We start from the raw sequence: 115,343 nt of genomic DNA on the forward strand, positions 1-115,343 counted from the left end.
GTACAATCTGACGTCAGAGGCTATGTCTCAGAGCTATTATCAAAAGCGGTTAACGTCGGTAGCCTTGATCGGTCAGTGAATACTGAAGATAAAGAGAAACTGCTTGAGGGCCTAAAAGGCTGGGGCGTGCTCGATAAAGATTATCGCTATCTTCGCAGCCATGATACTGGTACTTACCGTGGGTTTAGCGTCTATCCGGGTGGGGGCTTGATGCCTGATGCTAAGCCTTCGAAGCCTATTCCGCTCAATAGCTTATTAAACTCAGGAATGTGGGCTGACTTATCTAACTTCACTATTGAGAACCATCAGCCAACGATGTTTCAGCCTGTAGGCGGCATGGGTAAAATTGGCGATGCATTCACTCGTGAGTGCCGTGACATGATCACTCTGAATGCCAAAGTGACCAAAATCGAGCAGGATGATACTGGGGTTACTGTACAGTATGTCGACAGCAATGGTGGCGGCAATGAGGCCAAAACAGTGCGCGCGGATTGGTGTATTTGTACTATTCCGTTAACGATATTGACCCAGATGGATATCAATGTTTCAGCGCCTATGAAGCAAGCTATGGCCGCTGTGCCTTATGACACATCATTCAAAGTAGGACTTGAGTTTAAACGTCGCTTTTGGGAAGAGGATGAGTGGATTTATGGTGGGGTGACTTATACCGATATGCCTATCACCCAAATATCTTATCCTTCGCAGAATATGTTCAAAGATGGCACAGGGGTATTACTTGGCGGCTATGGCTTTGGTGAGACCTCTTATAAATTTAATGCGCTAACGCCGCAACAGCGTATTGATGCCGCTTTAGCCTATGGTAAGCATATTCATCCCCAGTATCCTAAAGAGTTTAAGGCGGGTACTTCGGTAGTCTGGCATCGTATTCCATGGACGCTCGGCTGTTATGGTATATGGAGTGCATCTAGTCGCGAGCAGTACTACGATACGCTATGTAGCATTGATAATCGTATTGTATTGGCGGGGGAGCATTGCTCCCATATCCCTGCATGGCAAGAAGGGGCAATTTTGTCCGGACTCGACACTGCTAATCGACTACACAAAAGAGCGAAGGCCGTATAGCCATCCGTCATAGATAAAGAAATAAAGAGGTGACTATGAATTATTTTAAATATCCACTTGTGACGGTTATTGCTAGTGTTAGTTTGGCCATGTCAGCATTGACTGGCTGCTCGTCTACAGATGCAGATGCGCCAACGATAGCAGAACCTGCAGTACAAGCTAATGGCAAGGATTCTGCCAACAGTAATGATGACCCTAAAGCCTATGATATTCAATCTAGCCGTAATGATGGCGCTTGGGGCGGGGTATATATGACTCGTGAAGAACTTACTGAGAAGCCGGTCAATATTGTGGATACTAGCTCATTACCAACGATAGCAGATGATCCTGAACTGAAGCAGTGGCAAGCGATATTTGGTACAGACAATTCCTATAGTACTAATGATGGTGAAAAACTATATCATGAGTCTTGTGCGGCCTGTCATATGCATAAAGGCGAAGGGGCTATAGGTGCTGGTTATTATCCTCCGCTAGCTAACAATAGTAAGATGGAGTCTAAATACTACGTGATTGATATTTTGATCAATGGTTTTCGTGGTATGCCCTCATTCCATACTATGATGGATGATGAGCAAATGGCAGCAGTGACTCAATATATTCGTACTGATTTGAATGGTTATAAAGATCCAGTGACTGCCGCTGACGTGGCAAAACTTCGTCAAGATAATCCACCAGGTCATGACCCTTCCGATGATTAACGGCTATAGCTGGTTTTTTAGAGTAAGCCACTAGAATATAATAAGCCACTATAATTAGTACTCATAAAAAAAGCGTCCGATACTAGTATCGGACGCTTTTTTGTTCATAAAACTAACTATAATAAGGGCGTTAGAATTTAACAGTTGTTAGTTGTTAGTTGTTAGTTGTTAGGATTGGCTGACCAGACAGGTGAGCGGATAGTTCCTTGACCAGATTTACCAAAAGATGCCCCGCCATTAAGCGACTTAATAGTGATCACTCCTTTGCCCCCTTGTGACGATGCGTAGACCACACGCTTACCATTAGGTGAGAAACTGACCCCTTCATCGAGACCTGTGTTACCAATGTTAGTGATTATCGCACCATTATTATCCATAATAGCCGCTGAGCGACCACTCAAGAAACCAATTTGTTTACCATCACTGCTGTATTTGGGCGTAGAGGCATAGCCACCTCTAGAGACTTTACTGATACGTCCTGAGTCAAACTCATAACGATAGATCTCAGGTCTGCTAAATGCCGCTTTGTTAGAGGCAAATACAAAAGATTTGCCATCAGGAGCATAGCTTGGTTGCGATTCACTCGACGACCAGTTAGTCAGTTTTCTTAAGTTGCCTCCACCAGCATTGATCTCATAAATATTTTCGCTGCCTTCAAAGCTTCCCGAAAATATAATTTTGCTACCATCAGGAGAGAAGGACGGGCTAATACTAGTACCATTGTAAGGGGTGATATGGGTGGCACCGCCGCCGTTAACATTCTGTACATAGATCGTCTGATAAGATTTATCACGCAGGACGGAATAAGCTATTTTTGAACCATCAGGTGACCAAGCGGGAGCAAAGATAGAACCTTTTACTTCAGTAATAGTCTTAGCATTCTCACCGTCAGCATCCATCACTTTTAGGCGTGAGACTTTATTTTTACCTACGCCAGTCTCTTCAATATAGGCAATACGGCCTGAGAAGTCACCGGGTATACCAGTGATTAGCTGATATATTTTGTTAGCGATAACGTGGCCTGCATAGCGCATGCTCTCTTTATTGTTATCAGCGCTTAAGGTCTGTTTGCCCTCAAGCAAGCGCCCAGCTTTGACATCTATTACTTCATAATCAGTGACGATCTTACCGCGATCAGTGCGGGTGCTACCTACTACTAAATAGGGAATACCAGTATTTTGCCAAACGGGCAAGGTTCCTGCCAACTCACTGATACTACGAGGCTGTTGTGGCAATCCGGTACTAGTGGCTTTTAATTCGGTACGGTTCAAATCGTTTAGCACCACTGCAGACATAACCGAATCCCCAGCAAAAGGCACAAAAGCCACTTGGTTTTGTTCGACAGGAATTTCATAGTCTAACTGTAATACTACAGGAGCGGCAAAGGCAGTAGGGGCAACAAGTAAACTTGTGACGCTAGCCAGTAGCACTGTTAATAACTTTTTGTGAGTATGTAAGGCCAAATCAAGCTCCTATTAGCATTAAGATAAGTGTGTCATAAACGGATAATTTCATTAAAGATAAGTTTAATATGAAAGTAATAGGGTAAATGTAACAAATTACTAAAATAAGAATCACAAAGGCTCAGCTAAAGTTGAGTTAACAGTAAGTAGGGGCGCTGATATTCGCTCTTAGGTAATCGACTATTGTTGTAAACAAACTTTGTTATAAGGAGCACTATCGTTATTACTTCTGACTATTGTCGATTATCTCATAAAGGCTGTCAGCAATGCGGTGAGCACCATAACGTAAACTATAGTCATCATTATCTAAAATCAAATGTTGTTCGTTGGCAACGATTTGCCCTGAATGTATATCGACAACTTTATAATTGATGATTATTTTAGCATTATTAACAGTGGTAGCGCCTGTAATAAGATAGTCAGCAATATCTGGCGCCTGTGATCGATAACTGCTATCGACAACATCATTAGGGGAGCGTAAGGGCGAATTTTCGCTAATGATAGTCAGCTCAGTGCGCTGCAGATCCTTTATTATAATCGGCGATAAGATACTATCATTAGTAAAAGGTATAAAAATAGCGGTAGCGGGTGGCAGGCTTGTATCAAGATTTAGGGATGCAGGGATGTTCTTGGCCGTTAATAGGGGCGATGCAAATAGGCTTAAAACCGCTATTGAGATGACAAGCAATATTGTTATAGGGTGAAGTCTCATCCGACGAATCTCCTAGACTAAGCTCCTACATTAGGCTCCTAAAGTAAGCTCAGTTATTGGCTCAGTGAGCTTTTATCCATGCTAGTTACTGCCATTAAACTGAATAGTAAAGGTAGGGTATTTAGGGTCATCAGTATCAATAGGTAGGTTGCGAGCCCCTCTTACCGCTTGCTTAGCGGCTTCGTTGACCGCCTCATTGGCACCAGAAGCAGAAACGCTGACTACATCACCATTAGCATTAACAGTGATAGATAAGGTAGTGCGCTGAGTTGAGCCTTTAGCACCAGTAGGAGGGCTATAGTTGCGTTTGATTAAATTGACGATCTCACCATTACTGGCACCACGACTGCCCCCTGAGGACTTGTTACTCGTTCCAGATGAGCTGCCAGCACTGGCTGTCGACTGACCGTCTGATAGATCAAAGCTCTTGCCTGAACCGCCCAATTCGATATTTATGTTGCGATCATCTCTACTAGGCTTGTTAATTTTAACTTGATCAGTACTTTTGGCTCGGGAGTCTGCAGGCTTTTTTTGCTCGTCAATTTGCTGTTGATCGGCTTGAGTTAGATTTTCCAGACTACTGTCATCTAAGTCTGTAGTCCACTCAGCTATGCTGCGATCATAATCTCTCGATTGCTCAAGTAAGCGCTGTTGCTGCTCTTCACTCATTAGCAGCGGTCGAGTCGCTGGGTCATTAGATTGGGTGAACACCGAGGATTGTTGTGAGTTTGACTGCGAGCTACTTGGATTGGCAAAGCTATTATTAGACTCGTTCATTGGCATAGTCGCTGAGTTGCTACTGGCACTGGAGGCTTGCGCTTGGGCAGCAGCACGGTTGGCCAGTATCTGCCCTTGCATCTGTGCCAACTCTCCTGGAGATACCATAGTAGTCTCAATACTGCCAGCCGGTTCTATTTCAGGCTGCTGGTAAGTATATATTAGTACGCCAAGCACTATACCATGCGCCAGCAAACTGAGTAGCATAGGCAAGGTGAGCCCATTGCCTTCAGGTTCGGTTGGCACGTAGACGGCAGGGGCATTGTTCATGGTATAAACACTCGTGGAGATGCAGTAGTAAAAAATCGATAATAGCTATATTAACCAGCTGTTTTCAAGCCCTAAAGCTTACTGTTAGTAAATCCGCCAATCAATAGTTAGTGATGGTTTTAGGATCTAGGATGATGCTTTTAGGGCTGTTGTTTAACGGTGGTGATTACAGTGTAGGGGTAGCCAAAGGTGCACCAGTCAATAGTCCTACCTTTTGGATACCTGCTCGCTGCAGCGTCGCCATTAAAGTCACGATATCACCATATTGATTGCTTTGGTCAGCGTTAATCATAATCTGTACAGGTTGGCCGCCCTCAGCATTACTCTGAGCCTGCAGATTAGATAAAGTATCGATCAGCTCAGGCTCACTAACGGGTACATCCATATTGTCTTCATAACTGATAAAAGTTTCACCACTGCTAGTCAAAGAGATGATAACCGGTAGCTGATTTTGACTCAAGCTAGTGGTCTGCTCTTTGGGTAAGTCAACATCTACACCAGTAGTGAGCATAGGGGCAGTTACCATGAAGATTACTAATAGTACTAACATCACATCGATGTAAGGTACGACGTTCATCTCAGCATTGAGGGGGCTTTTCTTCCGGCTATAAGGACTTGGTTTCATAGACCAGTACCTTGACTGATCGCCGTAGTAGGCATAGCGGCGGCTAGGTTTTCTGTACTAGTTTCACGTTGTAGCATACCCGTCATCTCATCACAGAATAGTGCACGTGACTCATAGAGTCGGACTGACTTTGCGGTAAAATGATTATAAGCAAGTACCGCTGGAATAGCCGCAAATAGGCCCATCGCCGTAGCAATTAGCGCCTCAGCAATACCAGGAGCGACAGAGGCTAGAGTAGCTTGCTCAGTTTGTGACAAGCCTAAAAAGGCATTCATAATACCCCATACCGTACCGAATAAGCCCACATAAGGTGCTACCGAACCTATACTAGCAAGCGTGGCGATACCAGATTCTAATTGCTGCTGCTGACGACCGAGTCCAACCCGTAGTTTACGCTCGACGCCATCGATGATATCGTCTTTGGGTTGGCGTTTTTTATGCATTCTTAAATATTCAGAAAATCCTACATAAAAAATCTGTTCAAGGCCTTGGCGATCAGGCGATCCTTGAATACCTTGATAGAGTTTAGCTAAGTCTTCTCCTGACCAAAACCAAGTCTCAAACTGCTGATCAAAGTTTTTAGCAGTACCTAAACGGGAACTCAGACGAAAGATAATCACCCAACTTAGCAAAGACGCTAATAATAGTAGTCCCATGACAATCTGCACCAAGAGACTGGCTTGGGTAATAAGGTCAATAATATTTAAAGATTCAGGCATACGAAGAACTCATGGGTAATGAACAATAAGCCAGTATCAGTGGCACTTTTGCGTTAGGCCACTAGTGTACTGCTAAAAATGCATACTGGACAGTCGTTTTATGAAATTTGTAATGACAAGTTAATAAAAATGTAATATTGTTTCTAGCAATAATCTAATTGTATCTATAAACTTACAAAGTAACTGTAGGAATTTCAATTGTAAATTAATTCCTAATTAAGGTTATACTTTGTTACTGAGGTTTTTATGAGTTCTATTCTATGTTGTCAGTATTGTCCTAGTTAAAGCTAGGGTCACTGAATGATTAGCATCATAATTCAACTTAGTATAAAACGCCATCTACAGTCGCAATTTGGAAGCGTCATCTACAGCCGCAATTTGGAAGCGTCATTTTATCCTTAGTTTATAAGCGACATCTATAGTTGCAATTTGGAAGCAGCGTTTACATTCGCAATTTGGAAGCGAAAGACACTTATCAACGCAATTTGGAAGCGATACTTATGAATGCTATTGAACGCTATTTTGGAATTAATGGCGAAAATACCACCATCAAAACAGAGATTCTTGCTGGTATAACCACGTTTTTGACGATGGCTTATATCATTTTTGTCAACCCTAACGTGTTAGCAGATGCTGGCATGGATAAAGGTGCGGTCTTCGTTGCTACTTGTCTAGCAGCAGCGATAGGTTGTTTTATAATGGGTATTTATGCCCGCTTGCCAGTGGCTTTAGCCCCCGGCATGGGTCTTAATGCTTTTTTTACTTATGGCGTAGTTTTAGGTATGGGTTACACTTGGCAAACCGCGCTTGGTGCGGTATTCCTGTCCGGTTGTATCTTCATACTTTTAAGCCTGTTTAAGATCCGTGAAATAATTATTAATGCCATCCCAACTTGCCTTAAGCAGGGCGTAGTCGCTGGTATTGGTGCGTTTTTAGCCTTTATTGCGATGCAAACTTCAGGCGTAATCGTCAATAACGATGCGACTTTGGTTAGCTTAGGTGATATGACTACCTTTTCACCAGCAATGGCAGCTTTAGGTTTTATTGTCATTATTGGCCTGTCTTATAAAAAGGTGCCAGGGGCAGTAACTATTGGTATCTTGCTAGTGGCTTTAATCAGCTTACTAACGGGCCATACTGAGTTTACCGGTATCATATCGGCACCCCCAGCCATTGCACCGACCCTCATGCAACTGGATATCGCTGGTGCCTTTGATGTAGGTATGATCAGTGTTATTTTTGCTTTCTTATTCGTGGATTTGTTTGATACGGCAGGGACTTTGATCGCGACTACTACTCAAGCAGGCTTAGTGGGCAAAGACGGCAAAATTCCTAACATGGGCAAAGCCTTACTTGCAGATTCAACAGCGACAGTAGCAGGTACGTTACTAGGTACTTCATCGACTACTAGTTATATTGAAAGTGGTTCTGGTATTGCTGCAGGTGGCCGTACTGGTCTAGTTGCTGTAGTAGTGGGTACTTTATTTCTACTAAGTATTTTCTTTGCCCCTCTAGCTAGTATGATTCCAGGCTATGCTACCGCTGGCGCTATCTTTTATGTGGCTGTATTAATGATGGCTACTCTAAAAGATATCGATTGGCATGATTTAACAGAGTCAGCTCCAGTAGTCGTCGTGCTGTTATTCACGCCTCTCACGTATTCTATAGCCGATGGTATTGCGCTAGGGTTTATTACTTACACTGCGGTTAAAGTATTAGGTGGTAGGTTTGCTGAAGTCAGCGTTCCCGTCTGGTTGTTGACAGCAGTATTACTGGCTAAAATTGTATTTATATAAGTCTTTAAGATTTATGTTTTTAGGATACGGTCGTACTGAACCCTTCTAATCAAAGACTGTCTTTATTAGCTACTATTATCCTCTTTGCCTATTATGGGTTGAGAGGATTTTTTTGTTTAAATAGGGGGTATTTTTGAGTAATTAATAGGCAATTGTCAGGACATTAATAATAAAAATTAGCAGCGCTAGGGCCACTGAGTACCTTTGTTCACTGAATATTATACTTATACTGACAACTATAGTTAGGTGGTTGTTTTTAAGATAGAAATTTGCATAAAATCGTTAGTTCGAAAAAAACTTTCATGCTAACATAGCAACGTTAAGCGCATCACCTCAATCAACGCCGTAGAGGTTTTTCTTACCAGTGAATTAGTTCTAAACAAGATGACGGATTTGGGTTCATTAAAGTAGCGCTATATTGGACATTACTTAGATAAAAACCAGTGCTATCACTATTTTTAGCGTTAGTATCAGTTTTTATTAGTATTGCCCTTTAAGGGTTACCCTTTATTGATAGTGCTCCCATCACCTGTCTATCATGCTCCTTTCACTACTAACAAGAAGAAGGCATTAATGCTGCTTAACTGTTTGTTGTTGCCTTTGAATTGTTAACGTAGCCCGTTTAACATCAAACGACCTACTTGACCTTATCTAGCTGATGCTGGATTTGCTGGTATTGTGATGAGACTTCTATTTTGGACGTCGCATTTATTATGGTTTTTTAAACGCTAGTTATGGAGTTGGTATGAATCCTGTAGAACAGTTTACCCCGCAAGAACCTATTTTATTTAGCCCAACAGCTATGTTGGCTCCTGAGTATATTAGTGTGTCGACAGCAGAGCTTTACGCCCGTATATCGCCTTTATATAGTGTCGATGAGCAGCGTTGGTTGTCAGAGTTATTGCCTTTAGCTAAACCTAGTGATGAGGAGCGACAAGCTTCTGCTGACCAAACGCGCAAACTGGTTGAGTATGTGCGTAACGATGGTAAAGCTATCAAAATGGTTGATTCACTGTTGCTAGAGTACAGCTTAGATACCCAAGAAGGTATCTTGTTGATGAGTCTAGCTGAAGCTTTGATTCGGGTGCCTGATAATTATACTGCCGATGCGCTTATTCGCGATAAAATGAGTGTAGCGGATTGGAAAAAACATCTTAAAAATGATAACGGTATGATGGTCAATGCTTCGACTTGGGGTCTGATGATGACCGGACGGGTAGTAAGCATAGATAATGGCACTACGGCTGCTGGATTTTTGGATAGAATGACCAAAAAGATGGGCGAGCCGATGATTCGTGCTGCTATGCAAAAAGCTATGCGTATTATGGGTCATCAGTTTGTATTGGGCGAGACTATTGAAGACGCTAATAAGAACAGCAAAGTCTACCGTGATAAAGGCTATACCTATTCGTTCGATATGCTTGGCGAAGCGGCTATCACCCATCATGATGCCGAAAAATATTTTAATGATTATTTGCATGCTATCAAAGCCACTGCCAATGTAAAAGTTAAAGAAGGTATGCCTAAACCTTCAGTTTCTATCAAGCTGTCGGCCTTGCATCCACGCTACGAAGCTACCCAAGAATCACAAGTTATGGGCTTGTTACGCCAGCGTTGTATGCTGCTTATTGAGGCGGCGCGCGAGGTCAATGTCGATCTTAGTGTCGATGCTGAAGAAGCCGATCGTCTAGAGATCTCTCTAAAATTATTTGAATCACTATATCGCGATCCGTTAACCGCTGGTTGGGATGGTTTGGGTATCGTAGTACAAGGCTATTCAAAACGTGCTATTGCTATTTTTGCTTGGCTAGCGAGCTTATCTACTGAAGTCGGTGACCGTATTCCTATCCGTTTAGTTAAAGGCGCTTATTGGGATACTGAGATTAAACTGGCTCAGCAAAAAGGCTTGTCAGGCTATCCAGTATGGACTCGTAAAGAAGGTACTGACACCGCCTATCTTGCTTGTGCTCGCTTCTTATTATCAGATCATCTGCGTGGACTCATTTGGCCACAGTTTGCCACTCACAATGCGCATACTTTAGCGACTGTGATGACTATGAGCGCGCACAGAGATTTTGAGTTCCAGCGCCTGCATGGTATGGGTGATGCATTGTATGATCATATTTTGCAAACCTATCAGATACCTGTGCGTATCTATGCTCCTGTTGGTGCGCATAAAGACTTGCTACCTTACTTAGTGCGCCGCTTGCTGGAGAACGGAGCTAATAGCTCATTCGTCCATCAGCTGCTAGACAAGTCTTATCCTATTGATAAGCTAGTAGTGCATCCGTATGACAAGCTACTGAGCAATGCCACTTTGCATAATCCAGATATTCCATTACCACTCGATGTTTATGGTGAGCGTAGAGCCAGTTTTGGTCCTAATATCTTTATTGAATCGCAGTGGACGCTGTTTAAAGCAGCTATCGATAAACAGCTAGAAAAAACTTGGTCAGCAACGCCTATTATTGACGGTCAAGCTATTAGTACTTACTCAAATAATGGCACGTCTGAAAATCTCGATAAGCACAGCATACGTGCGCCTTGGAATCATGAAGTGGTGGCCGGTGAAGTGTACTATGCCAATGCCGCTATCGCTCGTCAGGCTATCGATGCTGCAGTTGCCGGTCAACAAGCATGGCAAGCGGTATCTGCTAGCAAGCGCGCTGATATACTGCGCAAAACTGCTGATTTATTTGAAGAGAATTATGCTGAGCTGATGGCTTTATGCCAAGTTGAAGCTGGCAAGACTATTCAAGATAGTATTGATGAAATCAAAGAAGCCGTTGATTTCTGTCGCTTCTATGCCGATGAGGCAGAGCGCCTAGACGCTCATGCTTATGAATTCACTGACTTGTCTGGCAAGCTGACGCGTCAAGTCTATAAAGCGCGCGGTACTTTTGTCTGTATTAGTCCTTGGAACTTTCCATTAGCGATTTATACCGGTCAGATAGTAGCAGCATTAGCAGCAGGTAATACTGTTGTTGCTAAGCCTGCAGAACAAACCAGTCTGATTGCTCACTTCGGTGCACAATTGATGTATCAAGCTGGTGTTCCTGCTACTGCGCTACAACTGGTTACGGGAGCGGGAGAAGTTGGAGCTGCCTTGACTATGGCGGATAATCTTTCAGGGGTCATCTTTACTGGCTCAACCCAAACCGCTCAACGTATCAATCAAAGCCTGAATAGTCATCCGCAAGCTAATGGTGAATTGCCAATCTTAATCGCTGAGACTGGCGGTCAAAACGCTATGATTGCTGATTCAACAGCATTGCCGGAACAAGTGGTTGGGGATGCAGTATTGTCAGCCTTTGGTTCAGCAGGTCAGCGTTGTTCTGCTTGTCGTATTCTATGCGTACAAGAGGAAGTCGCTGATGGCATAATCGAGCTATTGCAAGGTCATATGGCAGAGCTAATAGTAGGCAACCCAACGCAAGTTTCTACTGATGTAGGCCCCGTAATTGATGCTGATGCCAAGCAGAGTCTTGAGCGTCATATCGAACGGATGACAAACGAGCCGACAGCCAGTATCTTGGCCCAGACGCCGATGAGTGTTAGCTCGATGGTTAGCGAAGATCAGGCTACTTTTGTACTGCCAACAGCCATTGAAGTTAACAGTATTGATGTGATTGGTGGTGAGCATTTTGGGCCAATATTACATGTATTGCGCTATAAAGCTCATGATTTAGATAAGTTGATTGATGCGATCAATGCTACGGGCTTCGGTCTGACCTTAGGTATCCATAGCCGCATCGAAAATATCACTGAACACATAGAGCGCCGTGCTTATGTGGGTAATACTTATATTAACCGTAATCAGATCGGTGCAGTAGTGAATGTCCAGCCGTTCGGCGGTTGCGGCTTATCAGGTACTGGCCCTAAAGCTGGCGGTCCTCATTATGTACCTCGCTTGATGCGTCTCAGCACTGAAGTCATCACTGACTCTAATACTGATACCAATACGCAAGCAGCTATTGAGACTGCAAACCATACTTCATCTAGCACTCAAACAGAACTCGCATAGGGACTAGCAACATGGCAACTGAATTCAAAAAAGATCATGGCCAAGTTTGTGAAGCTTGGCGTTTATTAACGGCAACCGATCGTGCTACTCATCTTCAAGCCGCTATTGCTAAGCTGGCTCTGCTCACGGGTGATAGCAAAAAAGCTCGTAAACTATTCAATCATTTATTAAGCTTTGCACCTATGCTTGATGAAGTACAACAGATGAATGGGGCTACTGGTGAGTCTAATGAGTTGTATGTGACTGCCCGTGGCAAGACTATGGTCATCGGCGGTGAGTCAGCAAAAGCTTTGGTGATACTAGGCCAGCTTGTTGCCGCATTATTGACTGGTAATGAAGTCATTCTACATTGCCCAAGTCAAGAAGAGATGTGCCTTGAGGCAGTAAAAGCGCTCTATGAGGCAGGCATTAGCGAAGATGTTATTAGTATCGCTAACGACTCACAGCTAGTGACTTTATTGCATATGGATCGTCTGTCACAAGTAGCAGTGGCTGGCATTACTAGCGAAGTACAAAGCATTAGTCAAGAATTAGCCAATACTGATGGTATTTTGACTCAAGTTATTGCCGTTACGGATATGGACGGTTTAGCAGAGATGCTAACCCCAGATTATCTGTACCGATTTGTCACTGAGCGGGTAAGAACTATTAACACTACCGCTATTGGTGGTAATGCTACTTTGCTTGAGCTGGGTACTTAATAGCTTAGCGTTAGTTAGATAATTTTTAACTTTGCAAGCATTTTAGGGCTAGCAGTTTACAGTCTTATAAGCATTGGAAAACTAAGGTCAGCAGTTATTTATCAGGATTGAGAAAATCTATGATAAATAACTACTGGCCTTTTTTGTGCACTACAGTATTCCTGATTTGTAGTGTCAAATGATAGTCAATTAATTTAATATAAGTTTTTGTTTTTATTGAATATTTATATTATATGCTAGGAAGGATTTTTTGTGGCTTGCAAAGGAAATGATAACGATGATAGGATATGAAAAACTGACTAAATAGTCAGCTGTTGTTTAATGTTAATACCTTGAATCAGGATGATATAAAGGCTTTTTTAAATCAAAATACAGTAAGTAGTACCCACAATGGATAAAAAATAAACCCAAGCTACTAATTAGCTTTCGGTTATATTAATCAAGGATGATTACTCATGTCTGAATATTCAGAGTCAGAACATAATAGCGAGTTGATGTATCAACTTGACGATAAGCCTAGCTTTTGGCCTGCCAGCTTTGCCGCTCTACAACATTTGCTAGCCAGCATTGTTGCCATTGTCACACCCACCTTAATCGTTGCTGGAACTCTAGATCTAGGGGAGTATGTACCTTATCTCATCAGCTGTGCTTTAATATCCTCTGGTATTGGTACTTATATTCAATGTAAAAAAATAGGACCGATAGGCGCTGGGATGTTGTCTTTACAAGGTACCAGTTTTGCTTTTCTAACCGCTATTATTGCAGCAGGTCTGATTGTTAAAGGTAGGGGCGGTTCGTCAGAAGATATTTTGGCAACCATTTTTGGCGTTAGTTTTTGCGCCGCTTTTATCGAAGTTATTCTGAGCCGTTTCATTCATAAATTAAAAAGAATATTCACTCCGGTCGTCACTGGTACTATTATTATTTTAATTGGTATTCCTCTGATTGAGGTTGCAATGACCGATATTGCTGGCGGTTATGGTGCATCGGACTTCGGCAGTCTGCAAAACCTACTTTTGGGTATGATAGTACTAGTCTCAGTGATTGTATTCAACCGCTCAAAAAATCCTCTACTCAGGCTATCTTCAATTGTCATCGCATTAATTTTTGGCATGATTGCAGCTTTCTTTATGGGTCGACTAGATTTTTCTGCATTAAATAATGTTGGATTTATTACTATCCCAATTCCATTTAAATTTGGTTTTCAATTCGATTTTGCAGCATTTATTCCCCTAGTGATTCTTTATTGTGTTAGTGCCCTAGAAACCACAGGGGATCTAACGGCTAACTCTGTTATTTCTAAACAGCCAGTCAATGGTCCTATTTATCTTAATCGTATTCAAGGAGGCGTATTAGCAGATGGGGTCAACTCTATGATTGCTGCAGCTCTAAATAGTATGCCATCCACTACTTTTAGTCAAAATAATGGAGTTATTGCCTTAACTGGGGTAGCTAGTCGTCATGTTGGTATCTACATTGCAACTTTTATGATTGTCATTGGACTGTTCCCAATCTTTGGCGCTATATTACAGACTATGCCTCAACCTGTGCTTGGTGGGGCAACTTTAGTTATGTTTGGTACTGTGGCAGTTGCAGGCATTAAAGTGTTGGCAAGCGCTAAGCTTGACCGTCGCGATATGTTGATTATCGCCACTTCTGTAGGTATAGGGATTGGGGTATCTATGGTGCCTGAAGTATTGTCTCAGTTGCCTGAAGCTGTGCGTAATGTACTTATATCACCTGTGGCAATAGGGGCTATAACAGCAATTATCTTAAGTTTATTCTTACCCGAAGAAGGGCAAAATGCTCAGGATTTATGAGTAAATAGTCGTCGTCCTAAGGCGTGTCAGCAGATGCGCCCAACGACTAAAGTTAGCCGAATGACAGCAGCTATAAAGCAGGTCCATAGACTAGCATACGGTGTTGTCAAACTTGTGCATGCTAGCCTTAACAATTATCAGAATATTTTTAGCCACCTTGATAACTTTATAGTTAAAAATGCTATTGCTATTCATTAGTCAGCATGACAGTATTAAAAACATTATCACAGGATAATCAGACAATAAGGTGATATATGGGTGCTTGTAGAAAAAGTAGCCGTTACTTAAACAATATAAGCCTAAAGAGTTAAGGTATAACAATTGCCTTAATTTATAACAATTGGGTAGTCAGTTATGCAAAAATAATTGACTAGCTGAAAATGAAGTGCTATAAATATTAGCTATCGCTACTGATATAGATATCTTTAAGGTATCTACTATCTTATCTAAAATCTCATGCATACTATATAGTGGATGACCTCCGCCTTTAGCTATCAAAGTTCTACTGCCATCAAATTGAAGGCTTTAAAACAGTAAAGTAACCCAATTACACATCATTATACTTATCTACCTATTTAGATATTATTAGTAATGTATGGGATTTATTGAACGGATAGCTACAGGCCATATCAAGGCGCACTATATACAGTCAAGCTACCCTGCAAGTTAGTTACTAGTATTTTTTAGTACTAAGCCGTCAATAAGTACCCGCATTTGCTGAATTTAATGATACCTCATTAATCCAGACAGCCGAGTATTGCCATGATTAGTTTTTATTTGAACGGAAAACAGCAGCAGATAACTGAGCTCAACCCTAATACCACAGTACTTGAGTACTTACGTTTAAACGCCCGTCAGATGGATACCAAAGAGGGCTGTGGCAGTGGTGACTGCGGGGCTTGTACGGTTATGGCTCAGCGTTTACCTATGAACAATAGTACTGATGCTAGCAGTAGCCAGCCTTTTTATACCCTCAATGCTTGTATAACGCTATTATCGCTGATGGACAATCATCATCTGATGACGGCAGCTTATTTGGCAAATAACCCCGAACACCATCCTGAGCGTGCACAGCTGCATCCTGCTCAGCAAGCAATGGTGGACTGTCATGGCTCTCAGTGCGGCTTTTGTACCCCCGGGTTTGTGATGTCGCTGGCAAGTACTTATGAGAACCATCGTCTGCAAAAACATCAACACAATAATGGCCTTAGCGATAAAGACTTAAGCTATGCAGACATTGTCGCCTCGATATCAGGTAATTTATGTCGTTGTACTGGCTATCGTCCTATCATTGAAGCCGGTCTTAGTATGCAAAAGATTGGTCAGCAGCGAGAGGCTGAGCAGCTAGCGGCAAAAGACTTGACCTTGACTCTAGCTACCGATGCAATGGCCAACACGCAATCTAAGACAACTGCTAGCGAATCAGCTACCAGCATGGATAATACTAATAGTGCTAGTAGCACTATAGCGCCAGCCCTTATCGAAGGCTCACGTCAGCTATTCATTCCACAATCTACCGCTGAGCTTGATCAGCTATTGGCAGTCCATCCAAAAGCAACTATTTGGGCCGGAGGCACTGACTTAGGTTTAACGGTCACTCAGCAATTGATTGATCATGAAGTCATTATTCAATTGTCTGCTATCGAGTCACTAAAATCCTGGTCAGTCGCTGATGCTGATGCAGCAGGTGATAACTATTCAGCGACTGCAGCAGTACCAGAGCTGATATTTGGCGCTGGCATGAGCTATAAGAAGATGCTGCCAGCACTTGAACAGTTCTTCCCTGAATTCGCTCAATTATTTGAGCGTATTGCTTCACCGCAAATCCGCAACATGGGTACTATCGGTGGGAATGTAGCTAATGCATCGCCTATTGGCGATTTGCCACCGATTCTATTAGCTTTAGAATCACGTATTCATTTACGTCATTGTGCTCCTGCTGATGATAGTCAAAACAGTCAAGCTGCTGAAAAAACTTATAGTGATGAGTGGATGCCATTGTCAGCGTTCTTTTTAGATTATAAGAAGACTAAGCTGCGCGCTGGAAGTTATGTGGTCGCTATTCATATTCCACTAATGCAAGATTATGAGCATTTATTTATTCATAAAATCAGCAAGCGTTATGAAGATGATATCTCAGCCTGTTTAGTCGCTGTCAAAATAGCTTTATCTAGCGATGGCATGACTATTGATGAGGCAAAAATTGGTTTAGGCGGCATGGCAGCTATACCTTTGCTAGTTAAAAACTCTCAGCAAGCCCTCATGGGCCAGCCTTTTACAGTCGCAAGCTTTGAGCGTGCGGCAAAGGCTCTACCTATGGATGTATCACCGTTGACTGATGTTCGAGCCAGCCGCGAATATCGCTTACATGTGGTACAGCGTTTATTAATCAAATGTGGTAAGCAACTGCTAAATAGTAGTCAAGCGCAAAGTGTTTAATAGCGCTATTTCAACTAGAGTTTTAAGCTAACACAGCTTAGCGGTTACCACATTTTGTCTAACCCATTAGAGTCCTAAGAATAAGAGAACTATTATGAGCCATCATTCTTCATTATTTGACAGCTACAACATTCGCCGTGTGCGTCCACCCAAAAATAAAATCGGCACTAGCGCTAAACATGATAGCGCCATAAGCCATGTTATGGGGAGCGCCACTTATGTGGATGATATCCTAAAGCCGCAAGATACTTTGCATGTAGCGATCGGCAAAAGTACTCAGGCTCATGCCCGCATATTAAGCATGGATTTGAGTGAGGTAAAAGCCGCCGCTGGGGTAGTGGATGTTATTACCTTTGCTGATTTACCAGCTAAAACGGATATTGGTCCCGTATTTGACGGCGATCCCTTAATGGTCGATCAGATCACTGAGTATGTGGGGCAGACCCTCTTTGCAGTAGTCGCTGTCAGCCACCGCGCTGCAAAAAAGGCCAGTCTAAAAGCGCTAGTAAATTATGAGCCTCTACCAGCGATACTGACTATTGAACAAGCGCTTGAGCAAGAGCAATTTGTCCGTCCTAGCCATTTTATGCAGCGCGGTGATACTGAGGCTGAGCTTGATAAGGCAACCACGCGCATTGCAGGCCATATTCATATGCTGGGCCAAGAGCACTTTTACCTTGAAGGTCAAGTGTCTTATGTAGTGCCTTGTGATGATGGTGGACTAGAAGTCTATACCTCGTCGCAGCATCCGAGCGAAGTGCAGCAATTGGTTGCTGAAGTAGTGGATCTGCCTTTTCATGCGGTTACTACTATAGTACGTAGAATGGGTGGCGGCTTCGGTGGTAAGGAGACGCAAGCGGCAGCTTGGGCTTGTCTATGCGGTGTGGTTGCTAAACGTCACAACGTGCCAGTTAGCATGCGCTTAGATCGTCAAGATGACATGGTAGCGACGGGCAAGCGTCACGAGTTTGCTAACCGCTATGATGTTGGTATCAATGACGCTGGTCAAATATTGGCTGTCGATATGCAGCTGTCGGCCCTATGTGGTTATTCACCAGATCTGTCGGATGCTATTGTCGATCGTGCTATGTTCCACTGTGACAATGCCTATTACTATCCAGCGGCACAAATAGCGGGGCATCGCTGTAAGACTCATACGGTATCTAACACTGCCTATCGAGGCTTTGGTGGGCCACAAGGGCTATTAACGGCTGAGTATATGATGGATCATATTGCTTATACTTTAGGCAAAGATCCGTTACAAGTGCGCTTAGCTAACTTATATCAAAACGGTCAAAGTACTCATTATGGGCAGCCGATTGAGCATTTTGATTTAGCCACTATCATGAATACTTTAGCCACAGACTGCGATTATGAACAGCGTCGTCAACAGATCATGGCAGCTAACAAAAAAGCTGAAGCTGAGGGCAGTGATAAGCGCTTAGGTCTAGCATTAACCCCAGTGAAGTTCGGCATCTCATTCACCGTGCAGCATTTGAATCAAGCCGGCGCCTTAGTGCACATCTATACTGACGGTACTATTCAAATTAATCATGGTGGTACTGAGATGGGACAAGGGCTATATATCAAAATTGCCCAAATTGTCGCTAATGAATTTGATGTCGATTTAGATACCGTCAAAGCCACGGCCACTCGTACTGACAAAGTACCTAATACTTCACCCACAGCAGCTTCATCAGGTACCGATATCAACGGCAAAGCGGCACAAAACGCTTGTATTACTATTCGACAACGCATTGTCGAGTTTGCAGCTGAGCATTTCGCAGTGGCCCCAGAAGCGATTCGTTTTGAAAACAATCATGTCTACATTGACGATAAGGAAGAATTAACTTTTGCTGAAATGGTGCTATTGGCCTATCAGCACCGCATTAGCTTGTCTGCTACTGGCTACTATAAAACCCCAAAGATATTTTATGATCGCTCGAAAGCTTGGGGTCGACCCTTCTTTTATTTTGCTTTAGGAGCCTCGTGTTCTGAAGTGGAAATCGATACTTTAACGGGGGAATATACCGTACTACGCTGCGATATCTTGCATGACGTCGGGCAGTCTATTAATCCAGCTATCGATATCGGTCAGATCGAAGGCGCTTTTGTCCAAGGTATGGGTTGGCTCACCGCAGAAGAGCTGGTGTGGGACAACAAAGGTAATCTGGCTTCTAACAGTGCCGCCAATTACAAGATCCCAACTGCCCACGACTTGCCGAAGCAGTGGACTGTCAATCTATTCGATCGCAAAAATGAAGAACAGACTATTTATAATTCTAAAGCCGTCGGTGAGCCACCGTTTATGCTAGCGGCTAGCGTTTGGTGTGCTATCAATAATGCGGTAGCCAGCTTAGCGGATTACCATAAAAACCCAGAGCTGACTATGCCGGCAACGCCAGAAGCAGTGTTAAAAGCAGTGATGCGCATGCAAGGCGAGCCTTGGGAAATCGATACTGATGTTAATGCTGCTGCCATTGATAGCTTGACTAATAATGTTGACTATAACCATGTTAATCAAGACGGTGATGACGGTATCAACGACGATAAAGTCAAGCCGCAGCAAGTGTCGCACGGTAAAGACGTCAATCCGCCAGAGGTTGCCGGTCAGCTAGTAGATGATCAGCCTGAGGCTATAAAAAATCCTAATGTTTCAGTAAGTAGAGGACCGGCGCACAGTGAATGATCTGTCTACTGCATCGATAGCGCCGACACGCTGGTACGACGGATTGGCTCAGTACCAGCAGCAAGGAATCGCTCACGTCTTGGCTACTGTTGTTGCCGTCAATGGCTCAGCACCACGTGCGCTGCAAGCCAAGATGATTGTGACTCTTGAAGGTATCTGTGACACGTTGGGCGGCGGCGGTCTTGAGCATGACGTTATTACAACTGCAAGAGTGCTACTCAATACTGAACTAGATACGCCAATAGCAGCAAACTCTAAGCAAGCAAAACAAGGCAAGTCTGAGAAGGCTGAAGCTGTACGCCGAGAGTCCGTTTATACTAAGCATTATCCACTAGGAGCAAAGCTAGCACAGTGCTGCGGTGGTAGCGTCACGGTCATGTTTGAGTGCTTCAATGTCACGCCACCTTTATCGATATTGGTGTTCGGTGCGGGGCATGTGGCAGCTGCATTGATGACTATTTTGGCGGAGCTACCTTGTCAAGTGGATTGGGTGGACAGTCGTGCTGAGAGGTTTGAGCGTTATCTGATCGATGAGTCTACAACTGAAAATCAGCCACTGTCTTATCATTTGCCTGCGCATATTCGACCACATATTGATGACGATCCTACTGACTTTGTTAAACCGTTTGTCAAAAAGCAAGGCAAGCGCTTTATTTTAGTAATGACTCATGATCATAGTCTTGATTTTGATTTGGTACGAGCAGTGCTAGATAGTTATATAGCGCTTAATGCTGATAATACCAAGCAACAGCATATTGCAATGCCGTATATCGGTTGTATTAGCTCAGCGACTAAAGCTAAGCGTTTTCAAGATCGCCTATTACAGCGCGGTTATGATGAGCAGCTGGTTGATCAGATTACTATGCCTATCGGTTTGCCGCTTGGGGGTAAAGAGCCAATGGCAGTCGCTGTGTCTATCACCGCGCAGATTTTGCAACAGTATCATCAGCCTTAGCTTTTTTAGTGATAATGATATTGATCTCAGTTGTTAGCTTTAATGACTATTAGTTAGTAGCTATCAATGACTATCAATTGCTATCAGTGACTATCAAAGCGATTAGCCATAATAAGTTATAGGTGGTTTTTTAACTTTTTAACTTTTTAACTTTTTAACTTTGTGCTGAGGTTATGGTGATTGAATACTTGGCAGTCTTATCAAGGCTCTATTATTTAGCCTATTAGTTACTCTATTTATTGTTTTATTTGAGGTATATTTATGACCCTACACATTTATCAAGCGCAACTGCTCCATTACCTGACCGAGAGTGATAGTAATGAGCGCACAGAGTCTGCGCCTATGCAAACCTCAGGCATTGATAAACACACTATCCTTAACCCCGTTATAAAAGGCATTACTGTCTTTGCAGAGTATATCGCTGATGGCGCATTAGTCATTGATGATCAGACTGGCCTAGTGGTAGATTACGGTAGTAGCGCTAGCATAATGGCAGAGTATGGCCGTACTCAACAGGGACAACAGCCAGTACAAATCCATCACCACAAGCACAAGCTTATCCTGCCAGGCTTTATTGACACTCATGTGCACTATCCACAAATAGATATGATTGCCGCTTTTGGTGAGCAGCTACTAGATTGGCTTAATAACTATACCTTTGTGACGGAAGCGAACTTTGGCGATCGCAAAGTTGCCGACGATACCGCGAAGTTTTTTTTACAGCAACTGTTAGCTAATGGTACGACCAGCGCTATGGTATTTGCTACTAGCCACCCTGAATCGGTTGAGGCTTTTTTTACTCAGAGTACTCAGCTGAATATGCGCATGATTACTGGTAATGTGCTGATGGATCAAAACGCTCCTGAGCATCTGTGTGTACCTACTGAACAAGGTATACGCGACAGCCAAAACATTATTGATAAGTGGCATGGACGGGGTCGCCAGCATGTGGCTATTACGCCAAGGTTTGCCATTACCTCAAGCCCCAAACAGCTAAAGATGACGGGCGAGCTCTATGCTAGCTATAATGATGTCTATCTACAGACTCATCTGGCAGAAAACCTTGCTGAGGTAGCTTTTGTACGTGAGCTTTATCCCAATCATAAAGGCTATCTCGATGTTTATGCCGATATGGGTCTATTGGGTCGTTATACGACGTTGGCACATGGCATTTATCTTGACACCTCAGAGTATGAAGTGCTGCGTGATACTGGTACCCAAATAGCTCATTGCCCAACCTCTAATCTGTTCTTGGGCAGTGGTCTATTTGACCTGTCGAAGACTTTGAGCTATACCGGAGTGAGCATTGCTACTGATGTGGGAGCGGGGACTAGCTTGTCGATGCTCACTACGTTGTCAGAAGCCTACAAAGTTCAGCAATTACAAAGCAACCCTTTATCTGCTCATCAAGGGTTATATCAGATCACTTTAGGCAATGCTCAATCGCTGTTATTGGAGCAAAAAATAGGCAACTTTATGCCTAATAAAGAAGCGGATTTTGTGGTTATTGATTTAGGGGCAACAGCGTTACTTGAGCGTCGTATGACGCAGACCAGCTCACTAGAAGAAAAGCTATTTGTCCTGATGATGCTTGGCGATGATCGAGTGATTGAACAAACCGTCATTGCTGGGGTCAGTCGTTATAAAAACAGGACTCGCGTATAACTTCATTAGGGCTATATGCCGATCAGAGTTTACTTTAGCAGCCTTGCATTTATAAACAAAATGGCCAGTAATTATTTGCTAAGGTTCTTAAGATAACGTTTCTGAGAGCCATGCAAGTAAATGCTGGTATTTTTTTATATTTTAAGATTGCACAATTTTCTATTTTTAGCTACTGTAATCACTTAACATAAGTTTAAAATTACTATTAACGCTACGACTAGGGAGCCGATTATGAAGCCTGCTGTTACTACCACTGATACTATTGATGTTAATAAAACCTTGTACCTCAAAAAGTCTCTAAAAGGTTTCTTAATAAAACCTCTAGTAGCGGCTATATTTATGATATCGGCGTTAACTACCTCAACAGCAGCGCTTGCTAGTGACTGCTCTTGTAGCAGCAATAGTCTACCTACTATGACTATTGAAGACAGTAATGACACTCATCCCAATCAGCTAGCTTTAAAGGCTAACAAAGCCTATTACCAACTGACTAATCAGAACGGACAAGTGTTGCAAGATCGCTTGTACGATGTAACGCCTTACGAAGATGGACGGATTATTGCCAAGCGTGATGGCCGCTTTGGGCTTATTGGTGCCGATGGGCAACTGATATTCGACTTTGCCTATGATGCTATAGAGATTCTGCCTGCTGACTTATATCGTTTATCAAAGTATCAAGGCGCTATCAGCATGGACGCATTGGTAAAAGGCGGCAAAGACTGGTTGTATCCTGCTAGTGGCAAATTTGAAAACAAGGTAGCTATCGAGCAACTGTATCATGATGAAACCAATGATATTAGCTATTTTAAAGTAACTGAAAAGGGCAAAGTAGGTCTCATAAATGATAAAAAACAAACTTTAGTCCCTAGTATTTATGATGAGTTAAACTTACTAGATACTTGTCCTAATGAGCGTCTATTTATGATGGTCAAATCAGGCGATAAAACAGGACTAATGGATCAGTATCAGAAGTTTGTGGTACCACTGGCAACCAACCAGAGCATCGATAATTTTAACCGCGATGAGCAAGTATTCAAAGTCAGTAAGAATCATTACAGTAGTTATAATAGCGATGACAGGGATGAGGGTTTTATCAGCGACACGCTTATTAAGGGCAATGGCAAAACATTAGTTGAATCAGATTCGCCTATAACAAATGCCTCTAATAATCTGTATCAATTTTCACAGGCGGGTAAGTACGGTATCATAAATAGTGACGGCAAAATCATATTGCCGGCCAGTTTTGAGTATATCTCTTCCGGCTCAGATGCGCCTATAATAGTGACTCAAAAGGGCAAGCAAGGCATTTTAAGACAAGATCAAACCACTAAGCAGTTTATAGTAGCTAACTACTATGATCAGTTACAAAGTATCGATATTGCTGATCGATCTTTAGCAGAGCTACAGACACCGCCGGAAGAAGAACAGAGCGAATATGCGGTGAGCGATGATGCAGCAGAAGCAGTAGAGGTAGTAGAAGCAGCAGAAGCAGTAGAAGAGACAACAGCAGACTATGATCAAACAGAAGTAGATAGCGCAGAAGAGGCAGAAGTAGACTATACAGACAATGATTATGGTTTCGATAACACCCTATATGTAGCCAAACTCAATAATAAGTTTGGACTTATCGATGCAGAGGATAACGTTAGAATCCCCTTCTTTTACGATGAGATATCGCAGTCGATGAATGCTTTGCTAGTCAAGAAAAATCAAGAGTATGGTTTGCTGACTACGCAAAATGAAACTGTTGCTGGTATTGTTTTTGATAGTATCGCTGTAATTGAGAATGCAGAGTCAGAGCCTTTATATATCCTCACCCAAGGTGATAAGCAAAGTATTATTGACAGTGTAGGCCGACCGATTTTACCTCTATCCCCTTATCGTCTTGCGGCTGGAGAGGAAGAGTCTCAGTTCGAGAGTCGCATTATAGTGGATAAAAATGGCAAATATGGGCTACTAAACGACCGTTATGATGCAGTATTAGTGCCTACTAGCTATGAAAAATTTGATTATGAGCTATCAAATAAAAGTATCCTTGCACAAAAAGACGGTAGAAAGGTTTTACTTGATTCATCAGGTCAAATCATGCCCATCGACTTGAGTGCCTATACTGAAGTTACTGAGATGTATGCCAGCGAAAACTTAAAAGTCGTTGCTCAAAATGGCAAGCAAGGTGTATTAACTCCTAACGGTAAAGTGCTTATCGCCCCCTTATATGATTCTGTAGATAACATTATGCTTGCATACTACTCTGATAATAGAACAGATTACTATATGGTTGAGCTTGATGAGCGTTATGGCTTATTAGATGATAAAGGTAAAACCATTATAAAACCTAAGTATACCGGTTTAAACCCTTTACAATATTTACCTTTTTTAGTGGTAAGTGACTACGATAGTGGTGCTGACTACTCTAAGGTAGGACTGATAAATGCTCAAGGTAAAGTAGTCAAAGCCTTCAATTATGATGCTATCTATGAGAGTTATTACGATGACGATCAGCAAATCGTTCTAATCATGCTTACTAATAACAAAGTTCAAATTTACAATCAAGACTTAAAGCTTATAGAGACCATGAGTGCTGAGGAGTATGAGCAAAGCCACTGATGAAATGGCTAGATTGCAAAATTGACTAGCATTAAATCAAGCACTAGCTCGTTCAACCTTGACCACCGAGAAGCTCGCGAATGATAAAGCGTTTGGCTAAAATACTATTACTGGCTATAGTTGGCACTGGTATATCGCTTATCATTTTGCTAACGGTGTTTTGGGCTCCTGACCGTAGTGTCGCTCAATTGAAGCAATGGCAATTACCTGACAGTGAATTTATTAATATTAAAGGTATGCAAGTGCATATCCGGCGCTCGCAAAAATGCGCTGTCGATGTCAACGATCAGTCACTAAGCTCTGCGTCTGTAGCTAGTATAGAAGAAGTCGATACTATCGTCTTGCTACATGGCACCTCAGCTAGTCTACATACGTGGGAGGGCTGGACAAAAGAGCTTAGCGATGACTATTGCGTGGTAAGTATGGACTTGCCAGGCTTTGGGTTGACTGGTCCTTTTGTTGATAAGCGTAGCGCCTATAATAGTACAGACTATGCCGCATTCGTCACCCAAGTATTGGACAGTTTGCAGCTACAACAAGTGACGCTAGTAGGCAATTCATTAGGCGGCAAAATTGCTTGGCGTACTGCTGCTTTATATCCCCATTATGTCAAAAACCTTATAGTAATCGATGCTGTTGGCTATCCAGTTATGCCAAAGAGTATCCCTATAGGTTTTAGACTAGCCAAGTACCCCATATTAAGCCCTATTTTAAATCATGTATTGCCACGGGCAGTGGTGAGAAAAAGCCTTATTAGTGTCTATGCTGATAAGACTAAAGTTACTGATGCCTTAGTCGAGCGCTATTATGATATGGCATTACGGCAAGGTAACCGTCAGGCACTCATAGAGCGGTTGCGTGACTTTGATAACTTTGAGAATCAGGAGGAAATCAAGGCCTTAACGATACCGACGTTGATTTTATGGGGCGCAAAAGACGAGTTAATCCCTGTTGAGAATGCTGAGCTTTTTCAGCGAGATATAACTAACAGCCAGCTAAAGATATTTGCTAATTTGGGCCATGTGCCACATGAAGAGGATTCTATTACTACTGTGGCTGTTGCCAAAAAGTTTTTAGTGAATCAGTCCCCTGTTAGGTAAATAATGGCGGTTAACTTTAATCGCTGATATATCTTAGATAATATGAGATTGTAATGACCATCAACCCTAAGCTCAAAACTATAAATTGCAAACCATCCATTAAGATTGCGGCTATTTCTGATATCCATAGCAATGTCTTTGCCTTAGAGGCAGTATTAGCTGATATTGACGATCGTGATGTACAGCAAGTGGTCAATTTAGGCGATATCCTATATGGGCCTATCGCGCCTAAGCAAACCTATGAGCTGCTGATGAATTATCAAGCTTGCCAATCTAAACCTATTATTACTATCCGTGGCAATCAAGATCGGCAGATTTATGAGGCAACAAAGGATGAGATCGCCTCTAATCAGACTATGTCGTTTATCTATGATAGTTTGCCACTTACTGCCATAGATTGGTTGCGCTCACTACCTTTTGACTATCGTTTAAATCAACAAATTTATCTATGTCATGGCTCTCCAATCGATGACATGATGTACTTATTAGAAGAGGTCAGTAGCGGTACCCCAAGTGTCCGAGAAGATAGTGACATTATCGAGCGCTTAGCGGGACAACGTGCTGAGGTTATCGTCTGTGGTCATACCCATATTTCCCGCACTGTCACTTTGTCTACCGGACAGATCATCGTCAATACCGGTAGTGTTGGTTATCCTGCCTATGAGGATAAGCTACCCATCAGCCATAAGATGCAGACATATTCTACTCATGCCAGCTACGCTATTATCGAGGGTATCGAAACGTCAGCAGGTCTTTGCTGGCAAGTTGAGCAGCTAAAAGTGCCCTACGATTACCAAGCAGCTGCATGCTTAGCCTCAAACAATGGCCGAGAGGACTGGGCCTTTGCTTTACGTACAGGTAGAGTAATGCCAACGTCCTAGTCTGATGATGTGTTTATTACCTTGAGTCTATAATAAGTAACGTTTGTTGACGCTGTTAAGTCTATGTACAAGCTAGAATAAGGTAACTAAAAACAGTTAGATAAACCTCGCACAGCATTTACGGAGATAGTATGCCTACAGTTTTTATGGTTCAACTTGGCGGTCGTCCTAAAGGGCGCTTGATTGAGCAGCATGATATGTTCTTTGGCGTGGCAGATACGCTTATCAAGCTGATACCAGCGATCAATGAGCATTGGCCTGAGGTAAAAAATAAATGGCATATCGACTCTTATCGTAAAGTCACTAGTGTGGGCGGTTATCATATTGATTGGGTTGCTAAAACCGATTCAGATGCTGCTCCTATAAGTACTGCAAGTGCCGCCGCGGATTTAAAACTGTACTTCATTAACCTAGGAGGTTATCTGCCTGATGACTTTGAAGAGTATCATCATAAGCTGCTAATTGTAGCGCCGACCCAAGCTGAGGCGGTTAAGCAAGCTAAGCAAAGTGATTTCTATAAGCAGTTTACTTTTAAAGACAAAGACACGCCCTTTAATGCCGCCTCGCATATTGACGATAAGCTGCTGGTAGATGTCGATGAGATTTATAACGTCAATGAGTTGCTAGGCGCAGGAAGATTACAGATTAGCATTGATAAGACAGCTGTAGAACGAATAGAAGATAAGTCCTATATCGGTTATTTAAGTATTAAAAATTTAAAGAAGTTACCCTAATATGGCTATTAATATGTACTACAAGAATGGTATGTTTCGTAAAGCACGCGGTCAAATCGCTGATGATTTAGTGCCGACTCTTTATCAAGTTCGCAATAACCCTAAGTTTCCACAATTGACTTGGCTGATTGATAATCTTTATGAACACCCGCAGATTCCAGCTAAAGTTGCCAAGGCTTTAGCTGATGAAATACTAGCGCTTGAAAGACTAATACTATCGTTGCATTTGCCTTTCCCTAGGCTGCCTTTACAGCAGCTGCAAACGTTTTTTGATGCCGCTGCTCAGAAACAACAGGTTATTTATACTAGTAGCGAGTGATAGTGTTATTGAAATCAAAGCGATGGCATATCTACAGCACTACTAATAAACTTGAAGTGTAATAAAGAATCTCTGTCCGTACTAGGATTGAAAACTTATCCTGCTCTAATTAACAGTGGCACAAAGTATTAGAATCGATTGTAGAATGGAATCATTTTTTCAAATACTTGTGTAGTATTCTCTGCTATAACCTTACTGGACTGAGTATCAATGATTTGAATCTGACAACTAGTGTCTTCAGCTTCTATTTTTTCATTGATAAAGTTAGTTTTATTCCTAAAGTTTTTAGCGGTTGAATGAGCTTTTAAAAGGTAGTTGTCGTTTGCAACTAAAGTAGCTTCTACAGTAACTACACATAACACTGGCCAGTCACCTAAGCCTTTAACCATCTTATGCTGGTAAGAAAACCTTAGTTTCTTATTGGCTTCAAAGGTATTTATTTCACTGAAAGCTCCTCGCTTAGCCAAATTCATATAAACAGTCTCAGGCTTATTATTAACCGCCAATGCAATAGATAAAGGGCTGGGCACTAACTCTATATCAACTCTTTCTGCATATCCCTTATCGATGTATCTAGCAGGAGCATAGAAAGTTGCTGGGTCAATGTCATAAGCTAAGGTTGCTATAGCAGCGTTTGTTGGCGGCTCGTATGGTTTGGTGCTTAGACAACCTGTAAGCGTAACCGCTAAGATAGGTAAAATAGCTATCGTTTTATAGAATGGAATAGACATCAGTCTGCCTTATTTGCAGTTTTCTTATGAGCTTGAGGGTGCCATATATTAAGTCATTTTAACTAAATTACTAGAATTAAATTGATAATATTATCAAGCAAAACTAGCAGATGACGGTAACATAGTATTTTCTTATCAACATAATCGTAACTTGAATCACAGCCAAATTAACCCCATAATCTAACCACTTATAAATAATAAATAGCCTAAGCAAATATGTCTGATACTTTAAATAATACAAAAAATATAGCAGAAGCCGATAACGCTAACCTAACAGAAAAGCTAACTAATAGTTTTGAGGCTAATGCTGACGCTGTTGTGAATAATCTAGTGGAGATTCCGGTACTCGCCAAAGACAGCTATCAGCTAAGCCGCCTTGAGCGTGAGCTGACTCGTGCAGCCGTCTCTAGTAAAAAACAGTCTAGTAAAGAGCCAGCTAACAAAAACTCAACCAACGAAAAAGCCGACGCAATATTAGCGAAAAAGCGGGCGCAATACGATAAGCTCAAGAGTCGCTCGCAGCAAGCAGTACAAGCACGCATAGACAGCATTCCGCAAGATTTACCTGCTAAATTAAACCTTGATTTGCCCGTGAGTCAACGTGCTGAGGATTTGATACAAGCCATTATCGATAATCAAGTGATTATTGTTGCCGGTGAGACCGGGTCGGGTAAGACCACCCAGTTGCCTAAGCTTGCGATGCTAGCAGGACGGGGTATCACTGGGCAGATAGGGCATACTCAGCCACGCCGGTTAGCGGCGCGTAGCGTATCGAATCGGATCGCAGAAGAGCTTGGTGAGAAACTAGGTCAAACCGTCAGCTTTAAGATTCGCTTTAATGAGCAAGGCACTGCTCAGTCGGTGATTAAGCTGATGACCGATGGTATCTTACTGGCTGAATTAGGCCATGATAGGTTTTTAAGTAAGTACGATACTATTATTATCGATGAGGCGCATGAGCGTAGCTTAAATATTGACTTTATTATGGGCTATCTAAAAAAACTGCTGCCCAAGCGTCCAGATCTAAAAGTAATTATCACCTCGGCAACTTTAGATACTAAGCGTTTTAGCGAATATTTTAGCCATTACGATGCTAAGCAAAGACGCCAAGTACCAGCGCCTATCTTCAATGTAGAAGGCCGTAGCTTTCCCGCTGAAGTGCGCTATCGTCCGCTCACTGAGGAGCCAGTAACTAGCTCGGATGATGATAGTTATGACGAGTTTGAAGAGAACCTACCACGTGCTATCGTGGCGGCGGTCGAAGAATGTTTTAGCGACGCGCAAAACAAAGGCCATGCTGATCAAGCGGATATCTTGATATTCGCTGCCACCGAAGCCGAAATCCGCGAGACCCAAGAAGTTCTTGAGCGTCATGGACCTAAGCATACTGAAATACTGCCGTTGTTTGCCCGCCAAACTTATGAGGAGCAGCAACGTATCTTTCAGCCATCAGGTCGTGGTCGGCGTATCGTTATCGCTACCAACGTCGCTGAAACGGCGTTAACTGTACCTGGTATTCGTTACGTGATTGACTTAGGCTTTGCGCGGATTTCTCGTTATTCTTATCGCTCAAGAGTGCAGCGTTTACCGATTGAAGCGATCTCACAAGCCGCTGCTAATCAGCGTAAAGGGCGTTGTGGTCGTGTGGCCCCAGGCGTCTGTATTCGTCTATATAGCGAGGAGGACTTTACGGGTCGTCCTGAATTTACTGAGCCTGAAATACTACGTACTAACTTAGCCTCTGTTATCTTGCAGATGGCGAATCTGCGTCTAGGTAGCGTTGATGACTTTGAGTTTATCGAGCCGCCTGATAGTCGTTTAGTAGCTGATGGACACAAACTACTTAATGAGCTAGGGGCCATCAGTGAAAAAGACGATAAAGGCTCTGAGCAATCAGGCAAGCAGTCTAACGGCAAACCCAATAGCAGATCAGCACGCAAGCCAGGTTTAGATCATTTACGTCTGACGGCTACTGGTCAAAAGATGGCGCGGATGCCAATCGATCCTAGGCTGGCACGTATGTTGGTTGCTGGTAGCGATTTTGATTGTATCCGTGAGATGCTCATTGTAGTGGCTGCGCTGGCAGTGCAAGATCCGCGTGAGCGTCCGGCTAATAAGCGTCAGCAGGCCGATCAAAAGCACGCAGAATTCCGTCAAGATGACTCAGACTTTTTATTCTATCTAAGTCTGTGGAAGGCTTTGTTCGAGAACGATGAGGACGGTAATAAGCTCTCCGGTAATCAGCGTAAGCAATTTACCAAGACCAACTATCTTAGTTTTCCACGGGTGCGCGAATGGCATCAGACTCATCGTCAGCTAGTACAGATGGTGACTGAGCTAAATCTTACCGACAATAATGATGACTCTAATAAGTCTAATAACAACGATCCGACTAGTATTGTTGATGAACAAGTTAAAGCGGTTAAGTATGCCAATTTGCATCGGGCTCTATTAACGGGTCTGTTATCGATTATCGCTCACAAGACCGAAAATCGCGGTGAGTATTTAGCAGCACGTCAACAAAAAGCCAAAATCTTCCCAGCCAGTACCGTATTTAAGCAGATACCCCCTTGGGTTATGGCCTTTGAGATGGTAGAGACTTCACAAGTCTTTATGCGTACTGTGGCTAAGATTGAACCCGAATGGATCATCTCAGCGGCAGGTAATTTACTGAAATACCATTATTTTGAGCCGCATTGGTCAAAGAAGACTGGTCGTGTTAAAGCTTACGCGCAGATCAGTCTATTTGGGCTGATTATCATTCCTAAGCAGCTGACTAACTATGAGCAAGTGAATCTAGTTGAGTCGCGTGAGATCTTTATTCGTGATGGTCTAGTGACCGGTAATTTTGGTCGACAAGCGCCGTTCTTACAGCATAATATGGATAAGGTTGCTGATGTCGAGCGTATCGAAGATAAGCTACGTCGCCGTGATCTATTAGTCGATGAAGAAACGCTGTATCAGTTCTATGATAAAAAAATCCCTGAGCACGTCGCTAGCCGTAAAGCTTTTGAAGACTGGCGAGCGGAGATGGAAAAGAGCGATAGCAAGTATCTGTTTTTCACTGATGATGACGTATTAAATAGCCAAGCTCCGACTACTGGCGACTTCCCAGAAGTATGGCAATTGGGCGATCTGAAACTGCCATTACGCTATGTCTTTGATCCTTCTAGTGATGACGATGGGGTAACCATTCGTGTGCCATTAGTAGCGCTACCGCAACTGGATGCTATCGAGCTATTATGGGGCGTACCCGGTTGGCGCTTTGAGCTGGTACTACAGTTGCTAAAATCTCTGCCTAAAGAGATCCGCCGTCAAATTGTTCCTATTCCTGATACCGCAGATAGTTTATTCGATGAGTTACAGCCTGCACAATCTCAGGGTTTGCTCAAACAATTATGCCAAGCGTTAAATCGTCGTGGTGTTATGTCGGTGACGCCAGATAGTTTCAATCCGTCTACTATTGATCGTTATTTACAGCCACAAATCTGCGTGGTCGACGACAAGAACCGCATTATTGAAAAAGGTCGTGACCTAGAAACCTTGCAAATTCGTCATGCTAGCGAAACTAGGCAAGCGGTGAATGAGCAGCAAGGGGTGCATACTAGCTTCCCTGAACATTTTAACTTTAGCAAAAACCATCACAGTGCTGGGGTGGTGATGAAGCAGTTCGCCGCTTTAGTGGCTGATGAGGCAGGGGAAGCGGTATCGATTCATCAGTATACGGATGTCACAGCTGCTCTACAGGCGCATCGTATCGGGGTATTAACCTTGATGAAAGCCAAATTGGGCGCGAAGAAAAAGCAGCTTACCAGTCAAATAGATAAAATATTTAAGCTGTCTTTTGCGCCACTTGGCGATATGGAAAAGCTAAAAACTATCGTCATTGATGCGGCACTGGATGCGACTCTTGAGGAGCATTATGTATTATTTGATCACAGTGATGACTTACCGTTAAGTATCGATGATACCGTTGCAGGTTTGGCTGAGGAGTTGCCATTCACCCCTGAGGAGTATGAGCAAACCTTGCAGGTAGTAGTCAGTAACTTTTTATTGACGGGTCAGAATGTGATTAAGGTACTTAAAAATGTCTACACTCGTTGGCAACGCATTCGTCAAAGCTTACTGATGCTCGATCGTGAGATATTTGGCGAGTCTATCGATGATATCGAAGATCAACTAGAAGACTTACATTTGGCTGATTTTGTCTATCGGATGGATTATAGTCAGTGGCAGCAGTATCCCCGCTATTTAGAAGCGCTGGAAGTTCGCATTGAGCGCCTTGAGCACAATATCGAAGCTGATCTAGAAGGGGTCTATGCGTTAGACTTACATATGGAGCGCTTGTCAGGTCGTGCTGACAAGGAGTCGATCAGTGCTTACCGCTGGATGGTTGAGGAGTATCGTATCCAGCTATTCGCCCAACCGATGAAGACTCGTATGGCGGTATCCCCTAAACGGCTTAGCAAGATATGGGATGAGATACGTTAAAAAATTGCACTGCCAGAAAATTATAAATTTTCTCTTGCACTAGGATAAAGATTTCCCAAATCTTTATCTATTCCTAGCTCATAGTAGCGCAAGGAAGCTTTATTTAAAGTCAGCCTTAAAGGGGGTTTTTTGGGATACGTTAAAAAATTGCTTGCCAGAAAATTATAAATTTTCTCTTGTGCTAGGATAAAGGTTCGCATATAAGCCATAAATAGGTTAACTGACTATGACTGTAGCATCTAAAGTAAATTTTTTAATCAATAATCTTACTATAAGAGTGTGGGTAGGGCTACTCATTAGCAGTGCTAGCTTATACGCCTCCAGCGTAAATGCAGCAGCTATTTATAAAGTAGTTGACCACAAGACAGGACAAGTGACTTTTACTGATAATTTGCGCAGTTACCAGCAGCAAGCAAACCAGCAGATCAGCCAGACCAATATCACAACTGGCCCTGCTAGTGCGGCGGCTACTGACACTAGCCGTAGCGGCAAAGCTAGAATCAGGGCTCAGTCAGCTCCTAAGCTACAGGACTTACCAGTAGGAGCAGTACGAACTAACTATCAACTGACCATGATAGAACCCAGCGAAGAGCGTGCCTATCGGCGTCCTGCGCAGAGTATCTTGCTCAATTTACAGTTGCAACCTGCGTTACAAATAGGCGATAGCGTCAATATTTATTTAGACAACGATTTAGTTGCTCAGGGGTTAAAAGCGGCTATCGCTACAGTAGATATATTGCCTGGAGAGCATAAACTAAAAGCGGTGGTTAATAACAAACAAGGGCAAATCTTGCAGCAAGTTTCGCGCACGGTCTATGTGATTCAAAACAACGTAGCAATACCAGATAATAAAAAGGTAAATCTGATAGCTATTAACTAATAACAAACTAACTAATAACAAACTAACTAACTAATAACAAACTAACTAATAACTAACTAACTAACTAACTAATAAGGGCAGTCACTGAACTCAGCGACTGCCCTTATTTATAAAGTTGACAAAGAACACCTACTGCTAGTCTGCCATAGCTATTCATTGGCAAAATGAGCACTTGATAGTAACGGTCTACTTAGTTAACTCGATAGTACCGTTAGCCGTGACCGAAATCGTACTATTACCTGATTCAAAGTTTTGGCTTGGCACCGAGGCATCAGCAGACTCACTTCTCATATTCATACTTGCATACATAGGGCGTGGATAGTTATTACCACTGCTAAGATTTACAGTGACCACACGATAGCCCCGCGCATCCCAAGCTCGAGTTAGATTCTTAGCTTGTTGTTGAAAGGCGCGTGACGCTTCTGCCATCAGCTTTTGGTCGAGGGCATCTTTTTTGACATCTGAAACCCCAAAGTTCAAGTTATTCATCACTAAGGTTTGTTGCAGATCAGCAATCAGCTGGCTAGTAGCAGCAAAATCGGTACTCTTGATGTCTATATTAGCTTGTCCAGTCCAACCAATGATCTTGTCGTTCTTATCATAACGTGGGTAAGTGCTCTGCTGTCCAGTGCTCACTGTAACCGTAGGATAGCGTTTAGCAATAGCTAAAGCTTTATTGATCGACGTGTTAAGAGTAGTGGCTAAAGATTTGGCATCAGCAGCTTGTGCTTTTTTATATAAGCTGGCCCGTACTTCATCGTTAGCAATCTCCTCTTTGACTTCTGCCTGAAAGGTCAGCTGATCGTAACCCGTAGGCTCAGCGTGAGCAGTGCCCATCATAGCGGCAAATAGGCAAACGCTACTAGTAGCAATAGCCGCTTTATTAAATAGAGTAGATTTCATAATAGCTCCTCAAATATGGTTTATGAATAGTGTTTATAGCAAATTTTTATAATTTATAATCTTCTAAACTACTAATACATATAGCTTGATAATGCGTTATTAATATAACAAATATCTATCGCAAAAAAAGAAAAATTTATAGAGTGTGCTGTGAGGAAATTGTCAGTAAGTTACTGCTTTCTACGCTAAATTTTGATTTTTATAGCGATTATGCTGCTACTTTAAGTGCTGAGTTTTTACGCAGGGCTTGTAATATGCTAAAAACCTTGTATAATCTGCAGCTGGTGGCTCCATTGGTAGCCTCGCAACATTGTTCTATGAATCCCGCCAGGACCGGAAGGTAGCAACGGTAATAGATACTATGTGTGCCGAGGATGTGCTGATGGAGTCGCTTTTTTTGTCTGTAAGTTACTGATTTATATAAGGTTACGGCTAATATATTGTATTTTGACAGCCTACTTGATAGCCATCTAATTAATAAGACAACTATTAAGCCATCTCATTTTCTGAAAATCTCTCGTTATATTCTAGCAAGTCACTATTCTTAAAATAATTGTTATATCCATTCGGTTTATAGGGCTGTGGAAACTTTCCAGCGTCCGCCCATCTAATTAACGTTTTGACACTAACGTCATACAATTTAGCAACTTTTGACGCTTTGGTATTGCCGTCAGGGTGTAATGCTTCGATACTTTCGTTTTGCTCAATCATCTTTTGCCTCGCTTATCGGATAAGCCTTATTTAAGTAATCACGTAAGCGGATAGCGTCATCATGTGGCAACTCGATAGACGTATGGTTGCATTCGGATAAATCGCCATTAGCCAATGTTATTTTTGATGATGTTATATTTAGCTCGTCACCAATCTTAAAAGCTGCTACGTCAACCTTACGCTCTACAGTACTCAGTACCTTTCTGTACTGATAAATAAATGATCTGTCACTCACATCACTCTCCTTTACTTAATCAAAATTAGTTTCTATGCACTCAACTGCTGCACCATTACCATGGTAAATACTGTGATTGGTTAGCACGTCTATTAATGCTCCTCGTAGAACGTTTGAAGCGCTACTTTTTAGCTCAATAACACCATCCTCGGTGCCACCTTCCGCATTGCCGTTAATCCATTCGTCTATCCACTCTTGGATTTTTTCTGGCAAATCTTCTGTTTGCTGGATAGCGTTTTCAAGGCTGGGAATAATTTTGCAAACGGTAAAGAACCCTGGCATGTGATCGTGGCTCTCAAAATACTGTTGACGTATTTCAGGCGCTTCGGATTCTGCATCTTCACGGCTTTTATAAGTCCCTTCGTTTAGAACCTCGCCGTCAGCCATGCTCATGTAATAAACCTGTTCTTCTTTATTTAAGTAACTCACAACCATTCTCCTTATGCAAAAATTCTAATATATGAATTGTCGTAATCGATACCTTCAGGATCATGGCCTTCGGTCATTTCCTCAGACATCTGTCTTGCGACCTCGACAATATCACTACGATGTAACTTGTCTTTAGTGACCCATGCCAGTTCAGCAGGCTTAAAACTTGGGTCGAACTTTTTCATCAGTACTTCGACTAAGTAGTAGCGAGGATGCTTAAATATCTGATAAGCACTCTTTAGCCAATCGTCGCAGCGAACAACTCCGGCCTTAATTGCAGTGTCATCCGTTTCTTCTTTGAATGATATCTGCATATAGCCATCAAACTCTTTGATGAAGTCACCATCATCACGTCTTTGCTGCCTAGCTTGATTGATCTGCTTAGTCTTGACAGCTTTGCGCTTAGTACGATTTTTTTATCTTAGCCATTGCTAGTCCTCTAAAATGTCACGGCCCACTGTGATCTTAATATCGATACCGTCATCAAAACTAAAACCCGCGCTACACTCGCAACCCACGAACTCAGACGGTAAACCTTGTTCCAATCGATTAAGGTCAGCACGATAATGCTCAATGACCTCACCAAAGGTCTTATCTTTTACTGCATCAAATCTGGTCATGGTTAGTCCTTAAAATTAGGTGTCTAGGCTGGTAACAGCAATCTACTGTTACCCCAGCATCGTCGCCTTGGAGCGCTCGATCTCGAACACGCTTGTTATGAGCCGTCACCTCACCAACTAGCTAATACTGGTTGCCTAAACGATTGACGGTTGATTGACTTATATGACTTCTTCAGCGACGTACTCAATAAGACCTACGACCTCAGCCTCAATGTCACCAGCTTCTAGTTTTTTATACCACTCTTGCAGCTGTTCCCAGTGCCCTTGCTTGAGCATACGAGCATGTCCTGCTTTGTTCTGCTGATAAGGCATAGCGTAGACACAAGCAGCTAAGTCACTATCATGATTGATTAGCACGTCACGGCAACGGCGGGCAAAAGCTTCAGCTAACTGATGACTTGGTGCTGGTACCACGCTTTTACCTTGACGAATGGGGACTACGACACACCACAGTAGGTTATCTTCGTTGTCAACTAGCTCACCTTGGTCAGACTCGCTTAAATCGATTAAGTCCATACCGCCTACATATTGATCACTATCAACCAATACAATCTGACAATCGCACTCATTGCCGGATTCGTAAAGCTCTGCAAGCGCTTCACTGTTATTGCTTTTATTAACAATAACCGTCAGCTTAATTTTATCTTTGATATTGATTTGCTCAACATAGCCGCTTACACGGGTCATAGAACCACTGGCCATAGTGTTAATTGCAGCGGTCACTGTTTGACGAATCCCACGATCGACACGGCCAATACTTTCTAGCTGCTGAACCTCAGTCATCTTCTGCCAAACATTCGGCTGTGCTTTGAGCTCTTGCAATACCAATTGTTTGATGCTGGCGCCAACGTTCTGAGCTGCAACAGTAGGGATGTTTACTTGCTCAACGTCTTTATTTTCAGTATTCATAATCTTGTCCTTATCTTTTAATCGGTTTTCAAATAGGGGCGACTTACGGCCGCTAGTCGTCATGCAGTTTTCTTAACCTTGTGCGCCGATTTCTTCACTAACGATTTCCAGCTTGTCGTATAGCGCTTGGGCTTGGTCACCAAAGTCAGCGGCCTTATCATCAATCACATTTTTTAGTTTTTCAGCAACATCGAGATCGGTGCAATCATTAATCTGTTTCATGATGTTGCTGTACTCGTTGCCAGTGATTATCGATTTTTTCTTGGCAGTCCAAGCAATTTGCATGGTTTTCAAGTCAGCATCCGCTAAGACAGGCGATTGGCTATCTTTCGCCTTTTGAATATCAGCAACAACACTTTGTGTATCTTCGAGCGTTTGCATATTGCTAATAGCGGTCATCAAGTCGCTAGTATCGTAATACTTAATTACTGGTGCTGAAGCAGTCGCTTGCTTTGCGCTAGACACTCGTTGCATTAGTGATTCAGCACCAGCGTTTGCAGTCTTTGGCGTGACATTACGAGGCTCACTATTGCCACGGTCTGCAAGTTCGTCAGGTGTATAGACGCCTAAGATAACGTCAGGGCAATGTAGTCTCGCCCATCTTTTAATGGCTAGGTATGCAATCTGTTGCTTAGGGTCTTCAGTCCACAGCGTTGAGTTGCGAGTTAGAGCTTGAGACATCAAGAGTGTTAACTCACGGGGATTATCTTCGCCCCGCAAGGTTGCCCATACCTTCACGCCTAAACCTTCCTCGTCTTTAGTATTCCAGTTAGGCGCTTTGTAAGTCGTTTTGTTGCCATTTTTATCATCAAACTTACTAGGCTTATCAACAAACTTACCTAGTATCTTTTCCCAATCACCGAACCATTCAAACTGTAGGCGACCAGTAGTAGGGGCGCGACTCGTAATAACTGCATTAACAAGCTGCGCTTCATATCCGATTACACCTTTAATGTTAAAGGTCTTTTGAGCAACGGCAAATGGGTTCATGCCCCACTGTAATGCTTGCATACATACAGCTAGACAGTCGCCTATGTTGCCTCGCATGTGTTCTGGCACCATGCTCTTGCTTTTCGCCATCATTTCCGCAAACTGTGACATTTGATAAAACGCTTGCGGATTAATAATTAAATTTGTGGTTTCTGTTGATACGTCTTCGTAACTGTCAATAATGAGGCTTGGTGCTTGGTTGTCGTACTGTTCGTTTGAATGACTCATGGTGTTATTCCTTTATTAAATAATTAAACGGGTTTATTTGACTCGCATTACACGGCTTTCGCTTTGCTTGTTATACTTTTCAGCAAGCTCTGGCATGTCCTTTTTAAACTGACTACTATTAAAGCGGTTGCTGGTTTGCATCTTGTAAGTAGCGACCACTTCGCCATCGATTGCCAATGCTTCATTGTCTTGTATCTGACAAATCAAGTCGGTCTGGGCGATCTCAAGCGCGGCTTTAACTTCTTTTTCTTGTATCTTCAGCAACTCGTAATGTTCAAACGCTTTAGCTGCTTCGCTATCGAGTGCGACATCAAGCGTCGTATCAGGATTATGTCGTGGGTACTTATCCTTAGCGTTCCGCAAGGTAGTAGCGTCAGGCTCAACACCAGCTAATACGTTATTGACCCAAAAGCTTTCAGCAGCTTCAAATAAGTAATCAATGAAGTCTTGATGACGATCAATCTTGTACTGGCGATACTTGTTACCGCCAATGAGTACCGCCATGTGGCAAGTATCAACACCAGTTACACCCATATACCACTGAGCTTGACATTGATACTGATCAGGCACCTCATCTGACTCCTCATTACCCCAATTTTTACCAACGTATTCACCTGCAGTTTTGATCTCAACAATCTGATCAGTAGTCAGCTTGCCGTCTTTAAAGCGAACATTCCCTGATACGTCACGATTGACAATGGCACGGTCAATGTTAGCGATAGCCCATGGTTTATCTGGATGACGCATAAGGAAGTTAACATTTTGAATTTTAAGACCAGTTCGCTTGGAGAACTCTTTAGCGACAACATCCTCAAGTACCGTGCCCCAGTAAGCAAACTCGTTCATATCCCCTGGTGATAGCGGTTGCACTTTGGACTGATAAATATCATAAGACGTAGCGTAAGGTGATACACCAATGATTGCTGCTATGTCACTACCACCGATGCCGGACTGACGTAACTTGAGCCACTCTTCGCGGCTTAGATTGGTAGTCTTTATCGCATTGGCGTCCTGCATTTGCTCGAACTTAATTACTGCTGACATGGTTATTCTCTCCCGTATGCTTTGGCTAAAAATTGGTTGGCATATTTTGCCGTCTTGTATTCTTCAGATGCGAAGTAAATAACATCGTCATCAATATCAGCCTGATTGTCTGCCAAGTATTCTTTATGCAGCTCGATAGCCGTTCGATCATTATCATCGTCAGTAGCAAGGGCAGGGATTGCCATTGCTACATTAGCTATTAGCACAACACTTGCTACTGCCAATAAGATCTTATCCATGAGCAACCTCCATCACTGACTTAAAATCTATCTGACGCTTATAGCGCTGAACAATCACGCTACGAGCTTGCATTTTAGTAACGCCTTGCTGACGTTCGACATAGTGAACGCCATCTAAGACGTAAGTTAATTCCCAAAATTTCATAAAAACCCCTTAGCAATAACTGCAAGATAGGCAAAGACTCATTCTGTCGTACGCCTCGCTGCGTTGGCATCGTTCACAAATTCTTACTGGCTTGACTGGTACTGCTTTAGCTTCGTGCTTTTGAAAGTCGAAACCTTTAATTGCTGCAGTTATGTTTTGCAGCACATTGCTATTTCGTCCGGTATCGTTCATAATCTTCTTACTCCTTAGTGAGTAAAGCCGCTGCTCAGTCGAATGTTAAGCGGCTTTTTATTGTCTATTTTTTAGCATCTATAACTTGAGCTGCGATACTCATTGCAGCGTTATAACCTCGCTGCCAATCACTTGGTATTGTTCGCTTGCCGTCATGCAGTGCTTCCATAATCAGCTTGCCCTGCGCCTTTTCTGCTTGCTCAATACGCTCTTTGGTTGAGATCCGCATTTTAGGTACTGGCTTAACCTTAAAGACGTTATTCATGTCTTTCTTGCGCTGCTCTTGACGCGCAATATCTTCTTTTAGATTCATTTTTATTCCTTAGGTTCAAATTCATGCGTTAAATAGTTTTAGTGATTGCTCACAAGGCGGTTGCTACTTACTAATGCCGTTTCGATGTAGTGATATTAAACAAAACGTTTAATAGTGTCAACTATTTTTTAAACAAAACGTTAAAATTTTAAACAAAATGATTTTACAGACACAAAAAAACCGCCAACGAGGGCGATCTGGGTAATAGGGTAGGCAATAAAAAACCCACTGGAGAGTGGGTTTTTTTAATTATTTACAATTCATTCACTAGTTTCAATTCTCTTTTCTTCGTGTTTTCTTTGTAGAAACATGACAGTTATTACACCTATTATAATACCTATAGGTAAGCTAGCTAACCATGGCTCTTTTATATAAGCAAAGAAAGCAGATAAAGCCATCAAACAGCAAGTTAGAATAAAAGCAAAAATTTGGCCACGGGATTTAATGGTGACTTCTTTGCCACGTATGATGGATGCTTCTTTTTGCTCGTCGATATTTGCAGCATCTACAGTTATTACACGTTCTAAGCTTTTTTCATTAAGCTGCATTTCATGTCGCTTAATTTCCATATTAAACTCTTGCTGCTTGACGACCATATCAAACATTTGCTGCCCTGCACCTGGTACAATTCTTTCGTATTCTTCAACAAACTTGGGTGGTAAGAATGGCGTTTCTATACTTGCGGTGATGGTTCTCTCAATGATCCTGCCTGACTCGTTGTTTTGATTAGGGATGTAGTCAGGATCATAAGATGGATCATGTGAGTTAAAAATATTATCATCATTCATCTTAAAAGAGGCTCAAGTTTGTACTTTTCATTTTCACTTAAGCCTTCGATATTTGAATTCGCCACGCCACGCATATTTAGACCCACTTCAATCCAAGGCTCGTGAGTAGACAGAGCGGTAATTTTCTTTATCTCTAGTTTTTCTTCTTCAATATACTTTGGTGATGCATGGGTCAAGGATGGCATCATCACTAAAACAGACATTACGCCTTCTAAAAATGGTGATAGCTTACTCATAGTATTATCCTCTTTTCTGTTTTTCATCTAGCTGCTATAACAGCAGTTATTTTTAGCCATGGTAGTATAACTTAATGTAACTTTCAATTGACAAATTATTTCCAACATTAAAAACCGCCAATAAGACGGTTTTTAATGTTACTATATAACATAACATAATTTTAGGAATACCAATCTTATGCCAATCGATATCGAAGTAAAGCGCGAAGTAATTCGGCTTTTAATATCTAGTTCACAATTCGACTTTTAGCAGATTAGCGAAATTACAGATTGTGCTGAAAAACTAACCGATTTTATACTAGGGAAGAGTCGGACTCAGGAACAGTGCGATGCTTAACTGCTGTCAAGCACTCTGCATATAGAGTTAGATAATAAAGTCTATTACTAGCCTCTTTAGCGACACATGCAGTTCCTGAACGTCCATTTTCATTATGAGCTATAACTAACATTAGATCATAGGCAACACGCTCAGCGCTGTTGTCTTTTATTTCGATAGGGCCTTGTATATTCATACTATCTGCCATTTTTTAATCTCCTTGTCAGCCAATCTCAAGCGTGCTGGCTTTACGCATAAAACCAATGAGGTACATTCATGAAAATCGAAACCTTACTTCTCATAGAAAACAGATTGAGCGAATGTTCAACTCAGATTTATATTGAAAATCTGGACTGCGACTATAACGAGCTCTATGTGCCAGTTGGTGACTACACGAAGCCAATCGGTTACTTAAAATTCAAACAGATAGCTAAAAAAGGCTGTTTTGAATTATCGTCATTAGAGAATCTAGATTATCCCAACCCACATCCACAATTCTCGTTGTCAGGTGTTTTATACTCTCGGCAGGCAGCTCTCGAAGCACATCAATCATTGTCTGCTTACGTTCAGCTGGCAGATTAGACGACAGAATCATCGACTCTAAGATAATTCTAAATTGCTCCGTTTCAAACTTTATAGTTACTACTCCAAGTATGGCGGATAAGCCGCCATCATCTGCAAGGAAGTCCATGCCAAGGTGGGTGATTGAGGATATATTAGGCATGGCATTGTAATCTCCAACCGTATTAGGCATTAATATGCTTTTCTCGGAAATTAACTTATGTGCCTGAAGGTAAGCTAGGTTAGCAACAAACTTTCGATAAACATCAGTTCCAAATTCATATCTTTCATCTAGTTCTATGGACGCAGGATAGACCTCACTCAGCTCGGTTAAAATAGCCAACTGCATTTCTCTATCTAAAAGCATATTCATATCCTTGTGTTAATATCAATCCAACGCCTCACGATAGACTCACCAGTCTAGTGGCAGCGTGTCTAATGGCTTAGCGTCCTAGCATTTACGCATCTAATCCCAATCGTTAGTATTCCACATACTTACCAATAACTTTGCCTACCAAGTTGCAATCACCCATTGGCAGCATTTTTTGTTCATGCCAATCAGGGTTAAGCGGCTTTAGGTACATATCACTAAACGTTTCACCAATAACCAACTGTTTAAACGTAGCTTCCGTATCATCGTTACATTGCACAACCACTAGATCACTATCTTTAAGTGCGAACAAACCTGTTTGAGGTTCAACGTAAATAATATCATCAGGCTTAAAGTCAGGCATCATACTCCGACCTTGCACACGTAAGGCAAAACCATGCTTTGATAGATTGGGCGGCTTTGGAGCCTCACCTATCACATCGTCCATAGTAACTGCTGTTGTGTTTGACCAGCTACCAGCTGCTACCCAGCTCAGAATTGGTACTGTGTTAGAAGTGGATGTCATTCGTACGCTCGTAGTTCCTTTTGGCGTAGGGTGGTTATTATCCTTTGTACCGCTTTCAATATCTGCAATCTGCTGCATCAACTCACTATGTGTTGGCTTCTTAGCCTCGCCCTCTCCAGTCAATATCCATCCTAAATTCAACCCAAACTCTTGCGACACATCCATTGCACCTTTCTTTGACAATCCCCGCTTAGACCAATTGGTTATGTTCTGTGGAGAGGCGTTTATTCTCAATGCAAGGGCAGATGGCTCTAGCCCTGTCTGTTCAAAAACTCTTTCCATAGTTGGGTGCGTGTTACTCATATTATAAACACCTTGTTTAAGTTTCGTTTATTAAAACAAACATCAAGCTCTTTTTGTTAAACAAATACTTGACCCAATTAAACATTTTGTTTAATATCTACTAAACAAAACGATTATAAGGAAAGTACCATGACTGACAAAGAGCTAATTATGAAGCTCGGTGGAGTTGGCGTTGTTTCGGATTATCTTGGCGTCAGCTATCAATGCGTTTTCAACTGGCTTAATCGTGGCATACCTTCAAAAGTAATGCTTGATCATCGAGATATATTCCTATCAGACGATCCCAAACCGTTATCAGTAGAAGAAGCCTAATACCTGCAATGAATATTATATAAATGCGGGTTTAAACAAAACGTTTTTAAATACAGGTGCAACACAATGAATGTAATAGACGCAGCTCACAGGACAGTACATAACCCTAAACATGGAGGGTCATCGGCTATTGCGGCACGCATGGGCATGTCTAGCAATGTATTGAACAGTAAAGTGAACCCACAAACCGACACCCATCATCTTCGCCTTGATGAAGCATTAACTATCATGGAATTTACGGGCGATCACAGCATCATTCAAGCAATGGCTCACCGTCTTGGTGGTGTGTATTGCGAAGTAAATAGCGAGCCCAGTAAAGACGATTTAATAATGACTGCCTTGTCAGCATCAGCATGTCAGGGCGATGTAATGGCTGAAATGCACAAGGCGCTAGAGGATGGTCGTATCAGTTGCAATGAGCTGAAAAATCTAGAGCAAAAGATACAAACCGCCATGTCGTCACTTCAATCCCTTAGCAGCCACGCCAAGATCAAACACGCTAAGGATAATCCACGCTTACAAGGGATGAGCTAATGAACTGCAACAACTGTCCGCACAAAACCGATGGCAAATGCTGTCACCAATCAATTATGCCTGTTATCAAACCAAGCGTAGTAGTCAACATGGTAGCTGTTACGCTTTTGGATTCTATCAAGGCTCATTATGACGAAGCCTACGAATACTACGGAGATTTCTATGAAGACTAACAGTGACGAATTGGCATGGGATCGTGAGTTTAAGCACGTAGAAGCTAAGCAAAACCAGCGCTTACAGGCGCTACTCGCAGATGATGACTTAGTTAACAGACCACTGGAGGTAAAAGCTATTGAGAGTCAGAGAATCACAATTTTTAACCGCAATTTTGCAACAACCATTCTTTATATAATCGCCGCTATGGTGGCCATTTATTTTATGTTTTGGAGCAGCCAATGATCGCTGAACGAGATTTTAAACGTGTTAATAACCGTCCGAAAAAGAATAAAACCACTGATGCGGAAATTGCGGAGTACGAAAAACGAAAAAGCATAACGCAGCTTGATCCGACTGACAACAGAGGGCTTACCAAATCGTTTGTAGGTTGGGTGCTAGAGGATGAAGTCTTATGAAAATTACAAGATTAGATAATTTTGGTGAAGGCTTTAAGAACACACCAAGGCCAGCGCACAAGGAGCCAGCTAAAAGAGTAAGCGCCAAAGATACCACAGACGTTAACTCAAAATCAGTGCTAGAGGAGGGGCTTAAAGAAAATCGCATCGTTTACTTGTCTGAATTCACAAACAAGATGGCGGTTAAGAACGCAGTAGGGAAGCTAAGGCTATATGGCTGGAGAATCAAGACTCATAAGCAAGGTCGTAAGGCAGTAGGTTATGAGCTTATCAGGGCGCAATAAAAAACCCTAACCAGATGCAACTGGAAAGGGCAATCAATACAAGACGAACATTACAAGAAAACGGAGTGTAACAGAAATGAACAACTTAATGCAAAACAATATCAAAACTATGTCTAGTCGTGAACTAGCGTCTTTGTGCAATAAAGCCCATGACAACGTGCTCAAAATAATACGTTCATTGATAGAAAGGGGTGTCGTTTTAAATACGATACCCCGAACGTACATCCATGAGCAAAACGGGCAGCGTTATACGGAATTTTTGTCTAACAAAAGAGACAGCTTTGTCATTGTTGCTCGCTTATCGCCGGAGTTTACAGCAGACGTAGTTGACCGTTGGCAAGAGCTAGAAAACCAAGTATCAGCCAGCAGTCCAGTCACGCCAGCATTGCCAAACTTCACTGATCCGTATGAATCCGCCTTAGCTTGGGCTGAACAGTATAAAGCCAAGGAAGTTGCGCAAGCTCAGATTACCGAGCTACAGCCAAAAGCAGATGCACTAGATGCGCTCAGTCATATTAAAGGCTCGCTTGGCATACGTGAGACAGCGAACGCAGTTGGCATACCAGAGCGCAAGTTTATAGCCCGTTGCACTGATGAGAGAAAGCCGGTGACATCAAGATTCATGTATCGCGATGATAAGGGTAGGTTAAGGGCTTACGCGCACCGCGTTAAACAAGGCTTTATGACTCAAAAGATCACAAGCTATGCAGGGCCAGACGAGCAAAGCATTGCAGCAGTGCAGGTTAAATTTACAGCGGCAGGTGTAGCGCATATCGCAAAGATGATGCAAAACAAGCCAGCTAAGCAGCTGAGGGTTATGTAATGAGATACCACGGTCGTATTAACTATGTTAAATGCCACGAGTGGGGTTTAAACGTCGCTCAAGGCGCTTTGTTTGACTTACTTAACGAATCTAGCTCATGGGCTAAAACGCATATCATAGGCGAAGATGTTTACTACTGGGTTTCACGTAACAAGGTGCTGGATGAACTTCCGGTAGTCTATAAAAAAGCCGACACCGTTTATCGTAATTTAAAAGTTTTAGAAGAAAAGTGCTTAATTGTGTACGTTAAAGAAGGAGTAAAAGACCTTGTTATGTTGACCGAAAAAGGTAAGGCATGGAACGCAAAAATCAACTCGGATATAAATCCGAGTAACGGTGAAACGGATAAAAACACGGAAATAAATCCGAGTAAGTTCGGAAATAAATCCGAGAATACAGGTAAAAACACGGATATAAATCCGACAGATAAGGATACCAATACTAATAAGAATACCAGTAATAAGAATACCAGTGACCGTGGTAATTCGGGTGACTGGATTGATGAAAGTTTTGAGGGGTTCTACGAGTCTTATCCGAACAAGAAAGGCAAGGGGCAGGCACAGAAAACTTGGAATAACGTCTTCTTAGGTAAAGGTGATCATAAAAAACCATCAAACCCATCTGAGCTTTTTGAAACGATTATGAATGCTGTCAAAACACAGACCTCAGAAATTCTTTTATCAGAACCACGTTTTAGAAAACACCCCAGCACTTGGCTAGATGCTAAAGCATGGCTTGATGAGGTTGCATCACAGCCAACTCAGTTACCCGTAGCAACAGAATCCTACAAGCCAGCGTTTAATGGATGGAATGATAGAAACCCCGATTACCAACCGCCGGGACAGCAGTCAAACGTTTACCATCCTAGTCAGTCTGATTTTAAAGAGCCAGCTGCTACAAGTCCGGTATCTGATCCTAATTGGCACTGGAAAGACCCGTTGCCTGGTATGAGTATTCCGCAGACCGAAAAGTATTTGCAAGATAACAAGTTGGCAGGTGAAAAACCGAACAAAACTTATCAGCGAGTGCTTATTGAATTACAGGAGACGGTATGAGCATTATTAAATTTCAGAAGAAAGAATACGTGGTCAGCACATCATGCGAGCACAACAACGTAAATATCGATAGAGCTAACAAGTCGATAACGTGTAGAGATTGTAAGGCGGTGCTTGATCCGTTTGACACAATTATGAATTACTCGGATGCACTAGACGATTGGGCTAAACGATTGGATAAGTATGCGGATGACACTAAGCTAGATTTTTCTAGGAATCAGATTGTCGCTCGCAGACTTGAGAATAAGAAGCGTACCAAGTGCCAGCATTGCGAGAAAGTTACTGAGATAAAGATCAAGGAGCCAACGCTTTGGGAATCTCATGCAGAAATGGTAAAGAGGTCAGTGTGAACAACTTAGTTACAGGCTTAATGATTGCTTACTTAGTTTGCTCATACTTCTTGGTCTACAGATATACAGATTTAGCGCATAGGGCAACAAGAGTTACGGCGGTATCAATTAAGTTTACATGGTTTGAGAGAGTAACAGGGACATACGTTTTAGCATTACCGATATTTTTACTCTTAGTTTATTTAATAGGTGAGTGGCGAGCATGAAAATCATGAATCATAAGAAATCAGCAACAACAAGAGCTGATAACTTTGAAACTAGACTCACTGTGCTACGTCACATAGCCGCCAGCCATCCAAAGTGGGTCGGACGTACAGAGTTATCAGAAATGCTAAAGGGGTCGGTTAGAACGCATCAGAGAGCGCTACAGGGATTAGTTAGTTTGGGTTACTTAGAGTGTGACCGATGCAATCCGATGGGGTATTGATTAGTTAAGGGCAAATTTGAGGAGTTCCAAGGGTTATGAGAACCACAGAGAGTCTCGAGGTCTCAGGTCTACAGAAGTCATTCGATACTAAAGCTTACGCTTATCAGGGCTACTCAGGTCGAGTAAGGGTCGTTGAAGGTAACCCTTTTCATGATGACTGGGCTAAGTGGTCTGATGATGGTAGGGCCAAAGATCATAACTATGGTGATATTAATTTGAGGGATATTAAGTAATGAAAAAGATACTTGACCTATGTTGTGGTAGTCGAATGTTTTGGTTTGACAAACAAGATGACAGGACAATTTTCACTGATAAGCGCCGAGAAAGCCACACCCTTTGCGATGGTAGGAAGCTAACAATATCGCCTGATTTTGAAATGGACTTTACTGCATTGGATTTCGATGACGAACAATTTCATATGGTCATCTTTGACCCACCTCATTTGCTTGAGGCTGGTAAGAATTCATGGCTGGCCCTTAAGTACGGCAAGTTAGATGAAACTTGGCCAAGCATGATTAGAGATGGTTTTTCAGAATGTTTTAGAGTGCTCAAACCCAACGGCACATTGATATTCAAATGGAATGAGACGCAGATTTTAGTCAAAGATATTTTAGCGCTGACAGATCAAAAACCAGTAGTCGGTCATATCAGTGGCAAACGAGCTAACACACATTGGATATGTTTTTTAAAGGACTTGAAGTAATGAGCATAGCAAAAATTGGAATCGATACTGGGACCAACACAGGCCTAGCAGTTTGGGATAAAGGACGACTTGCAGCAGTTGAGAGTATGACAATCACAAAAGCAATGGATTTTATTTTAGATCATTATCCAGTTCAAGCCGAAGTTAAGTTGTATATCGAAGATGCGCGCAAGTGGATTGGGTTCAACGGCAAGACCAAGGCCACTGATGCAAGGTTGCAAGGTGCTGGTAGTGTTAAGCGCGATGCATCGATATGGGAAGACTGGTGCAAAGAGAAGGGTTATGAAGCGGTATTTGTTAAACCAATGGGCAAGGGCATGAAGAAGTCGGCAGAAGATTTCAAGCGAATAACTGGCTGGAAAGGTAGAACGAACGAGCACAGCAGGGATGCTGGAATGATTGTTTACCAGCGTTAAAACCATTTACTAATGTTTACTTTGAATTGAGGGGAAAGAGCGCATGAGCCAAATACTAAAGCAGCGTTACGGCACAGGCGATAGAACGATTATTCATCACATAGACTGGCTAAAAACCGGTATGGGCGCTAAGACAGTTAAATTTGATATCGGTGCCGGCGGTCTTCCTCCTGATGTTAATTGGGAAGATAAGAGCGCAGCAGTGGCGCTGATCAAAGACAAAGCGGCCAAGTCACTAGCATCGTTATTGGTTTGGGGTGATAACGATAACTGGGATAAGCGACGCCCATCACTGATAGTCACAGATTATTTAGCAGCACTAATGATTGATAGGTGTGCCGATGACGAGCGAGAAATACCAAGGGGCAGTAGTTACACCATGAAGGAGTTTGCAGCACTTGTAGCACGTATGACGCTGCATTTCGAACTGTATAATTTGTGGAGTGTCTATACGGTTGAGGGAAGATTGTTATTTAGTGGTATTAAAATGAATGATCGAACATACAGCAACTTCTTTTCAACCTATCAGCGTCAAATGCTCAATGATTTAAGTGACTTAACAGACTTGGTTAACGAGGATATTGCTCGGTATAAGTTTGAGCTGGATAAAGATGACTTGACCCATGACGCACTGTAGTGCTATATTTCCTACACTGGCGTAAGTTGTAAGTAAAGCCAACCCATTCAGGCGATTAGTTAATACTAATCGCCTTTTTTTGTGTCTGAATATCTACGGTGAGCCTTAACGGGGAGCAGCCATCCAAGCATGAGCGGGTAGATGAACAATTAAGGCGCAAACCATATATTATTATTAGGAGGTCACAATGCGATAAAGTAACAGTGGCCCCGAAACTCACCTAGTCCACTTAGTCACGGTCTAGCACATGCCAACGCGATACACTTGCAGATGACGACTGCTAACTATGTTGAGCTATCAGTGACCATCTAATTTGCATGTGATGACGATGCGAGTTGATAGCTACCTTATTTTGCCCGATATGTGATTTCCCATAACGGGCTTTTTTGTGTCTGAAATTCGGTGATGACTATGCGATACGAGCATACGAGCGAGACTCTTTACAACAATTATCGCAATGGTGAGACTCTAGAGTATAGAGCGTCCAATCTAAAACTACTTACTGATAGAGCTGATCGTGGCAACAGTGAAGCTAAAAAGTATCTTGCTATGATCAATAAATAAGCGCCTATAGCTCAGTTGGATAGAGCACCCGCCTCCTAAGTGGGTTGTCACTGGTTCAATTCCAGTTAGGCGCACCATATAAATAACTCGCTACGGAGGTGAGCATGCCAACAAGACCAATGCCACCTAGCGAAGATATGCGGCCGTTAGTGGCTGCTCCTGAGATACATGAATGGCTACATGCCACCATACTTAACCCTGATCATGAGTGGTTTAACGAAGACCATCGACACCTAATGGAATACTCAGTAACTGAAATAGCGTTTATGTGGGCCCAAAGTGAATACGTGAAAGCAGGTAAGCAAATATTAGGCCAATGCGAAAAAGTCATGATGATGGCCGGAGGTTGGAAAAAGATACGTCAAGAAATGTGGTTTGAGGATACGTTGGGCGATGTGCCCGAATATCTGATTACATTGGATGCGAGTTATTGCCGTGACTGTACCAACTCTGAATTTGCTGCATTGGTTGAGCATGAGATTTATCACATTAGGCATAAACCAGATATGTTTGGTGATCCATCGTTTAAAGCGGATGGTAGGCCACAGCTTGAATTAATCGCTCATGATGTTGAGGAGTTCTTCGGAGTGGTCAGAAGATATGGTGGCGATGAGGCAGTTATTAAGATGGCTGAATTACAAGATTGTGAGCCGCAAATCAATGCTAATTAGGTTTACCTAGGGATACGAAAGGATAGATATGGCAACTCTCAACAATGGGGTTAAGGCCTTTATTGTACAAGGGCTTGCTACTTATATGACCCCCTCGGAAGTAGCGGAAGCTGTAAACAAAGAATTTGAGATTGTCGTAACGCGTCAGCAGGTGTCGAAATACAACCCGAATGCAGCAGCCGGTATTAATTTAGCGCAAAAATGGAAAGATTTATTTAATAAGTTTCGAGACGATTTTAATAATGATCTTCAGGCGATCCCTATTGCTAACAAAGCGTATCGATTGAACATGCTTAATCGTATGGCTCGTGATGCAGAGAAGTCAAAGAATAGACCATTGGCAGCAGCATTAGCGGAACAGGCAGCCAAGGAAATGGGCGATATTTATGTTAATCGCAATAGCAATGACAAAGGCATGGGTAGTGGCGACACTGTTCAGCCAGTAAGTATTAATATTGAGGTGAAAGATGGGCGTAAACCCGAGTCTGACCATACCTCAAGCTAGATTTATCAAGATGCCGCAAAAGTTTAGAGGATACGTGGGTGGGTTCGGGTGTGTGCAAGGTGACACACTGATAGCCACCGAGCACGGATTGATGAAAGCTAGAGAGATAACGCAGCCAATGCGTGTTCTATCTTGGAGTGAGAGGAATAATCGATTTGAGCTTTCTCTAAGTGGCGGTGCGTATGTGAAAGGTAAGGCGCGTCTTTACCGAGTTTCAACATCGCAAGGAGAATTTGTTGCAAGCGGACATCACCGCGTGCTTTGCGCTCAGAATAGCTATCAACGAGTGGATGCTCTTTGCGTTGGTGATAAGGTACAGTCATCTTGTCCCATCCAGCATCAGACCAGTTTGGCACTTGTCCCGTTATCGTTGCACGCAAATGATGAGAGTTTGAATCAAAGACTCGCAAGTTCGATGGGTGATTATGCAAACGCAGCCCGTCTATATGGTCAACAACCTCTTCAAGAAGTAAATGCCGACCTAGCTTGTGCTCCATTATTAGGCGGTGCTCAAGAATTGAACCGTCCTTGCGTGCGTTTGGATGGTCAAGCGGCGCACGAACAGAAACATAACCATCGTTATCAACTGAACGTCCGTCAATGTAAAAGTGGTTTAGTTCGCCAGTTTGAGCGCCACGACCTAAGCGGTCAACGTTATGTATCTTTAGGACATTTTGCACATGCTTTGCTGAACAGCTCAGTTGCTCAGCGATTTGAGCAGATGAAAAAACGCCTTGTTTTGAACACTCAAGTATTTTTGCAGTTAGCGTATTTTCAGATTTCACAGGCTTCTTACGCTGCTTTAGGACAATGCCGTAACGTTCAATACAGTCATAAACCGAAGTGCGATTACAGCCAATTTTATCAGCAAGCTGTGTTACCGTTAAATCAGGTCGAGCAAGATTGCAAATCATCTTCTCTAAGTCAGTCATTGTATAGTTCCTCTATCAAAGCCATTGATGTAATTAGTATAACACAAATGGATGAGGAAGAAGCGTTTTATGACATGCAAGTGCTTGATAACAACAACTATGTTTCAGCTGATGGTGCTATTCATCATAACAGTGGCAAGACCTGGGCGGGGTGTGGCGATACTTGCAAGCATCATTATGAAAACCCACGAATAACAACCGGTTATTTTGCACCTACTTACCCACAGATACGCGACATCTTTTACCCAACAATTGAGGAATGCGCTTTTGATTGGGGCCTACGTGTTGACATAAAAGAATCCAATAAAGAGGTTCATTTCTTCAGTGGTAATCAGTATCGAGGCACAACAATTTGCCGATCAATGGACAACCCATCGTCTATCGTCGGCTTTAAAATTGGTCACGCCTTGGTCGATGAAATTGATGTAATGCATACAGAGAAAGCAAGACAGGCATGGCGCAAGATCATTGCTCGTATGCGCTATAAGGTTGAGGGATTAAAGAATGGTATTGCAGTTACGACTACACCAGAGGGCTTTAAGTTTACTTATGAGCAGTTTGTTAAAGAAGCTAACTCAAGCCCTGCTAAAGCAAAGCTGTACGGTCTTATTCAAGCGTCAACGTATGACAACGAGCTTAACTTGCCGCATGACTATATTGAATCGCTTAGAGAGTCATATCCAAAGCAATTAATTGAGGCTTACCTAAACGGACAATTTGTAAACTTGGCAAGCGGCGCTGTTTATCCTGAGTTTGATAGACGCCTCAATCACACTGATGCGGTATTGCAAGATGGTGAGGTCCTACATGTAGGTATGGATTTTAACGTACTTAAAATGGCAGCAGCTCTGTTTGTGATACGTGATGAATTGCCAATTGCTGTCGGTGAGCACACAGAGGTTAGAGATACGCCAACCATGGCAAAGCTGCTTGTTGATACTTACGCTGACAACCACAGCATCGTTATTTATCCCGATGCTTCAGGCCACAACACGTCATCAAAAGACAGTAACGAGTCTGATCACACTATCTTGCGTCAAGCAGGTCTTACGGTTTATGTGGATAGTGTAAACCCTGCTATCAAGTCACGCCTTAACGCTGTAAACGGCATGATATTAAATAGCAATGGTGAGAGACGGTTCTTGGTTAACACGCACTTATGTCCTGATATGACAGACGGCTTAGAGCAGCAAATATATGACAAACATGGCATGCCTGATAAAAAAAGTGGCGTTGACCATCTAAATGATGCGGTAGGCTATTTCATTAATCATAAATATCCTGTCGTTAAATCGCCAACTTCTTCCAATATCATAATGAGCTTCTAACATGCCAATTAATACAACACACCCACAGTATGACGAGCTTAGCCCTAGATGGCAGCGCATGACTGACGTATGCAACGGTGAAGATGTTATCAAGAAAGGCGGTGAGAAGTATTTGCCAATGCCTAACAAGGATATTCGCACAACCGAATCGTTAGCACGTTATGAGAATTACAAAGCCCGTGCTGTATTCGTTGAAGTAACAAAAGACACGCTAGATAAATATACCGGTCAGGCTTTTAAAGATGATCCGGTGCTCAACGTTGATAAGCGTCTTGATTATATGAAACGAGATGCTAACGGCGCTGGGTTATCTATCTACCAGTTAGCACAGAAGTGTTTTGAAGCTCAGTTAGAGCGTGGTAAGTTTGGTTTGTTTGTTGATTACCCAGCAGCTGAGGGTGAGGTTAGTGTAGCTGATATTGAGTCTAAGTCACTGCGACCCACAATCAATTACTACAAACCTGAATCAATCATTAACTGGCGTACCACTACAATCGGCGGTCAAACAGTTACCACGCTCATCGTATTGCAAGAGTATGTTTACGACACTGATCCAGAAGATATATTCTCTAGCAAGAAGATTGAGCAGTGGCGCTATCTTGGTTTAGATGAAAAAGGCTATTTTGTCGAAGTGTGGCGTAAAAATGATGACACGACTATCAAAGACGTTAGTTTTGTACTGCATGCACCACGAATCTACCCTACACGTAGCAAACAAGACAAGTGGAATCGGATTCCGTTTGTTATAGGCGGCTCAGATAGCAATGATTGGTGTGAGCAGAATATTCCACTTGAGTCGCTGGCTAAAATGAACCTCGCACATTATCGCAATAGTGCAGACTATGAAGGCAGTGTGTTTACTTGCGGTCAAGTACAGGCATGGATGAGCGGTGTATCTGAGCAGCGCATGAAATCACTTGAGGCACAAGGTATTCGTATCGGTGCCGGCTCAATGATCATGCTTGAGGAAAACGGCAAGTTCGGATTCGCACAAGCAGAGCCTAACAGTCTTGCAGGTGAGGCGATGGATAAGAAGTACGCCATCATGCAAGCTCTTGGGGCGAAATTGGCTGAGGGTAAAGATACCAAGCAGAAGACAGCCACGCAATCCAATCACGAATCAGGTGTTCAAAACTCGACTGCTAGTATGTGCATAGCAAACCTTAATGAAGCCATGCAGGACGCTATCCTATTCTGCTATGAGTACCTAGGTATTGAGTACAACCCTAAAGATGGTGATTATCTGTTCAGAGCCAATCAGGACTTTACGGCGCCAGTAGCAGACAGTGGATTGATGACGGCTATTGGTGGATGGGTGCAAGGTGGTTTAGCACCTAAATCAGTCGCTTACAACTATCAGCGCAAGTACAACCTGATTGACCCTGAACTCAAAGACGAGGAGATTGACGACATGATTGATTCAGAGCCGCTAAGTATGGTTGCTAATGCTGTTGACAACGAATAATGAGGATTGAGTATGGCTAAGTATCGTAAGAAAACAATAACTCGCGCACTGGTTGAGGTTTACGCGGTTGAGTGGCTTGCAACAAAACAAAGTTGGGATGAAGTGATGGCGCTTGGCGATGTGAGGTGGTCGCCTGTTAATTCTTTTGGCGCGTCGTCTTTCTATATTGACCAAGATGATGAAAAGATAGAGGTCAATAAAGGTGATTATGTCATCAAAGATGCTAGTGGTGTTTTTTACACGTGCGAACCGGATGTTTTCGCTAAGACTCATAGTTTGATAAGCGACTAGCTGGGCGGTCAAAATGAACGAGCAATATCTCAACCAAACAATCAGACGGCTAATTTATCTTGAAAGCCTAAAGCAATCTGAGATTAACAAGCTAACGCCTCACATTAAGGCGATTGATAAGCTGATCAAAGAAAAGTTAATCGGTGACGAGCTGACAGAGCTTACTATCAAGTCGTTTAATGGTTTGGTCACTGAGATTAAGCAAGGCGTACAAGCTGAGCTTACGGCTTATGCGAATACGTCTAAGGTGACATTGGTAGAAGCTGCTACTGATAGCTATCTTTATGAAGCTAAGAGCATTGACAAGGCGTTTGAGGGCTTTAAATTAGCGAGCGGTATCAAGTTGGCTGAGAAAGCAAAGGTACTTGAAAAACTGGTCAAGAACACGCCATTAGCTGTCAAAGGTAGCGAGGGCAAAACGGTCACTGACTTATTTAATGAGCTTGCTAATAATGAATCGAATAAGTACATCAATCATATTCGTTTAGCTAGGTATGAGGGCAAAACCAATCAACAGATAGTGCAGATGATACGAGGTACGCGCAAGAACGGCTATAAAGATGGCTTGATGGAAGTCACAAGCCGTCAAGCTAAAACGATTGTACGGACGACTGTGCAACATGCAGCAATGCAGGGTAAGGCTGAGTTTGCTCGAGATAATGAGGATATTATCAAGGGTGAGCAGTGGTTATCGACGCTCGATGGACGTACCAGTAGTCAATGTCGCTCATTGGATCAGCAAATATTTGAGATAGGAAAGGGCCCAAGACCGCCACTTCATCATAATTGCCGCAGTACAGTCTTGATTGTGCTCAAAGACGAATATGCAGGTCGTGGCAACATCAATCAGCGAGCCAGTAAAGACGGCTTAGTTGAAAATCAAACGTACTATGAGTGGCTAAACAAGCAGCCGAAAGAGTTTCAAGATGATGTACTAGGTGAAACTAGGGGCAAGTTACTACGCTCAGGCGGTTTGAGTTCTGACAAGTTCGCACAGTTACAGCTAGATAAAAACTTTAAGCCGTTGACGCTTGATGAGATGAGAGAGCGTGAGCCATTGGCATTTAAAAAGGCGGGATTATGATTTATTACGCACAGTTTGAAGATACAACAACAGAGCATGAAGTGATTGATGGTGACGGTGGTTATGAACTCGTTAAGGGCAATGAGGGCTTTGTCGTAACTTTCCGTGATGTACCAGAGGCGATAACGCAAGGTAGAAACTTTGTTGAAGCTATTGATATGGCGCAAGACGCATTACGCACAGCTATGGAGTTTTACGATGAGCGAGGTGAAGATTATCCAAAACCAAGCGAGCCACAGCAAGGCGATGTAGCAATCAATCTATAGCTATTAATTTTATTCAAACAACAACCTCACTAGAAATAGTGGGGTTTTTTATTATCCGCAATCCGTGATTGCATAACTCGCTCAGTGAGCACAATTAAGAGGCAGAGCCTTATGGCATTAGCATTATCTTTAAACGCAGACGGACATGGTGAGTTAGACCCTACGCTGCAATCGCTTTACATTCAGCAAGACGATGGTAATTATCGACTAGACGCAGAGTTTCCAGACAATGAGGGCTTGAAACGCAAAGCCGAGGAACTGCTGGGCGAAACTAAAATTGAACGTGAGAAGCGCAAGGCGGCTGAGGATAGAGCTAACGCTTTAGAAGCTGCGCAGCAAAAGGCTGATGATGATGCAGCCCGGGCCAATGGCGATTTGGAAAGTCTTGAAAAGTCATACGAAGGTAAGATTAGTAAGATTAAAGACGAGTACGATAGCAAGGCCTCAACGCTAGAAAAGCAGATTTACGACTTAACGGTTGGTCAAACAGCAAACAATATAGCAAGCGAGCTATCGATCAAAGGCTCAGCTATCGCTTTACTACCTCACATCAAAAACAGATTAACGTTAGAACAAACGGATGATGGTCAACGCATACGTGTACTAGACATGCAGGGTAATAAAACTGCAATGACACTCGATGATCTCAAAGATGAATTTCGAGCCAATGATGCTTTTAAGCCGCTCATTGCTGGAAGTGGCGCGTCAGGTAGCGGAGCTAATGGCGCAAACAGCGGAGCTGGTGGTAATACAAGTGCACCAAAACGACTTGCAGATTGCAAGACACCCGAGCAAAAGAAATCTTGGCTCGCTCAAAACTCTTAAGGAACTAACATGGCTTTTGATTTAGAAATATTTAACCGACAAACACACGCTGTGATGGTTGAAACCATTGCGCAGCAAACTGATTTGTTTAATGAAAAATCGCAAGGCACTATCCAGCTGACACCAAAACCATTTGCTGGCGACTTCGATATTGAAGCATCGTTTAAACAGATTGGCGGTATGGTTCGCCGCCGTGATGTGAAAAACGGTCAAAACGCTATCGCATCTAAGCGTCTATCACAGCACACCAAAGCCGCTGTTAAAGTCGCCGCGGGTACGCCTGAATTACTATGGGAGCAAGCACAGTTCCGCTGGGTGCAACAAGATCCAGAGCAAGCAGCAATCATTATCGGTCAAGAACTGGGCGAAGCTCAAATTGCTGACATGCTGAACACTGGTATTCGTTGTGCTGTTGGTGCAATCGGTAGCAATACAGCAGCAGTGCAAGATTCTACTGCCGCTAAGATCGACTTTGTTGGTTTGACTACAGCAGCTCAAAAGTTTGGTGACCGCTCACAAGCTATTAAAGCATGGGTTATGCACTCAGGCGCACTGACTAACTTGTATCTTGATGCATTGGCTAACAATGAGCGTCTGTTTGAGTTCGATAATATTGCAGTCTATCGAGATCAGTTTGGACGCTTATTTGTAGTCACTGATGCACCAGACCTTATTTACGATGCAACAGGCGTGCGCTACAACACGTTAGGTTTGACCGAGGGCGGTATTGTTGTTAACGGTCAAGACGACTTCTACGCAACCGTCGTCGCTAAAACTGGTCAAGAAAACATTACCAATGCTTATCAAGCTGAATGGACCTATGCTGCATCGATCAAAGGCTACTCTTGGAAGACAACAGCAGGTGGTGCTAATCCAACGTCGACTGCGCTTGGCACTAGCACTAACTGGGAAATCTTTGCGGAGTCTGTTAAAAACACGGCTGGCGTATTGCTTAAAACTCAGTAGTAAAGTCTAGCTAAAGGGGCCTCTTTAAGGTGGCCCTACACTTTTGATAAAGGATAGTAATAAATGACCAGAGTATTGTATTTTACCGATGATTTTAGCCCCGAAAATATCTCCAAAGCCAAAGATGCTGGTGTGTTTATGCGTGATACTCGTGCCTATAATCCCGATGATTTTATTGAAACTTGTGATGCGGTTTGTGGTGATGTGCCAGACGGTTATAAATATCTGCCCACGCATGATATGACCGATATTGTTGGTGATGATCAGGTGCCGCCAATGCCACAACCTGCCACTTTGGCAGCGATCATGAAGGTGCTGACTAAAGCAGGTGTGCCTTATGCTGACGATGATAGCGAAGTGACTTTGCGCAAGCTATACGATGAACACAACCTCTACCCTAAAGACGTAGTGACTGGCATTGCCGGTAATGAAGTATTACCGCAAGCTGAGGCCCTTAGTATTGATGACATGAAAGCTGAAATGACCGCAGCTGGTCATGAGTACAACACTCGTTTGGGCGATGTAAAGATTACTGAAACCTATAACGAGTTCAAAGCTAAATAATAATCTAGGTATATAGTTACATGCGCTACTGTAAAGCGGCGCATGTTGCAATGTATTTAACTAATAGAGGATTAAGTGATGACAAGTAACACAGTAACCAAAGAGCACTTGGATAACTTGGTAGCTAAAAGCGATGTTGAGTATGCGGTTTTTGGCAACAAGCTAACGATTGCAGTAATCACATTGCCTAATAAATTTAAAGTTACAGGTGAGGCATCTTGTGTCGATGCTAATAACTTTGATAAAGCACTTGGCGAAAAGTACGCATTAGAAGCTGCCACTAAAAAACTATGGGAGCTTGAAGGTTATCTTTTAGCCACTGAATTACAGCGTCAAGCTGAATGGGATGCAACCCCCAGAGTGGGTAGCGGAAAGATTCCTTCTGAGAATAACTAAAAGGCGAAACCATGGACTACGTGACTACTCAAACCATAGCGACCTCGCTAGATGATGTTGATTGGGCTGCTACTGGTAATAGTAGTCAGGCGGTGCTACTCGCTAATGCTTGGCTCAATGAGAAGCGACTGATTGCTTTTGATGTTGTGCCTAACGCCGTACTTGCAGCAGGTGCTTATATCGCTCAAGAGGTGATTGCTGGGAAATTACATCAAGGTCGTAAAGACGGTATTGTTGTGTCAAAGAGTGTCAAGGCGGGACCAGTCACATCTAGCAAGACTTTTGCAGCTGGTGCAGATGGTCAAGCAATAAGTGCTGGCGAACAAATGGCACTGGCTTTGATTGCGCCTTATATCCATTCATCGCCACTGGTTGTACCACTAGGGAGGTTTTAATGAGCTTAAGAGGTGAATTACAGGCTGACCTAGCCGAGGCGTTTGACGATGACCTTGCTGACGCTATGACGGCTATTGTAGGCACAAGAACAACAGCGAGTGATACCGATAGTAGTATTGATGACTGGATGAATCCACCAAGTGAGCCAACAACTAGCACACTCACCTATACTGGCCGTGGCGTATTCGACAGCTATACGACTTATGAGCTTGATAGCGATATTATCAATGTGACAGACGTTAAGCTGATTTGCTTGCAGAATGAGATTACAGCAGAGCCGATAGCAGATGACAAGATTAACGGCTATAGCGTTGTGAGGGTTAGCAAAGACCCTGCTGATGCGACTTATGAGATTCAATTAAGGCAGGTGTGATATGGTTCAAGTAATGAAATTAAGCATCAAGAAAGTGCCGGCCGCTAATGGCGCTATTGGCATTCAGACTTTGGCAGATGGTAAGCCTTATCACGAGCAGGTTGATTCATCGCGTGATTGGGATAACAACGGCTATCATGTTATTCGACAAGACAGCGGAGAGCCAGTCGTCATCATAAACGGCGGCATTGATAAAAATGGTGTGATGCAACTACGTGAGGGATGGGATGGCTAAGTGGACACGCGCACCGTTCTTGTTTGCTGATGACATTATGCAAGACGCGCACAAGTTGCAGCGAGGCATGGCTATAACGGTGCTGAATAACTTACAGTTGATTAGTCCAGTTTTAAGCGGGCGCTATAGAGCAAACCATATAGTAAGCTTTGGCAGTCCCGATATGCGCTACACAGACAACAAAGACGGCATGAGCTTGGCGTTTAGTGCTATCAATGGCTTAACGCCTAGCGCCTTACCAGTAGTTTATATTCAGAACAATTTGCCATACGCTCAAGCGTTGGAAGATGGTCACTCAAAGCAAGCCATGAATATTTATGCGCTATCTTATGAAAGTATGGTAGCAGCCTACACATGATATAATAAACTCAAAACAAGGGGTTTGTTATGGATATTAAAGAGCTGCAAGCAAGGCGTGATAAGTTAGAGCGTGACTTATACGCAGCTAACTCAAAGCTAATCAGTAAATTTCAAGATGAAACTGGCGTTGATGTTAGTAGCGTTAATATTTGGCTGTCACGACTTGAGACTATAGGTGCGCCTGATAGACACATTATCACTAACGCTAGTGTCGATATTGAGGTGTAATAAAGGCTGAACAAACAGCCCTAATTTAAGGGCTTTTTTATTGCCTAAATAAAGGTGACTTATGAGAAAGCTCTTTTTGTTCTTTGTTTTAGATCACTACATAACGCGCATTAAAGCAAAACACAAAGCGGCTTACGATAAGCTATCACTAGACGTAAAAGTAAAAGAGGCTAACAACAATGAATAATGTGATTATGTATATTGTTACCTACATACTGATTTTATCCGCGATAGCTCTTACCATAGGGCTTGCTTTCGTGTTGATTGTAAGTCGGTCAAAAGTCGTTAGGGATAGGGTTTTCAATAAAGAGCTAAACGATATGACCAAGCGAATTGAAGAACGCTACAAACTTAACGGCAAAGCCACTAATCACAAAATAGACCTATAGGTGGCTAACGATGAATAGCGAGCTAATCGAAGGGCTAATACTTGCTCGAATGAAGCAGTGGGGCGATATTGTAGACTTGGGTGCGGTGCTGATCTACAAGCAAACGGATAGCACAAAGTTCACAGACAAAGATTACCGTGTTAGAGCTAATAAGATGTTTTATTTCGACAACAAAGTAAACGACCTCAAACGACTTGCATTGGATAATGTAAACTTTAAAACGCCCGCTGACGGCCTTTGGTATCGACTGACTATTCAGCATGGCATCAACTTAATGGTAGGCATGGCAGATAAGCCTTGCACCCGTGAGCTTGGCGCTGTGGTTGTACAGATATTCTACCCTAGTAATAAAGTCACTAGACCGGCTAAGATAATAGCTGACAGTTTAGGGTCACACTTTCAGTATTACTCGATAGACAAGCTTGAGTTTATGACTGCATCACTGATCAACGTGCCAGAGCGTGAGAACGGCTATCAGATTAATGTACGGATTCCTTACAGATACAACTAAACAAATTAAAAATATAAGCCGCCTTAATTGAGCGGTTTTTTTATACCTAAATTTTATGCTTTGGGGCTGACGATGTTCTCTACCTTCGGTTGTCGGCCCCTCCTTTTTTGAAGGTAGAAACCATGAGAATAGAGACTTATGAGTGACTTAGTGATTATTGAAAACAATCAGACATTCACAACCAGCCTTGCGATAGCAGAAGGAATGAACGTCGAGCATCGAGCAATACTGCAACTGATCAGAAAGTATCAAGATGATTTTGAAGATGAGAACTTGATAGCATTTCAAATGCGACCAAGATCGGAAGGTCAGTGGGGTGGTGGTGATATGAATGTTGCTATATTGGATGAGTATCAAGCAGCGCTACTACTCACATACATGAGAAATACAGCTAAAGTCCGCCTATTCAAGCAGGCTTTGGTTAAAGCGTTTTTCAAAGCTCGCGATCTATTAATGACTGGTCAGATGGGATTGCTGCAAAAACATGCAATTTTGACATTGGCGCTAGGCAATGAAAAACAGGTGGCAAGCGAGTGTGGCAAAGGCTTGTCGGACTGGAAGAAAAAACGAGACGGTTTACAGGCTGCCATAACCGATGTCGAACGGCAGATTCAACCCCAACTAACTAACCTTGAATAAGCCTTGCAATTAAGCAGGGCTTTTTTATTGCCAAAAAAACCAACGCCCACTCATGTAGTGGGTTTTTTAATGTTCAAAATTGGAGAATTATATGTCCTCAGGAAGTCGTGTTAAAACCGCATACGCCCCACAACCACTGTTAGCCACTACACCGGTAACCGGTTGGAAGGCGCTGCCTAACATCACTAATGGTTTGAACAACGCCACAACTTTGACTGATAGCGAGATGCTGAACGGCACTCGCATAAAATCAAGTGGAATGGTTACCAGTGGTGAGATTATGGGCGACATTGACGCTGAGTTAATGTATGGCACATATGACGACCTTATAGCCGCATCATTTTGGAATGATTGGACGGTTAAGTCTGGTGCAACGCCTAGCAAATTGGTAATTGGCGATATTCGTAAGATGTTTGCTTTTACTAAAGATTTTACAGATATTAATGCGTTCTACTTATTTAAAGGTGTTCATGTTAATAGCTTAAAGATTGACGTTGGCACGGATAGCATCGTTAAGGTCACCTTTGGCCTGATGGGTCTAGGTTACGAAGCATCTAAAACCGTATCGTTTGCAAAAACTCCGGCAGCGGCAGTTAGTACGGCCAAAGCTAGCGGCATGAGTATCGGCGATATTAAACATGATGGCACGAACATTGGTGTTTGTGTTGAAGCCTTTAGCTTTGAGATGGACAACCAGGCAGAGATCCAAAAGTGCCTAGGCAATAACCTTTATGGCGGTAACCTGTTTGCTATGATCGCTAACATCAGTGGCTCTATGACCATTGCGTTTAGTCAAAAGGCTTATGATATTTTAGAGCTACAGCGTACAGGTGGCACACTATCAATCGAGGTGCCAATCATGTTTAACGCAACTGATGGTTATACAATTACGATTCCAAAGGCACAGATCAGCGGCGATATCCCAAGTCCTTCAGGTAACGAGCTTGTAACGGCCGAAGTCAGTTACACAGTTGTTGACGAATCCCCTATTATCACTCGCTTAGCAGCGGCATAAGGAAGAATAGAAAATGGTATTTCAGATTAAAGATATTCAGACCTATAACCCTGTTGTGGTTAAGCGTAAATTTGAGAAGCTAGGCTTAGTTGCAGAGCTTGAGATTAGTGACACAGCTAGCTTCAACAGTGCACTTGAAAAGTTTCAAACTCAGTTTGTTAAGAATGCCAATCCTACAGAGGACGACTTCTTGGCTGAAAACAACCACGAAAAGTCACTGACCAATGAAAAGTTAATGATGATACTCTTAGGTGAGTACATGATTAAATCATGGAACGCTGACAAAGATGGTGTGCAGTTAGAGCCTAACTATCAAAACTTAAAATTGGTTACAGCTAACTATAAGAGCGACGAGGACTTGCTTGAGATAATGGCTGATTTGTTTGGCATAGCTCAAGAAATGCTGCAAGAGTTTAGAGAGAAATCTACAGCAAAGACGGCGGCGGCGGCAGCAACTAAAAAAAAGCCATTGAGGTCTTCGCCTGGCATCAAAAAAGCAGTGAAATAACCCCTAAGCGGTTAGAGATTTATAGGAGGCTTGGGCTTGAAGTGCCTGAGCCGCCTACATTCGATAGCGATATTCAATCAATCATAATCACATACCATTTGGTTGCTAGAGCACGTAAATACATCGAAAATAGAGCGCTACCCTTAACCGTTAGAGATATAACTGATGTGGTTGAAGCTCACCCAGTAGCACCACCTCGCAGTATGCTTGACCCAATTATCTTTGCTATTGATGATATTGTTTTAAGTGATCAGCGTAAGACTAAAGAATAATCAAATAACACATAAAGCAAAACCCCCAAGGGCAGCAACCTTTGGGGGTTTTTGTATTCACACCTAATCTCGGTAGGAGTAAATCATAAGTGAATTTTAACATAGATTTAAGCGATATTGGAGGTATTCCATTGATGAACATCGTAATTATCGGCATATTTATACTTATTGGAATATTAACGTACAGACTACCTGACATAGTTAAGATTTATCTTGAGCACAAACGAGACAGTCATTAAGTGCATTTATGATTGAGGTAAATAACGTGACACCTGAGAAGATTGTAAAAATACTATGGCAGGTCGCCATAATCTTGGGCTTATTTATATTTCTTTGGCGTCTGCCAATTCTTATTACTGCTATTAGATGGTGGTGAAGAAAGGCTAAATCAGATAGTTAAGTCGGCAACAATCGGTTATAGTTGGGTTTTTACTTGACTGGATAAAGATAATGAAAAAGATGTTTAAGTGGATTGCTATTATTCTTGTGGTGCTTTTTATCATTGGGCTTATTGCCGGTACAGACGACACAACAACTACAGGGCAGACCGCCGTGTCTAATGATGCGGCAGCTGAACCAGTAGCTTCTGAGACCGAGGTAGTCGCAGCGGTAGACAGCGGAATGACCAAGCAGCAGAAAAATGCAGTCAGGTCAGCTAAAAACTATATTAGTTTCGCAGGTTTTTCACGAGACGGTTTGATTAATCAATTATCATCTGATGCGGGCGATGGCTATAATATTGATGACGCTACTATTGCGGTTGATGGTATGGATATCGATTACAACGAGCAAGCAGGTAAGTCGGCTAGTAATTATATATCAATTCAAGGGTTTTCATGCGATGGCTTGATAACTCAGTTGTCATCGCCAGCAGGTGATAAATATACAAAAGAGCAGGCGGAATATGGTGCTAAATTAGCGGGCGCTTGCGATTAAAGGCTGCTAATATCTTATTTAATAAAAATATGAGCAAGTTGTCATGAAAAAAATCTTAAAATGGTTTCTAGTGTTTACGGCTGTGACGGTGCTTGGAGGTATAGTCGCGGCTATTTTTGAGACTGACGAGCAAGCAGCCGCTAGAGAGCTTGAGAATAAACAAGCCGAAGTGGCAGCGGCTCAAGTTAAGGCTGGAAAATTACAGGATAAAGCTGATAAGCAAGCGGCAAAAGATAAGGTTGTTTCAGATAAGAAAGAACAAGAGCGGAAGGCAGTCAAGACGCTTAGTGGTATTCCAAATCTTGGTGGCATGTCTGAGGCTGAGTTACTGACAGATTGCCAAGTCGATATACAGAATAAGCTGAACAATCCGCGCTCAATGGATATCATCCACAGCAATCTAAAGTACAAAAAAGAGCCTAATCATGAATTGTGGTTCCAATTTTATGTAAAAAATCAATTTAATGCTGAATCAAGACACACTGCAATGTGTGAGTTTGACAATGATGGCAATCTACTAAGCTCTAAGTTTGAATAATTAACACGTAATAATATAATTCTTTAAGCCTCTATTTATTTAGGGGCTTTTTTATTGCCTAAAATAAGGGGTCGCTGTCATGGCTGAAGCACAAGAAAGCCGTCTTAGTATCGTAATTGATACTAAAAATGCAGAGGAACGCATCAAGGAGCTACGCAAACAGTTGCGTGAATTAGGTGGCCAAGCTGATGATACCAGTGATGACTTAGGTGATTTAGGCGATAACGCTAATGGCGCGGGTAATGGTGCAGGTAATCTAACGAGTAATAGTGACAAAGCCAAAAAATCGCTTGATAGTCTGGGTAAGGCGGCAGCAATAGCCGGTGCAGCTTTAGTAGGCGCAATCGGCTTATCTGTCAAAAAAGCGATGGAGTTTGAGACAGCGATGGCAGAGGTCAACAAAACCGTTGACTTCTCCACTAACACAGGGCTTGCACAATTAAAAGGTGAGTTGATTGAGCTATCAAGGGTCATTCCTTTACCGTTTGAAGAGTTGGCAAGTATTGCGGCGGCAGGTGGTCAGGTCGGCGTTGCTGATACCAAGTTGCGAGGCTTCACTGAAACCATCGCTAAAATGGCAATCGCTTTCGATATTACTGCGAGCGAAACCGCGACCAGTATGGCTAAGATTGCTAGTAACTATCGAGTGCCGATTGAAGATGTTGGTAATCTTGGCGATGCAATTAACGCCTTGTCAAATAGCACAGCAGCCAATGCTGGTGAGATTATCGACTTTATGCTACGTGTCGGTGGTGCAGCCAAACAGCTAAATATCACAGGTGAGGCAGCCGCAGCAATGGGCGCTCAACTTGTGGATAGTGGTAAAACGGTAGAGGTAGCAGGTACAGCCGTATCTAAGGTATTGCAAACTATCGGCAACCAAGATGGGTGGGTTAAAGGTCAGATAGAAGCGTTTGATTCACTAGGATTGGCAACGGCTGAGTTTTCACAGCTTGCAGCTAAAGACGGTGTTGCAGCATTAGCACTAATACAAGAAAGGGTTAGTGAGCTTGCTAGTGATAAACAGATGGGTATGCTTGATGCCATGTTTGGTATCGCCGGTGTCCATGCGTCAGAGCTATTCCTAAACGCTGAAAGTTTAGCTGAAAAGCTAACGCTAGTTGGTGAGGGCGCAGAAAAAACAACAACGCATCTTGGCTCAATGGAAGAAGAATTTAGAAAAATGTCGGACACATCGGCAAACGCCATGCAGCTAACAAAGAACATGATGGATGCAGCTGTGGCTAGTATCGGTGAGGCGTTTTTACCAGTGCTGAATCAGTTGTTGCAAGACATAGCACCGGTTATCGACAAAATAACAGTATGGGCGCAGGCAAATCCTGAGCTAATTAGAACGATAGCTTTGGTATCAGGCGCACTTATCGGCTCTATCCTTAGTATAAAGTTATTTGTAGATGCTTTCTTAGGCGCTCAAGCAATGATAGGGGGTTTAAAGGCAGCATTTACTCTACTACTACCGGCAGTCAAAACAGCCTTTGCATTCCTAACGGGTAGTGTTGGTTTGCCTGTATTAGCGATTGCGGCACTAATAGCCGCCGGTGTGTTGTTATGGCAAAACTGGGATTTAGTAAAAGAAAAAGCCAGTGAGCTAAACGAATGGATAAAAAGCAAGTTTGGGTTATTACCTGAGCCTTTACAGCAAGCAGGGCGCGATATTGCTGAGATATTTAAATTCATTTGGAATACTGGTAAAGAATACTTAACCCTAATGAGTGAGCTTTACGCAGGTACATTTGAATCATTTGCAACTATAGCCACAGGCGCATTTCAAATCGTGTGGACTGTAATAAAAACAGCTTTTAGCGGTATCTTAAATACCATCAGTACTACGCTGCAAATAATCGCTGCGTTATTCAGTGGCGGCTTTGCGCTTATTAAAAATACAGTGTCAACGGTACTTGCTGTCATCAAGGCGGTTATATCAGGCGACTTTAAAGCGATACCCAGTATCATTGGTAATGGCCTAAAATCTGCTGCTGGTATTGTCGGTAACATGATGACTAACATCTTAAACATCATCAAGACAGCAGGGTCGAAGTTATTTAGTATCGGCAAGGATTTTATACAAGGCTTTACCAATGGTATTAAATCTATAGGATCAGGGGCAGCAAGTGCAGCATCAACCATAGTTGGTAACGCCATTGCAGCAGTCAGAAGACGGCAAGATAGTGCGTCACCATCTAAGGTTACAGATAAGCTAGGTAAAGACTTTGGTAAGGGTTATGAAAAAGGTATAAGAAGTAGGCGTAAAGCAGTCAAGTCAGAAGCGCAAAAACTAGCTGAGGGCGCAATTAAGGCTACTCAGGACGGCATACAAGCGCTTGAGCGTGAACTACGCTTATTCGGTAATACCAGCCCACTAGCGGCTCTTGATGATGATATAAAGCAAGGTAAGCTCTCAGGTGATACTGGGCGTTTGCGTAATCTAACTAGTGAGCTTGAGAGTAAAAAACAAGTCGCTGAGATTAATAGAGAGATCGCTGGTTACGGTAAGATTATTTATGACAACTCGATGCTTAACTCTAACGAGCTGACCAAAATATCTTACGAGCTTGATAACGCAAACGGCAAATACTTCTCAATTAATGAAGAAGCTAAAAAACTATTGCGTACTAATGCAGCAATGGCGGACGAGCAAAAGTTATTGGCATCAGCGACACAAGTACTATTGTCAGGCACACGTGAGCTTGCGTTGCTTGAAACTGATGGTAGTGCTTACTCGCAATTAGCTTACGACTTATACGATGCGTCTAACGCAATGTACGATCTAAGTGATGCTGTCAAAACTCAGATGCTAATACAGGCTGGTGCAATCGAACAAGCCAAGAAAAGCAAAGCTGCTAATGACAGCATTACAACGAGTCTTAACTCTATCCATAAAGAGCTTAGCTTGCGTGGTGATAATAGCGCTTTAGCTGAATTGATGTACGACTTAAATCAAACTGATAAATATGCTGGAGCAGCAGCCGACCAGTTCCAAAAGCTGGTCGATGCGGTTACTAAGCTTGACAACCTAAAGAGAGGTGATGCACTAACAAGCGTAATGGACGAGTTAGCACAAGAATCTCCACTAGACAAAATAGAAGCTGATTATCAAAGACGTTTAGAGGCTATCAACGACTATGAGAGCCAGTGGACTGACTTGCTTGGGGTGCATTCTGCTGAACGTACAGCTATCGAGCAATCCTACATGGACGCTAAGCAGCAGCTAATGCTAGGTCAGAGTGAGGCTATGTTTGGTGCGTTAGCGGGTATGGCAAAAGGGTTCTTAGGTGAGCAATCAGTCGTTTACCGCGGCCTTTACGCTCTTGAGAAAGCTTACACGCTATCAAGCGCTTTACTTGGCAGTAAAAAGGCAATCATGGACGCATGGGCTAATACACCAGGCGGTTTCTTTGCTAAGTCGTTCGCAGTCGGTAAAGTCGTTTTATCTACAAGCGCTATTACAAGCGCTATCGCTGGACTATCACCCAAAGGTTTTAAGCAAGGCGGTTACACTGGCAACATGGGTGTTAATCAAGTTGCAGGTCAAGTCCATGGCCAAGAGTATGTCTTTGATGCTCAGTCAACTAAGAACATCGGTGTCGATAACTTAAACGCTATGCGGAGTGGTAAGGCAGTCGGTGGCGGTGGTGATGTAAATATCAATGTTGTGGTCGATGCTAAAGGCAATGCTCAAGTATCGGGCGACAATGAAAAAATGGGGCGCGACATGGCCAACGGCATTAAAGCTGCTGTGCTTGATGTCATACGCAAAGAAAAACGTCAGGGAGGTTTGTTGTATGACTAAGTTAAATGTAAAAGTATTTGGTTTTAATGTCAGTGCTGAGATTAGCAAGGCGAAAACCAAAGATGAAATGAGCCGAGATATTGCGGAGTCAGTCAGAATGGTTGTAACTGAGCAAATGCGAAAAGAAAGCCGTCAAGGCGGCCTTCTTTATAAAGGTAGGGGTGACTTATGACACGGCAAAGTCAGCACGAAGCCAATCGATCAGATGGGAAAGCGCTTGCTCAACATGATCTTGCTCAGTGGCTTGAAGAAACACAGAATACATGTGACTTAAATTATTGCCGTAGAGTGTTACGCTCTGTCCCTCCCATGCCAAAAAAGGTTGGAGAGCTCTTGCAAAAACATCGCCTTGAGTAGATGAAACGTAGTTATAAAACAAGCTATCAATTTCGGTGAGATTAATGCTCGAGTAATCGTAACCTGGTCGAAACCCAAACTCAAAGCATGAGTACCAAGTGCTATCCCTAGTGTCTTGCTCGCATAGAATACCAAGCGTCATAACGCCGTTGTTATCGGAGTTCAGCAAGCCTATTCTCTTCCTTAGAATGGGCATGTTGTCTAACTCGTGAATTTCATTAAGACGTTCAGGGTTTTTGGTTAGATCAATGGCGCCAATGTTTGTGCGGCCATCTTCTAGGTCTATCCTATATGGCCATTGAGTGTAAGTTGGTGTCAATCTTGGGTTTACTGCCATGCTACAATCCTTCTGTTAGTTGATTTTGGCAGATTAATACTAACACCAACCACCTTAACCGGTGGTTTTTTTATGGGTGAAATATATGGCGCTTAGAACGTTTACATGGTGCGTAGATGCGGGGGCGACACGGACAACCGAGCTTAAAACTAACACTGTGAGCTTTGGTGATGGTTACGAGCAGGTGTCTAGCTTTGGCATTAACAACGCTCGTAAAAATTGGCAGGTGACAAGAACAGGTCGCTTAGCTGAGCTTGAAGTTATCTATCAATTCTTAGTTCAGCATGGTGGCGTTACACCTTTTTACCTCACTCTAAGGGGTGAAACTAAGGCATACCGAACCGATGGGTCGATTGATGAACCCCACCTCGGTGCTGATGTATGGTCAATCTCATTTAATCTCAAACAAGTATTTATACCCTAACTCAATCAAACAATACGCCCCTTAATTGGGGTTTTTTTATGGGAAAAATTTATGGCTATTCAAATTCCAAACTTAGGCTCAGGAAACGGTTTAACTGGTGATAACGAGCTGGTTATTCGTCAGAAGTATAACGCTAACTTTACCGATCAGACTAATGCTGCTAGTCGCTTAGTGGGTCAGGGATTAGACGACGTTGTCGTTGTTGCAGACATTGCAGTGGCACTATCAAAAGCTCCTGTCCCTGTAAAAGCAGAAGATACCTCTTACGATGTAGATACTATTACACCCAGAGGAGCCATGATCGGTCCAAAAAATATAAACAGAGTGCCATTTAGTAGTAGCTATGTACTTGCAAAAGCATTGGAGGGCGAACAATATACGCACGTCAACGCTTTTGATATTGTTAATGGGGAGGAGTATTGGCGACATAAAAGACTTGGCACTTGGGGGTCTTGGGTTAAATACCACACGACAGCAAACACAACTAAAGATGCGAATGGCTTTCTCAAGGGCGCAAGCCCAGTTGTCGATTTGTATGACTCAGTGATGGGACAGAATGAAGATGCTAAAAAACAAGACATTACTTTTGAGAAAGTATCAACAGGTGATTACCTGATCAAAGGTAGCCTAGGGCTAGCTCAAGAAGGTTGGTACATCGAGACCCCGAAAGATGCTAACGGTAATGTGTTGGTGGCTGTCGTGTATAAGCAGCTAGCAAACAACGATATTAGCGTAAAAACGTACGCTAAGCGCTTCGATGAAGATACAGGCGATATTGTTGCTAACTTAACTAAGCCTCGTGATATTCCAGCAGGCCGTTTTATCAGCTTGCGTTTGCATGAGATGCCAACCGAGCCAACACCTCCAATGGAGTAAATCATGTTAACAAGTGACTTGCAGAAACTAAGCGTTACAGGACTTGTGACGCTTTATGAGCTAGATGCTACGAAGCTAGGCGCAGGTGTCATGCGATGGCATGGGCATATGTCTTATGAAGACTGGCGGTATATTTACGAATATACTGACAAGGCTCAATTCACTAGTATGACTAGGCGCACAGCTCCTACTGGCAAAGAAGACCTGATTCGTCAAGATATTATTTGGCAAGGGCAGACGTATAGCCCTATACCAATTCAGTCTGACGGTTTAGAGCAACGAGGGGATGGTAAAGCATCAACACCAAGCCTCGCTATCGCTAACAATCTAAACGGCATACAGGGCGCAATCAGTGCGCTTTGTTTGCGCTACGAAGATTTTGCGGGCGCTAAGCTCACGGTTATTAATACGCTAGCGAAATACTTAGACGCTGCCAACTTTACTGATGGCAACCCACAAGCGGCTAACGAGTTTCGCAAGCAGCTTTGGTTCATTGAGCAAAAAACAAGCGAAAATGCAGGATCAGTTACTTTTGAGTTGAGCAACCCCATAGATTTCGAGGGCGCTAGAATACCTAGCCGTGAGATAACCTCTTTTTGCCACTGGGCGGTTCATGGTCGTTATCGTGGTAGTGAGTGCAAGTATATGGGCACAGCTCGCTTTACTGATGACGGCAAGCCCACAACTGATGCCGCTTTAGACCGATGCAGTGGCAGACTTTCGGATTGCCGACTGCGTAATAATGAAAAAAACTACGGAGGATTCCCTTCGTCATCTTTGCAATAAACTAGGATGAACCATGCTGACAGCTAAGATCAAAAAGGCTATCAATGCCCATGCAAATGAATGTCACCCAAGAGAAGCATGTGGGGTTATAGTCGGCAAAGAATATATACCCTGTACCAATATATCACCTGATGACGCGCAGTTTGAAATCGATCCAATCGACCTCGTAGGAGCTGATAAAGAGGGTAAGATAAAGGCTTACGTTCACTCGCACTCAGGTTTTGGCGAAGCATCAACTGAGCCTAGTATGCCTGATATGATTCAAATGGGCTTGCATGGTTTGCCTTGGGTGATTGCTAACGGTGTGGATGTAAATTTGTATAAACCGAAAGACTATAAAGCACCTTTAATCGGTAGGGCTTACTATCACGGAACGCTTGACTGCTACACTTTAGTTAAGGATTACTATCAGCGTGAGCTTGGCATTACGCTGAACGACTATGAGCGCACAGACGAATGGTGGGCAGACGCAAAAAGCAAGCCTTTATATATTGATAACTTTAAAAAAGAGGGATTTGTCGAAGTTGACAACGTGCAAAAGCATGACTTGATACTTTGCCGATTGGGGCGCACAGAACATGTGAACCACGCTTTGGTTTTTATCGGTGACGGAACGCTTGAGTCTGAGCCTACAGATGCGGTAATCAGTGATTGCTTGGTATTGCATCACCCTTACAATCAGCAGTCCTTACGTGAGATGTATAGCGATAGCTGGCAGCGCAGAGCAGCGGTTATTATCAGGCATAAGTCACTAATGAAATAACAATACTAGCCACCCTAACGGTGGCTTTTTTTATGGGCGCAACTTATGAAAACCATCATGCTTCATGGCGTTTTAGAGCAGTTCGGCAAAGAGTTCAGTCTCGATGTCTTATCGTGTGCTGAAGCAACACATGCTATTGCTTGTCAGTTGCCAGCATTTAAGTTATTCATGTTGCAAGCTGAGCAGAACGGCATGCGCTTTGCTGTCTTTATTGATGATAAGAACATCGGTGCAGACGAAATAGAAAATGCCACGGCAGCTAATACAATTCATATTGTGCCTAAAATCATGGGTGCTGGTGGTAACGCAATGGGGTGGCTGCAGGTTATTGGTGGCGCAATATTGGTTGGTGCTGGTGTTTTTCTAGGCGCTAACCCTGCATTAATCAGTGCTGGTGTCGGGCTAATGATTGGCGGTGCTGCAAGCTTACTAATGCCTAATCCCGATCTAGGCACACAAGATGCTGACGGTAACAGAGCTAACTATGGCTTTGGTGGTGCAGTTACGACTACAGCGCAGAACAATCCAGTGCCTGTTTTGATAGGTGAGCGCATGATAGGCGGCTTTATAGTTTCAGCGGGTATCTACACAGAGGACAATCAATAATGGCAGCTATCAGAACAATTAAAGGCGCTAAAAAAGGCCAAGACAAAGCACGCAAGCCCTCTATCGCTAAAGATACCGCTTCGTCTGTCAGTACCGTTAAGATACTGTACGGACTCTGGGACAGTGAGGGCTGGGGGTTGGTTAATGGAGCTAAATCTATCTACCTTGATGAAACTCCAGTAGAGGACGATGCCGGCAATAAAAACTTTGAGGGCGTTACTTGGGATTTCCGAGCAGGTACGAATGAGCAGGAATATATACAGGGCTTCCCTGATGTATCGAATGAAACACCCGTTGGCATTGAGCTAAAGAGCGCTACACCGTATATCAAGGCATTTACCGACAGCCAATTATCCGCTTTGCGTGTCCGCTTTAAATGGAATCGATTATCTAAAACCAATGCTGATAACGGTGACGTAACAGGCTATAAGATTGACTACGCTATCGATCTAAAAACAGGTAGTGGCGCTTATGTCGAAGTCTTAAAAACCAAGATTGAAGATAAGTTGTCAGCAGGTTACGAGCGTACCCATCGCATTGACTTGCCTAAATCTAGCACAGGCTGGCAGTTACGGATCAGACGCTTAACGCCTAACGATGCTAGTGAGTATATTCAAGATACGATGATGATTGAAGCGATTGCTGAGGTCATTGACGTTAAACTTGCTTATCCAAACACCGCTTTGCTTGGCATACAGTACAACGCTGAAACTTTTAGCAATATCGCTAAGATGGAAGTCCATGCCAAAGGCTCAATTATCCGTGTACCTAGCAACTATAATGCCGTTAATCGCACGTATAGCGGAATTTGGGACGGCACATTCAAAGACGCTTATAGCAATAACCCAGCATGGGCTTACTACTATCTTTGCACCCAATGGCGCTTTGGCTTAGGTGAGCGACTAGATGCTACGATGATTGATAAATGGTCGCTGTATGCGCTCGGTCAATATTGCGATCAGATGGTCAGTGACGGTCAGGGCGGTTTAGAGCCACGATTTACTTGTAACGTCTATCTGCAAAAGCAGGAAGATGCTTATAAAGTATTGCAGAACATTGGTGGCATCTTCCGTGCGATGTCTTACTGGAACGGTGAGCGCATTGTATTAGATGCTGATGTGCCACAAGACCCTGTTTACACTTTCAGCCGTGCGAACGTTGTAGATGGTAACTTTGAATATACAGGTACTCGTGCTCGTGATCGCCATACACTAGCAAAAGTTGCTTGGGATAATCCAGCAAACCGATTTGAGACAGAATACGAGTACATTCGTGACGAAAAGGCAATGGCGAAGTTTGGGGTTAAAGTCCTAGATTTATCCGCTTTTGGTTGCACTAGTCAAGCACAGGCTCAACGTGCAGGATTGTGGGCATTAAAGACTGAGCAGTTAGAGACAAGACAAGTCGGGTTTAGTGTCGGTCTTGATGGTTTTATCCCTCAAATCGGTAACGTCATCAATATCAGTGATGAGCTGTTCGCAGGTCGTGCTAATGGTGGTCGTGTATCAACAGTAAATGCTACACAGCGCATCATAGAGCTTGATCGTGAAGTCGTTGCTGCTGTTGGTGACGTATTGATAATAAACAGTGCTAACGGCAAATCACAGCGTAGAAACATTAGTAATGTAGTCGGCAATCGTGTCACTGTAACCGCTGCGTTTGATGGCGCAGAGTCGGAGCACGTTTGGGCTGTTGAGACCACTGACTTAAAACTAATGCGCTTTCGTGTTATGTCGATTCAGCAAAACGATGATGCTACGTTTAATATAACAGCTATTCAGCATGAGCCGCAAAAGTATGACGCAATTGACTTTGGTACAGATGTAAAACCAACAGATATTAGTATCGTTAACCCTGAAACGGTTGACGCTCCTGCAAGCGTAACGATCACAAGCCGTCACCGTGAAGTACAAGGCCAAACAGTCACTACTTTGGTTATCGGCTGGACGCAAGTATCAGGCGCAGTCACTTATGATGTGGAATGGCGTAAAGATGATGGTACGTGGATTCGTGTGCCTCGCACTGGCAATACATCGGCTGAGATTGAAGGTGTTTATAGCGGTCAGTATCAAGCGCAAGTACGTGCTGTATCAGCGTTTGATGTGCAGTCAAAACCAACGACATCATCGCTCACAGAAGTTAAAGGCAAAGTCGGACTACCGCCCACAATCGTTGGTCTAACTGCTATTGGCCTCCTGTTCGGCATGGATTTAAAGTGGGGTTTTGCTCAAGGTTCGGGCGATGCAGCTTACACTGAGATTCAGGTGGGTTCTGCGCCTGATGTTAACGTTGCAACACTAACGCAAGTCGCTTATCCGACAAACACGCACAACATTACAGGTATGCAAGGCGGTTTGTCGCAGTCATACCGTGGGCGTATTGTTGATAAGTTAGGTAACGTCAGCGCATGGTCAGCATGGGTTACAGCGACTACTGATAACAATGCAGAAAAAGTATTGGACTTGATACAAGGTCAGATTAACGAGAGTAGCTTAAACACAATTCTCAAGACTAAGATCGCTGATATTAAGATCACTAAGGACGCTATCGGCAACGAAACTACTGGCATAATTGCTGATATTATTAAAGCCAACAATCGTGTTACTAAAGAAGCTGACGATAGAATTGAGGCGTTACGTCTTGCATCATTGCGTACTGATGGCTTGCAAAAGTCTGCTGACAACTTAGCTAGGGATGTTAATACAGTAACTAACGCCCAGGTAGTGACAAACAATGGTCTTGCCGCTGTAAAGAATAGAGCTGATGCTTTTGAAATTGAAAATGGCGTACAAGCTCAAAAGCTGGACTACTTATCGTCTGAGCTGGACATGGGCTTTACTGACGCAACACAATACACTAACAAAGCGAGGGGCACGGTTTGGACGTTTGCTAAAACAGTAGCTCATGCTGATTACGTCAACTCGCAATTAATAACAGGTTTATCTGCTGACTATAAAAACTCGTCAGCTCGATTTACTGAAAATATTAATCTGCTAACAACTAAAAACGAGGCAGTAGCAACTAAAACAACTAACTTATCAGCTCAGATGACTGGTGGTTATAATGGCAGTGATTTAACTAAGCTGACATCAGGTCTTGTGTTTGAAGAAAGCAAAGCTAGGGCTAACGATGTTGAGGGCTTAGCAGAGCAAATATCATTACTATCAGCAGGTGTCGGTGAGCAGTTTGATAGCTTTGAGATTTGGCATTTCAATAACGATAAGGACGGATGGACAAACGGTACTTACAATAGTGGCGGCTGGCTAAATGTACGCGCCGAGACGATTACAAGTCCCGCTATTGCTGATTTAGACGGTGTGGTATATAAGCATATCAAGTTACGTATTAAAAAAGTCGGAACGCCTACGTGGCAGGGTCTACTAAGTTATACGAGCGGCAGTAAAACCATCGCTGAGCCAAGTTATGATGAGGACGGCATTGCGCTTGTAAACTGGCAGCTTGAATGGTCAGGAGATATAACATCGTTTAGCTTAAAACTTGCAAGTGCGGGTGATAATCTGAATTATTACAGTATCGACTGGATCGCAGTCGGTAGACCTTCGCCAGGCGCTAGTAACGCTTCATTGCTTCGCGAGTCTAAAGTACGATCAAGTGAAACCAGTGCTAATGCGTCAGATTTAGTGTCATTGCGAGCTAAAATTGAAGGCGGTAATGGCGTACCGATTGAGTCGTCAATCACCAAAAAGCTAAAAACTACAGCTAACCTAGCAAGCACGACAGCGGTTGACTTGAGTAAGTTAAACTCAAAATATGAAGGCGATATGTATGGCTACGAAGGTACTGTGCAAACTACCGCTAGAACACTTGCGAGTGCCACAAGAGCTGAAGCTGAACGCCTTGATGTGCTATCGGCAAACGTGCTGCCATCTTACACCGATGCAGCCAAGTACACTGATGCGACTCGATCCGTGCAATGGACGTATGCAAAAACAGTAGCAGCGGATAACTATGCTGCGAATCAGCGCATTACTAACTTGCAGTCCGACTTTGTTAATAGTAGCGCCAACGTAACCAATGAGCTGTTTACGCTCACTGAAAAAGACAAGTCTATTGCTGCAAGCGTGACTCAGCTTTACGCTAAGACCGATGAGAACTACGGTTTGATTCAAGACTTATCGTTATCAATATCAACGCCAACAACAGGTTTGGCGGCTAAAGTTACCGAATTACAGTCGTCCAGTTCAGAAAATAAAGATGCAGCAGCAGCAGCTCAAGAAGCAGCAGACAATGCAGCAACGGCAGCAGGTAATAAGGGCGAAGTCATCTATCAGTGGCAAACGCCAGCCGCAGCTAGGCAGCTATCCCAAAATCTATGGATTGATACCACAGGAGGTAAAAACACGCCTAAACGTTGGGATGGCAGCGAGTGGGTTATTGTGACAGATAAAGCCGCAACAGACGCACAAGTGGCGGCTGATGCAGCGAACGAAAAGTTACTACCCGAAAATCTAGGTTCGCTCGTCGAGCAAAGCGGTGTATTTAGCACTGATTTTGGATCAATAGCAGGTAAGTTCACAAATATACAGGGTGTTGTCGATAGCCAAAAGTCAGCGATAGAAACTATATCCGCTGTAGGCAATGCTGAGAGGCTGAAGAATGAGATTGCAAAAGCTCGACTAGATAAAAATGCTACTAATCTTAACGCTCAGTCAGTAGCTCTTACAAACTCAATCAACAGCTACACAACGAAAATTGCGGATTTAGTTGCTAAACGTGATGCTCCTAAAAAAGCAGACGTAACGCAAGATCAGTACATTGCCTTACAAGCTGAGTACAACAAGCAGATAGCCGACATAACTGCTGCTAAGGCAGATTTGACAGCGCAAAAAGATTTGATTACTCCTCAGATTGCGCAGTTAGCTGCTGAGAAGAAAGTGCTTGATGACTTTAAGGAGGTTGAGGACAACGTAAGAGCGCAGCACACTATCAAGATTGATGCTGATGATGGTACTGTAATTGGTTACGGTTTGGTTTTAGATAAAAATGGTGTTAGCGACTTCAACATCAGAGCCAATAATATCAACTTTTTACCACCAAAAAGCGGTACCGATGATGGCGTTAGTCAGTTTGTAGTTCGCAATACAACAAGCGTTATTGATGGCGTGACCGTTCCAGCAGGGGTTTATGCTCGACACTTTTACGCTCCTAGGGCGTCTATTGATACGATACAAATCAAAGATGCAGCTATTAAAACAGCTCAGATTGATGCGCTAGCAGTTAAGTCAGCTAATATTGATGATCTTGCAGTGACTAGCGGTAAGATTGCAAATCTATCCGTAGACACGCTAAAAATTGCTGATTACGCTGTCACGATACCTGCTATGCAGTTTGATGCTAGAGCATTTTCTTTTAGCGCAACAAGAGTAGAGCAGGAAATAAACACTATAACGTTAGACCCTAAAGGGGGTTCGGTTGCTATATCTTTTGGGTTTGATAAATTAGTAGCTAGTGCATTTGGATCAAGCACTGGTGCAACTGTACTGCTTAGGCTTAAAAGAGATAATACAGTACTAAGGACGCTAGAGTTTAAATCGTCAACTAGAGTTACAGGTCTCTCGTATAGCTCAAGCTCTGACAGATACGATGTCGTTCAGTCACACGAACTCTCTTACCAATATTCTGCAATAGCGCCCTACCTCGATGAAGGACTTACGGCTGGTAGTCACACATACAGCGTAACGCTTGAGGGGTTCGGAGTTAACGAAAATAGAATTGATGTCTTGATAACAGGAAGAACGCTGCAAGTGACAGGAGTTAAGAAGTAATGATAAAGGTTTACGTCTACAATAAGGAAACAGGGTTTTATATGTACTCGTTCAGTAGTATTTATGAAGTAGTCACAATAAACTTAAAGAGCGATCAAGAATTTACGCTAACTCCGCCACCAGAGGACGACAAAATGTACCGATGGGTCGGAACGGAATGGCAAGCAGAACCAAAACAAACCCCTTAATCGGGGTTTTTTATTATCTAAAATTAGGAGGCGTGATGCCGCAAAATATTGCAGCTTTTCAAACAGCGAAGTTACTAACGCTGTCAGCCGCTGGTACTGCTGCAAGCGCAGCAAGTATCAGCGCACAATTAGGCCAAACGCACAACTTTTTGTACTTGCAGCTGCCGTTATGGTTATTTTTGATTGCCATGATAATCCTAACCTTTGCAGGTGCTTTTTTATCACTCACGACTGACTATATGCGTGCTCGAGGTACATTTTTAAGTAAGTTTACTACTGCAGTGATCGTCGCTCTATTCATATCGTTCGTTGTACTACCGACAATCATTACCGAGCCAAGTGTCGGCCTGATGATGATTACAGCCTTCTTTGGTGGATTGTCCGGAACGATTTTAACTTACGTGTTTATGCGACTGCTCAACAATAAAGAGCTGCAAGATGCTGTTATTGATTTAATCGTTAATAGAGCTATTAAGTTTGCGGCTGTAGTGATCGACTTAGTAACAGACCATGCGGCTAAGCTACTTAGTGTTGTATTAGCTGGGATAGTAGCATCGTTCGTTATCTTGCCAAATCTTAACACTGACATTAGTGCCAGCGCACAGAACGCTGTGGAGGTATCAAATGATGAACTTGTCTAATTGCTTAATACCGATGCTAGGGCTATTGCTTTGTTTTTTTGTGATGGTCATGCGTGGCGTTAATACAAAAGGCGCTATCTGTATGGCTAAGCTTAACTTATATGCTGTGGGCTGGATTATATTGCTGTGGGCTGACTGGGGTACAGCACATTTACCAGTGTTTGCCACTGTGCTATTTAGACTTGTCATGCTGGTCAATAATCTACTCTACATTAAGCAGCTAACAATAAACAAGCCGATCCGATTTAAAACACTTTGGCACTACAAACATAAACACTAATCGCCCCTTAATTGGGGTTTTTTTTGGGGCTAAATTATGACGCATGATGAATTTTTTGAATGGCTAAAGTCAAAGCAAGATAACGGCAAGCTTAATCAAGTGCAGGTTGACGGCATGAATGAGCTGTTGACCGTCGTACGTGCTGACGTTCTGCAAACGGCTATTTCTGCGCTCAATGGCTGGACTCATACAGCTAGCGCTGCTACCGGTAGCTTACTGCTATCAAAGAGTGGTGCTGATATGATGAAGCGTTACGAGGGGTTTAAAAGTAAGCCTTACATTGATATGGTTGGAGTACCAACTATCGGCTATGGCAATACCTACTATCTTGATAGACGCAAGGTACGTATGACAGACGCGCCATTGACTGAGCCACAGGCTGCCAAGCTCAAACAAGATATTATTAACCTTGATTTTGCATCGGGTGTGAATAAGTTATTCGCTGACGAGATCAAAAGCGGCAAGCTTAATCAAAATATGTTCGATGCGCTTGTATCGCTAGCTTACAACATTGGTATCGGGGCGCTGTCACGATCAAATAGCGTCACAGGTAATATTCATGCTGGCAACTACAAAGCTGCTGCCGATGGGTTTTTGAAGTTTAATAATGGACGTGTAAATGGCAAACTTGAGCCTATACCTGGACTAACTCGCAGACGCACAGAAGAACGAGCGTTGTTTTTAAGTTAGCCGCATCTAGCTACGTTTAGCTGTTATAATAGTTATGCTAGCGTAGTGTATCGAACGGGCTACCCATTTGATGTGCACAGCATGAAACTAGCTGACTAACAAAGGTTCGCGTAAGGCGTAAACTAGGTTGTGTAGCTCAGTCGGTAGAGCATTCACTAACACTGATGTGTCGCTAGTTCGATTCTAGCCATAACCGCAAAAGCCCATTCGTTAATTCGAGTGGGCTTATTTTTTTTGCCAAAATTTTGAACACCCTAACATTACTTGGTAGTTGCTTTAAGAGAGTCTAAGTAGTCAGCCCATTTTTGCATCATATCTCTACGCTCTGGCATTAAAGTTACACGGTTATATGCCCTACCATTTGCATCACGCACACTATGGCCAAGCTGCAATTCTATCAAGTGTTCGGATATTCCCAACTGTTCAACCATCATAGTGCGAGCAGACGCACGAAATCCATGTGGTGTATGAACGTCTTTATAACCTAATCGCCACAAGAACTTGTTAAGTTGCTGCTGGTGCTCAAACTTATCTTTACGCCTACTGTTATAAAACACGTATGGCGTATGGCGTGTATTGGCGTGTAAAGCGTGTAAAATATCAATAGCTTGCGTTGCTAGTGGCACTACTAGACTAGCTACCATATCAGACCTATTGCCTGTTTTCTGCGGACTAAACGTCCAAGTCCTAGTATCAAAGTCGATAGCATCCCAGCGCATTGAGCACATATCGCCGCTACGCTGAAACAGCATTGATTGCAATCTTAGGATGTTTTGAGCGTGACCGTAAAAGTCAGTAACATTATCAATATCGGCTAGCAGCTTACCAAATGCTACTGGCTCAATGATAGCGTGGTGATGTTCGGTTTTTGGCTTTGGTAGCATGAGGTCAGAGACTGCAATAGCGGGGTTGTTATCAATATACCCTTGACCAATAGCCAACGCAAAAATACGCTGGCAGACACCACGGACACGCTTAGCGGTTGGTATGGTTTTCTTTTCGATGTCTTTAATCGCTCGAAGTACGTCAGGCGTTCTTATCTGATCGACTGGCATACGTCCAAAGTAAGCAGCAGCATAGTTTATATGAGTGCGCTTTTGCTCAATAGTACGATGCTCAAACTGTTTTGATGCTATCTGCGACTGGAGCCAGTCGTCAGCCAGTTCGCTAAATGTCGGCATCGACCGCTTTTTATCTTTCAATCTCTCGTCATGTAGTTTTGGGTCGATACCATTTTTCAATAGCTTGATGTTGTCACTATGTTTATCTCTTGCTTGCTCGAGAGTCATATAGGGATAAGTTCCAAGTGTATAATATGGACGCTTACCTGTAACAGGGCTAGTGTATCGGTGCCTAAATGTGGTAGTCTTGTTTTCTCGAATGTACAGGTCTAGCCCTGCGAAACCATCTATAAGATAAATTGCGTTACCATCTTGATGGGTTTTGATTATCTTTTTGATTTGAGTGTCGGTTTTGATAGCCACTTGATAGCCTTTCTGATAGCCAGTTGATTTGTCTAAAGTTGGCTAGATTATGGCTAAGTTGTCCATAGTTGTAAAGACTAAAAAGCCGTAACCCTTATAAATCAATGGTACTTACTAGGTAAAAGTCAGGACAACTCGGTACAAGTATTCGCACTGATGGAGTCGCTTTTTTTTGTCTGCGATTTCTTGTTAGTGGTATTTATAGGTCGATTTTTTTATAGTCAGTATAAATACTTAGCCTAAGTCAGTTATAACCGCAGTGCCTAGCAAACCAACTGTTGACCGTGTGATGACGCCCTTACTATGTAAAGGGTTTTTTTTGGTCAAGTTTTTATTTAATTCGCTTATGATTAGCTGAATTTATGGCTTAGTTAGCACTTAGTACCTTGCATAGCAGGCGCTTACAGGATACGATAATCAGGCAAAAATTTAGCCATCTCTTAACTCATTATAAATAGATAATTAGGATAATACAGAGCTATGAATGAGACCCAAGAGCCGCTAACATTGCAACAACGTCAAGCGCAACAGTCGATGCAACGTAGAGTACAGCAGCGGCAGATTCTGGCGATGATGGGTATTAACCAGTGGATACAACCGAGTTCAGCCACTTTGAATATAGCTGATATAGACGCGGTTGCTGATAACGAGCCGCTACAACAGGTAGAGCCACTATCGTTTACTAGTCCTGCCTTCGAATCTACTAGCGCCCAAGATGCGCTTAGTTTAGCAGCGCCAGCGCAGCCTGTGCTCACTAGCGTTGATGATGTTCAAGATATCAGTGAGCGCATCATTGAAGATAACAGTCAAAACATTGAGCCACTACCGTCCTATTATATAGATTCTTTAGACAATAGCCCTTTATCTGCGCCTGTAGACTCTAGGGCGACAGTCACAGGTTTAGTACAGCCACTGATAACTAAAGCGACTGCCGCTGTTGACCCTTCTAATAACGATTCTACTGATAACTATAAAAAAACCTTAGATAAAGTAGTGCCCTTTGATCTGCAAGGGGGACGCTATGGCAATTGGGTACTGCTGGTCGATATCCAGGCCCTTAGTAGCGATAGCCAGAAGCTATGGCAGAATGTCTGCCAAGCCCTATCGCTAGAGTGTGAGACTACCTCTTTTCCGATTTGTGCTGGTATGGATACCGCTGAGCTTGCTAATGCTAGTCTTGCTGGTTATATCTTTAAGATAGGCCGTAGTGAAGATATCCAAGTAGTCGCTCTGACTGAGCTGCCTAAACTGTTGACGCATCCTAATATGGTCAGTGCGCCAAGCTTAGAGGCGATGCTCATTGATAGTACGCTTAAACGCCAACTGTGGCAGCAGATATCCAACCAAGCTTAGTGTTAGGGGCGTTAAGAGCGTTAAGAGCGTTAAGAATGCTCAGAGCATAAATAACGGGCAGCTGTCATTGTCACGTACTAAGCTGAGATTAGTATATATTTAGATTAGATAATCGGCACTAGCACTCAAACCCTGTAACTTTAACTTTAACTTTAACTGTCACTGTTCTCACTTTACCACCTAAAATCTATTATATTAAGGACTACCTATATGACTACTGATATAACTACTGATAACAAAGCTGCTGTTCATCGAGTCCCTAACTTTAGCGCTGGTCCTGCAACTTTACCTACTGAAGTATTGCAGCGGGCCCAAGATGAGTTGTTAGATTGGCAAGGTCGCGGCGTATCAGTGATGGAGGTGAGCCATCGCAGTAAAGAGTATTTGGCAATCACCGAAAAAGCCGAAGCCAAACTGCGTTCGCTGATGCAAATACCTGATAACTACAAAGTATTATTTTTACAAGGTGGCGGTAGTTTACAGTTCTCTGCTATTCCTTTAAATTTACTGGATGGTAAACGTGCAGATTACTTAACTACCGGTACTTGGTCAGCCAAAGCGATCAAAGAAGCTCAGCGCTATGCCAAATTGGGTCTAGGTGAAGTCAACTTAGTAGCAACTGGTAAAGACCATAACTTCACTGATGTGCCTGCCCGCAGCACATGGAATACCACTAAAGACGCTGCTTATTTTCACTATTGTGCTAACGAAACTATCCATGGTTTGCAAATATTTGAGCCGCCACAAGTCGACGTACCTCTGATTGTCGATATGTCATCCTGTATCTTGTCGCAGCCGATTGACGTCTCTAAGTTTGGGATGATTTACGCTGGTGCACAAAAGAATATTGGCCCAGCAGGTCTAGTTATTATTATTATTCGTGAAGACTTATTAGGGCAAGCAAGCGAGTGGTGTCCACTACTGCTTAACTATGAGCATCAAGTAGAAAAAGAATCAATGTCCAACACGCCAGCGACTTATTCTTGGTATCTAGCGGGTCTTGTATTTGATTGGTTGGAAGAGCAAGGTGGGGTTGAAGCTATCGGCAAAATCAATCAACAAAAAGCCGCATTGCTTTATGATGCTATAGACAATAGCGAGTTCTACCATAATGCAATAGCTCCTGAGTATCGCTCTATCATGAACGTGCCTTTTACTTTAGCTGATAGCACTCTTGATAAAGTATTCCTTGAGGAGTCAGAGCAGGCGGGACTGCTAAGCCTAAAAGGCCATCGTGAAGTTGGCGGTATGCGTGCTAGTATTTATAATGCAGTACCGTTGCAATGGGTACAGCAGCTAGTAGACTTTATGAGAGCCTTTGAAAAAAAGTATGGTTAATAGCTAAGGCTATTGAGACCAATGAAAGACGTAGTTGCTAGCGACTGCGTCTTTTTTTTGCAATAGTACTTAGTATAAAAGACTTACTATAAAACAATTGCTATCAAAGCATTAACCCTAAAAATGTGACACTAAAAGCTTGGCACAGTTGTGGCAATAATATGAGCATAGTGAGGGCAATCATAAACCCTGTATTACCGAATACTGTCTGCTGAACGGATCGCTTGCTAAGCTCATCTTCGTAAAGCATTAGGTTAAAAAAGCGAAGTTTGTTATGATAAATTTTTGTAATTCAAATATTTTTAGTCAGCAGCTAAAGTAACTCGCTATATAAATTTGCTTTCATACTGCTGGTGATAATAAGTTACGACACTAACCATGATAAAAAATATTCTGCTAAAAACAGTGCTCTTAAGTGTGGCTATCGGCTGGATACCGACCAGTATAGCCAAGCCTATTACTATTACGGCGCTTGGGCATAATAGTACTGCTAAATATGTAGATGTCCCTTATATGCCCTATGCTAATCCTAAAGCGCCAACTGGTGGTACGCTATCGCTTGATGCGCGTGGCACTTTTAATGCCGCTAATAAGTGGATGACCACTGGGGTGGCGATGATAGGTACTGACTATCTTTACGATACCTTAATGACAGGCTCGTTAAACGAAGCCTTTACTATGTATCCGCAGCTAGCCAATAAAGTCACTTATGACCCTGATGATACCAGCTGGATTATTTATCATGTCGATCCAAGTGCGCGCTTTTGGGATGGCACGCCAGTGACTAGCGCTGATGTAAAGGCGACTTATGAGGCGCTACTGACCAAAGGCCCGATGTTTATTCGCAGCTATTTAGGCGATATCAAAAAGGTTGAAATTGTCGATAAGCAGCGAGTGAAGTTCACTTTTGTCTCCAGTGATAATAAGGAAATCCTGTTAACGGTTGGCCAGTTTCCAGTATTTGCTAAGTCCTCCATTGATGCTGATTTTGAAAAAATTAGTCTCACGCCTTTAATGGGTAGTGGCCCTTATAAGTTAGGTCGAGTAGAAGCAGGGCGTTCGGTTAGTTATGTGCGGGATCCTGACTATTGGGGTCGGGACTTGATGGTCAATCGTGGTCGCTATAACTTTGATAAGATTAAGTTTGTTTATTATCAAAGTGACGAGATTGCCTTTGAAGGCTTTAAATCAGGTCAATATCGTTTTCGTCCGGAGAATAAAGCCTCTAACTGGGCTACCGGTTATAATTTCCCAGCAGTAACCGCTGGCATGATCGATAAAGAAGCCATCAGCAGTCAAAATCCAGTACCGATGCAAGGTCTGATTATGAATATGCGTCGGCCCATTTTTCAAGATATCCGTGTGCGTCAGGCTTTGAGTGCTGCTTACGATTTTGAATGGATGAATAAAACTCTATTTCATGATCAATATGAGCGCTTACAAAGCTTCTTTCATGGCTCGGAGCTAGCCGCTTTAGGTACGCCATCAAAGGCGGAGATGAAAATAATCAGCCCATTGTTGCCTGAGCTTGAGCCTATACAGCGGCAGGGCGTATTGGAGGCGTGGCAACTACCTACTACTGATGGTGCTGGCTTTAATCGCCAAGGACTATTAAAGGCGCGGCAGTTATTATTGGCCGCTGGGTTCTATTATGATGATATGAAATTGTATCAACCTGATGGTAAGCCTGCACAGATTGAAATCTTAATGACTGGCGATACCTTAAGCCGAGTATTATTACCTTATATCCGTAATATTGAGCGTTTAGGGTTCGAGGCCAAGCTGCGCCAAGTGGATGGGCCACAATATTATGAGCGCATGCGTAGTTATGATTATGATATGACTGTAGATGTGTTTGCCCAAAGCTTATCGCCCGGTGCCGAGCAAGCTAGCTATTGGGGTAGCGCCGCCGCTAAGCAACTAGGGAATAACAATACTATAGGCGTCAACAATAAAGCGATAGATCAAGTGACCCAAGCGCTTGCAGATGCCAAAAGCCGTGATGAGATTATTGTATATACTCATGTGCTCGATCGTCTACTTCGTGCCGGTTATTATCTAGTGCCGTTATATGGTAAGTCAGGCACTAATGTGGCTTATTGGAACCAATACCGTCATGCCACGCTACCGACTAATGCTGTGGGCATAGATTACTGGTGGGTAGATAAAGCTGCCGAGGCAAAAGTAGACAAGTATTTAGGGCGTTAAACTAGTCTAAGATATAAAAGGTATTTAAAAACTTAAAGCTATCTATGACCTTAAAGCTATTTATGATATTTAAGTTATTAGCTAGGATAAGTCGCTAATTATAATTTTAAATGAACATTAATCAAGCTCAGTTGACCAAACCCGTTCAGCTTACAGCTATGGTTGCGGATAAAAACTAAAGACAGTTGCTAATAACAAGGATTTACTATGACTATTGAAATTCATCCCATTAAAGCTTTTAATGACAATTATATTTGGACATTAATCAATAAGAACAATAAACAAGCTATCGTGATTGATCCTGGTCAATCGGCTCCGGTAGCCGCCTATATGGAACAGCAGGGACTTGAGCTGACTTCAATTTGGACCACTCATCATCATTTTGATCATACTGGCGGCGTGATGGAGCTGCAAGAGCACTTTCCAATGACCCATATCGTGGCGCACAGTGAGCATGGGGTCGAGGAAGATCAAACTATCAAAGATGGTAGCACCGTAAGTGCTTGGGGCTGCTCAGCACAAGTTTGGGATATCTCAGGACACACTAACAGCCATATTGCTTATATCTTAGACATTGATAATCAAAAGCATTGTTTCTGTGGTGATACTCTGTTTAGTGGCGGCTGTGGTCGAGTATTCACTGGCACTATCGAGCAGCTGTACCAGAGCTTTAAGCGCATCGATGAGTTGCCGGCTGAAACCTTATTGTACCCAGCGCATGAATATACTGCCAATAACTTACGTTTTGCCTTAACTATTGAGCCGGAAAATGTAGCCATACAGCAAGCGCTAGTACAAGCTGAACAGCAAACGGCGCAAGGTGTACCGACTTTGCCCGTCACTTTGGAGCATGAGCGGGCCATCAATGTGTTCTTGCGAGTAACAGAAGCTAGCGTAATAGCAGGGGTGCAAGCGCAAATGACTATTGCTGATGAAGAGCCATTAACAGTATTCGCCGCGCTACGTGAGCTGAAAAATAATTTTTAGTTCTATGTTATGTAAGGTTATATGTAGAATTATTGAGTAGTCTGCTAGCTCTCTCCTCTATTTGCCGGTCAGGAAGTTGCCATTATGGGTCGTTATATCTTAAAGAGACTACTGCTTATATTGCCGACGCTGTTTTTGATATTATTGGCAAACTTTGTCATCGTGCAAGCCGCTCCTGGTGGCCCAGTGGAGCAGCAACTGGCTCTTATTGAGCAAGGAGCCAAAGATAATGCGCTTAATGGCAGTGTAGGTGCGGGTAGCTCTGGTGCTAATAGTAGTACTTATCAAGGAACACGTGGTCTATCAGAGGAGATGATCGCTGCTATTAATGCCCAGTATGGCTTTGATAAGTCAGCGCCAGAACGCTTTTGGTTAATGCTAAAGAATTATGCTCGCTTAGACTTTGGCGAGTCATTCTTTAAGGGTCAATCAGTGACTGAGCTGATTATAGAGAAGCTACCCGTGTCAATCTCGCTTGGGCTGTGGAGTACGCTGCTGATCTATCTGATAGCTATTCCGTTAGGGGTCTACAAGGCCATGCATCATGGCTCGTCTATTGATAAAGTGACGGCGATGCTATTGGCGATCGGTCATGCGATACCTGTGTTTGTGTTTGCGGTTATTTTACTAGTGTTTTTTGCTGGTGGTAGCTACTGGAATATCTTTCCGCTACAAGGGCTGACTTCAGAGAATTTTGATCAACTATCAGCGCTCGGCAAAATAAAAGATTATTTTTGGCATTTAGCTTTGCCGTTGCTGGCTAGTACGGTTGGCGGCTTTGCAGGCCTTACTTATTTGACAAAATTTAGCTTTTTAGAAGAGCTGGGCAAGCAGTATGTATTGACGGCTCGTGCCAAAGGTTTAGCAGAGCGCCAAGTATTATATGGCCACGTATTTCGTAATGCTATGTTGATTATCATTGCTGGTATTCCAGCGGCTATCGTCGGTATTTTCTTTGCTGGCAATTTTCTCATTGAGATTATCTTTAAGCTAGATGGGCTAGGGCTGCTAGGCTTTGAGGCTATCCAACAGCGTGATTATCCAGTGATCTTTGGTACTTTATTCATCTTTACTTTATTAGGTCTATTATTGCAGCTGATTAGTGATCTAAGTTATCACTTGATAGATCCACGTATTGATTTTGAGGGGCGCTAATGTCTACTGCGCAAATACCACCTACTAGTAGCGATACTATAGGCAAGCAAGAGCCTAAATCAAAAAAGCCACGCCTAAACCCAATCTGGCAAGCTCGTCTCAAACGCTTCGGTAATAATCGCTTAGGTGTTATATCGTTAGTGGTTTTTAGCTTAATATTTATTATTTGTATGGCTGCTAATGTGATTGCTAACGATAAGCCTTTATTAGTGCAGTATGACAATAGTTATTACTTCCCAGTAGCTAAGGCTTACCCTGAGACTACCTTTGGCGGCATTTTTGAAACTGAGACTAATTATAAAGACCCAGCGGTACAAGCGTTAATCAATGCTAAAGGCTATTATGTGATGCCGATTATCGCCTTCGCTGACCAAACGCCCAATGTCGAGCTAGCTATCCCTTATCCAGCCGCGCCCAATAGCCAGAACTGGTTAGGCACTGATGATCAAGGTCGTGATGTGCTGGCACGGATACTTTATGGTATGCGGGTGTCCTTATTATTCGGTTTAGCTCTGACTTTAGTAGGAGCACTGATTGGGATTATCGTAGGAGCTATTCAAGGCTATTATGGCGGTTGGGTGGATCTGGCAGGCCAGCGCTTTATGGAAGTGTGGGGCGGTATGCCGCAGCTATTTATGATTATTATTTTGGTCAGCTTATTTAGTCCTAGTATTAGTGTATTATTTGCGTTAATGCTGCTATTCGGTTGGATGGGACTAGTTGGCTTAGTGCGTGCTGAGTTTTTACGCGCACGTAATTTTGATTATGTGCGGGCGGCGCGTAACTTAGGAGTCGCCGATAGCCAAATCATGTGGCGACATATCTTACCTAATGCACTGGCATCGAGCTTATCGCAACTGCCCTTTATTTTAACCGCTAATATCATTGCCCTGACCGCTTTAGACTTTTTAGGATATGGTTTGCCGCCAGGTTCACCCTCGCTAGGAGAGCTGATGGTACAAGGTAAAAACAACTTAAACGCTCCTTGGCTGGCGTTATCAGGATTCTTCAGTTTGACCTTTATTTTATCGTTGCTAATCTTTATTGGCGAAGCGCTACGTGACGCGTTTGATCCGAGGCGCTCTTAATATGATGATAAATAATAAAACAGCGCCGGTGTTGACAGTGAGTGAGCTGAGTATCGTCACTAATACCGGCGCGACCTTAGTAGATAAGCTGGGTTATCAGCTGCAGCAAGGCCAAACGCTGGCTATCGTTGGGGAGTCAGGATCGGGCAAGTCTATTGCTAGCTTAGCGTTATTAGGGCTATTACCTAAGAGTCTAAACGTGACTGGTGATGTAGAGCTGGCAAGTTCAGCAGAGCAGTCGACTATGCTTGCCTTGCCGATAGCTAACCATGATTCACAAGATAAGGTATTGCGCTCAGTCCGTGGTCAGCGTATCGGCATGATATTTCAAGAGCCGATGACCGCCCTTAATCCACTGCATACGGTTGTCAAGCAAATCGCTGAGTCGCTGCGCTTGAGGGGCGTAGCCAAAAAACAATGGCGGATGCAGACTATTAAGCTGCTAAACGACGTCAATATTACTGACCCTGAAGATAAGCTAAATCGCTATCCGCATGAGCTTTCCGGCGGTCAGCGTCAGCGAGTGATGATAGCGATGGCGTTAGCGCAGCAGCCGGATATCTTGATTGCTGATGAACCAACAACTGCCCTTGATGTGACCCTGCAACATGAGATTTTATCGCTGCTCAATGACTTAAAGCGTGAGCATAATATGGCGATGATACTTATTAGCCATGATCTTAATCTGGTTAGGCGCTATAGCGATGAAGTTATCGTAATGCGTCAAGGGCAGACTATTGAGCACGGAACGACGGCAGCGGTTTTTGCCAATCCAAAAGCCGACTATACTCGTACTTTGATGCGCCAAGACTTTGGTCAAGCATTAGATATCCAGCAAAGTGGCTCAGATAAGCCGGCTATAGTGCTACAAGTTAAGCAGTTACAAGTACAATTCCCAGTGCAAAAAAACTTGTTTGGCACGACCAAGCGCTGGTTTGATGCAGTAACAGACATAGACATGAGCTTAGCGTCAGGACAAGCATTAGGCATTATTGGAGAGTCGGGTTCGGGCAAGACTACTATTGCGTTGGCTCTAAGTCAGCTGCTCAGCAATCAAGCTAAAGTCAGCGGTCAGATTATAGTCAATGGTCAAGATATGTCCTTATTGTCTAATAGCGAGCTACGCAAATTTCGCGCCCAAATTCAGATGATATTTCAAGATCCATTTGCTAGTATCAATCCTCGTATGACAGTGATGCAAATCATTGAAGAAGGGTTACTAGTGCAAGGTGTTGCAAAGGCAGCTCGAATACAAGCGGTTATAGACAGCTTAGAGACAGTGCACTTACCCAGCGAGTTTGTGTATCGTTACCCTCATGAGTTATCCGGCGGTCAACGGCAACGAGTGGCGCTAGCTCGAGCATTAGTGATGCAGCCACGGTTAATGATTCTAGATGAGCCCACTTCTGCGCTTGATAGCACTACTCAAGTAACCGTCGTTAATCTACTACGCGAAATTCAACAGCAGCGGCAAATCAGCTATGTATTTATTAGCCACGACCTAAAAGTAGTGCGAGCTTTATGTCAGCATATTATGGTGCTAAAAGACGGTATGTGCGTTGAGTCAGGAGCCACTGAAGCAGTGTTTAAGCATCCGCAGCATCCTTATGCCCAGTGCTTGTTACAAGCTGGCGTCAATAGTTAAAACAAATAACCTAATTAGAAAATTTTTGTTCCATGCGATGAGATGATTTACTCCATGAGATAAGATAACTTAATATAACTTAATATAACTTAAGATAAATAACTACTAAGGTGCATGGTTATAAAATATCTATAGTGATTATTAGTTAATTATTCTTCAAAGTTAGATAGCATTAGTAATGTATTCTAAAGGTAACTGTGAGCTTTAAAACCCCGAAATACTGTAAACATATAACATAATAGGAATATTTCAGTGATACCTAAGGGTTACAATGCAAACATAAAATCATTATTAGGATTTTCTGATGACATTCAAATCACAAGCCAAAATACTTGGCATCGCTTTAGTAGCCACTAGTGCTCTATATGCCGGTTGTACTGCAGCTGACAATAGCGCTACGGTAAAGAACCCTAGTGCGGCTAATCCTTATGCGCCTACTGATCCAAATCTGGCAGTGGCAACAGTAGCTGGCGGTTGCTTTTGGTGTGTGGAAGCCGGTTATGAAAAGATACCTGGGGTAGTAGAGGTGGTCTCAGGTTATACAGGTGGTAAGTCTGCAAATCCGACTTATACTACCGTGTCAGCCGGAGGCACTGGCCACACTGAAGCGGCGCAGATATATTATGATCCAAAGCAAATTAGCTATGATGGTTTACTACAAGCGCTTTGGCGTATTGCAGATCCTACCGATAGTGAAGGTCAGTTCGTAGATCGTGGTACTCAATATCGTCCCGCTATTTTTTATAATAATAAGCAAGAGCAGCAACAAGCAGAAGCGGCTAAGAAGGCATTAGAGGCCTCTGGAGTCTATAAAAAACCAGTAGTGATTGAAGTGGTTCCTGTCGGCGACTTTTATCCCGCTGAAGAGTATCATCAAGATTATTATAAAAAGAACCCGCTACGCTATAAGGCCTACACTTTTAACTCTGGTCGTTATCAGTTTATCGAAAGCGTATATGGCAAAGATTACGAATTAGATTTTGCCCAGTTTAAACCAGCCGCTGATAGCAGTGCGGCGCAGACAACAGCGAGCACTAAAGCTGGCGTAGGCTTTAATGCAGATGCTTTTGTAAAACCAAGCCAAGATGAGCTAAAAAAGTCACTTAGCAGTATGCAATATAAAGTCACGCAAAAGGACGGTACTGAACGTGCTTTTGATAATGAATATTGGGATAACAAACAGCCCGGTTTGTATGTCGATGTGGTATCAGGTGAGCCGTTATATTCCTCACGTGATCAATTCGACTCTGGTACTGGCTGGCCAAGCTTTATCCGACCGCTAAATGCTGAAATGGTTGTTGAAAAATCAGACTTAGGTATTTTTGGTAATCGTACTGAAATACGTAGCCGTTATGCTGATTCGCATGTGGGCCATGTATTTGATGACGGTCCAGCACCTACTGGCAAACGCTATTGCATGAACTCAGCAGCAATGCGTTTTGTGCCGTTGGCAGAAATGCAAGCAGCAGGTTATGGCAACTGGATTGACGATGTAAAAGCAGTCGGTTAAAGTTAATAGGCTAATGTCATAATTAGTCTTCTAATAACTGAACGTCCAATAAGCGATCATTGAATACATCGAATACATCGAGTAACAGTATACTAGTCAAAAATCGTTCCCCATTTTCTATTTATTGAGGTGGTGAGCGATTTTTTGCTGTTAAAAGCCGGTTGATAGCCGTATTTACTCAATCAAAACTATCTGCCCTTTAATACACTCTAAAATAACAAACTCTAACAAGCTGATTTATGTCAAAAGTATTGCTCACTGTATCACGGATCATGGTAGGCGCTATCGGCTTAGTGCTGATTGTAGATTGTGTATTATTAATCGCTGCTGGCAAGATTAATTTTGGTACCTTAGTGCCGCTAGGGTTAGGCGTTGTGTTGGTCATCCATAGCGTATACTGGCGATCCATCTACAACTATATGACAAAAACCCGTTGGCTTAAATATGGCTGGTATAGTCTATGGGTCTTATTACTGATTTGGCTAATTAGCTTTGCGCTATTCATTGAGTCCTTGCAGCAGCAAATCAAACGCAGTGCACAGCCACTACCACCAGTTGCGGCGATTATCGTATTAGGCTCAGGTACAGTAGCAGGTAAGCCTACGCCTACTTTAGCTAAACGTTTAGATACGGCAGTCACTATCATCAATGCTCAACCATCGGCCATTATAGTGACTAGTGGGGGTATTGGTTATGGGCGGCAACGTAGTGAAGCAGATATTATGGCCAGCTATTTGCATACAGAGCATAGCCTACCCTTTGAGAGAATTTTGCAAGAAGGCACTAGTACTAGCACTCAAGAGAACTTAGCGAACAGCAAGATTATTTTAGCGGCTCAAGAGGTGGATCTAGCGGAGCCTATTGCTATTGTTACTAGTGACTTTCATATTATTCGAGCAGCGGCTATAGCCCGTCATCAAGGTTATGAGCAGCCCATAACTGTAGCCAGTCCAACGCCGTTATCGATTCGCTATAACGCCTGGTTTCGAGAGTATTTTGCTTTTATCAGTGGCTGGCTTTTAGGTGAGTATTAACCCTAGTTTTATCGTGCTACATAACACTAAACAATGCTAAAACGACAATACTTTTATTGAGTGTCAAATCATATACAATGATCGCACTCATCTAAAATTCTAATGCATTAAATCGATGCATCGACAATTCAGTGCATCAATAAAAAATGATGCAGCAATTAATAAGAGAGAGGATTATGTCAGATAAATTTATTAAGTCAAAAGCGGCTATTGCTTGGGGCCCTAACCAGCCATTATCCATCGAAGAAGTGGATGTCATGTTGCCACGTAAAGGTGAAGTATTAGTAAAGATTCTTGCCAGTGGCGTTTGTCATACTGATGCTTATACGCTATCTGGTGAAGACCCAGAAGGCGTGTTCCCAGCGATCTTAGGACACGAAGGCGGTGGTATTGTTGAGCAAATCGGTGAAGGGGTGACTAGCGTACAAGTCGGCGATCATGTGATTCCTTTATATACCGCAGAGTGTGGGGTGTGCAAAATGTGTACTTCAGGCAAAACCAACCTTTGCTCAGCAGTGCGCGAAACTCAAGGCAAAGGCTTAATGCCAGATGGCACTACTAGATTCTATAAAGATGGTCAGCCTATTTATCACTATATGGGTTGCTCAACCTTTTCTGAATATACAGTATTGCCAGAGATTTCTTTAGCCAAAGTTAATAAAGAGGCTGAATTAGAAAAAGTCTGCTTGCTCGGTTGCGGGGTAACTACCGGTATGGGCGCCGTAATGAATACTGCCAAAGTTGAAGAAGGCTCTACGGTAGCTATTTTTGGTCTTGGTGGTATTGGTCTAGCGGCGGTTATCGGTGCAAAAATGGCCAAAGCCAGTCGTATTATTGGCGTTGATATTAACGCAGATAAATTTGAATTGGCCAAAAAGCTGGGCGCAACGGATTGTATCAACTCTAAAGACTACGACAAACCGATTCAAGAGGTCATCGTTGAGATGACGGATGGCGGTGTTGATTACTCGTTTGAGTGTATCGGCAATGTCGATGTTATGCGTTCAGCGCTTGAATGCTGCCATAAAGGTTGGGGCGAGTCAGTTATCATTGGGGTGGCTGGCGCTGGCAAAGAGATCTCTACTCGTCCATTCCAGCTAGTGACAGGCCGAGTCTGGCGTGGTTCAGCATTTGGCGGTGTTAAAGGCCGTTCAGAATTGCCAGGCTATGTTGAGCGTTATTTAGATGGCGAGATTCCATTGAATGACTTTATTACTCATACAATGCCACTAGAAGATATCAATAAAGCCTTTGAGCTGATGCATAATGGTGAAAGTATTCGCAGCGTTATTCACTTTGATGCCTAGTGCTCAGTGCTTAAAGATTAAAGCTCAAAAATCAGCTACTTTCGCTAGTGGTTATTGCTACGGTTTTTAGCAAAGCTTTTTAGAATCGCTCTTCATAATACTGATGCCATCTCACAATGAGGTGGTATTTTTTATGCTAAAAGGTAAGGCTCAAATGTTGAACCGTATGTTCTGACTCAAATCGGTTTTACCTAAGCTGGTTTTAGCTCAGTTAGTCTGACTCGGAATAATCGACTCAATAGCTATTAAACAAAGAAAAATTAAGCAAAAAAAGGAAGCCTAAGCTTCCTTTTTTATCGCAATACAGTCACTATGTAGGGGTCTAAAATGCAGCTTGACGCTTGGGCAATGCGCCCAAAAACTCATTGCGAGCTTGATTGTCATGAACATATTCACCTAACATGGCTGTGCTACGAGTGGTCGAATGCTGTTTGCTGACCCCACGCATCATCATACACATATGCGAGGCATCCATAACCACAGCAACGCCGCGACAACCAGTGACATCCATAATAGCTTGTGCTACTTGCTCACTTAAATTCTCTTGTACTTGCAAGCGTTGAGCAAACATATCGACAATACGGGCAAACTTAGATAACCCTAGTACTTGTCCATTAGGCAAATAACCTATATGGGCAACACCATGAAAAGGCAACATGTGATGCTCGCACAGTGAATAAAATTCAATATTCTGTACTAACACTAGCTCACGATTGGTCGACGGGAATATAGCGTCATTGACCACTTTATCTAAGTTCTGATGATAGCCTTGGGTTAAATGGGCAAAAGCTGTTGCTGCGCGTTTAGGGGTATCTTCAAGACCAGGACGCTCTAAATCTTCGCCTGTCGAAACAATAAGCTGACGATAAGATTCAATACTTTCATGGTAGTTTGAAGTTGCAATTGGGGTATTACTCATAAGGTTGTCAGCCGTCCAAAATGTGGGTATAACTTAATGCTAAATCCTATAGTGCTAACAACTGTCAGCAAGGGCTTTAAAACTGTGCAAGCTTGGAAGGATTGTGATTATACGTGAAAATAGATTAACTTCATACCGCTATAGGTAAGTCTTCCGGGTTATGGGCTGAGGATAACCAATAATGGCAATAATCACTATCAGTTTACGTCTGTTTACTTAATATGATTCGTGTATAATGAGCGAATAATCGATTGACCATTTATACTGTTGAACCACAATACTTCTAACTACTTTTATTGGTTAACAAGGACCTATTATGCTACTTCAAGGACAACGTTTTGTCGTCACTGGTATCGCCAGTAAGCTATCTATTGCTTGGGCTATCGCTGAAGCGCTGCATCGTGAGGGTGCTTCTTTAATTTTGACTTATCCAAATGATAAGATCAAAAAGCGGGTAGACATGGCAGCGGAACATTTTGAAGCGGACTTAGTGCTAGAGTGTGATGTCGCTTCGGATGAGTCTATAGCGGCTTGCTTTGAACAAGTGGCCGCTCATTGGAGCGATGGCATCGATGGGGTAGTACATGCCATTGGCTTTGCACCGATGGATCAACTCGACGGTGATTTCGTTAATGCCACCACTCGCGAAGGTAGTCATATCGCTCATGATATCTCAAGCTATAGCTTCGTAGCGCTAGCAAAAGCCGCACGTGAACTGTTAGCTATGCGTCATGGTTCTATGCTCACTCTAACTTATGAAGGTAGTATTTCGGTATTACCAAACTACAATGTTATGGGTATGGCAAAAGCCAGCTTAGAGGCTAGTGTTCGCTATCTTGCTACCTCAATGGGCGGCGAAGGTATTCGCGTTAATGCTATCTCAGCTGGTCCTATCCGTACCTTGGCGGCGAGCGGTATCAAATCCTTCCGTAAGATGCTCGATATCAGTGAAAAAATTGCCCCATTACAGCGTAATGTTAGCCAGATGGAAGTAGGTAATGCCGCCTTGTTCTTGTTATCGCCATGGGCTTCTGGTATTACTGGTGAGATTATGTTTGTTGATGCGGGCTTTAATACAGTAGCTATCAGTGAGCAGCTAATGATGTTAGGTGAAGCAGAGAAGTAATTTGACAGTTGTTTTAGCGGTTAATTTATAGCAGTTAAGATAAGTACTAGTGAGGCAGCCTTTGGGCTGTCTTTTTTGGTTATACTATGGCAATTTTGCCGTAATAAGCTAGGTAGTGGCTATGATAACCAGACTTCCAAGATGGATCCTATGGGGCGGAGCAGTATTAGCATTTAGTGCCGGCTGCCTTAATACTGCAGCACTTATGGGTTTTACTAATCTCTCAGTCTCGCATGTCACTGGTAACGTAAGCTTATTTTCAGCTGCTGTCGCTCACTTTGATTTGCGCAGTATCTTATATATTGGTGCCTCGCTATTATCGTTTTTGGCCGGTGCTGTACTGAGTGGCTTTGTCATCGGGCAAACCTCCTTAAAGCTAGGCCGACGTTACGGGACTGCGCTCTATATGGAAGCTGCGCTGTTACTAAGTAGCTGTTTTTTATATCAGCAGCATGATTATTTTGGGCAACTGGCAGCCGCTATGGCTTGCGGGTTACAAAACGCTATGGTAGCCACTTACAGCGGCGCGGTTATTCGTACTACTCATCTGACAGGTCTAACCTCAGATATGGGAGCAACTATCGGCAATTGGTTAGCTGGCCGAACTATTAGTAAGCCGACTCTGGGCTTTCAGGCTATTATCTGGTATTGCTTTTGTGGTGGCGGAGTAGTCGGTGCATTTTTGTATGCCAGAGTAGGCTATGGTGCGCTATTTGTGCCAATTACTATAGTATTAGTGGCGGCCTTTATTTATAACTACGCTTCTGAGCATTTACTAGAGAAGCGTCAACCTAGACAAAAAAAGCGCTCATCATTTTGATAAGCGCTGGTTAATTAGTGGTGAACAACATGGCTATTTATTCATAGCCTCAGTACTGTTTAGGAGTACTATTCATCCTCATCTTCTTCATGATCTTCATGCTCATGCATAGCCTTCATCATACCTAGTGCTGAGTCATCAGTACGTTGTTGATCTTCTTTGGCCAAGCCGTCCTGATTAATATCTGTTGGTGCCATTTTAGTCGTTGGATCGATCTTATCGCGTGACATAAAGTACTCCTTATAAACGGTTCTTATTGATATTTATTTTAATAAATTAACAATTCAGCTATTTAGTATGTTTCAAACCTTTATGCTTGTATAGGATGCAACTGCATTTATTTGATAATGATATGTAACGACATTATTATCGTCATCTATTATCACCCTCCACTATAGCCATCGATCATAATACTGATTTTTTACAACAGTAAGAAATCTTTGCTCAAAGCACAGTGGCGACGCAAACCTGCCAAATAGCGACAAAGAGCTCCTTAGCAAAGCTACTACATTTTTATCATTAGGCTACTATTAAAGCTAATAAAAAAATTTGCTGATCAGAAGATGGTTATTATTTTTAACAGTAGCCTAGTTATTATTGTAAATAATAGTTCAGGAAAGTCATATTATTGAGGGTGTTTTTCATAACTATTTTTTAATAAGCCTTTGGTAATGGTAAAGTGTATGACAGCACAGAGGGATAGAGTTATAGCTAAAACCAGCTAGCCTTTTTGGGTTTTTATATATTTTTCATCCCTTATTCCTAATGAAACCTCTTTGCACAATAAGGACATCTTATGTCAGAGCAAAAATTAGATAGCCATCTTCCTGATGATGGCGCTGGATATTTATTTACCGACACCTTTCCTAAAGGCACAGGTAAAGGCCTAATAGTGGTAGCGATAGCAGCGATCATTAGTATACTCATTTACAATGTATTACCTTACGATGATAGTGCCAATAAAGGGCTAGCTTTACTGTTTTTCATTGGTGTGCTGTGGCTAACTGAAGCCTTGCACGTAACTATTACCGCATTACTAGTGATAGTGATTGGCGCGCTAATCGGTATACCAGATTTCGATGCTAAAATAGGTTTGCAGAGTTTCGCTAGTCCCATTATATATCTGTTTTTTGGTGGCTTCGCCCTAGCAGCAGCTTTGCATGTCCAACAGCTGGATAAAAAGATTGCGCTAAAGATCTTGTCACTGTCAGGAGGTAAGCTGGGTACTGCAGTATTTTTGATATTTGGGGTCACTGCATTCTTGTCAATGTGGATTTCTAATACCGCTACTGCTGCTATGATGTTGCCCTTAGCCTTAGGTATTTTGACTCAAGTTGACCGCGAAGAAGACCGAGGTACTTTTGTATTTGTGCTCCTAGGTATCGCTTATTCTGCCAGCTTAGGAGGGTTAGGGACTATCGTCGGTTCCCCTCCCAATGCTATCGCTGCTAAGGCGCTGGATATCACCTTTATTGACTGGATGAAATTTGGCATTCCTATTATGTTGGTACTATTGCCAGTGGTGATAGGGTCGATGTACGTAGTACTCAAACCTAACCTTAAGCGTAAGGTCACGCTTAGTGAAGCTGAGCCTATTGCTTGGACTAAGCCGCGCGTAGTGACCATTATCGTATTTATAGTGACGGCATTGAGCTGGATATTCTCCAAGAAGATCGGCGCGGCATTGGATATTACCGATACCGATGCTCTCGTTGCCTTAACGGCAGCAGCAGCGGTTGTCAGCTTAGGGTTAGTCTCATGGAAAGAGGTGTCTGATAATACGGACTGGGGCGTGCTTATGCTGTTCGGTGGTGGTATTGCTTTATCCACAGTGCTGGAGGTTTCAGGTGCATCGCTAGTATTAGGTACTACGGTCGCTAATGCCTTAGCAGCATCGCCTATCATTGTGGTTATGATTGCCGTATCGGGATTTATTATATTCTTAACAGAGTTTGCCTCAAATACTGCATCAGCCGCTTTACTAGTCCCAGTATTTGCAGCTATTTCTCAACAAATGGGCTTACCAAAAGAGGTGTTAGTATTAATCATAGGTATCGGTGCTTCTTGTGCCTTTATGCTACCTGTGGCCACGCCACCCAATGCCATTGTGTTCGGTACTGGGCTGATTAAGCAGACCGAGATGATACGTGTTGGGGTAGTTCTTAATATCATTTGTACGGTGATCGTAGGGCTGTGGGCGTATTTTTTCTTACTGTAATCAAATGACTATTGCTGTCATTTAAGCTAGTAATAGCCGATAAAAAACCCGATTTCTAGCGTCTATCATCTCTAGTCATCGGGTTCTTAGGGTGTATAAGCTCAATCTAACAGCCGCTAAGTGACATTACTCTGGATAATCTAGCCATATCCAACCATTGTCTAACCATTCCATTAACTCGTCAGCATCAATATCATTTACGTCATCTTCTTTAATAACTTCACCGTCCGCTAAGCGCATTAAAAGCTTAGTTGCGGTTTCATCCAAGCCGTCAAGTCGTTGACCATTAGCGTATAACGTCACTAAACCATTGTGTGGCTTAGTGCCAGCTTTGTTATAAAGAAGCCGATTACTATAGTCAGCTTGTAAGGTCGCCCCTTCAGCTAAGGCTTGTATCAGCTCATCAGTAGTTAAGCTTTCTTCTGGAACCAGCACATCGTATTGACGCTTACTGACTACTTCGCAGACGGCTTGCCGAATGATATCAGCACCCAAGTCTGACTGCAGTAGCTGTAGTAATTGAGCGGTAATAGCCTCAATACTAGCGGCTTGCAATTCACCTGACGCCTGCACGGTTTGTGGTAATAACATCGGAATAAACAGCTTGCTATGATTAGTAGCTACATCAGCTAAACTATCGATGATTTGCATCAGATTCGGACGGCGACAGCCAAATGAAAAAGTAAGGCAGTCATCTTCTGCTAAGCCAAAATGAGCTAGCTTAGGCGGTACGTATAACACATCACCAGCAGCTAAAACTTCATCAAATATTATCTCACCCATATCATCAAAGATACGAATAGGCTCACCTTCGACGAACTCAGTATGCTCATCACAGAACTTACCTAATTGCCAGCGTCTAGAGCCATAGCCTTGTGCTAAAAATACATCGTAATCATCATAATGCTTACCTACTGACCCGCCTTTAGGAGCGTAAGATACCATGATGTCATCACGCTGCCACTGCGGAATGAAGTCAAAAGCTTGCCACAACTGGCCAAGCTCAGGCGACCATTGCTCAAGGTTCTGTACTAGCACTGTCCATTGCTCTGGCAAGCCATCAAAGTCCGCGGCGCTTAAAGGACTTTTCTTTACTTGCCATTGAGCATGGTTTTGTTTATCAGGGTCACCATTCTTGAGGCTAGTGGATGCTGATGAAGGGGATGCTTGCTGAGTTAATAATCTAGCCGTAGCATCTTCATCTAGTGCCAAGTTCAAAATATCATCAGGTTCAAACATAGCTATGAGCTGCGGCAAACCTTGTCTAATTAGTAACGGTTTTTTTTGCCAGTAGTCGCTTAAAAACTGCTCTGGGGTTATCGAGTCAGGCAAGCATAATTTTAAAGAGCTCATTAATAAATCCGTATTATTTAAGGGGTTAAAAAACAACTATTTGCATAAAAATGCTAGCTTTGCTTTAGAAAAATATTTTAATAGTTTATGATTGCTTATTATTCTACTTACAGTAAGAAGCTCATGAAAAAATTACAGATTATCGCCATAATTGCTAGCCTATTTTTCCTACAAGCTTGTGTACACAAGTTAGTCACTGTACCAGTAAAAGTGGCTTATAAAACCACTAAAGGTATTGCCAAAGGCACGGTAGCCGTTGGTAAGGCCATTATCCCTGGTGATAGTAGTAAAAAGCACGATAAGGAGTAAGACTAACGACCAGTGCTATAGGCTTTATGGGTACTTATTTATGGCGTTTACTCTTAGGCGCTTAGCATAAAAAATCGCTGCAATAATACCACCAGCTAAGGCTAGTGCCATATCCTTATGCGCATCCCAAACATCCCCTTGTTGACCATTATAGGCTTCAGCGGCATCTGGCGATAGAGTAGTGGCGATACCCCATTCAAAAAGCTCATAGAGTAAGCTAGTAGACATATTGAGCATTAAAGTAATGACGATCAATTGCTTTGGCGATGGTATTTTTAGTAAGTGTTGTAGGCTTTGATACATTGTGCTAAATAATAATAAGCCGTAGCTGAAATGCACTAAGCGATCGTACATATTACGTTGCCAGCCAAATAGTGTGCTTAGCTTTATGTTGAATAACTGCTGGGTCCACTCATCATAAGGTACGTACGAATACAAGTAGCGTGCCCCGACAATATGAATTAACAAAAAAAAAGTCGCGAGCACATAGGCTCGCGAAGTTATTTGCCAGTAACGATACAGCGCCAATAGCATAGCTAAAAACACTAAGGTACCTGCTTGATGTAGCAAGTAGCTCGACCATTCTAATGGCTCGATACTGGCCAGCAGTATTATGATTACTACCATAATGCTGCTTATCACTACCGCCTTTGAGGATCGACTCATTTGGCCTGCTATTGGGTTGTCTATAGCTTAGCAATCCACTCTTTAATAGTACGTGCTTGTTCAGCGGCATTACCGATATAAGTGGCAGGTGTTAGGGCACGAAGGCGAGCTTTATCCTCAGCACTCACCGCAGATAGCTCATCGCTTTCGACGAAAGTTAGCATCGCTTCACGAGTCATAGCATTACCACGAGTCAATGCTTTTAGCTTCTCATAAGGGTTTTCAACACGGTAGCGGCGCATAACGGTTTGAATCGGTTCTGCTAGTAATTCTTGCGCTTGATCAAGATCGCTATCTAAACGTTGTGCATTGAGCTCAAGCTTACTGACGCCTTTTAGGCAAGCATCATAGGCGATCATACTTTGGGCTAGACCGACACCGATATTACGTAATACTGTCGAATCTGACAAATCACGCTGCATCCGTGAGATAGGTAATTTTTCGCCCAAATGAGCCAGCATGGCGTTAGCTACCCCTAGATTGCCTTCTGAGTTTTCAAAGTCAATAGGGTTTACTTTATGCGGCATAGTAGAGGAGCCCACTTCACCTTCTTTTAGACGCTGTTTGAAATAGCCTAAGCTAATATACTGCCAAATATCACGGTTAAAATCGATCAGAATAGTGTTGAAGCGCTTAATAGCATCGAACAATTCAGCGATATAGTCATGCGGCTCAATCTGAGTAGTATACGGGTTGAAAGTCAATGCCAAACGCTCATCGATAAAGGCTTCAGCATGAGACTGCCAGTCAACATCAGGATATGCCGAATAATGGGCATTATAATTACCTACTGCACCATTAATTTTACCTAATAATTCAACTTTTTCGATCTGTTTGATTTGACGAGCCAAACGATAAGCGACGTTGGCCATCTCTTTACCTAAAGTGGTAGGACTAGCGGTTTGACCATGCGTACGTGACAGCATAGGTTGGTCAGCATGCGTAATCGCTAAATCGACAATACTATCAATCATTTGCTGCATTTTGTCTAACACGATGCTACGGCTGTCTTTAAGCATCAAGGCATAAGACAAGTTATTGATATCTTCGCTAGTACAAGCGAAATGAATAAACTCTAGAGAATCGTTTAGCGCTGCTTGGCCACGGAATTTATCTTTTATAAAGTACTCAACTGCTTTGACATCGTGATTGGTTGTTGCTTCGATATCTTTGATTGCTTGTGCATCTTCTTCACTAAAGTTATCAACGATAGCATTCAAAAAGGCATTAGTAGCGGTATCAAAAGCGGCTAATTCGCCGATTGCATTATTATCAGCTAACGACTGTAACCAACGAATTTCAACAGTAACGCGAGCTTTAATAAGACCGAATTCAGACAAATAAGGACGGAGACTGTCAGCTTTCGATGCATAGCGGCCATCGATTGGAGAGAGGGCAGTCAAGGCAGATAAAGGGGTAGTCATAGCAATACCTTTCAATTAACAGTAAGTGAAACAATTTATGGTGCGGTTGTGAGGTTTTGGCAGATGATTATAACAAGAGTTAGCACAAAAAACTGAGGATTAAAGCGGGTTATGGCTTTTTTTGGTCAGTAGCTAGTATTGCGCTTCTATAATTGGCTTTAGAGGTGGCGAGGCGCATTAATAGAGGCAATGACTCCACCGCCTAAGCACACTTCATCGATATAAAATACCGCTGACTGACCTGGGGTGACGGCACGCTGGAGCTCATCGAATACTACCTTTACCTCGCTACCATCAGCGTTAGTAGCGAAAACTCGGCAGGCTTGGTCTGGTTGACGATAGCGTGATTTTGCCATACAAGGTAAACCTTCAGCACTGAAGATAGCAGCAGGCGGTAGACCATCAACCCAATCAAGCTTATAAGCCTGTAACTGAGTACTCATCATCATTGAGTGTTCATGGCCTTGACCGACGATAAGACGATTGTTATCTAAGTCTTTTGCCAATACAAACCACGGCTCTTCTGGGCGGTCTTTCACACCGCCGATACCGATGCCACCGCGCTGACCTAAAGTGTAATACATCAGTCCATCATGAGTGCCTATGACGTGACCATCATCAGTGACCACCTCGCCTTTTTGTGCTGGCAAGTACTGCTGTAAAAAGTCCTTAAACCGACGTTCACCAATGAAACAAATACCAGTAGAGTCTTTTTTATTAGCCGTAATCAAATCATGCTGTTCAGCGATTTGACGGACAACTGGCTTTTCAAGCTCACCAACGGGGAACAATGTCTTGGCAAGTTTATCGCCACCAACCGCATGCAAAAAGTAACTTTGGTCTTTATTGTTATCCAAGCCACGTAATAACTGCGCAACTTCAATCCCATTGCTGTTGGTATAATTGACACTGCGACGAGTATAATGACCAGTGGCAATATAATCAGCGCCAAGGGTTAAGGCGTAGTCCAAAAAGGCTTTGAACTTAATCTCTTTATTGCATAAGATATCAGGATTAGGGGTGCGACCAGCTTTATACTCCGCTAAAAAGTGCTCAAAGACACGATCCCAATATTCCATAGCAAAGTTAGCGGTATGCAGCTTGATGCCGATCTTATCGCAGACAGACTGAGCATCCGCTAAGTCGTCCATCGCTGTGCAGTATTCACTACCGTCGTCCTCTTCCCAGTTTTTCATAAACAGCCCTTCGACGATAAAGCCGGCTTGCTGTAACAATACTGCAGATACAGAGGAATCAACCCCGCCTGACATACCAACGATAACTCGTGTGGCTGTTGGGTTAGCAATATTGCTTAAGGTTAGAGGAGCATGAGAACAAAAATTTTGGGTAGCTGACATAGTGCACTCAACAACGTATGATAAAATAAGCGTCATATTATAGCAGTTAATTAAAACAACTGACGAGCTGAGCCGTGTAACCGTTTTATAAATTTACTAACGGCTTTAGAAGTTTGTTAATAGTTTTGCTAAACTTTGGAGTTATCATGATAAAAATCGGTCAAGGTATCGATGTTCACGCTTTTTATAATAATGGTGAGCAGCAGCAGCAGGTGATGCTGGCAGGGGTGGCGATTGAACACAGCCACAGCTTGTTGGCACATTCTGATGGCGATGTGGTACTACATGCACTAGCTGATGCTTTGCTTGGTGCTTTGGCGCTAGGCGATATCGGTCAACACTTTCCTGATACTGATATGGCGCATGCTGGTTTGGATTCGCGGGTATTACTACGTTATGTCTATGGCAAAATAGCAGCGGCAGGGTATCGTTTGGGTAATGCTGATATTACTATTATCTGTGAGCGGCCAAAAATTGCTCCTCACAACCAAGCTATGCGCACTAACATCGCCAGCGACTTACAGACAGATATCTCCTGTATTAGCGTTAAGGCGACTACCAGCGAAAAGTTAGGCTTTACTGGTCGCCAAGAGGGCATAATGGCCAATGCCGTGGTACTATTGATAAAAAATGATCAATAGCCAAATAAATATGAGCTGTGGTTTGCTTGATACGGACAAATCAATGGCCTAGTGCTTGTAATAGGGTAATGACTGCCTCATCTATCAGCAATAGCTCAATTAGACTTTAAACATGGCGTTTAAACATAGCCTTTAAATACAGCCTTTGAATAGCGTCTTTAAACCTGTTTTCTAAATTTTCAGCTTTAAAATTTTTTAAATACTATTACTTTTAACAAACCGTCTAACCGATAGGAGCTTTTATGAGCGAACAGACCCCAAATACTGCTGCAAATGATGTCGAACAATTGATCCGTGATCAAATTAAAGACAATAAAGTTATCTTGTACATGAAAGGCACGCCACAATTTCCGCAATGTGGCTTTTCAGCGCGTTCTATCGAAGTGTTGACTCAGATCGGTCGTCCATTTGCCTTTGTAAACATTTTAGAGAACCCAGAAATTCGTGCAACTTTACCTAAAGTGGCTAACTGGCCAACTTTTCCACAATTGTGGATTGATGGTGAATTGATGGGTGGTTCTGATATTATCTTGCAAATGTATCAATCAGGCGAGCTGAAGCCTTTAGTTGAAGCTAACAGCCCAGCTGCTTAATTTTAGCAGGGAAGCTGTTTGTGGGTTTTATAATACTTGAATAGCTGTTTTTTAAGGATTAATAAAACTTAGCACAAGTGACACACCTAAGTATTAAGTCTAAGCAATCTGTAGTAAGCCCAAGTAATCTGTAGTAAGCCCAAGTAATCTGCTAATGATTGCTTGGGCTTTTTGCTATTGATCAGCAAGCTGGCAGGGTTTATTGTTTTTATGGCTTATAACCCCATATAGGACATAAGATAATTAGTGCATTAACACAGAATAAATAATAAGAGGCATCAATGACTAACCAAACTACTGATATGACTAGCCAAGCTAGTGAGCACCAAGCTAATACTCAAGACGATAGCGCGCAACAAGCTATAGAGATTCGACGTGAACGGCTAAAACTGGATTCAACACGTATCATTGATATTGCTGATAATGAAGCGAATTCAGCACTAAAATGTATTCATCAGCTCAGCGTAGCAGGCGGTGCAACTGAAGCCACTTATTTAGCGATTGAACGTCGAGTGGTTGCCGATCAAGATGCAGCGGGCGCTTATCATTTGGCTTTGCTAGCTCAGAGTACACCAGACCTACCTATTGATGTGCGTCAGCTAATCGAGATGGTCGTTGATAAGGGTGATAATCAGCAACGCTTAGCTTTGTTGAAAAATTTACCTTTTCCGCCAGTTGATATCATTAAAGCACAAATTTTGCTAAGTGATGATGGTGATGCTATAGGTCAGATGAACGCTTATTTACAAATTAATCCTGAAGGTTATGGCAGCCAGCATATGGTGGCCAGTCAACCGGATAGCGTGGCGTCTATGGGCACTGGTATGAGTAATGGCTTTGATGATACTGATAACAGCAATGATTTTTAATGACTAAATTATAAGGGTGTTGTTTACACTGCTATGATTTAACAAGTTATGGTTCATAGCGCTATAGTTTAGGGCGATATCAGTTATAGCGCTGAGATTTTTGCTACGAAGGTTTATTCTGCTACTGCTCCATAATCATACTGTCTATTACATACGGTTTGCTATAAAGATAGGTTTTATAATCAGTCTTATAGTTATTACCAGTATAGTGACAAAAATTGCTATAATTAACAGTTATCTATTTTTTACATACGATTGACGCTTATCTAATACTCAATAAGGTATCAGCTAAATAATGGCTGGACTTTATAGTAGTACTGTATAGCCAATCAAGCGAGGCAAACATGCAATACCCAAAAATTTACGATGTGGTAGTGATCGGTGGTGGTCATGCCGGAACAGAAGCGGCATTAGCGGCTGCACGTATGGGGGCGCAGACTTTGCTATTGACTCATAATATTGAGACGCTTGGGCAGATGAGCTGTAATCCAGCTATTGGCGGTATCGGAAAATCGCATCTAGTGCGTGAAATCGATGCGCTTGGTGGCGCTATGGCACTAGCTACTGACAAGTCTGGTATTCAGTTTCGAGTATTGAACAGTCGCAAAGGTGCTGCGGTGCGAGCGACCCGTGCGCAGGCCGATCGCGTCCTATTCAAAGCTGCTATCCGTCATACTTTGGAGAATCAAGCCAATCTCGACATATTCCAGCAAGCCGCTGATGATATTTTAGTAGAAAACGGTCGCGCCACCGCAGTAGTGACCTCTACTGGTATTATCTTCAAAACGGAAACCGTTGTTTTGACCACAGGAACTTTCCTAGGCGGGGTCATACATATTGGTCTAGAGAACTCAAAAGGCGGACGAGCAGGGGATCAGCCCTCCATTAAGCTTGCCGATCGTTTGCGTGAACTAAAGCTGCCAGTAGGCCGTCTCAAAACCGGCACGCCAGCACGTATTGATGCGCGTAGTGTTGATTTTAGTGTGATGAGCGTTCAGCCTGGCGATACCCCATTGCCAGCGATGAGTTATATGGGCGATGTCTCCATGCACCCACAACAAGTCAATTGTTATATTACGCATACTAACGCGCGTACTCACGACATCATTCGTGAAAATTTAGATCGCTCGCCGATGTTTTCTGGCAAAATCGAAGGCGTAGGACCACGCTACTGCCCGTCTATCGAAGACAAGATACATCGCTTTGCAGATAAAGACAGCCATCAGATATTTATCGAGCCTGAAGGCTTAACTACTCATGAGCTATATCCAAATGGTATCTCCACTAGCTTGCCGTTCGATGTGCAACTAGAGTTTATTCATAGTATGAAAGGCCTAGAGAATGCCCATATTACACGTCCGGGCTATGCCATTGAATATGACTACTTTGATCCACAAAACCTAAAGCCAACCTTAGAGACTAAGTCTATAGATGGGCTGTACTTCGCCGGTCAAATCAACGGCACTACTGGCTATGAAGAGGCTGGCGTGCAAGGGCTACTGGCAGGAACTAACGCAGCCTTAGTGACTAGCAATAATAGCGAGTTCGATACTTGGACCCCGCGTCGTGATCAAGCTTATTTAGGTGTGCTAGTCGATGATCTAATCACTCATGGGACTACTGAACCGTATCGAATGTTTACTAGCCGAGCTGAATATCGTCTACTGCTACGTGAAGATAACGCCGATCAGCGTTTGACAGAAATTGGTCGAAAATTAGGCTTAGTCGATGATACACGCTGGCAAGCTTATGAAGAAAAAATGGACGCTATCAGTACTGAAACAGCGCGTTTAAAAGACATGTGGGCAACGCCAAGCAATGCGTTAGGCAAGCAAGTTACTGAGCAGACTGGTGAAGTACTATCGAAAGAATCAACTGCTTATGATTTGCTCAAGCGCCCCCAAATACACTTTGCTGATATCGCGACTATTACTAATTCTCAAGTGGCCACCCAAGTCGGTGAGCAGATCGAAATATCGGTCAAATATGCCGGCTACATTGACCGTCAACAAGAAGACATCGAGCAGATGAAACGCCTTGAGAACACGGCGCTACCAGTAGATTTTGACTATAGCGTAGTGTCAGGCTTGTCCAATGAAGTGGTACAAAAGCTAAGCCAAGTACGTCCGGCAACTTTAGCGCAGGCTAGCCGAGTAAGTGGCGTGACACCAGCCGCTATTCAATTGCTGGCGATGACTGTCAAAAAACAGAAAAAAGCCAAAGCTGCTTTAGGGTCTTAATAAAAGCCTAATAATGGTAGTATAGAGTGCGTCTTTATCGTTATGATAAAGGCGCATTATTTATTAGAGTCAATTATAGTTACTACTGCGCCAAGCTAGTATTTAGCGTCTACGCTTTTTAGTACTCAGTCCAGTTATCAGTAACGATGGCTTTTTTATACTTTTATTTTATATGGTAAGCTACCTTATTGATCTGGGCCTATATATGACCGCTGCTATTATTTTTGCGATTACTATTGTACTGCCCAACCTTGCTCTAATGGGGTTGGGTTTTTTTATGCGTCGCAAAGGACAAGCCAGTCAAGCCTTCATTGACCAAGCATCAGGTTTTGTCTTTAACTATTGCCTGCCAGCCTTATTATTCTTCAGTGTGGTTGATAGTGAAGTCGATTATGCCAAACAAGTGACTCTGATCATTGCTGGTATTATTATTACCTTTATTCTGTTTTTTGGCTCCGAGGCTTATGCCAAGCGCTTCATTAATGCGCCTGCTGACCAAGGGGTTTTTGTTCAAGGTATATTCCGCAGTAACATGGCCATTATCGGTCTAGCTACTGTGACTAATGCTTATGGCGAAATAGGATTAAGTATCGGTGCCGTCTATATGGGCATCGTAACGATATTATTTAATATTTTAGCAGTGATTACTTTGAGTCGGGTGTCCAAAAGTGTTGATGACACTTGGATCAGTCGTGGCCTAATGATTGCTAAAAAGTTAGCGACTAATCCGCTAATGATTGCCTTGCTAGCAGCTTTTGCCTATAAAGCACTAGCGTTACCGCCTATAACGGGCGTTATCCATACTACTGGTGATTTGCTGGCTGCCGTAGCGTTACCTTTAGCATTGATTTGTGCAGGGGCCAGTATTGATTTGAAGGCTATGCTTAGCCCTTCAGGATTGTCCATGCAGGCTAGTGTGGGTCGTATTGTAGTTGCGCCTCTATTAGCGATCGCAGTCGGGTTAGGCTTTGGATTATCTGGGGTGCATATGGGGGTATTATTTTTGATGGTAGCGTCACCCACTGCCGCCGCCAGCTATGTCATGGCCAAAGCAATGGGTGGTAACGATACCTTGGCGGCTAATATTTTAGGATTTACTACGGTAATTGGCATGTTTGGTATGGCGATTGGTGCCGCTATATTGCGCGGCTTTGGGCTAATGTAGCGCTTATAGAACAGGCAAGTCGGGGCTTAATACAGATCCCTATAAGTAAAAACCAGTATCGCACTCAATAACGATACTGGTTTTTTTGCTTTAGCTGCCATCTTATAGCTTTAAGAGTAGGGTTTGGCAGTCGCTAGTAATAACATAAAGCCGATTTTTCGCATATAACTGCTGCATACCTTTTAAGTTATATTCATACCTAGGCTGCTCATCAAAGATACGGCTACTATAGTCTGCATTTAAATACAGGCTCGAGACTAACCAATGATGGGCAGATTAGGCTGCAAGGCCAGTCGATCATTGAGGTGATGCAGCGGGGGCATATTGCTTGGGTGGGGCAGCATGAGCGTTTTGAGCTACCCTTGACTGTGCTCGATTATGTATTATTAGGCGTGTCGCTCAACCTCGCTTGGTATCAGCAGCCAAAATATTAGCACATCAGTCATGCCAAAAATTTACTATAAGACTTTGACTGCTGGTCATTGCTGATCATTTATTAGGTTGTTGATCATTGACTACTGATTATGCTGCGGCGACAGGAGAGTGCAAAGTAAATAAGTTTAGCATCGGTATAAGTTCAAGCGAGTGTAGGCGTGCTGCTTGATCATAAATATTCGCTGTGACAATCAACTCGTCAGGCTGATATTTGGCTATAAAATCAGCAAGCTTGGGCTGTACAGTTGCCACTGAACCGACAAAGGATACTGATAACGCACTATCTACCATTGCTTTTTCACTTGCACTCCAAATACTATCCATGTCGTGTACTGGCTTAGGCATTTGTCCACGCTCATTGCGACGTAAGCGTACGAAGCTTTGCTGCGCTGAGCTAAAGTGATAGTTCGCAGTAGCGTCATCATCAGCTAGTAATAGATTAGCCGCTAGCATTACATAAGGCTTACTAAGATAAGCTGAAGGTTGGAACTGTTCACGATAAGCGGTGATAGCATGCTCTAGCATTTGCGGGGCAAAATGTGAGGCAAAAACGTACGGTAGTCCTAAATGTGCGGCTAAAGTTGCGCCAAATAATGACGAGCCCAAAATCCAGAGCGGTATATTCGATTTGGCACCAGGAAAGGCTTGTACTGGACTGTCATCAGTATCGTTGCCTAGTAGATATAATAATTCTTGAACGTCATTAGGGAAACGCTCAGCATCGCTCATCTGCCGACGTAATGCTTGAAAAGTAGCGCCGTCAGTACCAGGTGCCCGGCCCAGACCTAAATCGATACGATCACCATATAGTGCTTTTAGAGTGCCGAACTGCTCGGCGACTACTAAAGGTGCATGGTTTGGCAGCATGATACCGCCGGAGCCGATGCGAATACTTTTAGTTTGGCTACCAATATGTGATAGCAAGACTGAAGTAGCTGCACTAGCAATACCAGCCATATTATGATGTTCCGCCATCCAATAGCGGTTTAAGCCAACCTGCTCAGATTTTTTGGCAATTTCAACAGTTTGCGCTATACCGTCAGCGATGGTGCTACCGGTTGGTACAGGGGCTAAGTCTAAAAAGGATAAAGGGATAGTAGTGTTCATAACTTACCTGTTTTTATAATGTCAGTTTCCATCAGATAATAGTGATGACATTGTTATGGGATTAAAAGCGTTTCCTAGCTTATTGTGGCGGTCTTTGATATACCGTCTATTGAGAGCTTTGAGCGCTTGACCCTTAACATAATGGGGCAGTTATTATAGATATAAAGGACAGGGTTCATTATGATAACAATTCTTAATAAGATTTCATAAATTAATAGGCTGCAGTGACTCATTTAAGCGATTTCTATATTAAGGTTTTACAGTACGCAGCTTATAAATATTAAAAAAAGTCTCACTATCAATAAATAGTGAGACCTTAAGTTTTAGCATTAGCCGCGTATAGGGCATTAATAGCTACCCAAATATCAGCTATTGAATCTCATCTTTATGATCAAATTGCTTTTGACAGAGCTCTATAAAAGCACGTCCATATTGACGAATTTCGGCATCATCACGCACCGCCATCCAACTAGTAAAGCGGCCAAAGTGATCAACTGGAATAGCAGTGAGGTTATGGTAATGACTAGGCTCAAAGGCCATTTCAGCGATAATACCAATCCCTAAGCCCAGTCCTACATAAGTACTAATCACGTCTGCGTCGAGCGCCGCTAGTACAATATCAGGCTCTAACCCAGCCGCTTCAAAGGTTTTATCAATAGCTCCGCGACCTGTAAAGCCGCCATGATAAGTGACGATTGGATAACTGGCGAGCGTCGGCAAGTCAATACTCTCAGCCCCTGCAAGCTCATGGTCATTAGGCAAAATAATACGATGTGACCAATCATAATAACGATAGCAGCGTAGATAATTATTATGCAGTAAAGATTCAGTAGCGATAC

General features: G+C 42.8%; 117 protein-coding genes, 2 tRNA genes and 1 other RNA gene (2 of these 120 only partly in view). 86 read left to right on the forward strand and 34 right to left on the reverse strand.

Features of this window, described 5'->3' with window-relative positions; all coding sequences use genetic code 11:
• Together KZA12_RS02310 and KZA12_RS02315 are read left to right on the forward strand one after the other, a co-directional pair.
• Nucleotides 1–1,083 carry the 3' portion of a flavin monoamine oxidase family protein gene (locus KZA12_RS02310; protein ID WP_218689055.1) on the forward strand. The gene continues 513 nt to the left of window position 1, outside the view, so only the last 1,083 of its 1,596 coding nucleotides appear in the window; the start codon falls outside the window, past its left edge; the stop codon is at nt 1,081–1,083.
• A 35-nt stretch (nt 1,084–1,118) separates the two neighbouring features.
• The gene (locus KZA12_RS02315) at nt 1,119–1,781 is read left to right on the forward strand and encodes a cytochrome c (protein WP_218689056.1); all 663 of its coding nucleotides are present in this window, start codon (nt 1,119–1,121) and stop codon (nt 1,779–1,781) included.
• A gap of 161 nt (nt 1,782–1,942) precedes the next feature.
• Here the strand turns inward: KZA12_RS02315 and KZA12_RS02320 are convergent, their stop codons facing one another.
• From KZA12_RS02320 to tolQ, 5 genes are all read right to left on the reverse strand, one after another.
• The gene (locus KZA12_RS02320; protein WP_201623755.1) at nt 1,943–3,244 is read right to left on the reverse strand and encodes a PD40 domain-containing protein; all 1,302 of its coding nucleotides are present in this window, start codon (nt 3,242–3,244) and stop codon (nt 1,943–1,945) included.
• A gap of 223 nt (nt 3,245–3,467) precedes the next feature.
• Nucleotides 3,468–3,956, reverse strand: a complete 489-nt coding sequence (locus KZA12_RS02325) for a FlgO family outer membrane protein (RefSeq protein WP_218689057.1) — start codon at nt 3,954–3,956, stop codon at nt 3,468–3,470.
• Nucleotides 3,957–4,037: 81 nt separating this feature from the next.
• On the reverse strand, nt 4,038–5,003 hold the full coding sequence (locus KZA12_RS02330; protein ID WP_201623753.1) for a TonB C-terminal domain-containing protein: 966 nt from the start codon (nt 5,001–5,003) through the stop codon (nt 4,038–4,040).
• 166 nt (nt 5,004–5,169) lie between these two features.
• Nucleotides 5,170–5,628, reverse strand: a complete 459-nt coding sequence (gene tolR, locus KZA12_RS02335) for a protein TolR (protein ID WP_201623752.1) — start codon at nt 5,626–5,628, stop codon at nt 5,170–5,172.
• Nucleotides 5,625–6,347 (reverse strand): protein TolQ, encoded by a 723-nt coding sequence (tolQ, locus tag KZA12_RS02340; protein ID WP_216580663.1) that lies wholly within the window; start codon nt 6,345–6,347, stop codon nt 5,625–5,627. Before tolQ ends, tolR begins: the two co-directional genes overlap by 4 nt.
• Nucleotides 6,348–6,847: 500 nt before the next feature.
• Between tolQ and KZA12_RS02345 the strand changes: the two genes are divergently transcribed.
• From KZA12_RS02345 to KZA12_RS02405, 13 genes are all read left to right on the forward strand, one after another.
• Nucleotides 6,848–8,143 carry an NCS2 family permease gene (locus KZA12_RS02345; RefSeq protein WP_201623750.1) on the forward strand — a complete coding sequence of 432 codons (1,296 nt, stop codon included), beginning with the start codon at nt 6,848–6,850 and terminating at the stop codon, nt 8,141–8,143.
• A 745-nt stretch (nt 8,144–8,888) separates the two neighbouring features.
• Complete coding sequence (gene putA / locus KZA12_RS02350) at nt 8,889–12,167, forward strand: bifunctional proline dehydrogenase/L-glutamate gamma-semialdehyde dehydrogenase PutA (RefSeq protein WP_218689058.1); 3,279 nt, start codon at nt 8,889–8,891, stop codon at nt 12,165–12,167.
• 11 nt (nt 12,168–12,178) lie between these two features.
• Nucleotides 12,179–12,868: a 1-pyrroline-5-carboxylate dehydrogenase gene (locus KZA12_RS02355; RefSeq protein WP_201623748.1), complete on the forward strand. Its 690-nt coding sequence runs from the start codon at nt 12,179–12,181 to the stop codon at nt 12,866–12,868.
• Nucleotides 12,869–13,323: 455 nt separating this feature from the next.
• Nucleotides 13,324–14,688 (forward strand): uracil-xanthine permease family protein, encoded by a 1,365-nt coding sequence (locus tag KZA12_RS02360; protein WP_218689059.1) that lies wholly within the window; start codon nt 13,324–13,326, stop codon nt 14,686–14,688.
• Between the two features lie 762 nt (nt 14,689–15,450).
• Nucleotides 15,451–17,127 (forward strand): xanthine dehydrogenase small subunit, encoded by a 1,677-nt coding sequence (locus KZA12_RS02365; RefSeq protein ID WP_218689060.1) that lies wholly within the window; start codon nt 15,451–15,453, stop codon nt 17,125–17,127.
• A gap of 94 nt (nt 17,128–17,221) precedes the next feature.
• Nucleotides 17,222–19,816 carry a xanthine dehydrogenase molybdopterin binding subunit gene (gene xdhB / locus KZA12_RS02370; RefSeq protein ID WP_218689061.1) on the forward strand — a complete coding sequence of 865 codons (2,595 nt, stop codon included), beginning with the start codon at nt 17,222–17,224 and terminating at the stop codon, nt 19,814–19,816.
• Nucleotides 19,809–20,771 (forward strand): xanthine dehydrogenase accessory protein XdhC, encoded by a 963-nt coding sequence (gene xdhC, locus KZA12_RS02375; RefSeq protein ID WP_373416561.1) that lies wholly within the window; start codon nt 19,809–19,811, stop codon nt 20,769–20,771. Before xdhB ends, xdhC begins: the two co-directional genes overlap by 8 nt.
• Before the next feature lie 342 nt (nt 20,772–21,113).
• Nucleotides 21,114–22,436: a guanine deaminase gene (gene guaD, locus KZA12_RS02380; RefSeq protein ID WP_373416571.1), complete on the forward strand. Its 1,323-nt coding sequence runs from the start codon at nt 21,114–21,116 to the stop codon at nt 22,434–22,436.
• Nucleotides 22,437–22,667: 231 nt separating this feature from the next.
• Complete coding sequence (locus tag KZA12_RS02385; protein ID WP_218689063.1) at nt 22,668–25,043, forward strand: WG repeat-containing protein; 2,376 nt, start codon at nt 22,668–22,670, stop codon at nt 25,041–25,043.
• Nucleotides 25,044–25,123: 80 nt separating this feature from the next.
• Nucleotides 25,124–26,143, forward strand: a complete 1,020-nt coding sequence (locus KZA12_RS02390) for an alpha/beta fold hydrolase (RefSeq protein WP_256932782.1) — start codon at nt 25,124–25,126, stop codon at nt 26,141–26,143.
• Nucleotides 26,144–26,196: 53 nt separating this feature from the next.
• Complete coding sequence (locus KZA12_RS02395) at nt 26,197–27,024, forward strand: metallophosphoesterase (RefSeq protein WP_218689064.1); 828 nt, start codon at nt 26,197–26,199, stop codon at nt 27,022–27,024.
• Nucleotides 27,025–27,155: 131 nt separating this feature from the next.
• Nucleotides 27,156–27,758 (forward strand): DUF1543 domain-containing protein, encoded by a 603-nt coding sequence (locus tag KZA12_RS02400; RefSeq protein ID WP_218689065.1) that lies wholly within the window; start codon nt 27,156–27,158, stop codon nt 27,756–27,758.
• A gap of 13 nt (nt 27,759–27,771) precedes the next feature.
• Nucleotides 27,772–28,077, forward strand: coding sequence for a hypothetical protein (locus KZA12_RS02405; RefSeq protein ID WP_218689066.1), 306 nt, complete (start codon nt 27,772–27,774; stop codon nt 28,075–28,077).
• A gap of 128 nt (nt 28,078–28,205) precedes the next feature.
• Here KZA12_RS02405 and KZA12_RS02410 read toward each other — a convergent pair whose 3' ends face one another.
• Nucleotides 28,206–28,808: a hypothetical protein gene (locus KZA12_RS02410; protein ID WP_218689067.1), complete on the reverse strand. Its 603-nt coding sequence runs from the start codon at nt 28,806–28,808 to the stop codon at nt 28,206–28,208.
• Nucleotides 28,809–29,126: 318 nt separating this feature from the next.
• Between KZA12_RS02410 and hrpA the strand changes: the two genes are divergently transcribed.
• Nucleotides 29,127–33,299 (forward strand): ATP-dependent RNA helicase HrpA, encoded by a 4,173-nt coding sequence (gene hrpA, locus KZA12_RS02415; protein ID WP_373416572.1) that lies wholly within the window; start codon nt 29,127–29,129, stop codon nt 33,297–33,299.
• 226 nt (nt 33,300–33,525) lie between these two features.
• On the forward strand, nt 33,526–34,179 hold the full coding sequence (locus KZA12_RS02420; protein ID WP_201624398.1) for a DUF4124 domain-containing protein: 654 nt from the start codon (nt 33,526–33,528) through the stop codon (nt 34,177–34,179).
• Nucleotides 34,180–34,365: 186 nt separating this feature from the next.
• Here the strand turns inward: KZA12_RS02420 and KZA12_RS02425 are convergent, their stop codons facing one another.
• Entirely contained in the window at nt 34,366–35,082 is a 717-nt protein-coding gene (locus KZA12_RS02425) for an SIMPL domain-containing protein (RefSeq protein ID WP_201624396.1), read from the reverse strand.
• 291 nt (nt 35,083–35,373) lie between these two features.
• Between KZA12_RS02425 and ffs the strand changes: the two genes are divergently transcribed.
• Nucleotides 35,374–35,470, forward strand: an RNA gene (gene ffs / locus KZA12_RS02430) — signal recognition particle sRNA small type.
• Between the two features lie 101 nt (nt 35,471–35,571).
• Here the strand turns inward: ffs and KZA12_RS02435 are convergent.
• The 16 genes from KZA12_RS02435 to KZA12_RS02510 all read right to left on the reverse strand — a co-directional run bounded on the left by KZA12_RS02435 (nt 35,572) and on the right by KZA12_RS02510 (nt 44,237).
• On the reverse strand, nt 35,572–35,793 hold the full coding sequence (locus KZA12_RS02435; RefSeq protein ID WP_218689069.1) for a MerR family DNA-binding transcriptional regulator: 222 nt from the start codon (nt 35,791–35,793) through the stop codon (nt 35,572–35,574).
• Nucleotides 35,786–36,028: a hypothetical protein gene (locus KZA12_RS02440; RefSeq protein WP_218689070.1), complete on the reverse strand. Its 243-nt coding sequence runs from the start codon at nt 36,026–36,028 to the stop codon at nt 35,786–35,788. The genes KZA12_RS02435 and KZA12_RS02440 overlap by 8 nt, the downstream gene beginning before the upstream one ends.
• Nucleotides 36,029–36,043: 15 nt before the next feature.
• Nucleotides 36,044–36,457, reverse strand: coding sequence for a hypothetical protein (locus tag KZA12_RS02445; RefSeq protein WP_218689071.1), 414 nt, complete (start codon nt 36,455–36,457; stop codon nt 36,044–36,046).
• Between the two features lie 11 nt (nt 36,458–36,468).
• Nucleotides 36,469–36,771: a hypothetical protein gene (locus KZA12_RS02450; RefSeq protein WP_218689072.1), complete on the reverse strand. Its 303-nt coding sequence runs from the start codon at nt 36,769–36,771 to the stop codon at nt 36,469–36,471.
• A gap of 117 nt (nt 36,772–36,888) precedes the next feature.
• On the reverse strand, nt 36,889–37,077 hold the full coding sequence (locus KZA12_RS02455) for a hypothetical protein (protein WP_218689073.1): 189 nt from the start codon (nt 37,075–37,077) through the stop codon (nt 36,889–36,891).
• Between the two features lie 159 nt (nt 37,078–37,236).
• A complete protein-coding gene (locus tag KZA12_RS02460) occupies nt 37,237–37,986 on the reverse strand; it encodes a hypothetical protein (RefSeq protein WP_218689074.1) in 750 nt (249 codons plus the stop codon).
• A 72-nt stretch (nt 37,987–38,058) separates the two neighbouring features.
• Nucleotides 38,059–39,204, reverse strand: a complete 1,146-nt coding sequence (locus tag KZA12_RS15020; protein WP_218689075.1) for a RecT family recombinase — start codon at nt 39,202–39,204, stop codon at nt 38,059–38,061.
• 33 nt (nt 39,205–39,237) lie between these two features.
• Nucleotides 39,238–40,248, reverse strand: coding sequence for a YqaJ viral recombinase family protein (locus tag KZA12_RS02470; protein WP_218689076.1), 1,011 nt, complete (start codon nt 40,246–40,248; stop codon nt 39,238–39,240).
• 2 nt (nt 40,249–40,250) lie between these two features.
• Nucleotides 40,251–40,487, reverse strand: a complete 237-nt coding sequence (locus tag KZA12_RS02475; RefSeq protein ID WP_218689077.1) for a hypothetical protein — start codon at nt 40,485–40,487, stop codon at nt 40,251–40,253.
• Nucleotides 40,480–40,632, reverse strand: coding sequence for a hypothetical protein (locus KZA12_RS02480; protein WP_218689078.1), 153 nt, complete (start codon nt 40,630–40,632; stop codon nt 40,480–40,482). The genes KZA12_RS02475 and KZA12_RS02480 overlap by 8 nt, the downstream gene beginning before the upstream one ends.
• A 256-nt stretch (nt 40,633–40,888) precedes the next feature.
• Nucleotides 40,889–41,137: a hypothetical protein gene (locus KZA12_RS02485; RefSeq protein ID WP_218689079.1), complete on the reverse strand. Its 249-nt coding sequence runs from the start codon at nt 41,135–41,137 to the stop codon at nt 40,889–40,891.
• 260 nt (nt 41,138–41,397) lie between these two features.
• Nucleotides 41,398–41,925, reverse strand: a complete 528-nt coding sequence (locus KZA12_RS02490) for a DUF2335 domain-containing protein (protein ID WP_218689080.1) — start codon at nt 41,923–41,925, stop codon at nt 41,398–41,400.
• The gene (locus KZA12_RS02495) at nt 41,922–42,161 is read right to left on the reverse strand and encodes a hypothetical protein (protein ID WP_218689081.1); all 240 of its coding nucleotides are present in this window, start codon (nt 42,159–42,161) and stop codon (nt 41,922–41,924) included. The genes KZA12_RS02490 and KZA12_RS02495 overlap by 4 nt, the downstream gene beginning before the upstream one ends.
• 293 nt (nt 42,162–42,454) lie before the next feature.
• Nucleotides 42,455–42,685: a hypothetical protein gene (locus KZA12_RS02500; RefSeq protein ID WP_218689082.1), complete on the reverse strand. Its 231-nt coding sequence runs from the start codon at nt 42,683–42,685 to the stop codon at nt 42,455–42,457.
• Nucleotides 42,686–42,907: 222 nt separating this feature from the next.
• Nucleotides 42,908–43,405 (reverse strand): hypothetical protein, encoded by a 498-nt coding sequence (locus tag KZA12_RS02505; RefSeq protein WP_218689083.1) that lies wholly within the window; start codon nt 43,403–43,405, stop codon nt 42,908–42,910.
• Nucleotides 43,406–43,517: 112 nt separating this feature from the next.
• Nucleotides 43,518–44,237: a S24 family peptidase gene (locus tag KZA12_RS02510; RefSeq protein WP_218689084.1), complete on the reverse strand. Its 720-nt coding sequence runs from the start codon at nt 44,235–44,237 to the stop codon at nt 43,518–43,520.
• A gap of 129 nt (nt 44,238–44,366) precedes the next feature.
• On the opposite strand from KZA12_RS02510, the gene KZA12_RS02515 reads away from it, so the two are divergent.
• The 15 genes from KZA12_RS02515 to KZA12_RS02585 all read left to right on the forward strand — a co-directional run bounded on the left by KZA12_RS02515 (nt 44,367) and on the right by KZA12_RS02585 (nt 52,090).
• On the forward strand, nt 44,367–44,549 hold the full coding sequence (locus KZA12_RS02515; protein ID WP_218689085.1) for a hypothetical protein: 183 nt from the start codon (nt 44,367–44,369) through the stop codon (nt 44,547–44,549).
• A 66-nt stretch (nt 44,550–44,615) separates the two neighbouring features.
• Nucleotides 44,616–45,083 carry a phage regulatory CII family protein gene (locus KZA12_RS02520; RefSeq protein ID WP_218689086.1) on the forward strand — a complete coding sequence of 156 codons (468 nt, stop codon included), beginning with the start codon at nt 44,616–44,618 and terminating at the stop codon, nt 45,081–45,083.
• Complete coding sequence (locus tag KZA12_RS02525; RefSeq protein ID WP_218689087.1) at nt 45,083–45,256, forward strand: hypothetical protein; 174 nt, start codon at nt 45,083–45,085, stop codon at nt 45,254–45,256. Before KZA12_RS02520 ends, KZA12_RS02525 begins: the two co-directional genes overlap by 1 nt.
• Nucleotides 45,246–45,482, forward strand: coding sequence for a hypothetical protein (locus tag KZA12_RS02530; protein ID WP_218689088.1), 237 nt, complete (start codon nt 45,246–45,248; stop codon nt 45,480–45,482). Before KZA12_RS02525 ends, KZA12_RS02530 begins: the two co-directional genes overlap by 11 nt.
• Nucleotides 45,479–45,655, forward strand: a complete 177-nt coding sequence (locus tag KZA12_RS02535) for a hypothetical protein (RefSeq protein ID WP_218689089.1) — start codon at nt 45,479–45,481, stop codon at nt 45,653–45,655. Before KZA12_RS02530 ends, KZA12_RS02535 begins: the two co-directional genes overlap by 4 nt.
• Nucleotides 45,652–45,939, forward strand: a complete 288-nt coding sequence (locus KZA12_RS02540) for a hypothetical protein (protein WP_218689090.1) — start codon at nt 45,652–45,654, stop codon at nt 45,937–45,939. Before KZA12_RS02535 ends, KZA12_RS02540 begins: the two co-directional genes overlap by 4 nt.
• Before the next feature lie 76 nt (nt 45,940–46,015).
• Nucleotides 46,016–46,762 carry a Rha family transcriptional regulator gene (locus KZA12_RS02545; protein ID WP_218689091.1) on the forward strand — a complete coding sequence of 249 codons (747 nt, stop codon included), beginning with the start codon at nt 46,016–46,018 and terminating at the stop codon, nt 46,760–46,762.
• Entirely contained in the window at nt 46,762–47,817 is a 1,056-nt protein-coding gene (locus KZA12_RS02550; protein WP_218689092.1) for a hypothetical protein, read from the forward strand. The genes KZA12_RS02545 and KZA12_RS02550 overlap by 1 nt, the downstream gene beginning before the upstream one ends.
• Nucleotides 47,818–48,629: 812 nt before the next feature.
• Nucleotides 48,630–48,827, forward strand: a complete 198-nt coding sequence (locus KZA12_RS02555; RefSeq protein ID WP_218689093.1) for a hypothetical protein — start codon at nt 48,630–48,632, stop codon at nt 48,825–48,827.
• On the forward strand, nt 48,827–49,297 hold the full coding sequence (locus KZA12_RS02560) for a class I SAM-dependent methyltransferase (RefSeq protein WP_218689094.1): 471 nt from the start codon (nt 48,827–48,829) through the stop codon (nt 49,295–49,297). Before KZA12_RS02555 ends, KZA12_RS02560 begins: the two co-directional genes overlap by 1 nt.
• Nucleotides 49,297–49,713 carry a hypothetical protein gene (locus KZA12_RS02565; RefSeq protein WP_218689095.1) on the forward strand — a complete coding sequence of 139 codons (417 nt, stop codon included), beginning with the start codon at nt 49,297–49,299 and terminating at the stop codon, nt 49,711–49,713. The genes KZA12_RS02560 and KZA12_RS02565 overlap by 1 nt, the downstream gene beginning before the upstream one ends.
• A gap of 43 nt (nt 49,714–49,756) precedes the next feature.
• Complete coding sequence (locus KZA12_RS02570) at nt 49,757–50,350, forward strand: hypothetical protein (protein ID WP_218689096.1); 594 nt, start codon at nt 49,757–49,759, stop codon at nt 50,348–50,350.
• Nucleotides 50,351–50,914: 564 nt separating this feature from the next.
• Nucleotides 50,915–50,991, forward strand: a tRNA-Arg gene (locus tag KZA12_RS02575).
• A 27-nt stretch (nt 50,992–51,018) separates the two neighbouring features.
• Nucleotides 51,019–51,585 (forward strand): putative metallopeptidase, encoded by a 567-nt coding sequence (locus KZA12_RS02580; protein ID WP_218689097.1) that lies wholly within the window; start codon nt 51,019–51,021, stop codon nt 51,583–51,585.
• 28 nt (nt 51,586–51,613) lie between these two features.
• Nucleotides 51,614–52,090 (forward strand): DUF2280 domain-containing protein, encoded by a 477-nt coding sequence (locus KZA12_RS02585; RefSeq protein WP_218689098.1) that lies wholly within the window; start codon nt 51,614–51,616, stop codon nt 52,088–52,090.
• A gap of 98 nt (nt 52,091–52,188) precedes the next feature.
• Here KZA12_RS02585 and KZA12_RS02590 read toward each other — a convergent pair whose 3' ends face one another.
• The gene (locus KZA12_RS02590; protein WP_218689181.1) at nt 52,189–53,022 is read right to left on the reverse strand and encodes an HNH endonuclease; all 834 of its coding nucleotides are present in this window, start codon (nt 53,020–53,022) and stop codon (nt 52,189–52,191) included.
• Nucleotides 53,023–53,096: 74 nt separating this feature from the next.
• Between KZA12_RS02590 and KZA12_RS02595 the strand changes: the two genes are divergently transcribed.
• The 23 genes from KZA12_RS02595 to KZA12_RS02705 all read left to right on the forward strand — a co-directional run bounded on the left by KZA12_RS02595 (nt 53,097) and on the right by KZA12_RS02705 (nt 70,590).
• A complete protein-coding gene (locus tag KZA12_RS02595; RefSeq protein WP_256932800.1) occupies nt 53,097–54,350 on the forward strand; it encodes a terminase large subunit domain-containing protein in 1,254 nt (417 codons plus the stop codon).
• A gap of 1 nt (nt 54,351) precedes the next feature.
• Nucleotides 54,352–55,815, forward strand: coding sequence for a DUF4055 domain-containing protein (locus tag KZA12_RS02600; protein ID WP_218689099.1), 1,464 nt, complete (start codon nt 54,352–54,354; stop codon nt 55,813–55,815).
• Between the two features lie 12 nt (nt 55,816–55,827).
• On the forward strand, nt 55,828–56,106 hold the full coding sequence (locus KZA12_RS02605) for a hypothetical protein (protein WP_218689100.1): 279 nt from the start codon (nt 55,828–55,830) through the stop codon (nt 56,104–56,106).
• A gap of 13 nt (nt 56,107–56,119) precedes the next feature.
• The gene (locus tag KZA12_RS02610) at nt 56,120–57,190 is read left to right on the forward strand and encodes a phage minor head protein (RefSeq protein ID WP_218689101.1); all 1,071 of its coding nucleotides are present in this window, start codon (nt 56,120–56,122) and stop codon (nt 57,188–57,190) included.
• On the forward strand, nt 57,187–57,456 hold the full coding sequence (locus KZA12_RS02615; RefSeq protein WP_218689102.1) for a type II toxin-antitoxin system HicB family antitoxin: 270 nt from the start codon (nt 57,187–57,189) through the stop codon (nt 57,454–57,456). Before KZA12_RS02610 ends, KZA12_RS02615 begins: the two co-directional genes overlap by 4 nt.
• Before the next feature lie 111 nt (nt 57,457–57,567).
• Nucleotides 57,568–58,281, forward strand: coding sequence for a hypothetical protein (locus KZA12_RS02620; RefSeq protein WP_218689103.1), 714 nt, complete (start codon nt 57,568–57,570; stop codon nt 58,279–58,281).
• A gap of 9 nt (nt 58,282–58,290) precedes the next feature.
• The gene (locus KZA12_RS02625; protein WP_218689104.1) at nt 58,291–59,247 is read left to right on the forward strand and encodes a major capsid protein; all 957 of its coding nucleotides are present in this window, start codon (nt 58,291–58,293) and stop codon (nt 59,245–59,247) included.
• 63 nt (nt 59,248–59,310) lie between these two features.
• Nucleotides 59,311–59,811: a hypothetical protein gene (locus KZA12_RS02630; protein ID WP_218689105.1), complete on the forward strand. Its 501-nt coding sequence runs from the start codon at nt 59,311–59,313 to the stop codon at nt 59,809–59,811.
• 78 nt (nt 59,812–59,889) lie between these two features.
• Complete coding sequence (locus KZA12_RS02635) at nt 59,890–60,207, forward strand: Gp49 family protein (RefSeq protein ID WP_218689106.1); 318 nt, start codon at nt 59,890–59,892, stop codon at nt 60,205–60,207.
• A gap of 11 nt (nt 60,208–60,218) precedes the next feature.
• Nucleotides 60,219–60,602 carry a hypothetical protein gene (locus KZA12_RS02640; protein ID WP_256932783.1) on the forward strand — a complete coding sequence of 128 codons (384 nt, stop codon included), beginning with the start codon at nt 60,219–60,221 and terminating at the stop codon, nt 60,600–60,602.
• Nucleotides 60,602–60,976, forward strand: coding sequence for a glutamate 5-kinase (locus KZA12_RS02645; protein WP_218689107.1), 375 nt, complete (start codon nt 60,602–60,604; stop codon nt 60,974–60,976). The genes KZA12_RS02640 and KZA12_RS02645 overlap by 1 nt, the downstream gene beginning before the upstream one ends.
• Before the next feature lie 13 nt (nt 60,977–60,989).
• The gene (locus tag KZA12_RS02650; protein WP_218689108.1) at nt 60,990–61,211 is read left to right on the forward strand and encodes a hypothetical protein; all 222 of its coding nucleotides are present in this window, start codon (nt 60,990–60,992) and stop codon (nt 61,209–61,211) included.
• Nucleotides 61,204–61,569, forward strand: a complete 366-nt coding sequence (locus KZA12_RS02655) for an HK97 gp10 family phage protein (protein ID WP_218689109.1) — start codon at nt 61,204–61,206, stop codon at nt 61,567–61,569. Before KZA12_RS02650 ends, KZA12_RS02655 begins: the two co-directional genes overlap by 8 nt.
• A 29-nt stretch (nt 61,570–61,598) precedes the next feature.
• Nucleotides 61,599–61,799 carry a hypothetical protein gene (locus KZA12_RS02660; RefSeq protein ID WP_218689110.1) on the forward strand — a complete coding sequence of 67 codons (201 nt, stop codon included), beginning with the start codon at nt 61,599–61,601 and terminating at the stop codon, nt 61,797–61,799.
• A gap of 399 nt (nt 61,800–62,198) precedes the next feature.
• Entirely contained in the window at nt 62,199–62,699 is a 501-nt protein-coding gene (locus KZA12_RS02665) for a phage tail terminator-like protein (RefSeq protein WP_218689111.1), read from the forward strand.
• Between the two features lie 138 nt (nt 62,700–62,837).
• On the forward strand, nt 62,838–63,338 hold the full coding sequence (locus KZA12_RS02670; protein ID WP_218689112.1) for a Rha family transcriptional regulator: 501 nt from the start codon (nt 62,838–62,840) through the stop codon (nt 63,336–63,338).
• 91 nt (nt 63,339–63,429) lie between these two features.
• The gene (locus tag KZA12_RS02675) at nt 63,430–64,353 is read left to right on the forward strand and encodes a phage tail tube protein (protein WP_218689113.1); all 924 of its coding nucleotides are present in this window, start codon (nt 63,430–63,432) and stop codon (nt 64,351–64,353) included.
• 13 nt (nt 64,354–64,366) lie between these two features.
• A complete protein-coding gene (locus tag KZA12_RS02680; RefSeq protein WP_218689114.1) occupies nt 64,367–64,861 on the forward strand; it encodes a hypothetical protein in 495 nt (164 codons plus the stop codon).
• A gap of 41 nt (nt 64,862–64,902) precedes the next feature.
• A complete protein-coding gene (locus tag KZA12_RS02685) occupies nt 64,903–65,133 on the forward strand; it encodes a hypothetical protein (RefSeq protein WP_218689115.1) in 231 nt (76 codons plus the stop codon).
• Nucleotides 65,134–65,583: 450 nt separating this feature from the next.
• The gene (locus KZA12_RS02690; protein WP_218689116.1) at nt 65,584–66,069 is read left to right on the forward strand and encodes an Ltp family lipoprotein; all 486 of its coding nucleotides are present in this window, start codon (nt 65,584–65,586) and stop codon (nt 66,067–66,069) included.
• A 43-nt stretch (nt 66,070–66,112) separates the two neighbouring features.
• The gene (locus KZA12_RS02695) at nt 66,113–66,607 is read left to right on the forward strand and encodes a hypothetical protein (RefSeq protein WP_218689117.1); all 495 of its coding nucleotides are present in this window, start codon (nt 66,113–66,115) and stop codon (nt 66,605–66,607) included.
• Nucleotides 66,608–66,686: 79 nt separating this feature from the next.
• Nucleotides 66,687–70,418, forward strand: a complete 3,732-nt coding sequence (locus KZA12_RS02700) for a phage tail tape measure protein (protein ID WP_218689118.1) — start codon at nt 66,687–66,689, stop codon at nt 70,416–70,418.
• The gene (locus KZA12_RS02705) at nt 70,411–70,590 is read left to right on the forward strand and encodes a hypothetical protein (RefSeq protein ID WP_218689119.1); all 180 of its coding nucleotides are present in this window, start codon (nt 70,411–70,413) and stop codon (nt 70,588–70,590) included. The genes KZA12_RS02700 and KZA12_RS02705 overlap by 8 nt, the downstream gene beginning before the upstream one ends.
• On the opposite strand, the gene KZA12_RS02710 is transcribed toward KZA12_RS02705, so the two are convergent.
• Nucleotides 70,585–70,971, reverse strand: coding sequence for a hypothetical protein (locus KZA12_RS02710; protein WP_218689120.1), 387 nt, complete (start codon nt 70,969–70,971; stop codon nt 70,585–70,587). The two genes, KZA12_RS02705 and KZA12_RS02710, sit on opposite strands and share 6 nt — an antisense overlap.
• 226 nt (nt 70,972–71,197) lie before the next feature.
• Between KZA12_RS02710 and KZA12_RS02715 the strand changes: the two genes are divergently transcribed.
• The 10 genes from KZA12_RS02715 to KZA12_RS02760 all read left to right on the forward strand — a co-directional run bounded on the left by KZA12_RS02715 (nt 71,198) and on the right by KZA12_RS02760 (nt 82,348).
• Complete coding sequence (locus tag KZA12_RS02715; RefSeq protein WP_218689121.1) at nt 71,198–71,536, forward strand: phage tail protein; 339 nt, start codon at nt 71,198–71,200, stop codon at nt 71,534–71,536.
• A 51-nt stretch (nt 71,537–71,587) separates the two neighbouring features.
• Nucleotides 71,588–72,412, forward strand: a complete 825-nt coding sequence (locus KZA12_RS02720) for a hypothetical protein (protein ID WP_218689122.1) — start codon at nt 71,588–71,590, stop codon at nt 72,410–72,412.
• Nucleotides 72,413–73,198, forward strand: a complete 786-nt coding sequence (locus tag KZA12_RS02725) for a phage minor tail protein L (protein WP_218689179.1) — start codon at nt 72,413–72,415, stop codon at nt 73,196–73,198. It begins immediately after the preceding gene.
• 13 nt (nt 73,199–73,211) lie between these two features.
• Nucleotides 73,212–73,961: a C40 family peptidase gene (locus KZA12_RS02730; protein ID WP_218689123.1), complete on the forward strand. Its 750-nt coding sequence runs from the start codon at nt 73,212–73,214 to the stop codon at nt 73,959–73,961.
• Between the two features lie 45 nt (nt 73,962–74,006).
• Nucleotides 74,007–74,567, forward strand: coding sequence for a tail assembly protein (locus KZA12_RS02735; protein WP_218689124.1), 561 nt, complete (start codon nt 74,007–74,009; stop codon nt 74,565–74,567).
• A complete protein-coding gene (locus KZA12_RS02740) occupies nt 74,567–80,353 on the forward strand; it encodes a host specificity protein J (protein WP_218689125.1) in 5,787 nt (1,928 codons plus the stop codon). Before KZA12_RS02735 ends, KZA12_RS02740 begins: the two co-directional genes overlap by 1 nt.
• Before the next feature lie 41 nt (nt 80,354–80,394).
• The gene (locus KZA12_RS02745) at nt 80,395–80,541 is read left to right on the forward strand and encodes a hypothetical protein (RefSeq protein WP_218689126.1); all 147 of its coding nucleotides are present in this window, start codon (nt 80,395–80,397) and stop codon (nt 80,539–80,541) included.
• Between the two features lie 35 nt (nt 80,542–80,576).
• Nucleotides 80,577–81,182, forward strand: coding sequence for a hypothetical protein (locus tag KZA12_RS02750; protein ID WP_218689127.1), 606 nt, complete (start codon nt 80,577–80,579; stop codon nt 81,180–81,182).
• Nucleotides 81,183–81,498: 316 nt separating this feature from the next.
• Nucleotides 81,499–82,152, forward strand: coding sequence for a lysozyme (locus tag KZA12_RS02755; protein WP_218689128.1), 654 nt, complete (start codon nt 81,499–81,501; stop codon nt 82,150–82,152).
• Between the two features lie 125 nt (nt 82,153–82,277).
• Nucleotides 82,278–82,348: transfer RNA gene (locus KZA12_RS02760), tRNA-Val, on the forward strand.
• 64 nt (nt 82,349–82,412) lie between these two features.
• On the opposite strand, the gene KZA12_RS14790 is transcribed toward KZA12_RS02760, so the two are convergent.
• Complete coding sequence (locus KZA12_RS14790; RefSeq protein ID WP_218689129.1) at nt 82,413–83,636, reverse strand: site-specific integrase; 1,224 nt, start codon at nt 83,634–83,636, stop codon at nt 82,413–82,415.
• 480 nt (nt 83,637–84,116) lie between these two features.
• On the opposite strand from KZA12_RS14790, the gene KZA12_RS02770 reads away from it, so the two are divergent.
• From KZA12_RS02770 to KZA12_RS02815, 10 genes are all read left to right on the forward strand, one after another.
• Nucleotides 84,117–84,989 (forward strand): DNA polymerase III subunit psi, encoded by an 873-nt coding sequence (locus tag KZA12_RS02770; RefSeq protein ID WP_218689130.1) that lies wholly within the window; start codon nt 84,117–84,119, stop codon nt 84,987–84,989.
• A 210-nt stretch (nt 84,990–85,199) separates the two neighbouring features.
• Nucleotides 85,200–86,327: a 3-phosphoserine/phosphohydroxythreonine transaminase gene (serC, locus tag KZA12_RS02775; RefSeq protein ID WP_218689131.1), complete on the forward strand. Its 1,128-nt coding sequence runs from the start codon at nt 85,200–85,202 to the stop codon at nt 86,325–86,327.
• 378 nt (nt 86,328–86,705) lie between these two features.
• On the forward strand, nt 86,706–88,535 hold the full coding sequence (locus tag KZA12_RS02780; protein WP_218689132.1) for an extracellular solute-binding protein: 1,830 nt from the start codon (nt 86,706–86,708) through the stop codon (nt 88,533–88,535).
• Between the two features lie 207 nt (nt 88,536–88,742).
• Entirely contained in the window at nt 88,743–89,522 is a 780-nt protein-coding gene (gloB, locus tag KZA12_RS02785; protein WP_218689133.1) for a hydroxyacylglutathione hydrolase, read from the forward strand.
• Between the two features lie 84 nt (nt 89,523–89,606).
• The gene (gene yejB / locus KZA12_RS02790; protein ID WP_201624386.1) at nt 89,607–90,677 is read left to right on the forward strand and encodes a microcin C ABC transporter permease YejB; all 1,071 of its coding nucleotides are present in this window, start codon (nt 89,607–89,609) and stop codon (nt 90,675–90,677) included.
• Complete coding sequence (locus KZA12_RS02795) at nt 90,677–91,765, forward strand: ABC transporter permease (RefSeq protein ID WP_256932785.1); 1,089 nt, start codon at nt 90,677–90,679, stop codon at nt 91,763–91,765. The genes yejB and KZA12_RS02795 overlap by 1 nt, the downstream gene beginning before the upstream one ends.
• Nucleotide 91,766: 1 nt before the next feature.
• Entirely contained in the window at nt 91,767–93,410 is a 1,644-nt protein-coding gene (locus tag KZA12_RS02800; RefSeq protein ID WP_218689134.1) for an ABC transporter ATP-binding protein, read from the forward strand.
• 304 nt (nt 93,411–93,714) lie between these two features.
• Nucleotides 93,715–94,920, forward strand: a complete 1,206-nt coding sequence (gene msrB / locus KZA12_RS02805) for a peptide-methionine (R)-S-oxide reductase MsrB (RefSeq protein ID WP_218689135.1) — start codon at nt 93,715–93,717, stop codon at nt 94,918–94,920.
• A gap of 239 nt (nt 94,921–95,159) precedes the next feature.
• Nucleotides 95,160–95,954, forward strand: a complete 795-nt coding sequence (locus KZA12_RS02810; protein ID WP_218689136.1) for a YdcF family protein — start codon at nt 95,160–95,162, stop codon at nt 95,952–95,954.
• 176 nt (nt 95,955–96,130) lie between these two features.
• Nucleotides 96,131–97,261 carry an S-(hydroxymethyl)glutathione dehydrogenase/class III alcohol dehydrogenase gene (locus tag KZA12_RS02815; RefSeq protein ID WP_201624379.1) on the forward strand — a complete coding sequence of 377 codons (1,131 nt, stop codon included), beginning with the start codon at nt 96,131–96,133 and terminating at the stop codon, nt 97,259–97,261.
• 322 nt (nt 97,262–97,583) lie between these two features.
• Here KZA12_RS02815 and folE read toward each other — a convergent pair whose 3' ends face one another.
• A complete protein-coding gene (folE, locus tag KZA12_RS02820) occupies nt 97,584–98,180 on the reverse strand; it encodes a GTP cyclohydrolase I FolE (protein ID WP_201624377.1) in 597 nt (198 codons plus the stop codon).
• A 316-nt stretch (nt 98,181–98,496) separates the two neighbouring features.
• Between folE and KZA12_RS02825 the strand changes: the two genes are divergently transcribed.
• Both KZA12_RS02825 and KZA12_RS02830 read left to right on the forward strand, forming a co-directional pair.
• Nucleotides 98,497–99,306, forward strand: coding sequence for an enoyl-ACP reductase (locus KZA12_RS02825; RefSeq protein ID WP_201624375.1), 810 nt, complete (start codon nt 98,497–98,499; stop codon nt 99,304–99,306).
• A gap of 121 nt (nt 99,307–99,427) precedes the next feature.
• A complete protein-coding gene (locus KZA12_RS02830; protein ID WP_218689137.1) occupies nt 99,428–100,126 on the forward strand; it encodes a YoaK family protein in 699 nt (232 codons plus the stop codon).
• 68 nt (nt 100,127–100,194) lie between these two features.
• On the opposite strand, the gene KZA12_RS02835 is transcribed toward KZA12_RS02830, so the two are convergent.
• The gene (locus KZA12_RS02835; RefSeq protein WP_201624371.1) at nt 100,195–100,356 is read right to left on the reverse strand and encodes a hypothetical protein; all 162 of its coding nucleotides are present in this window, start codon (nt 100,354–100,356) and stop codon (nt 100,195–100,197) included.
• A gap of 566 nt (nt 100,357–100,922) precedes the next feature.
• Here KZA12_RS02835 and KZA12_RS02840 point away from each other — a divergent pair.
• Nucleotides 100,923–102,344, forward strand: coding sequence for a DASS family sodium-coupled anion symporter (locus KZA12_RS02840; RefSeq protein ID WP_218689138.1), 1,422 nt, complete (start codon nt 100,923–100,925; stop codon nt 102,342–102,344).
• Between the two features lie 126 nt (nt 102,345–102,470).
• Here KZA12_RS02840 and KZA12_RS02845 read toward each other — a convergent pair whose 3' ends face one another.
• Entirely contained in the window at nt 102,471–103,697 is a 1,227-nt protein-coding gene (locus tag KZA12_RS02845; protein ID WP_218689139.1) for a cupin domain-containing protein, read from the reverse strand.
• Nucleotides 103,698–103,820: 123 nt separating this feature from the next.
• Here KZA12_RS02845 and KZA12_RS02850 point away from each other — a divergent pair, with 123 nt between their 5' ends.
• The gene (locus KZA12_RS02850; RefSeq protein WP_201622783.1) at nt 103,821–104,006 is read left to right on the forward strand and encodes an NF038104 family lipoprotein; all 186 of its coding nucleotides are present in this window, start codon (nt 103,821–103,823) and stop codon (nt 104,004–104,006) included.
• Nucleotides 104,007–104,030: 24 nt separating this feature from the next.
• Here KZA12_RS02850 and KZA12_RS02855 read toward each other — a convergent pair whose 3' ends face one another.
• The 3 genes from KZA12_RS02855 to mnmA form a co-directional block, all read right to left on the reverse strand.
• Nucleotides 104,031–104,672, reverse strand: coding sequence for a DUF2238 domain-containing protein (locus KZA12_RS02855; protein ID WP_218689140.1), 642 nt, complete (start codon nt 104,670–104,672; stop codon nt 104,031–104,033).
• Between the two features lie 20 nt (nt 104,673–104,692).
• On the reverse strand, nt 104,693–106,096 hold the full coding sequence (purB, locus tag KZA12_RS02860) for an adenylosuccinate lyase (protein WP_218689141.1): 1,404 nt from the start codon (nt 106,094–106,096) through the stop codon (nt 104,693–104,695).
• Nucleotides 106,097–106,254: 158 nt separating this feature from the next.
• Nucleotides 106,255–107,454: a tRNA 2-thiouridine(34) synthase MnmA gene (gene mnmA / locus KZA12_RS02865; protein ID WP_201622786.1), complete on the reverse strand. Its 1,200-nt coding sequence runs from the start codon at nt 107,452–107,454 to the stop codon at nt 106,255–106,257.
• Nucleotides 107,455–107,600: 146 nt separating this feature from the next.
• Here mnmA and ispF point away from each other — a divergent pair, with 146 nt between their 5' ends.
• From ispF to KZA12_RS02895, 6 genes are all read left to right on the forward strand, one after another.
• Nucleotides 107,601–108,095: a 2-C-methyl-D-erythritol 2,4-cyclodiphosphate synthase gene (gene ispF / locus KZA12_RS02870; RefSeq protein WP_201622787.1), complete on the forward strand. Its 495-nt coding sequence runs from the start codon at nt 107,601–107,603 to the stop codon at nt 108,093–108,095.
• Nucleotides 108,096–108,337: 242 nt separating this feature from the next.
• Nucleotides 108,338–108,688: a Grx4 family monothiol glutaredoxin gene (gene grxD / locus KZA12_RS02875; RefSeq protein ID WP_201622788.1), complete on the forward strand. Its 351-nt coding sequence runs from the start codon at nt 108,338–108,340 to the stop codon at nt 108,686–108,688.
• A gap of 281 nt (nt 108,689–108,969) precedes the next feature.
• The gene (locus KZA12_RS02880; protein ID WP_373416562.1) at nt 108,970–109,557 is read left to right on the forward strand and encodes a hypothetical protein; all 588 of its coding nucleotides are present in this window, start codon (nt 108,970–108,972) and stop codon (nt 109,555–109,557) included.
• 344 nt (nt 109,558–109,901) lie between these two features.
• Nucleotides 109,902–111,797 carry a tRNA uridine-5-carboxymethylaminomethyl(34) synthesis enzyme MnmG gene (gene mnmG / locus KZA12_RS02885; protein ID WP_218689142.1) on the forward strand — a complete coding sequence of 632 codons (1,896 nt, stop codon included), beginning with the start codon at nt 109,902–109,904 and terminating at the stop codon, nt 111,795–111,797.
• 205 nt (nt 111,798–112,002) lie between these two features.
• Nucleotides 112,003–112,962: an AEC family transporter gene (locus KZA12_RS02890; RefSeq protein ID WP_218689143.1), complete on the forward strand. Its 960-nt coding sequence runs from the start codon at nt 112,003–112,005 to the stop codon at nt 112,960–112,962.
• Nucleotides 112,963–113,267: 305 nt separating this feature from the next.
• A complete protein-coding gene (locus KZA12_RS02895; protein WP_256932786.1) occupies nt 113,268–113,396 on the forward strand; it encodes a hypothetical protein in 129 nt (42 codons plus the stop codon).
• Between the two features lie 88 nt (nt 113,397–113,484).
• Here the strand turns inward: KZA12_RS02895 and KZA12_RS02900 are convergent, their stop codons facing one another.
• Nucleotides 113,485–114,504: an LLM class flavin-dependent oxidoreductase gene (locus KZA12_RS02900; protein WP_218689144.1), complete on the reverse strand. Its 1,020-nt coding sequence runs from the start codon at nt 114,502–114,504 to the stop codon at nt 113,485–113,487.
• Nucleotides 114,505–114,873: 369 nt separating this feature from the next.
• Nucleotides 114,874–115,343: the 3' portion of a LysR substrate-binding domain-containing protein gene (locus KZA12_RS02905; RefSeq protein WP_201622792.1), read on the reverse strand. Its footprint extends 475 nt past the window's final position; 470 of the gene's 945 nt are visible here — the last part of the coding sequence; its start codon lies off the right edge, out of view; its stop codon occupies nt 114,874–114,876.

The organism is Psychrobacter sp. BF1 (genome assembly GCF_019279065.1).
GTDB lineage: Bacteria > Pseudomonadota > Gammaproteobacteria > Pseudomonadales > Moraxellaceae > Psychrobacter > Psychrobacter urativorans.

Coding starts and splice junctions, on each gene's coding strand:
- KZA12_RS02315 (WP_218689056.1), top strand. CDS start 1,119: ATGAATTATTTTAAATATCCACTTGTGACGGTTATTGCTAGTGTTAGT.
- KZA12_RS02325 (WP_218689057.1), bottom strand. CDS start 3,956: ATGAGACTTCACCCTATAACAATATTGCTTGTCATCTCAATAGCGGTT.
- KZA12_RS02330 (WP_201623753.1), bottom strand. CDS start 5,003: ATGAACAATGCCCCTGCCGTCTACGTGCCAACCGAACCTGAAGGCAAT.
- tolR (WP_201623752.1), bottom strand. CDS start 5,628: ATGAAACCAAGTCCTTATAGCCGGAAGAAAAGCCCCCTCAATGCTGAG.
- tolQ (WP_216580663.1), bottom strand. CDS start 6,347: ATGCCTGAATCTTTAAATATTATTGACCTTATTACCCAAGCCAGTCTC.
- KZA12_RS02345 (WP_201623750.1), top strand. CDS start 6,848: ATGAATGCTATTGAACGCTATTTTGGAATTAATGGCGAAAATACCACC.
- putA (WP_218689058.1), top strand. CDS start 8,889: ATGAATCCTGTAGAACAGTTTACCCCGCAAGAACCTATTTTATTTAGC.
- KZA12_RS02355 (WP_201623748.1), top strand. CDS start 12,179: ATGGCAACTGAATTCAAAAAAGATCATGGCCAAGTTTGTGAAGCTTGG.
- KZA12_RS02360 (WP_218689059.1), top strand. CDS start 13,324: ATGTCTGAATATTCAGAGTCAGAACATAATAGCGAGTTGATGTATCAA.
- KZA12_RS02365 (WP_218689060.1), top strand. CDS start 15,451: ATGATTAGTTTTTATTTGAACGGAAAACAGCAGCAGATAACTGAGCTC.
- xdhB (WP_218689061.1), top strand. CDS start 17,222: ATGAGCCATCATTCTTCATTATTTGACAGCTACAACATTCGCCGTGTG.
- guaD (WP_373416571.1), top strand. CDS start 21,114: ATGCAAACCTCAGGCATTGATAAACACACTATCCTTAACCCCGTTATA.
- KZA12_RS02385 (WP_218689063.1), top strand. CDS start 22,668: ATGAAGCCTGCTGTTACTACCACTGATACTATTGATGTTAATAAAACC.
- KZA12_RS02390 (WP_256932782.1), top strand. CDS start 25,124: ATGATAAAGCGTTTGGCTAAAATACTATTACTGGCTATAGTTGGCACT.
- KZA12_RS02395 (WP_218689064.1), top strand. CDS start 26,197: ATGACCATCAACCCTAAGCTCAAAACTATAAATTGCAAACCATCCATT.
- KZA12_RS02400 (WP_218689065.1), top strand. CDS start 27,156: ATGCCTACAGTTTTTATGGTTCAACTTGGCGGTCGTCCTAAAGGGCGC.
- KZA12_RS02405 (WP_218689066.1), top strand. CDS start 27,772: ATGTACTACAAGAATGGTATGTTTCGTAAAGCACGCGGTCAAATCGCT.
- KZA12_RS02410 (WP_218689067.1), bottom strand. CDS start 28,808: ATGTCTATTCCATTCTATAAAACGATAGCTATTTTACCTATCTTAGCG.
- KZA12_RS02420 (WP_201624398.1), top strand. CDS start 33,526: ATGACTGTAGCATCTAAAGTAAATTTTTTAATCAATAATCTTACTATA.
- KZA12_RS02425 (WP_201624396.1), bottom strand. CDS start 35,082: ATGAAATCTACTCTATTTAATAAAGCGGCTATTGCTACTAGTAGCGTT.
- KZA12_RS02435 (WP_218689069.1), bottom strand. CDS start 35,793: ATGATTGAGCAAAACGAAAGTATCGAAGCATTACACCCTGACGGCAAT.
- KZA12_RS02450 (WP_218689072.1), bottom strand. CDS start 36,771: ATGCAGATATCATTCAAAGAAGAAACGGATGACACTGCAATTAAGGCC.
- KZA12_RS02455 (WP_218689073.1), bottom strand. CDS start 37,077: ATGACCAGATTTGATGCAGTAAAAGATAAGACCTTTGGTGAGGTCATT.
- KZA12_RS02460 (WP_218689074.1), bottom strand. CDS start 37,986: ATGAATACTGAAAATAAAGACGTTGAGCAAGTAAACATCCCTACTGTT.
- KZA12_RS15020 (WP_218689075.1), bottom strand. CDS start 39,204: ATGAGTCATTCAAACGAACAGTACGACAACCAAGCACCAAGCCTCATT.
- KZA12_RS02470 (WP_218689076.1), bottom strand. CDS start 40,248: ATGTCAGCAGTAATTAAGTTCGAGCAAATGCAGGACGCCAATGCGATA.
- KZA12_RS02475 (WP_218689077.1), bottom strand. CDS start 40,487: ATGGATAAGATCTTATTGGCAGTAGCAAGTGTTGTGCTAATAGCTAAT.
- KZA12_RS02480 (WP_218689078.1), bottom strand. CDS start 40,632: ATGAAATTTTGGGAATTAACTTACGTCTTAGATGGCGTTCACTATGTC.
- KZA12_RS02485 (WP_218689079.1), bottom strand. CDS start 41,137: ATGAATCTAAAAGAAGATATTGCGCGTCAAGAGCAGCGCAAGAAAGAC.
- KZA12_RS02490 (WP_218689080.1), bottom strand. CDS start 41,925: ATGAATGATGATAATATTTTTAACTCACATGATCCATCTTATGATCCT.
- KZA12_RS02495 (WP_218689081.1), bottom strand. CDS start 42,161: ATGAGTAAGCTATCACCATTTTTAGAAGGCGTAATGTCTGTTTTAGTG.
- KZA12_RS02500 (WP_218689082.1), bottom strand. CDS start 42,685: ATGGCAGATAGTATGAATATACAAGGCCCTATCGAAATAAAAGACAAC.
- KZA12_RS02505 (WP_218689083.1), bottom strand. CDS start 43,405: ATGCTTTTAGATAGAGAAATGCAGTTGGCTATTTTAACCGAGCTGAGT.
- KZA12_RS02510 (WP_218689084.1), bottom strand. CDS start 44,237: ATGAGTAACACGCACCCAACTATGGAAAGAGTTTTTGAACAGACAGGG.
- KZA12_RS02515 (WP_218689085.1), top strand. CDS start 44,367: ATGACTGACAAAGAGCTAATTATGAAGCTCGGTGGAGTTGGCGTTGTT.
- KZA12_RS02520 (WP_218689086.1), top strand. CDS start 44,616: ATGAATGTAATAGACGCAGCTCACAGGACAGTACATAACCCTAAACAT.
- KZA12_RS02525 (WP_218689087.1), top strand. CDS start 45,083: ATGAACTGCAACAACTGTCCGCACAAAACCGATGGCAAATGCTGTCAC.
- KZA12_RS02530 (WP_218689088.1), top strand. CDS start 45,246: ATGAAGACTAACAGTGACGAATTGGCATGGGATCGTGAGTTTAAGCAC.
- KZA12_RS02535 (WP_218689089.1), top strand. CDS start 45,479: ATGATCGCTGAACGAGATTTTAAACGTGTTAATAACCGTCCGAAAAAG.
- KZA12_RS02540 (WP_218689090.1), top strand. CDS start 45,652: ATGAAAATTACAAGATTAGATAATTTTGGTGAAGGCTTTAAGAACACA.
- KZA12_RS02545 (WP_218689091.1), top strand. CDS start 46,016: ATGAACAACTTAATGCAAAACAATATCAAAACTATGTCTAGTCGTGAA.
- KZA12_RS02550 (WP_218689092.1), top strand. CDS start 46,762: ATGAGATACCACGGTCGTATTAACTATGTTAAATGCCACGAGTGGGGT.
- KZA12_RS02555 (WP_218689093.1), top strand. CDS start 48,630: ATGAGAACCACAGAGAGTCTCGAGGTCTCAGGTCTACAGAAGTCATTC.
- KZA12_RS02560 (WP_218689094.1), top strand. CDS start 48,827: ATGAAAAAGATACTTGACCTATGTTGTGGTAGTCGAATGTTTTGGTTT.
- KZA12_RS02565 (WP_218689095.1), top strand. CDS start 49,297: ATGAGCATAGCAAAAATTGGAATCGATACTGGGACCAACACAGGCCTA.
- KZA12_RS02570 (WP_218689096.1), top strand. CDS start 49,757: ATGAGCCAAATACTAAAGCAGCGTTACGGCACAGGCGATAGAACGATT.
- KZA12_RS02580 (WP_218689097.1), top strand. CDS start 51,019: ATGCCAACAAGACCAATGCCACCTAGCGAAGATATGCGGCCGTTAGTG.
- KZA12_RS02585 (WP_218689098.1), top strand. CDS start 51,614: ATGGCAACTCTCAACAATGGGGTTAAGGCCTTTATTGTACAAGGGCTT.
- KZA12_RS02590 (WP_218689181.1), bottom strand. CDS start 53,022: ATGACTGACTTAGAGAAGATGATTTGCAATCTTGCTCGACCTGATTTA.
- KZA12_RS02595 (WP_256932800.1), top strand. CDS start 53,097: ATGCAAGTGCTTGATAACAACAACTATGTTTCAGCTGATGGTGCTATT.
- KZA12_RS02600 (WP_218689099.1), top strand. CDS start 54,352: ATGCCAATTAATACAACACACCCACAGTATGACGAGCTTAGCCCTAGA.
- KZA12_RS02605 (WP_218689100.1), top strand. CDS start 55,828: ATGGCTAAGTATCGTAAGAAAACAATAACTCGCGCACTGGTTGAGGTT.
- KZA12_RS02610 (WP_218689101.1), top strand. CDS start 56,120: ATGAACGAGCAATATCTCAACCAAACAATCAGACGGCTAATTTATCTT.
- KZA12_RS02615 (WP_218689102.1), top strand. CDS start 57,187: ATGATTTATTACGCACAGTTTGAAGATACAACAACAGAGCATGAAGTG.
- KZA12_RS02620 (WP_218689103.1), top strand. CDS start 57,568: ATGGCATTAGCATTATCTTTAAACGCAGACGGACATGGTGAGTTAGAC.
- KZA12_RS02625 (WP_218689104.1), top strand. CDS start 58,291: ATGGCTTTTGATTTAGAAATATTTAACCGACAAACACACGCTGTGATG.
- KZA12_RS02630 (WP_218689105.1), top strand. CDS start 59,311: ATGACCAGAGTATTGTATTTTACCGATGATTTTAGCCCCGAAAATATC.
- KZA12_RS02635 (WP_218689106.1), top strand. CDS start 59,890: ATGACAAGTAACACAGTAACCAAAGAGCACTTGGATAACTTGGTAGCT.
- KZA12_RS02640 (WP_256932783.1), top strand. CDS start 60,219: ATGGACTACGTGACTACTCAAACCATAGCGACCTCGCTAGATGATGTT.
- KZA12_RS02645 (WP_218689107.1), top strand. CDS start 60,602: ATGAGCTTAAGAGGTGAATTACAGGCTGACCTAGCCGAGGCGTTTGAC.
- KZA12_RS02650 (WP_218689108.1), top strand. CDS start 60,990: ATGAAATTAAGCATCAAGAAAGTGCCGGCCGCTAATGGCGCTATTGGC.
- KZA12_RS02655 (WP_218689109.1), top strand. CDS start 61,204: ATGGCTAAGTGGACACGCGCACCGTTCTTGTTTGCTGATGACATTATG.
- KZA12_RS02660 (WP_218689110.1), top strand. CDS start 61,599: ATGGATATTAAAGAGCTGCAAGCAAGGCGTGATAAGTTAGAGCGTGAC.
- KZA12_RS02665 (WP_218689111.1), top strand. CDS start 62,199: ATGAATAGCGAGCTAATCGAAGGGCTAATACTTGCTCGAATGAAGCAG.
- KZA12_RS02670 (WP_218689112.1), top strand. CDS start 62,838: ATGAGTGACTTAGTGATTATTGAAAACAATCAGACATTCACAACCAGC.
- KZA12_RS02675 (WP_218689113.1), top strand. CDS start 63,430: ATGTCCTCAGGAAGTCGTGTTAAAACCGCATACGCCCCACAACCACTG.
- KZA12_RS02680 (WP_218689114.1), top strand. CDS start 64,367: ATGGTATTTCAGATTAAAGATATTCAGACCTATAACCCTGTTGTGGTT.
- KZA12_RS02690 (WP_218689116.1), top strand. CDS start 65,584: ATGAAAAAGATGTTTAAGTGGATTGCTATTATTCTTGTGGTGCTTTTT.
- KZA12_RS02695 (WP_218689117.1), top strand. CDS start 66,113: ATGAAAAAAATCTTAAAATGGTTTCTAGTGTTTACGGCTGTGACGGTG.
- KZA12_RS02700 (WP_218689118.1), top strand. CDS start 66,687: ATGGCTGAAGCACAAGAAAGCCGTCTTAGTATCGTAATTGATACTAAA.
- KZA12_RS02705 (WP_218689119.1), top strand. CDS start 70,411: ATGACTAAGTTAAATGTAAAAGTATTTGGTTTTAATGTCAGTGCTGAG.
- KZA12_RS02710 (WP_218689120.1), bottom strand. CDS start 70,971: ATGCCCATTCTAAGGAAGAGAATAGGCTTGCTGAACTCCGATAACAAC.
- KZA12_RS02715 (WP_218689121.1), top strand. CDS start 71,198: ATGGCGCTTAGAACGTTTACATGGTGCGTAGATGCGGGGGCGACACGG.
- KZA12_RS02720 (WP_218689122.1), top strand. CDS start 71,588: ATGGCTATTCAAATTCCAAACTTAGGCTCAGGAAACGGTTTAACTGGT.
- KZA12_RS02730 (WP_218689123.1), top strand. CDS start 73,212: ATGCTGACAGCTAAGATCAAAAAGGCTATCAATGCCCATGCAAATGAA.
- KZA12_RS02735 (WP_218689124.1), top strand. CDS start 74,007: ATGAAAACCATCATGCTTCATGGCGTTTTAGAGCAGTTCGGCAAAGAG.
- KZA12_RS02740 (WP_218689125.1), top strand. CDS start 74,567: ATGGCAGCTATCAGAACAATTAAAGGCGCTAAAAAAGGCCAAGACAAA.
- KZA12_RS02745 (WP_218689126.1), top strand. CDS start 80,395: ATGTACTCGTTCAGTAGTATTTATGAAGTAGTCACAATAAACTTAAAG.
- KZA12_RS02750 (WP_218689127.1), top strand. CDS start 80,577: ATGCCGCAAAATATTGCAGCTTTTCAAACAGCGAAGTTACTAACGCTG.
- KZA12_RS02755 (WP_218689128.1), top strand. CDS start 81,499: ATGACGCATGATGAATTTTTTGAATGGCTAAAGTCAAAGCAAGATAAC.
- KZA12_RS02770 (WP_218689130.1), top strand. CDS start 84,117: ATGAATGAGACCCAAGAGCCGCTAACATTGCAACAACGTCAAGCGCAA.
- serC (WP_218689131.1), top strand. CDS start 85,200: ATGACTACTGATATAACTACTGATAACAAAGCTGCTGTTCATCGAGTC.
- KZA12_RS02780 (WP_218689132.1), top strand. CDS start 86,706: ATGATAAAAAATATTCTGCTAAAAACAGTGCTCTTAAGTGTGGCTATC.
- gloB (WP_218689133.1), top strand. CDS start 88,743: ATGACTATTGAAATTCATCCCATTAAAGCTTTTAATGACAATTATATT.
- yejB (WP_201624386.1), top strand. CDS start 89,607: ATGGGTCGTTATATCTTAAAGAGACTACTGCTTATATTGCCGACGCTG.
- KZA12_RS02795 (WP_256932785.1), top strand. CDS start 90,677: ATGTCTACTGCGCAAATACCACCTACTAGTAGCGATACTATAGGCAAG.
- KZA12_RS02800 (WP_218689134.1), top strand. CDS start 91,767: ATGATGATAAATAATAAAACAGCGCCGGTGTTGACAGTGAGTGAGCTG.
- msrB (WP_218689135.1), top strand. CDS start 93,715: ATGACATTCAAATCACAAGCCAAAATACTTGGCATCGCTTTAGTAGCC.
- KZA12_RS02810 (WP_218689136.1), top strand. CDS start 95,160: ATGTCAAAAGTATTGCTCACTGTATCACGGATCATGGTAGGCGCTATC.
- KZA12_RS02815 (WP_201624379.1), top strand. CDS start 96,131: ATGTCAGATAAATTTATTAAGTCAAAAGCGGCTATTGCTTGGGGCCCT.
- folE (WP_201624377.1), bottom strand. CDS start 98,180: ATGAGTAATACCCCAATTGCAACTTCAAACTACCATGAAAGTATTGAA.
- KZA12_RS02825 (WP_201624375.1), top strand. CDS start 98,497: ATGCTACTTCAAGGACAACGTTTTGTCGTCACTGGTATCGCCAGTAAG.
- KZA12_RS02830 (WP_218689137.1), top strand. CDS start 99,428: ATGATAACCAGACTTCCAAGATGGATCCTATGGGGCGGAGCAGTATTA.
- KZA12_RS02835 (WP_201624371.1), bottom strand. CDS start 100,356: ATGTCACGCGATAAGATCGATCCAACGACTAAAATGGCACCAACAGAT.
- KZA12_RS02840 (WP_218689138.1), top strand. CDS start 100,923: ATGTCAGAGCAAAAATTAGATAGCCATCTTCCTGATGATGGCGCTGGA.
- KZA12_RS02845 (WP_218689139.1), bottom strand. CDS start 103,697: ATGAGCTCTTTAAAATTATGCTTGCCTGACTCGATAACCCCAGAGCAG.
- KZA12_RS02850 (WP_201622783.1), top strand. CDS start 103,821: ATGAAAAAATTACAGATTATCGCCATAATTGCTAGCCTATTTTTCCTA.
- KZA12_RS02855 (WP_218689140.1), bottom strand. CDS start 104,672: ATGAGTCGATCCTCAAAGGCGGTAGTGATAAGCAGCATTATGGTAGTA.
- purB (WP_218689141.1), bottom strand. CDS start 106,096: ATGACTACCCCTTTATCTGCCTTGACTGCCCTCTCTCCAATCGATGGC.
- mnmA (WP_201622786.1), bottom strand. CDS start 107,454: ATGTCAGCTACCCAAAATTTTTGTTCTCATGCTCCTCTAACCTTAAGC.
- ispF (WP_201622787.1), top strand. CDS start 107,601: ATGATAAAAATCGGTCAAGGTATCGATGTTCACGCTTTTTATAATAAT.
- grxD (WP_201622788.1), top strand. CDS start 108,338: ATGAGCGAACAGACCCCAAATACTGCTGCAAATGATGTCGAACAATTG.
- KZA12_RS02880 (WP_373416562.1), top strand. CDS start 108,970: ATGACTAACCAAACTACTGATATGACTAGCCAAGCTAGTGAGCACCAA.
- mnmG (WP_218689142.1), top strand. CDS start 109,902: ATGCAATACCCAAAAATTTACGATGTGGTAGTGATCGGTGGTGGTCAT.
- KZA12_RS02890 (WP_218689143.1), top strand. CDS start 112,003: ATGACCGCTGCTATTATTTTTGCGATTACTATTGTACTGCCCAACCTT.
- KZA12_RS02900 (WP_218689144.1), bottom strand. CDS start 114,504: ATGAACACTACTATCCCTTTATCCTTTTTAGACTTAGCCCCTGTACCA.